The organism is Nocardiopsis lambiniae (assembly GCF_031845465.1).
GTDB lineage: Bacteria > Actinomycetota > Actinomycetes > Streptosporangiales > Streptosporangiaceae > Nocardiopsis > Nocardiopsis lambiniae.
This window is the reverse complement of the sequence record NZ_JAVREP010000005.1, coordinates 228717-344059: the sequence shown is the minus strand read 5'-3', so window position 1 is coordinate 344059 and position 115343 is coordinate 228717. Positions and strand designations below refer to the sequence as shown.

100 protein-coding genes and 1 riboswitch (2 of these 101 cut by a window edge) are annotated in these 115343 nt (G+C 71.3%); of the genes, 31 read left to right on the top strand and 69 right to left on the bottom strand.

What is annotated here, in order from left to right:
* On the bottom strand, positions 1–1159 hold the 5' portion of the coding sequence (gene tyrS / locus RM479_RS10740) for a tyrosine--tRNA ligase (RefSeq protein ID WP_311511553.1). It extends 143 nt beyond the left edge of the window; the window shows 1159 of its 1302 coding nt (coding positions 1–1159); it begins with the start codon at positions 1157–1159; the stop codon falls past the left edge of the window.
* A 232-nt stretch (positions 1160–1391) separates the two neighbouring features.
* Here tyrS and RM479_RS10735 point away from each other — a divergent pair, with 232 nt between their 5' ends.
* The 4 genes from RM479_RS10735 to RM479_RS10720 all read left to right on the top strand — a co-directional run bounded on the left by RM479_RS10735 (position 1392) and on the right by RM479_RS10720 (position 4356).
* Positions 1392–2201 carry an alpha/beta fold hydrolase gene (locus tag RM479_RS10735; RefSeq protein ID WP_311511567.1) on the top strand — a complete coding sequence of 270 codons (810 nt, stop codon included), beginning with the start codon at positions 1392–1394 and terminating at the stop codon, positions 2199–2201.
* Positions 2194–2826: a TetR/AcrR family transcriptional regulator gene (locus RM479_RS10730; RefSeq protein ID WP_311511552.1), complete on the top strand. Its 633-nt coding sequence runs from the start codon at positions 2194–2196 to the stop codon at positions 2824–2826. Before RM479_RS10735 ends, RM479_RS10730 begins: the two co-directional genes overlap by 8 nt.
* Positions 2826–3407 (top strand): permease, encoded by a 582-nt coding sequence (locus RM479_RS10725; protein WP_311511551.1) that lies wholly within the window; start codon positions 2826–2828, stop codon positions 3405–3407. Before RM479_RS10730 ends, RM479_RS10725 begins: the two co-directional genes overlap by 1 nt.
* Positions 3408–3645: 238 nt before the next feature.
* On the top strand, positions 3646–4356 hold the full coding sequence (locus RM479_RS10720) for an HNH endonuclease family protein (RefSeq protein ID WP_311511550.1): 711 nt from the start codon (positions 3646–3648) through the stop codon (positions 4354–4356).
* Positions 4357–4453: 97 nt separating this feature from the next.
* On the opposite strand, the gene RM479_RS10715 is transcribed toward RM479_RS10720, so the two are convergent.
* The 31 genes from RM479_RS10715 to RM479_RS10565 all read right to left on the bottom strand — a co-directional run bounded on the left by RM479_RS10715 (position 4454) and on the right by RM479_RS10565 (position 42196).
* Positions 4454–4960 carry a hypothetical protein gene (locus tag RM479_RS10715; protein ID WP_311511549.1) on the bottom strand — a complete coding sequence of 169 codons (507 nt, stop codon included), beginning with the start codon at positions 4958–4960 and terminating at the stop codon, positions 4454–4456.
* A gap of 382 nt (positions 4961–5342) precedes the next feature.
* On the bottom strand, positions 5343–5777 hold the full coding sequence (locus tag RM479_RS10710) for a DUF742 domain-containing protein (RefSeq protein WP_311511548.1): 435 nt from the start codon (positions 5775–5777) through the stop codon (positions 5343–5345).
* Positions 5767–9030 carry a sensor histidine kinase gene (locus RM479_RS10705; protein WP_311511547.1) on the bottom strand — a complete coding sequence of 1088 codons (3264 nt, stop codon included), beginning with the start codon at positions 9028–9030 and terminating at the stop codon, positions 5767–5769. The genes RM479_RS10710 and RM479_RS10705 overlap by 11 nt, the downstream gene beginning before the upstream one ends.
* A 258-nt stretch (positions 9031–9288) precedes the next feature.
* Positions 9289–10203 (bottom strand): sirohydrochlorin chelatase, encoded by a 915-nt coding sequence (locus RM479_RS10700; protein WP_311511546.1) that lies wholly within the window; start codon positions 10201–10203, stop codon positions 9289–9291.
* A gap of 155 nt (positions 10204–10358) precedes the next feature.
* Complete coding sequence (locus RM479_RS10695; protein ID WP_311511545.1) at positions 10359–10961, bottom strand: GTP-binding protein; 603 nt, start codon at positions 10959–10961, stop codon at positions 10359–10361.
* Positions 10942–11403, bottom strand: a complete 462-nt coding sequence (locus RM479_RS10690) for a DUF742 domain-containing protein (RefSeq protein ID WP_311511544.1) — start codon at positions 11401–11403, stop codon at positions 10942–10944. Before RM479_RS10690 ends, RM479_RS10695 begins: the two co-directional genes overlap by 20 nt.
* Positions 11400–11834, bottom strand: a complete 435-nt coding sequence (locus tag RM479_RS10685) for a roadblock/LC7 domain-containing protein (RefSeq protein WP_311511543.1) — start codon at positions 11832–11834, stop codon at positions 11400–11402. The genes RM479_RS10690 and RM479_RS10685 overlap by 4 nt, the downstream gene beginning before the upstream one ends.
* A gap of 1 nt (position 11835) precedes the next feature.
* Positions 11836–14334 carry a sensor histidine kinase gene (locus RM479_RS10680; protein WP_311511542.1) on the bottom strand — a complete coding sequence of 833 codons (2499 nt, stop codon included), beginning with the start codon at positions 14332–14334 and terminating at the stop codon, positions 11836–11838.
* 253 nt (positions 14335–14587) lie between these two features.
* Positions 14588–16003 carry an argininosuccinate lyase gene (argH, locus tag RM479_RS10675; protein ID WP_311511541.1) on the bottom strand — a complete coding sequence of 472 codons (1416 nt, stop codon included), beginning with the start codon at positions 16001–16003 and terminating at the stop codon, positions 14588–14590.
* A 158-nt stretch (positions 16004–16161) separates the two neighbouring features.
* Complete coding sequence (locus tag RM479_RS10670; protein ID WP_274812079.1) at positions 16162–16695, bottom strand: arginine repressor; 534 nt, start codon at positions 16693–16695, stop codon at positions 16162–16164.
* Complete coding sequence (gene argF, locus RM479_RS10665) at positions 16692–17639, bottom strand: ornithine carbamoyltransferase (RefSeq protein WP_311511540.1); 948 nt, start codon at positions 17637–17639, stop codon at positions 16692–16694. The genes RM479_RS10670 and argF overlap by 4 nt, the downstream gene beginning before the upstream one ends.
* Positions 17636–18844 carry an acetylornithine transaminase gene (locus RM479_RS10660; protein ID WP_274812077.1) on the bottom strand — a complete coding sequence of 403 codons (1209 nt, stop codon included), beginning with the start codon at positions 18842–18844 and terminating at the stop codon, positions 17636–17638. Before RM479_RS10660 ends, argF begins: the two co-directional genes overlap by 4 nt.
* Entirely contained in the window at positions 18841–19833 is a 993-nt protein-coding gene (argB, locus tag RM479_RS10655) for an acetylglutamate kinase (protein WP_311511539.1), read from the bottom strand. The genes RM479_RS10660 and argB overlap by 4 nt, the downstream gene beginning before the upstream one ends.
* Positions 19830–20609, bottom strand: a complete 780-nt coding sequence (locus RM479_RS10650) for a bifunctional ornithine acetyltransferase/N-acetylglutamate synthase (protein WP_311511538.1) — start codon at positions 20607–20609, stop codon at positions 19830–19832. Before RM479_RS10650 ends, argB begins: the two co-directional genes overlap by 4 nt.
* Before the next feature lie 18 nt (positions 20610–20627).
* On the bottom strand, positions 20628–21656 hold the full coding sequence (gene argC, locus RM479_RS10645; protein ID WP_311511537.1) for an N-acetyl-gamma-glutamyl-phosphate reductase: 1029 nt from the start codon (positions 21654–21656) through the stop codon (positions 20628–20630).
* A gap of 446 nt (positions 21657–22102) precedes the next feature.
* Positions 22103–23554 (bottom strand): NAD(P)/FAD-dependent oxidoreductase, encoded by a 1452-nt coding sequence (locus RM479_RS10640; RefSeq protein ID WP_311511536.1) that lies wholly within the window; start codon positions 23552–23554, stop codon positions 22103–22105.
* A 166-nt stretch (positions 23555–23720) separates the two neighbouring features.
* Positions 23721–24194: a MarR family winged helix-turn-helix transcriptional regulator gene (locus RM479_RS10635; protein WP_274812071.1), complete on the bottom strand. Its 474-nt coding sequence runs from the start codon at positions 24192–24194 to the stop codon at positions 23721–23723.
* 201 nt (positions 24195–24395) lie between these two features.
* Entirely contained in the window at positions 24396–25622 is a 1227-nt protein-coding gene (locus tag RM479_RS10630; RefSeq protein WP_311511535.1) for an aminotransferase family protein, read from the bottom strand.
* A 426-nt stretch (positions 25623–26048) separates the two neighbouring features.
* Positions 26049–28538 carry a phenylalanine--tRNA ligase subunit beta gene (pheT, locus tag RM479_RS10625; protein WP_311511534.1) on the bottom strand — a complete coding sequence of 830 codons (2490 nt, stop codon included), beginning with the start codon at positions 28536–28538 and terminating at the stop codon, positions 26049–26051.
* A complete protein-coding gene (gene pheS, locus RM479_RS10620; protein WP_311511533.1) occupies positions 28538–29656 on the bottom strand; it encodes a phenylalanine--tRNA ligase subunit alpha in 1119 nt (372 codons plus the stop codon). Before pheS ends, pheT begins: the two co-directional genes overlap by 1 nt.
* A gap of 182 nt (positions 29657–29838) precedes the next feature.
* Entirely contained in the window at positions 29839–31005 is a 1167-nt protein-coding gene (locus RM479_RS10615; RefSeq protein WP_311511532.1) for a sensor histidine kinase, read from the bottom strand.
* 370 nt (positions 31006–31375) lie between these two features.
* Positions 31376–32221 (bottom strand): TrmH family RNA methyltransferase, encoded by an 846-nt coding sequence (locus RM479_RS10610; RefSeq protein WP_311511531.1) that lies wholly within the window; start codon positions 32219–32221, stop codon positions 31376–31378.
* 18 nt (positions 32222–32239) lie between these two features.
* Positions 32240–32611 carry a 50S ribosomal protein L20 gene (rplT, locus tag RM479_RS10605; RefSeq protein WP_274812066.1) on the bottom strand — a complete coding sequence of 124 codons (372 nt, stop codon included), beginning with the start codon at positions 32609–32611 and terminating at the stop codon, positions 32240–32242.
* A 161-nt stretch (positions 32612–32772) separates the two neighbouring features.
* Complete coding sequence (gene rpmI / locus RM479_RS10600; RefSeq protein ID WP_073384074.1) at positions 32773–32967, bottom strand: 50S ribosomal protein L35; 195 nt, start codon at positions 32965–32967, stop codon at positions 32773–32775.
* Positions 32968–33150: 183 nt separating this feature from the next.
* Positions 33151–33723, bottom strand: a complete 573-nt coding sequence (infC, locus tag RM479_RS10595; protein WP_311511566.1) for a translation initiation factor IF-3 — start codon at positions 33721–33723, stop codon at positions 33151–33153.
* Positions 33724–34112: 389 nt separating this feature from the next.
* Positions 34113–34937 carry a shikimate dehydrogenase gene (locus RM479_RS10590; RefSeq protein ID WP_311511530.1) on the bottom strand — a complete coding sequence of 275 codons (825 nt, stop codon included), beginning with the start codon at positions 34935–34937 and terminating at the stop codon, positions 34113–34115.
* Complete coding sequence (mltG, locus tag RM479_RS10585) at positions 34937–37252, bottom strand: endolytic transglycosylase MltG (protein ID WP_311511529.1); 2316 nt, start codon at positions 37250–37252, stop codon at positions 34937–34939. Before mltG ends, RM479_RS10590 begins: the two co-directional genes overlap by 1 nt.
* Positions 37249–37737: a Holliday junction resolvase RuvX gene (gene ruvX, locus RM479_RS10580; RefSeq protein ID WP_274812062.1), complete on the bottom strand. Its 489-nt coding sequence runs from the start codon at positions 37735–37737 to the stop codon at positions 37249–37251. The genes mltG and ruvX overlap by 4 nt, the downstream gene beginning before the upstream one ends.
* A gap of 635 nt (positions 37738–38372) precedes the next feature.
* Positions 38373–41042: an alanine--tRNA ligase gene (gene alaS / locus RM479_RS10575; RefSeq protein ID WP_311511528.1), complete on the bottom strand. Its 2670-nt coding sequence runs from the start codon at positions 41040–41042 to the stop codon at positions 38373–38375.
* A 492-nt stretch (positions 41043–41534) separates the two neighbouring features.
* Positions 41535–41807 (bottom strand): hypothetical protein, encoded by a 273-nt coding sequence (locus tag RM479_RS10570; protein WP_311511527.1) that lies wholly within the window; start codon positions 41805–41807, stop codon positions 41535–41537.
* Complete coding sequence (locus RM479_RS10565) at positions 41804–42196, bottom strand: DUF948 domain-containing protein (protein WP_274812058.1); 393 nt, start codon at positions 42194–42196, stop codon at positions 41804–41806. Before RM479_RS10565 ends, RM479_RS10570 begins: the two co-directional genes overlap by 4 nt.
* A 335-nt stretch (positions 42197–42531) precedes the next feature.
* Between RM479_RS10565 and RM479_RS10560 the strand changes: the two genes are divergently transcribed.
* Positions 42532–44061 carry a serine/threonine protein kinase gene (locus RM479_RS10560; RefSeq protein ID WP_311511526.1) on the top strand — a complete coding sequence of 510 codons (1530 nt, stop codon included), beginning with the start codon at positions 42532–42534 and terminating at the stop codon, positions 44059–44061.
* A 135-nt stretch (positions 44062–44196) separates the two neighbouring features.
* On the opposite strand, the gene RM479_RS10555 is transcribed toward RM479_RS10560, so the two are convergent.
* The 3 genes from RM479_RS10555 to RM479_RS10545 form a co-directional block, all read right to left on the bottom strand.
* On the bottom strand, positions 44197–45528 hold the full coding sequence (locus tag RM479_RS10555; RefSeq protein WP_274812056.1) for a replication-associated recombination protein A: 1332 nt from the start codon (positions 45526–45528) through the stop codon (positions 44197–44199).
* A 61-nt stretch (positions 45529–45589) separates the two neighbouring features.
* Positions 45590–47563, bottom strand: coding sequence for a SpoIIE family protein phosphatase (locus RM479_RS10550; protein ID WP_311511525.1), 1974 nt, complete (start codon positions 47561–47563; stop codon positions 45590–45592).
* A gap of 631 nt (positions 47564–48194) precedes the next feature.
* Positions 48195–48350 carry a hypothetical protein gene (locus RM479_RS10545; protein WP_274812054.1) on the bottom strand — a complete coding sequence of 52 codons (156 nt, stop codon included), beginning with the start codon at positions 48348–48350 and terminating at the stop codon, positions 48195–48197.
* A gap of 553 nt (positions 48351–48903) precedes the next feature.
* Here RM479_RS10545 and RM479_RS10540 point away from each other — a divergent pair.
* Positions 48904–49719, top strand: a complete 816-nt coding sequence (locus tag RM479_RS10540) for a GntR family transcriptional regulator (protein WP_311511524.1) — start codon at positions 48904–48906, stop codon at positions 49717–49719.
* A 331-nt stretch (positions 49720–50050) separates the two neighbouring features.
* Here RM479_RS10540 and aspS read toward each other — a convergent pair whose 3' ends face one another.
* Both aspS and RM479_RS10530 read right to left on the bottom strand, forming a co-directional pair.
* A complete protein-coding gene (gene aspS / locus RM479_RS10535) occupies positions 50051–51820 on the bottom strand; it encodes an aspartate--tRNA ligase (protein WP_311511523.1) in 1770 nt (589 codons plus the stop codon).
* Between the two features lie 164 nt (positions 51821–51984).
* The gene (locus RM479_RS10530; protein WP_311511522.1) at positions 51985–52662 is read right to left on the bottom strand and encodes an MBL fold metallo-hydrolase; all 678 of its coding nucleotides are present in this window, start codon (positions 52660–52662) and stop codon (positions 51985–51987) included.
* Between the two features lie 456 nt (positions 52663–53118).
* On the opposite strand from RM479_RS10530, the gene RM479_RS10525 reads away from it, so the two are divergent.
* Positions 53119–54354, top strand: a complete 1236-nt coding sequence (locus tag RM479_RS10525; RefSeq protein ID WP_311511521.1) for a DUF349 domain-containing protein — start codon at positions 53119–53121, stop codon at positions 54352–54354.
* 103 nt (positions 54355–54457) lie between these two features.
* On the opposite strand, the gene RM479_RS10520 is transcribed toward RM479_RS10525, so the two are convergent.
* From RM479_RS10520 to pyrR, 14 genes are all read right to left on the bottom strand, one after another.
* Positions 54458–55144 (bottom strand): hypothetical protein, encoded by a 687-nt coding sequence (locus RM479_RS10520; protein WP_311511520.1) that lies wholly within the window; start codon positions 55142–55144, stop codon positions 54458–54460.
* 147 nt (positions 55145–55291) lie between these two features.
* Positions 55292–56485, bottom strand: coding sequence for a methionine adenosyltransferase (gene metK, locus RM479_RS10515; RefSeq protein WP_311511519.1), 1194 nt, complete (start codon positions 56483–56485; stop codon positions 55292–55294).
* Between the two features lie 225 nt (positions 56486–56710).
* Positions 56711–57931, bottom strand: a complete 1221-nt coding sequence (coaBC, locus tag RM479_RS10510; RefSeq protein ID WP_311511518.1) for a bifunctional phosphopantothenoylcysteine decarboxylase/phosphopantothenate--cysteine ligase CoaBC — start codon at positions 57929–57931, stop codon at positions 56711–56713.
* Positions 57932–57957: 26 nt separating this feature from the next.
* Positions 57958–58224, bottom strand: a complete 267-nt coding sequence (gene rpoZ / locus RM479_RS10505) for a DNA-directed RNA polymerase subunit omega (protein WP_274812044.1) — start codon at positions 58222–58224, stop codon at positions 57958–57960.
* 79 nt (positions 58225–58303) lie between these two features.
* Positions 58304–58870 carry a guanylate kinase gene (gene gmk / locus RM479_RS10500; RefSeq protein ID WP_311511517.1) on the bottom strand — a complete coding sequence of 189 codons (567 nt, stop codon included), beginning with the start codon at positions 58868–58870 and terminating at the stop codon, positions 58304–58306.
* Positions 58871–59180: 310 nt separating this feature from the next.
* The gene (mihF, locus tag RM479_RS10495) at positions 59181–59504 is read right to left on the bottom strand and encodes an integration host factor, actinobacterial type (RefSeq protein WP_073384130.1); all 324 of its coding nucleotides are present in this window, start codon (positions 59502–59504) and stop codon (positions 59181–59183) included.
* Positions 59505–59814: 310 nt separating this feature from the next.
* Positions 59815–60522: an orotidine-5'-phosphate decarboxylase gene (gene pyrF / locus RM479_RS10490; RefSeq protein WP_311511516.1), complete on the bottom strand. Its 708-nt coding sequence runs from the start codon at positions 60520–60522 to the stop codon at positions 59815–59817.
* A gap of 306 nt (positions 60523–60828) precedes the next feature.
* Positions 60829–61770: a dihydroorotate dehydrogenase gene (locus RM479_RS10485; RefSeq protein ID WP_311511515.1), complete on the bottom strand. Its 942-nt coding sequence runs from the start codon at positions 61768–61770 to the stop codon at positions 60829–60831.
* Between the two features lie 44 nt (positions 61771–61814).
* Positions 61815–62714, bottom strand: a complete 900-nt coding sequence (locus RM479_RS10480) for a dihydroorotate dehydrogenase electron transfer subunit (RefSeq protein WP_311511514.1) — start codon at positions 62712–62714, stop codon at positions 61815–61817.
* A 140-nt stretch (positions 62715–62854) separates the two neighbouring features.
* Positions 62855–66157, bottom strand: coding sequence for a carbamoyl-phosphate synthase large subunit (gene carB / locus RM479_RS10475; protein ID WP_311511513.1), 3303 nt, complete (start codon positions 66155–66157; stop codon positions 62855–62857).
* 15 nt (positions 66158–66172) lie between these two features.
* A complete protein-coding gene (carA, locus tag RM479_RS10470) occupies positions 66173–67318 on the bottom strand; it encodes a glutamine-hydrolyzing carbamoyl-phosphate synthase small subunit (protein ID WP_311511512.1) in 1146 nt (381 codons plus the stop codon).
* 50 nt (positions 67319–67368) lie between these two features.
* On the bottom strand, positions 67369–68670 hold the full coding sequence (locus RM479_RS10465; RefSeq protein WP_311511511.1) for a dihydroorotase: 1302 nt from the start codon (positions 68668–68670) through the stop codon (positions 67369–67371).
* A gap of 103 nt (positions 68671–68773) precedes the next feature.
* Positions 68774–69682 carry an aspartate carbamoyltransferase catalytic subunit gene (locus tag RM479_RS10460; protein WP_274812035.1) on the bottom strand — a complete coding sequence of 303 codons (909 nt, stop codon included), beginning with the start codon at positions 69680–69682 and terminating at the stop codon, positions 68774–68776.
* A complete protein-coding gene (pyrR, locus tag RM479_RS10455) occupies positions 69682–70407 on the bottom strand; it encodes a bifunctional pyr operon transcriptional regulator/uracil phosphoribosyltransferase PyrR (RefSeq protein ID WP_397221818.1) in 726 nt (241 codons plus the stop codon). The genes RM479_RS10460 and pyrR overlap by 1 nt, the downstream gene beginning before the upstream one ends.
* A 493-nt stretch (positions 70408–70900) precedes the next feature.
* On the opposite strand from pyrR, the gene bldD reads away from it, so the two are divergent.
* Positions 70901–71395 (top strand): transcriptional regulator BldD, encoded by a 495-nt coding sequence (bldD, locus tag RM479_RS10450; protein WP_073384121.1) that lies wholly within the window; start codon positions 70901–70903, stop codon positions 71393–71395.
* A gap of 337 nt (positions 71396–71732) precedes the next feature.
* On the top strand, positions 71733–72347 hold the full coding sequence (locus RM479_RS10445; protein ID WP_311511510.1) for a GNAT family N-acetyltransferase: 615 nt from the start codon (positions 71733–71735) through the stop codon (positions 72345–72347).
* On the opposite strand, the gene metF is transcribed toward RM479_RS10445, so the two are convergent.
* Positions 72280–73122, bottom strand: coding sequence for a methylenetetrahydrofolate reductase [NAD(P)H] (gene metF / locus RM479_RS10440; RefSeq protein WP_311511564.1), 843 nt, complete (start codon positions 73120–73122; stop codon positions 72280–72282). The genes RM479_RS10445 and metF overlap by 68 nt on opposite strands.
* 226 nt (positions 73123–73348) lie before the next feature.
* Between metF and RM479_RS10435 the strand changes: the two genes are divergently transcribed.
* The 5 genes from RM479_RS10435 to RM479_RS10415 all read left to right on the top strand — a co-directional run bounded on the left by RM479_RS10435 (position 73349) and on the right by RM479_RS10415 (position 78732).
* On the top strand, positions 73349–74125 hold the full coding sequence (locus RM479_RS10435; RefSeq protein WP_311511509.1) for a DUF817 domain-containing protein: 777 nt from the start codon (positions 73349–73351) through the stop codon (positions 74123–74125).
* Positions 74126–74143: 18 nt separating this feature from the next.
* Positions 74144–75229: a polyprenyl synthetase family protein gene (locus RM479_RS10430; RefSeq protein WP_311511508.1), complete on the top strand. Its 1086-nt coding sequence runs from the start codon at positions 74144–74146 to the stop codon at positions 75227–75229.
* 124 nt (positions 75230–75353) lie between these two features.
* The gene (locus tag RM479_RS10425) at positions 75354–76634 is read left to right on the top strand and encodes a DUF418 domain-containing protein (RefSeq protein WP_311511507.1); all 1281 of its coding nucleotides are present in this window, start codon (positions 75354–75356) and stop codon (positions 76632–76634) included.
* A 68-nt stretch (positions 76635–76702) separates the two neighbouring features.
* Positions 76703–77596, top strand: a complete 894-nt coding sequence (locus tag RM479_RS10420) for an SDR family oxidoreductase (protein WP_311511506.1) — start codon at positions 76703–76705, stop codon at positions 77594–77596.
* 140 nt (positions 77597–77736) lie between these two features.
* Positions 77737–78732 (top strand): zinc-binding dehydrogenase, encoded by a 996-nt coding sequence (locus RM479_RS10415; RefSeq protein WP_311511505.1) that lies wholly within the window; start codon positions 77737–77739, stop codon positions 78730–78732.
* A 60-nt stretch (positions 78733–78792) separates the two neighbouring features.
* Here RM479_RS10415 and thiE read toward each other — a convergent pair whose 3' ends face one another.
* Both thiE and RM479_RS10405 read right to left on the bottom strand, forming a co-directional pair.
* A complete protein-coding gene (thiE, locus tag RM479_RS10410; RefSeq protein ID WP_311511504.1) occupies positions 78793–79458 on the bottom strand; it encodes a thiamine phosphate synthase in 666 nt (221 codons plus the stop codon).
* Between the two features lie 74 nt (positions 79459–79532).
* Positions 79533–79892, bottom strand: coding sequence for an Rv2175c family DNA-binding protein (locus RM479_RS10405; RefSeq protein WP_311511503.1), 360 nt, complete (start codon positions 79890–79892; stop codon positions 79533–79535).
* 115 nt (positions 79893–80007) lie between these two features.
* Positions 80008–80118, top strand: a riboswitch (TPP riboswitch).
* On the opposite strand from RM479_RS10405, the gene thiO reads away from it, so the two are divergent.
* The 6 genes from thiO (at position 80087) to RM479_RS10375 (ending at position 86908) form a co-directional block, all read left to right on the top strand.
* Positions 80087–81349 (top strand): glycine oxidase ThiO, encoded by a 1263-nt coding sequence (gene thiO / locus RM479_RS10400; RefSeq protein WP_311511502.1) that lies wholly within the window; start codon positions 80087–80089, stop codon positions 81347–81349. (Overlaps the previous riboswitch by 32 nt.)
* Positions 81350–81354: 5 nt before the next feature.
* Positions 81355–81570 carry a sulfur carrier protein ThiS gene (gene thiS / locus RM479_RS10395; RefSeq protein ID WP_311511563.1) on the top strand — a complete coding sequence of 72 codons (216 nt, stop codon included), beginning with the start codon at positions 81355–81357 and terminating at the stop codon, positions 81568–81570.
* Between the two features lie 2 nt (positions 81571–81572).
* Entirely contained in the window at positions 81573–82343 is a 771-nt protein-coding gene (locus RM479_RS10390) for a thiazole synthase (RefSeq protein ID WP_311511501.1), read from the top strand.
* A 484-nt stretch (positions 82344–82827) separates the two neighbouring features.
* Positions 82828–84804, top strand: a complete 1977-nt coding sequence (gene pknB, locus RM479_RS10385) for a Stk1 family PASTA domain-containing Ser/Thr kinase (protein ID WP_311511500.1) — start codon at positions 82828–82830, stop codon at positions 84802–84804.
* A 252-nt stretch (positions 84805–85056) separates the two neighbouring features.
* Positions 85057–85716, top strand: coding sequence for a response regulator transcription factor (locus tag RM479_RS10380; RefSeq protein WP_311511499.1), 660 nt, complete (start codon positions 85057–85059; stop codon positions 85714–85716).
* A gap of 166 nt (positions 85717–85882) precedes the next feature.
* Positions 85883–86908, top strand: a complete 1026-nt coding sequence (locus RM479_RS10375; protein WP_274812097.1) for a 6-phosphofructokinase — start codon at positions 85883–85885, stop codon at positions 86906–86908.
* A 196-nt stretch (positions 86909–87104) separates the two neighbouring features.
* Here RM479_RS10375 and RM479_RS10370 read toward each other — a convergent pair whose 3' ends face one another.
* Positions 87105–87566, bottom strand: a complete 462-nt coding sequence (locus tag RM479_RS10370) for a hypothetical protein (protein WP_311511498.1) — start codon at positions 87564–87566, stop codon at positions 87105–87107.
* A gap of 203 nt (positions 87567–87769) precedes the next feature.
* Here RM479_RS10370 and thiI point away from each other — a divergent pair, with 203 nt between their 5' ends.
* Entirely contained in the window at positions 87770–89050 is a 1281-nt protein-coding gene (thiI, locus tag RM479_RS10365; protein WP_311511497.1) for a tRNA uracil 4-sulfurtransferase ThiI, read from the top strand.
* A 469-nt stretch (positions 89051–89519) separates the two neighbouring features.
* Here the strand turns inward: thiI and aroF are convergent, their stop codons facing one another.
* Complete coding sequence (aroF, locus tag RM479_RS10360) at positions 89520–90566, bottom strand: 3-deoxy-7-phosphoheptulonate synthase (protein WP_311511496.1); 1047 nt, start codon at positions 90564–90566, stop codon at positions 89520–89522.
* Positions 90567–90905: 339 nt separating this feature from the next.
* Between aroF and RM479_RS10355 the strand changes: the two genes are divergently transcribed.
* Positions 90906–91490, top strand: a complete 585-nt coding sequence (locus RM479_RS10355; protein WP_311511562.1) for a molybdopterin-dependent oxidoreductase — start codon at positions 90906–90908, stop codon at positions 91488–91490.
* A gap of 9 nt (positions 91491–91499) precedes the next feature.
* On the opposite strand, the gene macS is transcribed toward RM479_RS10355, so the two are convergent.
* From macS to RM479_RS10340, 3 genes are read right to left on the bottom strand one after another with little or no spacing between them, the layout of a single operon-like run.
* On the bottom strand, positions 91500–92624 hold the full coding sequence (gene macS, locus RM479_RS10350; protein WP_397221853.1) for a MacS family sensor histidine kinase: 1125 nt from the start codon (positions 92622–92624) through the stop codon (positions 91500–91502).
* Positions 92625–92681: 57 nt separating this feature from the next.
* Positions 92682–93569, bottom strand: a complete 888-nt coding sequence (locus RM479_RS10345) for an ICP22 family protein (protein ID WP_311511495.1) — start codon at positions 93567–93569, stop codon at positions 92682–92684.
* Complete coding sequence (locus RM479_RS10340) at positions 93566–94369, bottom strand: alpha/beta hydrolase (protein WP_311511494.1); 804 nt, start codon at positions 94367–94369, stop codon at positions 93566–93568. The genes RM479_RS10345 and RM479_RS10340 overlap by 4 nt, the downstream gene beginning before the upstream one ends.
* A gap of 248 nt (positions 94370–94617) precedes the next feature.
* Here RM479_RS10340 and RM479_RS10335 point away from each other — a divergent pair, with 248 nt between their 5' ends.
* On the top strand, positions 94618–95430 hold the full coding sequence (locus RM479_RS10335) for a lysophospholipid acyltransferase family protein (RefSeq protein ID WP_274812017.1): 813 nt from the start codon (positions 94618–94620) through the stop codon (positions 95428–95430).
* Positions 95431–95480: 50 nt separating this feature from the next.
* Here RM479_RS10335 and RM479_RS10330 read toward each other — a convergent pair whose 3' ends face one another.
* A complete protein-coding gene (locus RM479_RS10330; RefSeq protein WP_311511493.1) occupies positions 95481–96428 on the bottom strand; it encodes an ROK family glucokinase in 948 nt (315 codons plus the stop codon).
* A gap of 129 nt (positions 96429–96557) precedes the next feature.
* A complete protein-coding gene (locus tag RM479_RS10325) occupies positions 96558–96953 on the bottom strand; it encodes a hypothetical protein (RefSeq protein ID WP_311511492.1) in 396 nt (131 codons plus the stop codon).
* 321 nt (positions 96954–97274) lie between these two features.
* Here RM479_RS10325 and RM479_RS10320 point away from each other — a divergent pair, with 321 nt between their 5' ends.
* On the top strand, positions 97275–99068 hold the full coding sequence (locus RM479_RS10320) for an AMP-dependent synthetase/ligase (RefSeq protein ID WP_311511491.1): 1794 nt from the start codon (positions 97275–97277) through the stop codon (positions 99066–99068).
* A 584-nt stretch (positions 99069–99652) separates the two neighbouring features.
* On the opposite strand, the gene qcrB is transcribed toward RM479_RS10320, so the two are convergent.
* Genes qcrB through ctaE form a run of 4 tightly spaced genes read right to left on the bottom strand, consistent with a single transcriptional unit; the run spans position 99653 to position 104047 of the window.
* Entirely contained in the window at positions 99653–101305 is a 1653-nt protein-coding gene (qcrB, locus tag RM479_RS10315) for a cytochrome bc1 complex cytochrome b subunit (RefSeq protein ID WP_311511490.1), read from the bottom strand.
* 3 nt (positions 101306–101308) lie between these two features.
* The gene (gene qcrA / locus RM479_RS10310; protein ID WP_311511489.1) at positions 101309–102427 is read right to left on the bottom strand and encodes a cytochrome bc1 complex Rieske iron-sulfur subunit; all 1119 of its coding nucleotides are present in this window, start codon (positions 102425–102427) and stop codon (positions 101309–101311) included.
* Positions 102420–103403, bottom strand: a complete 984-nt coding sequence (locus RM479_RS10305; protein WP_449589942.1) for a cytochrome c — start codon at positions 103401–103403, stop codon at positions 102420–102422. The genes qcrA and RM479_RS10305 overlap by 8 nt, the downstream gene beginning before the upstream one ends.
* A 17-nt stretch (positions 103404–103420) precedes the next feature.
* Entirely contained in the window at positions 103421–104047 is a 627-nt protein-coding gene (gene ctaE, locus RM479_RS10300; protein WP_446725082.1) for an aa3-type cytochrome oxidase subunit III, read from the bottom strand.
* A gap of 481 nt (positions 104048–104528) precedes the next feature.
* Between ctaE and RM479_RS10295 the strand changes: the two genes are divergently transcribed.
* Together RM479_RS10295 and trpD are read left to right on the top strand one after the other, a co-directional pair.
* Entirely contained in the window at positions 104529–104966 is a 438-nt protein-coding gene (locus RM479_RS10295) for a hypothetical protein (protein ID WP_274812011.1), read from the top strand.
* 193 nt (positions 104967–105159) lie between these two features.
* Positions 105160–106248: an anthranilate phosphoribosyltransferase gene (gene trpD, locus RM479_RS10290; RefSeq protein WP_311511488.1), complete on the top strand. Its 1089-nt coding sequence runs from the start codon at positions 105160–105162 to the stop codon at positions 106246–106248.
* 79 nt (positions 106249–106327) lie between these two features.
* On the opposite strand, the gene RM479_RS10285 is transcribed toward trpD, so the two are convergent.
* The 3 genes from RM479_RS10285 to RM479_RS10275 are packed head-to-tail and all read right to left on the bottom strand — an operon-like array spanning position 106328 to position 109126.
* Entirely contained in the window at positions 106328–106603 is a 276-nt protein-coding gene (locus tag RM479_RS10285; RefSeq protein WP_274812009.1) for an Lrp/AsnC family transcriptional regulator, read from the bottom strand.
* A gap of 53 nt (positions 106604–106656) precedes the next feature.
* A complete protein-coding gene (locus RM479_RS10280; protein WP_274812008.1) occupies positions 106657–107421 on the bottom strand; it encodes a rhomboid family intramembrane serine protease in 765 nt (254 codons plus the stop codon).
* The gene (locus RM479_RS10275) at positions 107399–109126 is read right to left on the bottom strand and encodes a DEDD exonuclease domain-containing protein (protein ID WP_311511487.1); all 1728 of its coding nucleotides are present in this window, start codon (positions 109124–109126) and stop codon (positions 107399–107401) included. The genes RM479_RS10280 and RM479_RS10275 overlap by 23 nt, the downstream gene beginning before the upstream one ends.
* Positions 109127–109250: 124 nt before the next feature.
* Between RM479_RS10275 and RM479_RS10270 the strand changes: the two genes are divergently transcribed.
* From RM479_RS10270 to RM479_RS10250, 5 genes are all read left to right on the top strand, one after another.
* Positions 109251–109532 carry a hypothetical protein gene (locus RM479_RS10270; RefSeq protein ID WP_311511486.1) on the top strand — a complete coding sequence of 94 codons (282 nt, stop codon included), beginning with the start codon at positions 109251–109253 and terminating at the stop codon, positions 109530–109532.
* Positions 109529–110899, top strand: coding sequence for an NYN domain-containing protein (locus RM479_RS10265; RefSeq protein ID WP_311511485.1), 1371 nt, complete (start codon positions 109529–109531; stop codon positions 110897–110899). The genes RM479_RS10270 and RM479_RS10265 overlap by 4 nt, the downstream gene beginning before the upstream one ends.
* A 276-nt stretch (positions 110900–111175) precedes the next feature.
* A complete protein-coding gene (locus RM479_RS10260; RefSeq protein ID WP_311511484.1) occupies positions 111176–112177 on the top strand; it encodes a C40 family peptidase in 1002 nt (333 codons plus the stop codon).
* A 249-nt stretch (positions 112178–112426) separates the two neighbouring features.
* Positions 112427–113461 (top strand): C40 family peptidase, encoded by a 1035-nt coding sequence (locus RM479_RS10255; RefSeq protein WP_311511483.1) that lies wholly within the window; start codon positions 112427–112429, stop codon positions 113459–113461.
* 244 nt (positions 113462–113705) lie between these two features.
* Positions 113706–114833, top strand: a complete 1128-nt coding sequence (locus tag RM479_RS10250) for a glycosyltransferase family 4 protein (protein WP_311511482.1) — start codon at positions 113706–113708, stop codon at positions 114831–114833.
* A 21-nt stretch (positions 114834–114854) separates the two neighbouring features.
* On the opposite strand, the gene RM479_RS10245 is transcribed toward RM479_RS10250, so the two are convergent.
* Positions 114855–115343: the final stretch of a L,D-transpeptidase gene (locus tag RM479_RS10245; protein ID WP_311511481.1), read on the bottom strand. It continues 789 nt past the right edge of the window; the window shows 489 of its 1278 coding nt (coding positions 790–1278); its start codon lies off the right edge, out of view; it ends in the stop codon at positions 114855–114857.

The window sequence follows — 115343 nt, the reverse complement described above, 5'->3', positions numbered from 1 at the left end:
TGGCGCGACGCGCGGCCGACTTGCTCGGGGTCAGACCGCTCCGCGCGAACAGGTCCGCCACCGTCGGCAGCTCGGCCACCGGACCGGCGACCTCGGTCTTGGGCACCTCGGACAGGGCCGCCTCCAGCGTGCGGCCATCGAGCTCGGACAGCTCGGCACGGCCGAAGAGCGCCAGGCTGGCGTCGATGACCTTGCGGCACTCCTCGGCACCGTGCACGAGCGTGGTCAGCTCCTCGGCCAGGGCGCGCTGGGCCGCACGGGCCTGCGGGCGTTCCTCGGTTTGGCGCTCCAGGTCCTCGATCTCCGAACGGGAGCGGAAGCTGAACACCTTGAGGTAGCGGATCACGTCACGGTCGTCGGCGTTGAACCAGAACTGGTAGAACGCGTACGGCGAGGTCGACTCCGGGTCCAGCCAGACCGTGCCGGTCTCGGTCTTGCCGAACTTGGTGCCGTCGGCCTTGGTGAGCAGGTTGGTGGTCAGGGCGTGCGCCTGGCCGTGCGGCTCGTTGCCGTCCATCCGGCGGACGAGGTCCAGCCCCGCGGTGATGTTGCCCCACTGGTCGGAGCCGCCCGTCTGCAACGTGCATCCGAAGCGCCGGTAGAGCTGCACGAAGTCGTACGACTGGAGGAGCACGTAGCTGAACTCGGTGTAGCTCATGCCTTCTCCGTCGAGGCGGCTCTTGACCGTCTCTCGGGCCAGCATCTGGTTGACGCTGAAGTGCTTGCCCACGTCGCGCAGGAACTCGATGGAGTTGATACCGCTCAGCCATTCGGCGTTGTCGGCCAGGATCGCGTCGTTCGGCCGCGGGTTCTCATCCTGCGGGGTGAACCGAAGGAAGGCCGACAGTTGGCCGCGCAGCGACTCCACCCACCCCAGCACGGTCTCCGTGGAGTTCAGCCGGCGCTCGGCGCTCGGCTTGGGGTCTCCGATGAGGCCGGTCCCGCCGCCGACCAGGGCGATGGGGCGGTGTCCCGCCTGTTGGAAACGGGCCAGGGTGAGGATCTGGGTGAGGTGACCCACGTGCAGGCTTCCCGCCGTGGGGTCGAAGCCGCAGTACAGGGTGATCGGACCATCGGCGATCGCCTTGCGGAGTGCGTCAAGGCCGGTCGTCTGCGCGATGAGGCCGCGCCACTGGAGTTCGTCGATGATGTCGGTCACTGTGCTTGCTCTCTGATCGTGTAGGCGGGCCCGAGGCCCGATCTGCCTTGCAGTGTAGGTCGGCCCGGGTGGGGGCTCACCCCTTTTCTCCTCACCGCCACGCTATCGGCTCTGGTCACGGGCGTGTCCGTCCGGCTCCCGAAAGTCCTGTGCGGGAAGGGCCTTGACAGCTTTGGCTAATGCCATTAGCTTTCTGGCTATGGACATGAGCCTGCGTAACGGAGGAGACATCGTGCGGTACCTCGCCAGACCTCAGGGGCGGATCGCCTACGACCTCTACGGAGCCGACGGGACCGGGACCCTGGTGGTCTGCGTGCCCGGCATGTTCGATCACCGGGCGTCCTTCCGATTCGTCGGCGAGGCCTTGGCCGAGGCCGGACACCGTGTCGCCGTCATGGATCTGCGCGGGCAGGGGGACAGCGATGCCACCTTCGACGATCACACCAACCGGGCCGCGGCCGACGACGCCATCGCCCTGGCGGAGGAACTGGGCGGCGAGGACGTCGTCATGGTCGGCAACTCGTTGGGCGGCGCCGCCGTGACCATCGCCGCGCTGGAGCGTCCCGATCTGGTGGCCGGCATCGTTCCCATGGCCGCCTTCCTGCGCAGCCCGAGCCCGAACGCGGTGGTCCGGATCGCCCAGCGGCTGATGCTGCTGCGTCCGTGGGGTCCACGCCTGTTGACCGGCTTCTATGACGGTCTCCACCGGGGTCGGAAACCGGAGGGTCATCGGGAGCAGTTGGACCGCGTCCTGGCCATGCTGCGCCCCGCCGACCGCTACCGCGCCGTGCACGCGACCATCTACGCACCCGGTGATGAGGTGCTGACCGCGGAGGGACTGCGCGCCCGGGCCGTGGTGATCGGCGGTGAGCTGGACCCCGATTGGAAAGACCCGGCGGCGGAGGCCGCCTGGGTCGGCTCGGTCGTCGGAGGCCGGGTGGTGATGGTGCCCGACTGCGGCCATTACCCCCAGAGTCAGCGGCCCGACCTGGTGGTCCCGGTGCTCAAGGAACTGATCGAGGAGGTGCGGGCGCATGCCTAGGGTCGGGCTCACCCGGGAGCTGGTCGTCACCGAAGCGGCACGTCTCAGCGACGAACACGGCTTCGAGGCCTTGTCCCTGGCCGCCGTGGCCAAGCGGTTCGGGGTGGCCGTGCCCAGCCTGTACAAGCACATCGACGGACTGCCCGGACTGCGGCGCGAGGTGGCGATCCTGGGCGCGAACGAGATCGGCGAACGAGTGCAGCGGGCCACGGTGGGACGGTCCGGCGCGGACGCGCTGCGGGCCTTCGCCGACGCCTACCGCCACTACGCCCACGCCCACCCCGGTCGGTACGCCGCTCTGCAACGGCTGCCCGGGCTGGCCACACCGGACGTGCCGTTGTCCCCCGATCCGGTCGCGGTGCTGGCGGCGGTGCTGCGCGGTTTCGGGATCGGTGAGGATCGGGCGGTCCACGCGATCCGGGCGATGCGCAGCTCGCTGCACGGGTTCGTGGATCTGGAGACACAGGGCGGGTTCGGCCTGCCGGTGAACGTGGACGAGAGTTTCGGGCTGCTGGTGGAAGGGTTCGTCCGGGCCTACCGGGAGTGGCCGGGGACCGATGTCCCTGGACCGGACGGCACCGGACGCGATGAGAGACAGCACAGGGATGAGAAGGGCGGGGTCTGATGTTCGCGGGACATTTCGGGGTGGCCGGGATCGTCAAGGCGTGGCGTCCGGGGATACCGATGGCGGCGCTGTTGGTGGCCTCGCAGGCGCCGGACCTGGTGTTCGCGCCGTTGTCCGTCATGGGTCTGGAGAGCCTGGACCCCGCCGAGCCCGGGCTGAGCGGTTACGGCTCATTGCTCATCACCGCGCCGTTCTCTCACTCGCTGGTCTCCAACGTGATCCTGGCGGTGGTGGTGGGATCGCTGGTGCACCTGTTCCTGCGTCGGCGGTGGGGGCCCGATGCCGGGTGGGTGCTCGGCGGGGTGGTGTTCTCCCACTGGTTGCTCGATCTGCTGGTGCACCGCCCCGACATGCACGTGCTGCCCGGTGATGTGGGCGGCCTCCCCCTGCTGGGCCTGGGGCTGTGGGAGCTGCCGGTGGCGGCGGCCGTGGTCGAAGGTGCGCTGGTGGTGGCGGGGACGGTCCTGTACGGGTGGCGCGTGTCGCGGGATCTGCCGGACCGGCGGCGGGCGTGGGCGTACGGCGCGGGTGTGGGTGCGCTGCTGGTGGGGTCGTTCGTGTTCGATCTCCTCGCCTCCTGAGTCCTCTCCGGTTCACGCCCCCGTCGGTCGGGGCCTCGGCACCGCCGTTCCCGGTCTCCCGAGACCCCGACCGGTCCTCTCCCCGCGCGGTCCGCCCGTTCCCTCCGCGGGGGCCGACCGGACGGATCGAGACGAACCCGAACCGGCGAGATGTTTCCGCACGGCCCGGACATGCGACAAGCTGGTGACGGCGCCGTCCCCCGACGGTGCACCGGTTGCCTGCTCGTGGAGTTCCCTCATGGCCGATAAGAAGTCCTCGTCGAAACTCGGTGGGATCGTTTCCGCCGTGGTCGGCGTGATCGCCGTCGCAGCATTCGTCCTGTACCAGCTCGGGATCATCGACCTGGGGACGGAGGAAGGGGCCGACGGCCCACGGGACGGCGGCGGCGCCTCCGCCCCCTCCGGCGACCTGTCCGTCGAGCAGGCCCGGACCATGCTCGACGAACTGCGCGTCGAGGAGGAGAACGACCCGCCCGGCTACGACCGCTCGATGTTCCCCCACTGGACCTCCAACGTGCAGGACGGGTGCAGCACCCGTCAGGTGGTGCTGGTGCGCTCCGGGGAGAACGTGGAGACGGACGACGACTGCAAGCCCGTCTCCGGTTCCTGGTACAGCGACTACGACGGTGAGACCTTCACCGATGCACAGGACATCGACATCGACCACATGGTCCCCTTGAAGGAGGGGTGGCGCTCGGGCGCGCACGCGTGGAGCACCGAGGAGCGGGAGCGGTTCGCCAACGACCTGGAGTCCTCCCCCCAGTTGTGGGCGGTCAGCGCCTCAAGCAACCGTTCCAAGAGCGACTCCGACCCCGCGGAGTGGATGCCTCCGCTGGAGTCGTCGCACTGCGAGTACGCGGCTGCGTGGATCGAGGTCAAGCACGTGTGGGAGCTGAGCGTGGACCCCGATGAGGAGAGCGCGCTGCGCGCGGTCCTGGACGGCTGCTGAGTCGGATCCGGCATCGACCGCACGCGGGTCCCGAGGCTGTAGCCCGGGGCCCGCGTGCGTCCGGCCCCAGGTCCGGCCCGAGGGACCGGAGCGTCCCTCAGGCCGGATCGTCGAAGGTGATCCCCCGCGCCGTGGCGAGGAGTTCCTCCTGCCCCAGGATTCCGAAGGCGTCGCGCACTTCGATGCCCACCCCCGTCGCGGGCGTCCAGAACGCCTCGGTGTCTCCGTGCAGGGCGGGGAGGTCACCGTTGTCGAACGGGGTGAGGTCCCACTCGTCCGGGGACCGCTCGTGGTACTCGGCGAGGAAGGTGTGCAGAGCGTCCAGGTCGGTGAGCGACGCGCCGCGCATGACCAGGATCTGAAGGACGACCTCGAAACCGCCCCCGTCCCTGGCGCGTTCCCACACCCTGCTGGTGAAGGACACGTCGCCCCATTCGTACTCGAAGTCGGAGACCGAGGTCTCCTCGTCGATCGCGGCGGGCAGACGCCCGATGCTGAAGCCGTCCAATTCTCCCCCTCGTAGAGCGGTGACGGTGGTGGCCGCCGTGAGCGCGAAGGCGAGCGTCACGGCGAGGAACGGTACGGTCCGGCGGATCAAGGACATGGTGGCCTCCGGCCGGGGCGGCTCGGGACCGTCCCGGCCCTTCCGGCTCTCTTTCTCATGCTGGGCCGTACCGGGAGCCGAGACCAGGGTGCTCTCGAACCTGTGGACAACCCTGTTCCGACACGCCCGCGTCTCCGGTCCCGTGGCCTTCCCACTCGGTCGAGGATGAATCACCGAGCCGTTCGGACCCGGGTGTTCGCACCGGTGTGAACGCCCGAGTGACCTGCGAGGAGCATGGGGATCGGGAAATCGATCGTGGGACGGCCGCACACGGGGATCACGTCGGTGGGGGCGTCCGGTGCCGGGAGGCGGGCCGGGCCGGCGAGCGCCCGGAGGTGCGCGGGGACGGACCGGGGGACTCGTCCGCGAGTCGGGGCCGGGGTCAGAGGGAGCGCAGGCCCACGAGGACGGCGTGGAGGATGTCCTTGCGGGCCAGCGGGCGCGAGGGGCCGCAGCGTTGGAGCGAACCGTCGGCGATCATCCGGGCGACCATGGCCCTGACCTGCCCGACGGGAAGGTTGACCTCGGCGGAGAGTTCGACGACCGTGCGGGCCCGCAGGGCGTGGCGGAGGATGGTCCCGCATTCGGGGCGCAGCCACTCGTTCCGTCCCGGGGTGCGCGCGGCCACGACCAGGGTGAGCAGGTCGAGCGGTGCGAGGTGGCCGCCGGAGGCCGGGCCGCCGGGGTCTCCGGCGGCCACGGCGAACGGGCGCAGGAACCGCTCCTCCGTCCGATCGGGTCCGGCCTGGTCCTGAGGGGCCCCGTCCGCGGTCCCCCTTTCGTGCCGGGCGGCGGCCCGGCGTCTGTCATGGCTCACTGTGTCCTCCCGGCGGTGTGGGGGCCGGTACGCGGGGGACGCCCCGTTCGCCGGGCCCGGGGCGCTTGGGCAGAGGAAGCCGACCGGAGTCCGAGAGGTGGTCGTCGCCCGGCCGAACGTCCTGGGGGCCGGTGGAACGTTGTTCCGCGGGGAGGGGCGGCGGTGCGCCGCGTTGATCTGCGGCTTCCGGCCGCCCGGCGGGACGGGCACCGTCGGGCAGGGCGAAGGGGGCGGTCGGTGCGCCCTCCCCGTGCCGGCCGACCGGGCCGCCGGGACGCTCGCGCCCGGGTGGCACGGGCCGGGGGCCGGTGAACCCCGGTGGCAGGTCGCGGCGGGGGGCGGGGTGTCCGCCTTCGCGCCCGTTCGTGCTCCGCTCCCCCGCGAACGGATCGGCCCACGGGTCCGGCCGGTCGGTCGCCAGGTGAGGAAGGGGTTCGGTGGGCTCGCCGGGATGGCCGTTCCAGGGGCCGACCGGTCCGTCCGGGGCACCGTGCGGTGCCCGGAGGTCGGGGACGGGACGCGGTCCCCCGGCGTCGGCGTGCCCGGTGGGATGACCACGGACGGCACCGGGATCGAGGATCGCCTGCGGTCCGGTGTGCCCCCAGCGCACGTCCCACGGTGGTTCCTGCGCGGACGCGGGAGGGTCGGTCCGGTGGGCGGGCACGCCCGGCTCGCCGGGGACGCGCCGCCGTTCCCCCTCCTCGTCGGGGTGAGCGTCGAAGGCGCGGGCCGGGTCGCCGGGCGGGTCGGGCTCCCCCGGGCCGACCATCGCGTGCGGACCGGTGCCGTGGCCTTCGACGGTCCGGCCGGAGTGAACGTCGAACGCCGCCTGCGGGCCCGTGACACGGGTCTCCCGCCCGGCGATCGGCCGCGGGCCGGGCTCGGGGACTCCACCGAAGGGGTCGTCGGCGCCGAAGGCGGCGGAACGCGGGTCGAACACGCCGTGCGCGCCGGTGTGGGACCCATCGGCGATCGGCCGCGGACCGGCGCCCCGATCGCCCTCGGCGAAGGCCCCGTCGGGGTGGACGGCCTGCGGACCGCCCCCGTCGGGACGACCGTCGAACACGCCGTGCGCGCCGGTCGCCGAACGCCCACCCGCGTCCCCCGGGGGCGCGTCGAGCGTCATCGGGGGCGCCGTGAACAGGTCGTCCTCGACCGGGGCGTCGGCGGGCAGGATCCCGAAGGCCCGCCGCACGTCGTCCACGAGTCCCGGCTCGGCGGGTTCCGCCGCGGGTGCCGGTCGGGCGGCCGGCCGTTCCGGCGGGACCTCGGCGCGAGCCGGGACCACACCGCGGGGGCCGGCCGCCATCGGGATCTCGGCGGGTTCGAGCAGGCCCCTGGGGATGAGCGTGATGGCACGGGTGCCCCCGTAGGGCGAAGGCTCCAGCCACACGCGGACGCCGTGCCGCTCGGCGAGGCGCGCCACGACGAACAACCCCAGCCTGGGATCGTCCGGCAACGCCATGACGTCGAACTCCGGCGGCCGGGCGAGGGTGCGCCGGGCCTGTTCGTAGCCGTGCTCGGACATGCCCAGGCCCCGGTCCTCGACCTCCACCAGCAGTCCGTCCGGGCAGGGTCCGCACCCCACGTCGACCGGGGCTCCCGCCGGGGAGAACTGGGTGGCGTTCTCGATCAGCTCCGCCAGCAGGTGGACGATGTCGGCGACGGCCTGACCGTGCATGAGGACCCGGGGCGCCGAGGTCAGCCGGACCCTTTCGAAGTCCTCCGTCTCGGCGATGGCCGCGCGCAGTACGTCCACGAGCGGGCGCGGTTGGCGCCAGCGGCGGGCGGACTGGCCGCCGCCGAGGATGATGAGGTTGTCGGCGTACCGGCGGGCCCGGGTGGTGAGGTGATCGAGTCGGAACAGTCGGCCCAATGCCTCGGGGTCCTGTTCGTCGTACTCGATCTCGTCGAGCAGCCGCAGTTGGCGCTGGACCAGGTTCTGGTTGCGAAAGGCGATGCCGAGGAAGGCCTTGTTGGCGCCGCGACGGATCTCCGCCTGGCGCACGGCCGCCTCGACGGCGGTGAGCTGGGCGCTGTCGAACGCCTCCGCGACCTGGCCGATCTCGTCGTCGCCGAACCCGTCCAGCGGGGGCAGTTCCTCGTAAGCGTCGACGCGGGCCCCGCGTTGGGCCCGGTCGACGATGTCGGGCAGGTCGTCGTCGCGTTCCATGACCCGTTCGCGCAGGAGGGTGAGACGGTCGGTGAGACGTCGGGAGGACCGGCCGATGGCGCTGATGGCGATGACACCGCCGACGAGGGAGAGCAGTGCGGCGGCCACTCCCAGGGCGACCTGGGCGAGTGCGGCGTTCCAGGCCAGGTCGACGGTCCGATCGCTCTGGGCCCGGGCGAGGTCGTCCATGAGCGCGACGGAGTCGCCGGAGGACTCGTCCCACCGGGCGGCGTCGACGTCGACGACGGCGTTCCGCTGCGGGGACGGAGAGGATCCGGGCGGTCGGGTGACCACCTGTCGGCTGATCTCCTCGGCCCGGGCCCACTCCTCGGTGGCGGTCATCTCCTCCTGGAGGGAGCGCACCTCCGGGCTGAGGACGTCGGCGGTCCGGCCGAGGGTGTCCCGGTAGGAGGCGGTCAGGTAGGTGAAGTGGGCGGTCTCCTCGTATCCCATCCCGCCGCGGGCGATGACCCCCGCGAAGAGGGCGTCGGCGGTGGAGTACTCCTCGGCCGCGCCGAGGAGCTCGCTGGTGAGGACGGCGTCCGTGAGGTTGTCGCCGCCGTCCGTGGTGTGCACCAGGGCGGTGGAGACGGCGGTGGCGTCGTCGATGACCCGTCCGTAGCCGATGAGGAGTTGTTCCTGGACGGCGGAGCCGTCGTCGAGCACGGTGCGCAGCGCGGCCACCTCCTCGACCGAGGTGATGAAGGCGTCGGCGCTGCGCCGGACCTCGTCGTCACGGGTACCGCGCAGGTGTTCGGCGAGGTCCAGGGCCGCGGTGACGGCGGTGTCGGTCCGTTCGCGTTGTGCGCGCGGTTCGTCGGGGTCGACGGTGGCGCCGGCCTCGGTGCGGCCCAGGTGCGTCAGGCTCAGACGGCGTTCGGCGCGCAGTTCGAGGACGGCCGCGGAGAAGACCTCGGTGCCCTCGCGCGCCTGGGCGACGACGCCCATGAGGTGGACGGCCTGAACGGTGCCGACGGCGGCCACGATGAGCCACAGAGCCAGGAAGCACAGACTCGGCACGAGGACGATGCGGTTGAGCTGCCCACGGATCGTGGACGCTTTGACTCGGGTTCTGCGCATGGCCCCTCCAGCCTGTGCGTGTGCCGGGCCTCACGAGAGGGCCCCGGCGGCTTTCGGTCGTGCCGAGGCTATCGAACAATCATGGCTTAACGTTGTCGAATGATTACTACGAGTTGTCTTCGGAGTGGAAAAGGGCCCGGAGCCCCCCGCCGGATCCCCTTGAAACTCCTGGTCGAAGCCCTTGGGAACGACAAGGGGGCCGTCCACCGAAGCGGACGGCCCCTCGAACGTGCCTCATCCCACGGCGTGTCGCCGCCCTCAGGAGTCCGGCCGGTGTCGGGAACCGACCGGCGCGGGCAGTTGATCGGCCGTCGGCGGCTGCTCCACGCCCAGCGAGTTGAGGATCTCGGCGTAGCGCAGGGCGGCGATCTTGCCGAGCAGGCCGTCGGCGCCCAGCGTGGCGCCCAGGCGGGCACCGAGCCGCTCCGCCGTCGCCGACAGGTCGGCGTGCAGCTCCGGCCCCAGAGCGCTGGGGGCGATCACCGGGCGGCGGCAGCCGCCCTGGCGCAGCTGTCCGATGGCCTGCTCCAGCGCGGCCTCGTTCTCCAGGTCGGCGGGCAGTACGGTCAACCCCAGGCGCGCGGCCAGGAGGACGGCGGTCACACCGGCGGCGCCCACGGCGCTCTCACCACCGACGGCGCCCACCACGACACCGTCCGCCATACCGGTGTCCCGGGCCACGACGCTGATCAGACGCATGCGGTCGGCGCGCACGTAACCACCCTCGGCCAAGCGCAGGTGCAGCACCTCGGCGAGCATGGGATGCGGGCCCAGACCCTCGGTGACGCGCACGGTGACCCCGGAGGTCCGGACGGCCGCGTCGATGGCGGCGGAGACCCCGGCGTGCGGGGCCGTCACCAGCGGAACGACCACGGCCGCCAGCGGGCGCTCTCCGTCCGCGTTCAGATCGGTGAGCGCCTCGGTGAGGGTCTCCTCGTCGCCCTCGACGTGACCGTGGCGGATGGTCACCTCGGGCCGGTAGGCGCGGACCAGGTCGGCCATGCGGGCGCCGATCGACTCACCGCCGACGCCACGGGCCTGCTCGGCCGTACCCGGGACCGCCATGATGAGGGTCGGGGTGCCGAACCAATCGTCGAAGGACAGCGGGTTCCGATGGCGGCCGGACCGCCGCTTGGGCAGTTCGCGCGGGGGAAGTCGATCAGAGTTTCGCATACCAGGATTCAGGATGAGAGGCGGATGGGGTGCCCGATCCGAGCGGTGTCACTGACGCGCCATTGTAGCGTTCCAGGTCATATCCACGGGCGTGTCTCCCGAACGTACACCGGATCGATCACCCATCGGTGGGGCGGGGTACCACCCCGGTGGGCTCACCCGCTCAGGGCGGGGCTACGGCCGCGGATGACGTGGGTGACCAGGGCGACCAGCACGTCCCGACAGGAACCGCGGTCGCGGGCGTCGGCGAGCAGGATCGGCACCTCGGGAGCGACGTCCAAGGCCTTCCGCACCTCCTCGGTCTCGTAGTCCGTGGCCCCCTCGAACCGGTTGACCGCGACGGCGAAGGGCACCCCGCGGCGTTCGAAGAAGTCGACCGCGTGGAAGCAGGTCTCCAGGCGCCGGGTGTCGGCGAGGACCACCGCACCCAGCGCGCCTTCGGCGAGTTCGTCCCACATGAACCAGAAACGGTTCTGCCCCGGGGTGCCGAACAGGTAGAGGACGACGTCGGGGCTGACGGTGATCCGGCCGAAGTCCAGGGCGACGGTGGTGGTGGCCTTCTCCTCCACCCCTTCGGTGTCGTCGATGCCGTAGCCGGCCTCGGTCATCACCTCCTCCGTGCTCAACGGGGTGATCTCGCTGACCGAGGCCACCATGGTGGTCTTACCGGCGCCGAAACCGCCGGCGATGATGATCTTGACGGCCTGCGGGATCGCCTCGGGCTCCCCCGGCCTGATGTCAGAGTCTGCGGATGCCATCGAGTACCGCCTGAAGCACTTTCTTCTCGGGGAGCCGGGCGGCGGGCACAGCCGCCCGGGTACGGATGTCGCCATCGGCGAGCAGGTCGCCCAGGAGCACCCTCACCACGGTGAGGGGGATGTCGAGCCGGGCGGAGATCTCGGCGACCGAGATCGGCCTGCGACACAGATCGAGGATGGCCCGACACTCGGGTTCCAGGGCGTGCTCGCGCCGCTCGCGGGCGGTCACCACGATGGTGATGAGGTCCAGTCGGGGTCCGGTCCCGGTGGGTCGGACCCGGCCGCGCGTCATCGTGTAGGGGCGGACCAGGGAGCCCTCGGGCGTCTCCCCCGGGGACAGGCCGTTGGACGGCCCCTCCGAGGTGGGATGTCCGCGTCCCGGGTACCAGGGCATGGCGGGGCGTCGGGCGGCCCGCCCCCGCCGTCCCTCCTGCGGTGTCATGATCCGGTACCCCCGGTGGCGGTGAGCTCCCCGGGCCGGCGGGGCGCGGCGGTGAGGAACCGGCCGACCCGCTTGACCCGCAGGTTCATCTCGTAGGCGACCAGGCCGACGTCGGCGTCCTCCGTGGCCAGGACCGCCAGGCAGGCGCCGGCCCCGGCGGCGGTGACGAAGAGATAGGAGTGCTCCATCTCCACCACGGTCTGGCGGACGTCACCGCCCCCGAAGTGCCGCCCGGTGCCCCGGGCCAGGCTCTGGAACGCGGAGGCCAGGGCCGACAGGTGTTCGGCGTCCTCCGGTGGCAGCCCTCGGGACCGGCCCAGGAGCAGGCCGTCGGCCGACAGCACGATCGCGTGCGCGGCCCCGACGACGCGGTCGACCAAGTCGTCCAAGAGCCAGTCGAGGTTGTCCGTGGCGTTGCTCATGCCCACCATCTCAGTCGTTCTCTCCCCTGTGGTCGTCGGTGCCGGCACCGACCTGATGACTGTCGTACCGCTGCCCGTCGTCTCCGCCGACGTCGGCGGCACGGCCCTTGCGGGTGCCCGCGCTGAAGGCGTCCATCATGCGGCGGGCCTGTTCCGGACTGCGGGAGGCCGGGCGCGGAGGCGCCGTCCCCTCGACCTCCGCCTCCGGGTCGGGTGTTCGCTTGAGTTGGGGGGCGATGCTGGCCTGCCGCCTGCGTCGGGGCAGGCCGGGTCGGTCTCCTTCGGTGGCGACGCGTTCGGTGTCCTGCGACGGGAGCGGCGTCTGCGGCACGGGAACGCTGCGCAACAGCGGGGCGCGGCGTTCGGGGTCGTCCTCCTGCCCTTCGGGCGGTGGGACCGGCCGCAGAAGGGGGCGGGGCCGGACGACGCCGTCGGTGTCCTCGGCGATGAGGACGTCGACGGTGCCGGCGGTCTCCCCGACCGTCGAGGCGCCGTCGCGGTCGGTCGCCCTCGACCCGCGCGGAAGGCGGCGCGGGGTGACGCGCGGGCGTTCGGGCACCGGGGCGGTGCCGCCGACGGTGGTGAACAGTCCCCCGGGAACGAGCACGACCGCGCGGGTACCGCCGTAGGGCGAGGGCCGGAGTTCGACCTGGATGTCGTGTTTGACCGCGAGGCGGGCGACGACGAACAGGCCCAGGCGGGCGTCGGTGCCGGGGGCCATGACGTCGAATTCGGGTGCCTCGCTCAGGGTTCCGTTGGCCCGGGACAGAGCGTCCTCGGTCATGCCGAGCCCGCGGTCCTCGATCTCGATGGCCACCCCCTTGGGCACGGAACCGGCGGAGATGGCGACCTCGGTGTGCGGAGGCGAGTAGGCGGTGGCGTTCTCGACGAGTTCGGCCAGCAGGTGGATGACGTCGGCGACGGCCGAGCCGGTCAGGGCCAGGTCGGGGACGGAGGTGAGGCGGACCCGGGCGTACTCCTCGGTCTCGGAGACGGCGCCGCGCAGGATGTCGATCAGCGGGATGGGCTGACGCCAGCGGCGGCCGGGACGGGAACCGCCGAGGATGATGAGGTTCTCGGCGTGGCGGCGGCCCCGCGTGGCGAGGTGGTCGAGTCGGAAGAGGTCCTCCAACAGGTCGGGGTCGTCCTCCTCGCGTTCGATCCGGTCCAGCAGTTGGAGTTGGCGCTGGACCAGGGACTGGTTGCGGTGGGCTATGCCGAGGAAGACCCGGTTGACCCCGGCGCGCAGGTCGGCCTGTTTCACGGCGGCCTCGACGGCGGTGCGCTGGGCGATGTTGAAGGCGTCGGCGACCTGGCCGACCTCGTCGTCGCCGTGGTCGAGCTGTTTGATCTCGGTGTCCAGATCGACGCTCTCCCCGGCCTCCAGGCGGCGGACGATGCGGGGCAGGTCGACGCGGGCGGTCCCCAGGGTCTCGGCGCGCAGCCGGGCCAGGCGGTAGGTGAGGCGACCGGCGGAGCGGGCGGCGACGCCGTAGGCGACCGTGCCGGCGAACAGGGAGGTGATGCCGCCTCCGAGGGAGAGGCTGAGCATCCAGGCGCTGGCGGCCTCGGTGATGGTCACGACGTCACCGGCCCGCCGGGCGGTGAGCGCGCTCAGGTCGGCGTTGACCCGGTCGGCGCCGTCGCGCCAGTCGGCCGACCCGTCGGGCGGTGAGGTGTCCCTGACGATCTCGCCGGTGAGGGGGTCCAGGGAGGTGGGAGCCTCGTGCGCGACGAGGGCGTCGCCCATCGCCATGAGCCGTTTCCAGTCGGCCCCTTCGGTGACGGTGGCGGGTGTCGTCCCGTCCCGGTCCTCACCGGGGTCGACGGTGTCCAGTCGCCGCCGGGCGTCGTGCAGCAGGGCCGCGACCCGGGTCTGGTCGTCTCGGGTGAGTTCGTCTCGGGCGGCGACCACGCCGACCAGGGCGTCGGCGTGGCTGAAACCCTCCTGCGCCCACAGCAGGTCGGCGGTGGCGGCGGCGGCTGCGGCGGCCCGGCCGTCGTCGATGGCGCGGGCGGTGCCGGAGTAGAGGCGGATGCCCTGGTGGATCGCGGTGGTGTAGTCGTCCAGTACGGCGTCGGCCGAACCGGGGTCGGTGAGGGCCGAGGTGCGGGCCCCGGCGGCGGCGTCGAGTGAGGCGAGGAATTCGTCGGTGAGGGCGACGGTGGCGGGATCGTCCCGATCGCCGAGCGAACCGCGCAGGTCGCGGACGATGTCGACGGCCTCGTCGGTGACGTGGGCGTGGTCGACCAGGGCCTGCCGCGAGGCGGCGTCGGGGGCCGCCAGGTACGCGGCGCCGAGACGGCGCTCCTCTTGGAGCCGGGTGAGCGCGGTGACGAGTTGAACGCCGGCCCGGCCCTCGGTCACGGCCGAGCGCAGCGATACCGCCTGGGCGAGGGTGGCCATGCTGAGCAGGACGAACAGGGCCAGGAAGGTGATGCTGGGAATCAGCACCATCTTGTTGAGCTGCGCCCTGATACCGCGGCGCCTGCCTCCCGGTTTCCCCATTGCGCTCCTCCCACGGACTGGTCGCGGGCACCGCTTCGGTGTGGCTCCAGTGCGGACCGTCACCGTGTGCACAGGGGAGGGCACGGAGCGGCACCCGCAGAATCAGGACGCTATCGCAACGGGGAAGGGGGCGATGGGGAAACGACGAAAGAGGCACCCCGTTCCAGACTCGGGGAACGGCGCGGGCGCCTCCCGGAGATCGGGAGGCGCCCTGTGCGGTCGGGGTCGGGGTCGGGATCGGGCCCGGGACGGGTCAGACGAAGGCCTTGCGGTTCTCGTCGATCACGGCGCGCAGGCGGTCCAGCTGTTCGGCGACCCGGACCGGCGCGGTCCCGCCCCTGCCGGCGCGGGAGGCCAGGGAACCCTCGACGGTGAGCACCTCGCGGACCGCCGGGGTCAGGTGCGGGGAGATCGCGGCGAAGTCGGCGTCGTCCAGGTCGGGCAGGTCGATGCCGCGTTCCTCGCACACCCGCACGCAGGCGCCGGCGATCTCGTGCGCCTCCCGGAAGGGGACCCGTTCGCGCACCAGCCATTCGGCGATGTCGGTGGCCAGGGAGAAGCCCTGAGGGGCGAGTTCGGCCATGCGGTCGGTGTGGAAGGTCAGGGTCGCGATCATGCCGGTCATCGCGGGCAGCAGCAGGTGGAGGGTGTCGACGGCGTCGAACACCGGTTCCTTGTCCTCCTGGAGGTCGCGGTTGTAGGCGAGCGGGAGCCCCTTGAGGGTGGTGAGCAGCCCGGCCAGGTCACCGACGAGGCGACCGGCCTTGCCGCGGGCCAGTTCGGCGACGTCGGGGTTCTTCTTCTGGGGCATGATCGACGACCCGGTGGAGAAGGAGTCGTGGAGGGTGACGAAGGAGAACTCCTTGGTCGCCCAGAGGATGACCTCCTCCGACAGGCGGGACAGGTCCACGCCGATCATCGCGGTCACGAAGGAGAACTCGGCGACGACGTCGCGGGCGGCGGTGCCGTCGATGGAGTTCTCCACCGAGGTGGGGAAGCCGAGTTCGACCGCGACCGCCTCGGGGTCCAGACCCAGGGAGGAACCGGCCAGCGCGCCGGAGCCGTAGGCGGACACGGCGGCGCGGCGGTCCCAGTCGCGGAGCCGTTCGATGTCGCGCACCAGGGGCCAGGCGTGCGCCATGAGGTGGTGGGCGAGCAGCACCGGCTGGGCGTGCTGGAGGTGGGTGCGACCGGGCACGGAGGCGTCGGGGTGGGCCGCGGCCTGGTCGGCCAGGGCACCCACGAGGTCCAGCAGGTCGGCGGCGATCGCGCGGGCCTCCTCGCGCAGGTACATGCGGATGAGGGTGGCGATCTGGTCGTTGCGGGAGCGTCCGGCGCGCAGCCGTCCACCCAGTTCGGGGCCGACCCGTTCGATGAACCCGCGCTCCAGGGCGGTGTGCACGTCCTCGTCTTCGAGAACGGGGGTGAAGGCGCCCGAGGCGACGTCGGTCTCCAACCGGTCGAGCCCGTCGATCATGCGGTCGAGCTCGTCGTCGGTGAGCAGCTCGGCGCGGTGCAGCGCGCGGGCGTGGGCGCGCGAACCGGCGATGTCGTGGCGGGCCAGGCGCCAGTCGAAGTGGGTGCTCAGCGACAGCCGGGCCAGAGCCTGGTCCGGTCCGCCCTCGAAGCGGCCTCCCCACAGGCGCAACGCCTCGGGCTGGTCGGCCATGGTGTGGTTCTCCTCATGGTGGAAGGGGCCCGGGGCCGGTGTGGCCCCGTACCCGTCGATGGTGCGCGCGGGCGCGGCCGGGACGTGTTCGGTCCGTTCCGGGCTCGGGTCGATCGGCGCGGACGCCGGACCGATCGAGAGCGCCCACCCGACACGTCCTAGGGCCGGCGATCGGCCAGGCGCAGGAGCGCGGCGGCCAGTTCCTCTCCGCCCTGGGGGTCGCGGGAGATGACCAGGATGGTGTCGTCTCCGGCGATCGTACCCAGGATGGCGTGGAAGTCGGTGTGATCGATGGCCGAGGCGAGGTACTGCGCGGCGCCCGGCGGGGTGCGGACGATGACCATGTTGGCGGAGGCCTCCGCCGCCACCAGCAGGTCCTCGGCGAGGCGGGTGAGCCGGGCACCGGAGACCTGGGCCAGGTCGAGACTGTCGGGGCGGGTGCGCTGGAGGCGTTCGCCCCCCTCCCCCGGTAGGACGTAGGCGAGGTGCCCGGCGGCCGTGCGGAGTTTGACCGCGCCGAGTTCGTCCAGGTCTCGGGACAGGGTGGCCTGGGTGACCTGGACGCCCGTCTCCGCGAGCCGTTTGGCCAGTTCACCCTGGGAACGGATGTCCTCGCGGGTGAGGACCTCGGTGATGCGGGCGTGCCGCGCCGCCTTGGTCATCGGGGCCGTGGTGCCCCCATCTGCGGTCATCGTCGCCCGTCCTCCACCGCGTCGCCGTGCCCCAGCAGGAAGGCGAGCAGGGCCTTCTGGGCGTGGCGGCGGTTCTCGGCCTCGTCCCAGACGACGCTGCGCGGTCCGTCGATGACCTCGGCGGAGATCTCCTTGCCCCGGTAGGCGGGCAGGCAGTGCAGGACGATCGCGTCGGAGGCGGCGACGGCCATGAGCGCCTCGTCGACGATGAAGGGGCGCAGGGGCGCCTCCCGGACGGCCGCCTCGTCCTCGTGGCCCATGGACACCCAGGTGTCGGTGGCGACGACGTCCGCTCCGACGGCGGCCTCGTGGGGGTCGGCGGTGACGGTGACCGAGCCGCCGGTGGTCCGCGCGATCTCGGCGGAGCGGGCGAGCACCTCGGGGTCGGGGTGGTACCCCTCGGGGGCGCCGATCCGGACGTGGAGTCCGGCGGTGGCGCCGCCCAGCAGGTAGGAGTGGGACATGTTGTTGGCGCCGTCGCCGAGGTAGGCGAGGGTGAGCCCGGCCAGGGTGCCCTTGTGCTCGCGGACGGTCTGGAGGTCGGCGAGGATCTGGCAGGGGTGGAAGTCGTCGGTGAGGGCGTTGACCACCGGCACGGAGATGTCGGCGGCGAGGGTCTCCAGGTCGTTCTGGGCGAAGGTGCGCCAGACGACGGCGGCGACCTGGCGTTCCAGGACGCGGGCGGTGTCGGCGAGGGGTTCGCCCCGGCCCATCTGGGTGCTGCCCGACTCCAGGACCAGCGGGGTGCCGCCGAGGTCGGCGACCCCGACGCTGAAGGACAGCCGGGTGCGCGTGGAGGGCTTGTCGAAGAGGAGGGCGACCGTGCGCGGACCGGCCAGGGGCCGGTGCTCGAAGCGGTCCTTCTTCATGGCGTCGGCGAGATCGAGGACCCGGGTCTGCTCGGCCGGGGTGAGATCGTCATCGCGCAGGAAGTGCCGGGTCATGACTGGTTCTCCTTGATTGCGGCGGCCTCGGCGGCGTCCAGGACGGTGGGCAGGGCCTCGATGAACACACCGATCTGTTCGGGTGTGATGACCAGGGGCGGCGCGATCCGAATGGTGTCGGGCGCGACGGCGTTGACGAGGAAGCCGCGGACGGCGGCCTGTTCCTCGACGTGGGCGGCGTGGGGCCCGGTGAGCATCAGGGCCCGCCACAGCCCGGAGCCCCGCTGGCCGGCCAGGAGCGGGTGATCGATGGCGTCGAGGCGTTCGGCGAGCAGCTCGCCCATCACGGTGGTGTGGGCGAGCAGGTCCTCCGCCTCGATGGTGTCGAGGACCGCCAGCGCGGCGGCGCAGGCGATGGGATTACCGCCGAAGGTGGAGCCGTGGTCGCCCTTGTGGAAGGCGTCGGCGTAGCGGCCGAACCCGACGCAGGCGCCGATGGGCAGGCCGCCGCCGAGGCCCTTGGCGAGGGTGAGCACGTCGGGGCGCACCCCGGCGGACTGGTGGGCGAACCAGGCGCCGGTGCGGCCGATGCCGCTCTGGATCTCGTCGAGGACGAAGGCGGCGCCGGTGGCGTCACAGATCTCGCGGACACCGGCCAGATGACCCTCGGGCGCGGGGACGACGCCGGCCTCGCCCTGGGTGGCTTCGACGAACACGGCGACGCAGGAGGTGTCGACGGCCTCGCGCAGGGCGTCGAGGTCGCCGTGGGGCACGAAGCGCACGTCCATGCCGAAGGGACCGAAGGGCTCGCGGATGGCGTCCTTGCCGGTGAGGGCCAGGGATCCCGAGGTGCGACCGTGGAAGCCCTTGCCGGCGGCGACGAAGTAGTGGCGGCCGGGGCCGGCGGCGCGCTTGACCAGCTTCAGGGCCGCTTCGTTGGCCTCGGTGCCGGAGTTGGCGAAGAAGACCTTGGCGTCGCCACCGAGCAGGGAGACGAGACGTTCGGCGAGTTCGACCTCGCGTTCGTGCACGAAGAGGTTGCTGGTGTGGGCGAGGGTGGCCGCCTGGTGGGCGACCGCCTTGACCAGGGCCGGGTGTCCGTGGCCCAGGGAGGAGACGGCGATTCCGGCGATGAGGTCCAGGTACTGGCGGCCGTCGACGTCGTAGACCTCACAACCGCGCCCGAGGGTGAGCGCGATCCGGGGGACGCCGTAGTTGGGCATGAGCGAGGCGGCGAAGCGCTCGCGCAGTTCGGAGCCGGTCATGGCCTGCCTCCGTGGGTGTCGTCGGTACGGGTGTCGCGGGGGTACGAGGGGCGCGGTCGGTCGCCGGAGAGCAGGGCCGCCTCCAGTTCCTCGTCGGCGACCATGGTGCCGACCCCCTGGTCGGTGAAGACCTCCAGGAGGAGGGAGTGCGGCACGCGGCCGTCGATGATGTGGGCCTGGGGGACGCCGCCTCGGACGGCGGTCAGGCAGGCCTCCATCTTGGGGAGCATGCCCGAGGAGAGGCTGGGCAGCAGGGCCGTGAGCTCGTCGACGTCGAGGCGGCTGATGAGCTCGGTGTTGGCCGGGTAGTCGGCGTACAGGCCCTCGACGTCGGTGAGCATGATGAGTTTGTCGGCGTTCAGGGCGACGGCGAGCGCGGAGGCGGCGGTGTCGGCGTTGACGTTGTAGACGCCGCCGTCGTCGGCGCGGGCGACACTGGAGATGACCGGGATGCGGCCGTCGGCGATGAGCGCGGCGACGGCGCCGGGGTTCACCTCGGTGACCTCTCCGACGCGGCCGATGTCGACGCTCTCACCGTTCACTCGGACGCTCTTGCGTTCGGCGACCAGGAGGTCGGCGTCCTCCCCGGACATGCCGACGGCGAAGGGGCCGTGCCGGTTGATCAGCCCGACGATCTCGCGGTTGACCTGGCCGGTGAGGACCATGCGGACGATGTCCATGGCCTCATCGGTGGTCACCCGGAGTCCGGCGGTGAAGGTCGACTCCACCCCCGCCTTGTCGAGCATGGCGCTGATCTGGGGGCCGCCGCCGTGAACGACGACGGGGCGCAGTCCGGCGTAGTAGAGGAAGACGATCGATTCGGCGAAGCGGGCGCGCAGTTCCTCGCTGATCATGGCGTTGCCGCCGTACTTGACCACGACGGTCCGGCCGTGGAATCGGGAGAGCCAGGGCAGGGCCTCGATGAGGTTGGCGGCCTTGTCCATGGCCTGGGCCTGGGCGTTGCCCGTGTCGGTGGATCGGGAGATCATGTGCGGTTCTCGTGCTCCGTGGTGGCGGGGTCGGCGTCGATCTGGGCGGCCAGGTCGGCGCACACCTCGGCGAGCAGGGCCGCGAAGGCCTCCTCGTCGGGGGCGACGCCGGCGGCCCCGCTGGCCATGAGCAGGGCGATGTCGGCCGGGCCGGTCAGTGGTGGCAGGGTCTTGGCGGCGGCGGTGGCGATGAGGTCCCGGCACCGGTCGGCGGCCAGTTCGGCGTCGGTGGTGACGACGTACAGGCCGGTGGACAGGGAGGGGTCGGGGCCCTTGGCCATGGCGCCGACGGTGTAACCGACGCCGCGTCGGAAGACGATCTTGACGACGGTGTCGGTGGTGCGGACGGCGTCGGCGGCGGTCAGCCCCCCGGTTCGTGAGAGTTCGGCGACGGCTGCGGTGACGCCGCCGGTGAGCCGGTCCAGGGGCGGCCGGTCGCCGACGGGGCCGACCGCGCACAGGACGATCTCGGCGGCGGAGTCGTCGAACGCGACGGCGGTGTGCTCGGCCAGGGCGTGGACGTCCTGGAAGCCGAGTGGGACGGTGTCGACGTTGGCGCGGCCGGAGTTGAGGACGACGGCGCGGACCCGGCCCCCGGAGAGGACCTGACGGGACCACAGGGCGGGGGCGGAGCGGTCGGAATCGGTGCCGAAGACCGCCCCGGCCGCCCGGGAGGGGCCGTCGTTGACGAGGACGGCGACGTCACGGACGCCCTCCTCGCCGATGCCCGCGCTGACGCCCGCGGCCCGGAAACCGAGGGGTGCGGTGACGCTCACGTTGTGCCTTTCCAGTGCTCAGGGAGCCACGGCGGCGAGCGGGAGGCCGGTGGGCTCGGGCAGGCCGAGAGCGAGGTTGGCGCTCTGGATCGCGCCGCCGGCGGTGCCCTTGGTGAGGTTGTCCAGTGCGGCGACGACGACCATGCGTCCGGCGTCGGGGTCGACGGTGACCTGGACGAGGGTGGTGTTGGCGGCGAGCGTCATGGCCGTGCTGGGCCAGGTCCCCTCGGGCAGGAGGTGGACGAAGGGCTCGTCGGCGTAGGTGGTCTCGTAGGCGGCCCGCACCTGCTCGGCGGTGACGCCGGGCTTGACCGGCGCGGTGCAGGTGGCGAGGATGCCGCGGGGCAGGGGTGCCAGGACCGGGGTGAAGGAGAGCCTGACGGGTTCGCCGGTGACCGCGGTGAGGTTCTGGACGATCTCGGGGTTGTGGCGGTGGACGCCGCCCACGCCGTAGGGGGTGAGGGCGCCCATGACCTCGCTGCCGATGAGGTTGGGCTTGGGGGCCTTGCCGGCGCCGGAGGTGCCGGTGACGGCGACCACGGTGAGGTCGGGCTCGACGAGCTGTTCGGCCAGGCCGGGGAACAGGGCGAGGGTGGCGACGGTGACGTGGCATCCGGGGACGGCGACGCGCTTGGCCCCGGTGAGCCGCTCACGCTGTCCGGGCAGCTCGGGCAGGCCGTAGGGCCAGGTGCCCGCGTGGGGGGTGCCGTAGAAGCGTTCCCAGGCGCCGGGGTCCTCCAGGCGGAAGTCGGCGCCGCAGTCGATGACGAGGACGTCGTCGCCGAGCCGTTGGGCGATGTCGGCGGACTGGCCGTGCGGGAGGGCGAGGAAGACGATGTCGTGGCCGCGCAGGGAGTCGAGGTCGGTGGGCGCCAGGATCCGGTCGGCCAGGGGCAGTAGGTGCGGCTGGTGGGCGATGAGCGGGGTCCCGGCGTTCCTGGCGGCGGTGACGGCGCCGATCTCGATCTCGGGGTGGTCGAGCAGCAGGCGGAGCACCTCGCCTCCGGCGTATCCACTGGCCCCGGCGATCGCCGCGTTGTAACCCATGGTGCTCCCCTCGGTCTCTATGACTGAACTATCATGCACACTGCTGTAAATTTATGCAAGCCGATTCGGAGGAGGTCCGGCGCGAGCATCCTCACACCGGCCTCGGCACCACGCCCCCGCTCCGTGATCTCGGGGTGGCGGGGAGCGGCCCGCTGGATCCACACGGACCGCCGCTCTTCGACGACGGGGTACCGGACGCGCCCGCACGGCGATGTCGACCGTCTCGGTGCGCCGACGGGCGGCGTCGACCTCGCGCGGGACGAGGTCGTCGGCGTCGCGCCGACGCGGCCACGGCTCGCACCCCCCGGACGCGGCCGGCTCGGCCGTGGCCGCCTCGGGTCTGTCGGTGAACGCGGAGAAGGGCGCTTCGGGAACCCTCGTCATGACTTCGAACACCGTTCAAAAGCCATGGCCCGTCAGGGAAGCCTGACGGGATCCGGGTTCCGTCAGCGACCGGCGATGCGGGTGGCCAGGCCGGCCAGGCGGGAGGTGTGCGCCTTCTCCTCGGGGGTCTTGGACTCGCGGCGGTCGGCGCTCCGGTAGAGCCCGTAGATGACCTGGGTGCCGACCCAACGGAGCGGCTCGGGCTCCCAGCCGCGCACCTGGTGCCCCACCCAGGGCAGGCGGGTCAGTTCGGTGTCCCGGCCCAGGACGAGGTCGCGCAGGGTGCGTCCGGCCAGGTTGCTGGTGGCCACACCGCTGCCCACGTACCCGCCGGCCCAGCCGATGCCGCTCCCGGTGTCCATGTGCACGCTCGGGCACCAGTCGCGGGGCACGCCCAGGACGCCCGACCAGGCGTGCTCGACCGGCACGTCGGCCACGTCCGGGAACATCCGGGTGAGCGCGCGCCAGAGTTCGGCGATGGTCTGGGGCTGGGTGACGCCGTCCTTGTCCTGCGCCGAACCGAAGCGGTAGGGCACGCCCCGGCCGCCGATGGCGATGCGGTCGTCGGCGGTGCGCTGGGCGTAGACGTAGGCGTGCGCGGTGTCGCCGAGGACCTCGCGTCCCTCCCAGCCGATCTTGTCCCACACCTCGGCGGGGATGGGCTCGGTGACGATCATCGAGGAGTTCATCGGCAGCCACTCGCGGCGCTGGCCGCGCAGGGTGGAGGTGAAACCCTCGGTGGCGCGCACGATGTGGTCGGCGTAGACGGTGCCGTGCTCGGTGACCACGGCCGGACGCGCCGCGCCCTGCCGGGGACGGATCTCCTCCACGGCGGTGCCCTCGAAGATGGTCACGCCCAGGGCCTCCACCGCCCGGGCCAGCCCGGTCACGAGTTTGGCGGGCTGCACGCGCGCGGCGTGCGGGGAGTAGGCGGAGGCCACGGCCTCGTGCACGGCGAGGGGAGACCCGTGGTCGTCGGGGAGCAGGTGGATGTCGTCGGGCCAGTACCCCCACTCCTGGAGGTACTCGATGTCCTCGACCATCCGTTCGCGCTGGGCGGCGTTGGTGGCGACCAGGCGCATGCCGCCCTTGACGATGTCGGCGTCGATGCCCTCGGTCTCGGCGACGGAGATCACCTCGTCGACGGTGCTCATCATGGCGCGCTGGAGGGCGATCATCGCACCCTTGCCGTGTGACTCCGCGTAACGTTCGCGGGAGCCGGCGAACTCGGCCGACAGCCACCCTCCGTTACGCCCCGAGGCACCGAAGCCGGCGAACTCGCGTTCGAGAACGACGACGCGCAGGTCGGGCCGGGCCTTCTTGAGGTAGTACGCGGTCCACAGCCCGGTGTACCCGGCACCGACCACGCAGACGTCGTAGTCGGCGCTGCCGGGAAGGGGGTCTCTGCGCTCGGGGAGACCGATCTCGCGGAACCAGAAGGAGACGGCGCCGTTGACGAAGCGGGTCGACCGGGGGATCGGCCTCATCTGAGCGGCAGTGGTGAACAGTCCCATGATTCCCCCCGGGCCTCCCGTTGGGGCCCCGCCCCACGGAGCCCTCGAACATCCGCCAACCTACACGGGAACGACGGCCGGTGGGACGTTTTCCGTACTTTCGTACGGACGGAGCGGCGCCCGGACAGCCGAATCGACTACCGAGCGTTTCCATCGATGAGCACGATCAGCAGGTGGCACTGTCACGGAGCGTCCGCGCCACCGAGGACAGCGTGCGCACCCCGTCCTCCCCCAGGGGGCCCAGCACGTGCTCGCGCAACCGCTCGACGTGCTTGACGCGCACCCGACGGATGAAGTCGAGTCCCTCCGGGGTGAGGACGGCGTAGACCACGCGCCGGTCCGAGGCGCAGTTCTCGCGCTGGAGGTACCCCTCGCGTTCGAGGCGGTCGGCGAGCTTGGTGAAGCCGCCGGTGCTCAGGCTGACCTCGCGGGCCAGGCGGCTCATCGGAAGCCGGTGCCCGGGAGTGCGCTGGAGCCGTATGAGCACTTCGAACCAGGGGCCGGCCATGTCCTTGCCGTCGGGGGTGATGCCGCGCAGCAGTCGGGGCTGCACGTTGTTCATGGCCTCGTGCAGCAGACCCCAGGCCGTGATGAGGTCGTCCTCGGTGAGAACGGCGTCCTCGGTCGGTCGCGCGGTCATGGTCCGCCCCCTGTCGCTCGGGATGCCCTCGCCCTCCGGCAACCACCCCATAAAGAAGTATCTTCCCAGAAAACATTACCCGATGATGGCCGCACGGGAAAGTCTTTTCCAAGGAAAATACTTCAGAAGGCGATGATTCCGGGACGGCTCACACCTGCGGGCGGGGGCCCGGGCCCCCGCCCGCACGGATCCGCGTACGCCCTAGTGGCGCGCCGCCACCGCGTCCAGGGACGCCGACAGTGTGGAGACCAGGTGATCGATCTGCTCCCAGGTGATGATCAACGGCGGTGAGACCAGCAGCGCGTCGGGCACCGCCCGCAGGATCACCCCGCGCGCCCGCGCCTCCAGGAACACCTCCGCCGTGGTGATCCCCCGCCCGGTCAGCGCCTCCTCGGTGAGCTCCACCGCGCCCATCACACCGGTGCCGGCGCGAACCTGCGCCACCAGCGGGTGGTCGGCCAGAGTGCGCAGGGCCCCGTCCAGCTGTCGTTCGACCTCCAGGGAGACCGTGAACAGGTCCTCGCGCTCCAGGATGTCGAGGTTGGCCATGGCCGCCGCGCAGGCGGTGGGGTGTCCGGCGTAGGTGGTCCCGTGCAGGAACGGGTGTCCTTCCCCGTACCAGAACGGGTCGGCCACCCGGCCGCTCACCACCACGCCGCCCAAGGGCAGGTAGCCACTGGAGACGCCCTTGGCGAAGACGATCATGTCGGGTCGCACGCCGAACCGCTCGATGCCGAACCAGTCCCCCAGCCGCGCGAACCCGCAGATGACGCTGTCCACGATGAACAGCACCCCGTACCGCTCGCAGATCCGGGCCACCTCCGTGAAGTACCCCTGCGGCGGCGCGTACACCCCGCCCGCGCCGATGACCGGTTCGGCGAAGAAGGCCGCCACCCGCTCGGGCCCCACCCGCAGGATCTCCGCCTCCAGGGCCGCCGCCGAGTCGTGCGGGACCACCGACACGTCCTCGATCAGCGGGCCGTACCCGGTACGGAACCGCTCCATGCCGATGACGCTGGTGCCGAACCCGTTCAGGCCGTGGTAACCGCCGGTGCGGCTGATCAGGTGGACCTTCTCCGGGGCGCCGGTGACCGCGTGATAGCGGCGGGCCAGCTTGGCCGCGGTGTCGATGGACTCCCCGCCGCCACAGGTGAGGATCACCCGGGGATCGACGACGGGGGCGTGCGCGGCCAGTCGCTCACTGAGCCGCACCGCCGGTTGGTTGGCGAAGTCCCCGTAGACGGTGTAGGCGTCCAGGGTGAGCATCTGACGGTGCACGGCCTCGGCGATCTCCGGCCGGCCGTGGCCGACGTTGCAGTACCAGAGGCTGGCCGTGCCGTCGAGGTACCGATCCCCGCTCTCGTCCCAGAGCCACACGCCCTCGGCGCGGGCCACCGTGAACTCCGGCCCCTTGCGGACCGTGTTCATGTCACAGAATGTGTGCCAGAGGCGTCCGGGCTCCCGCGTCTGTGGAATGACGGGGACGGACGGAACAACCGTTTCGGTCATAGGGCGACCTCCGAGCCGTGGACGTGCGCGAACAAGGAACGACGCGCTGCCGGAAATGCTGCGGTCCCCGCCTCTGGGCGCCCTAGGAGAGGCGGGTGCTTGCAGGCTAAGCGCGGGAGGCCGCCCACAGCAAGGGACGAAACGAACTTTCATGCCCCGAAACGTGGACGTCATTCCGGCTACCCCGGGGCGTGCTCCCGAAAACCCCTACCGGCCAGGGAGAACACTCCCGAAAAAAATTCTCGGCGCCCCCCGCACGCGCGTCGTTTCGCCTCGGGGCGTTCATCACCGCGCAACACGAAGGGGCCGCCCCGGTGGGGGCGGCCCCGATGCGCGTCGAAGGCGTCAGGCGCGCAGCGCGGCGCCGGTGCGCTCGGTGGCCACGGCCACGGCGGCGTCGCGGGCGGCGCTCGCCTCCTCCGCGGTCAGGGTGCGGTCACCGGCCCGGAAGCGCAGGGTGAAGGCCACCGACTTGCGTCCCTCGCCCACCTGCTCTCCGGTGTAGACGTCGAACAGGCGCACGCTCTCCACCAGGTCGCCGGCGCCCTCGACCAGGGCGTCGCGGATGGCGCCGACCGGGACCGTCTCGTCGACGACCAGGGCGACGTCCTGGGTGGCCACCGGGTAGGTGGAGACCTCGGGGGCGACGACCGGTGTGCGGGCCCGCTCGACGCGGTCCAGGTCCAGCTCCATCGCCGCCGTGCGCTCGGGCATCCCGAACGCCTTGACGGTGCGCGGATGCAGTTCACCGGCGTGGCCGACGAGCAGGCGCTCCCCCGCCACCCGCACGTACAGCGCGGCGCAGCGGCCGGGGTGCCAGGGGGCGTGGGCGTCGGCCTCGACCTCCAGGTCGACACCGGCGACACGGGCGACCTCTCGGGCGGCCCGGATCGCGTCGGCCCAGGTGGCCGCGCGGCCCTCGCCCCACCAGCCGGCGCGCTCGGCGTCACCGGTGACGACGACGCCGACACGGCGCGGCTGTTCGGGCAGGGCGGCGTCGATGAGCGCGAGTTCCTCGGCGCTCGGGACCCGGTCCACCGGCGGCAGGGGGGCGCGGCCGGCGCCCGGCCGGGGCCGGTACACCAGGCCCGTCTCGAACAGGGCGACGTCGGTGAAGCCGCGACCCACGTTGCGGGTCAACGCCTTGAACAGACCCGGCAGCAACGTGGTCCGCAACAGCGGCTCCTCGTCGTTGAGCGGGTTGGCCAGGCGCAGGGCGCCCCGGCGGGCATCGTCGTCGGACAGCTGGAGTCCGTCGAGGTCCCGCTCACCGGTGAACGGGTAGGACAGCACCTCGTTGTACCCGGCGTCGGCCAGGGCCCGGCCGACGGCGCGACGCAGCCGCTGGCCCGAGGTGAGTCCGCGACCGGAGCCGCGGGGCCGGATCGAGGGGATGTTCTCGTAGCCCTCGAAGCGGATGACCTCTTCGGCCAGGTCGTTGGGGTCGGTCAGGTCGGGGCGCCACGAGGGTGGGGTGACCTTCAGCTCGTCCCCGTCGACGACGACCTCGCAGCCGACGGTCTCCAGCCACTTCTCGCTGGTGCCCGCGGGGTAGTCGACGCCCGACACGGCGGCGGCGTGCGCGGCCTTCACCGTGATCGGGGCGCGCGGGGCGACCCGGTCCAGGTGGGTGTAGGCGCCTTCGACGGTGGCCCCGCCCAGTTCGGCGAGCAGTTCGGCGGCGCGGGTCGCGGCGGCGAGTTGCAGGTCGGAGTCCACGCCGCGCTCGAAACGCCGAGAGGCCTCCGAGGAGAGCTGGTGGCGGCGTGAGGCGCGGGCGATGCGCATCGCGTCGAAGTGGGCCGCCTCGATGAGGACCTCGCTGGAGGTGAGCCCGATCTCGGTGTCCACACCGCCCATGACGCCGGCGATCGCCTGGGCTCCGGACCCGTCGGCGATGACGATGTCGTCGGTGTCCAGGGAGCGTTGGACGTGGTCCAGGGTCTCCAGCTTCTCCCCCGCCTCGGCGGCGCGCACGGTCACGGTACCGGTGAGGTGATCGCGGTCCCAGGCGTGCAGCGGCTGGCCGAGTTCGAGCATCACGTAGTTGGTGACGTCGACGGCCAGGGAGACGGGGCGCACCCCGCTCTGGTGCAGGCGGCGCTTCATCCACAGCGGGCCGGCCGCGTCGGGGTCGAAGCCGGTGACCCCGCGCAGCACGAGGCGGTCGCACAGGGAGTCGTCGGCGATGACGGCCGGGTGGCCCTCGCCGGCGGGGGCGGACACGGCGACGTCGGCCGGGTCGTGGAAGGAGACGCCGTACAGGGCCGCGGTGTCGCGGGCCACGCCGCGGATCGACAGCGCGTAACCCCGGTCGGGGGTGACGGCGATGTCGAGGACGTCCTCGCGCAGCCCGAGCGGACCGATGGCGTCCTCGCCGACCTCACCGAAGCCCTCGGGGAGGATGACGATGCCGGTGTGGTCCTCCCACAGCCCCAGCTCGGTGGCCGAGCAGATCATGCCCTCGGACATCCTGCCGTAGGTCTTGCGGGAGCCGATCGCGAAACCGCCGGGCAGTTCGGCGCCGGGCAGGGAGACGACGACCAGGTCGCCCGTGGAGAAGTTGCGGGCGCCGCAGATGATCCGCTGGGGTTCACCCGTGCCGTTGGCCGACCCGACGTCCACCCGGCAGTAGCGGATGGGCTTCTTGAAGTCGGTGAGCTCCTCGATCTCCAGGACCCGCCCGTAGACGATGGGTCCGGTCAGGTCCGATCCGAGGGTCTCGACGGTCTCGACCTCCAGCCCGGCCAGGGTCAGGCGGGAGGCGAGGTCGCGCGCGGTGACGTCGGCCGGCAGGTCGACGTACTCCCGCAGCCAGGAAAGGGGGACGCGCATCAGTTCTCACTCCCGAACGCCGAGGTGAACCGGATGTCGCCCTCGACCATGTCGTGCATGTCGCGCACACCGTGCGCGAACATCAGTGTCCGTTCGATTCCCAGGCCGAAGGCCCAGCCGCTGTACGCCTCGGGGTCGACCCCGGCGGCGACGAGCACGCGGGGGTTGACCACGCCGCAGCCGCCGATCTCGATCCAGCCCTCGCTGGAGCAGGTGCGGCACGGGGCGTCGGGGTCTCCCACCGACGCGCCGCGGCACACGAAGCACTCCATGTCCACCTCGGCCGACGGCTCGGTGAAGGGGAAGTAGGAGGCGCGGAAGCGGGTCCGCAGACCGGCGCCGAACATGGACTCGACGAAGGCGTCGATGGCGCCGCGCAGGTGCGCCAGCGTGATGCCCTCGTCCACGACCAGGCCCTCCAGCTGGTGGAAGACCGGGCTGTGGGTGGCGTCGAGTTCGTCGGTGCGGAAGGTCTTGCCGGGCGCGACCACGTAGACGGGCAGTTCGCGCGAGAGCAGCGCGCGGACCTGCACCGGTGAGGTGTGGGTGCGCATGACCAGGCCGGAGGCACCACCGTCGGGTCCTTCGACGAAGAAGGTGTCCTGCATGGTGCGGGCCGGGTGGTCGGGCTGGAAGTTGAGGGCGTCGAAGTTGAACCACTCCGCCTCGACCTCGGGCCCTTCCGCGATCTCGAAGCCCATGCCGACGAACACGTCGGCCATGCGCTCGGCGACCGTGGTCAGCGGGTGGCGGGCGCCGCGCGGCGCGCGGTCCCAGGGCAGGGTGACGTCGACCCGTTCCTCGACCAGGACGCGCTCGTCGCGCTCGGCCTCCAGAACGGCCTGACGCTCCTTGAGGGCCTGGCCGACGTCGCGGCGGGCACCGCCGACGCGCTTGCCCGCCTCCGCCTTGGCGGCCGGGGGCAGTGCCCCGATCTCCCGGTTGGCCAAGGCCAGCGGGGAGCGGTCGGCGGCGTGGGCGAGCCGGACCTCTTTGAGTTCGGCGAGGTCGGCGGCGGCGGCGATGGCGGCCAACGCCTCCTCGCGCATGCGGGCGACCTCATCGGGGTGAAGGGGGGTCACCTCGACCGGGTCGAAGGAATTGTTCGGTGCAGACATGGTTGGTCACCTCACCGTCGCGTACCCGTGCAGGAAGGGGACGCGCGGTGGTCACGGTCCGCCGTGGGGCGGACGAGGCCGACAGGGAAGCTCAGGCGGATGTCGGGCGTGCACGGGCGGATCCACTCGCCTGGCCCGGGCACACCGTGAAGCCCACCGGGGACGTGAAGGGTCTGAAGGACTCAGACGAACTCGGGCGTCCCGGCGGGCATGGTAAATCGGAACTCGGCGCCGCCGCTGGGGGCGCGTCCGACGGTGATCGTGCCGCCGTGGGCCTCGACGAGGCCCTTGACGATGAACAGCCCGAGGCCGGTCCCGCTCCGGCGCTTGCTGCGCCAGAACTGGCGGAAGACGCGCGGAATGGTCTCGGGCGCTATGCCCTGGCCTTCATCGCGCACCGACACCGCTGCTCCTCCCTCACACGGCTCGATCACGATACTGACAGTACCAGCGCCGTGCCGCACCCCGTTTTCGACGAGGTTGGAGAGGATCTGTTCGATCTTGTCGGGGTCCAGCCACATCCGGGGAAGGCCTTCGCGGGTCTCGACGCGGAAGCGCTCCTCGGACTCCCCCGCGGCGATGCGGCCGGCGACGACCCGGCGCACCACCTCGGTGACGTCGACGACCTGGCGTCGCACCTCGATACGGCCGGATTCGATGCGGGAGACGTCGAGGAGGTCGTGGATGAGCCGGGTCACCCGGTCGGCGTCGGCGTTGACCGTCTCCAGCATGAACAGCTTCTGCTTGTCGGTGAGCCGTTCCCACTTGGTGAGCAGCGTGGAGGTGAAGCCCTTGACGCTGGTCAGGGGGGAGCGCAGTTCGTGGGCGACCTCCGAGACGAGGTCGGCGCGGCTGCGTTCGGCACGGGTGGAGGCGTCGCGCAGCGTGATCACCAGGCGGACGAGGTCCCCGCCGGGGCGGGCGCGCACGTAGCGGGCGGCGACGAGGATCTCCCGGTCGTCGGGCAGGTAGAGGGCCCGCTCGGTCTGGCGGGTACGGCCGCGATCGCCGCCGTAGGGGTCACTGGCCTCCCACCAGTCGTTGCCGTCGGCACCGACCAGGGGCAGGACCATCCGGAAGTCACGACCCAGGGCGGCGGTGGCCTCGACACCGGTGAGCTGGACGGCCTGGGCGTTGTAGAGGACGACGCGACCGCGCGCGTCGGCGACCACGACGCCGTCGGGCAGATCGTCGACGTGCAGGGGCGCGTACCCGGACACGGCCCCGTCGACGTCCCACAGGGGTGCGGGGTTCCGGTCGCCTCCGGTGCCGTCGTCCGGCGGGGTGACGGAAGGGTGCGCGGCCCCTCCGCCCTCCACCGGGTGATCCACCTGCCGGCCGCTGCCCACGACTCTCCCCGCTCCCCTTATGGATCCGCGGACGCAGGGCCTCTGCGCCGAGGACCGTCGACCGATGGCGCCGGCACCCGCTACCACCACCGCAGATCTACCCTGCACGTCCACCCGGTACGCCTCATGAACAGGGATCTCTCCGGCCCTGGAGAGGTGGGGGCACGGACCGGACGCCCGCCACCGGACCCACCGGGAGGCGGCGGGCGGAGGCCGGGGTCCACCCGTGACCCGGGCGGGCCGGATGGTGGTCGCGCACGCGCGCGTCGCCACCGTGATCCCGCTCAGACCCTATCGGCACTCGGGCCTCGTGCACGTGCATTTGCCAATGCCCGGGTCGCTTCGGTGACGCTTTCCGCCGGGGTCCGCCTCAGGAACGCCGTTGCTGGCGGGCCGTGGTGTACAGGCACACGGCCGCGGCCGTGGCCAGATTCAGGCTTTCGGCCCCGCCGTAGATGGGGACGCTGACGGCGCCGTCCGTCAATCGGACGGTCTCCTCCGGCAGGCCCCAGGCCTCGTTGCCGAACACCCAGGCGACCGGGCCGTCCAGATCGCCGCCGTCGGCGACCTCGTGCAGGTCACGGGTGCCACCGCCATCGGCGGCCCACACGCGGGCGCCGCGCTCGCGCAGGAAGTCGACGGCGCGCGCCACCGGGACGCCCACCACGATCGGCAGGTGGAACAGGCTTCCGGCGGAGGCCCGCACGCACTTGCCGTTGTAGGGGTCCACCGAGGCGTCGGTGAAGATGACCACGTCGGCGCCGGCGGCGTCGGCGGTGCGCAGCACCGTGCCGGCGTTACCGGGGTCGCGGACGTGGGAGAGGACCGCCGCCAGTCGGACGTCGCCGACCTTCTCCAGGGGGACGTCGACGAACTCGCAGACGGCGATGACGCCCTGCGGGGTGACGGTCTGGGCCAGCTCCGTCATGACGTCGAGGCTGACCCGGTGGACCGGGACGTCGACCGCCTGGGCCGCGTCCATCAGGTCCAGGTGCCGCTGTATGGCCTCGGTCGTGGCGTACACCTCGACGACACCGGGGGCGGTCCCACCGTAGGGGGACCGCCCCTCTCCGCCGACGGCGGCCAGTGCCTCTCGCACGGCCTGCGGCCCTTCTGCGAGGAAGCGCCGCTCGCGCTGGCGGAAGGTGCGCTTGGCGAGCCGCCGAACCCCCTTGATCCTGGGTGACCGGACACTCGTGAACTCGTGGCTCGCCATCGCTCTACCCGGATCCGATCAGGCCGCGGCCTCGGTGGGGAGCGCCTTCTTGGCGGTCTCCACCAGGCTCGCGAAGGCGGCCGCGTCGTTGACGGCCAACTCGGCCAGCATGCGACGGTCGACCTCGATGCCGGCCAGCTTCAGGCCCTGCATGAAACGGTTGTAGGTGAGGCCGTTGGCGCGGGAGGCGGCGTTGATGCGCTGGATCCACAGACGACGGAACTGGCCCTTGCGGTCCTTGCGGTCGCGGTAGGCGTAGGTCATCGAGTGGAGCATCTGCTCCTTGGCCTTGCGGTACAGGCGCGAACGCTGACCGCGGTAGCCGCTCGCCCGGTCGAGAACGACCTTGCGCTTCTTCTTGGCGTTGAGAGCCCGCTTCACGCGTGCCACTGTGACTCCCTCTTGTGTGTTCCGGCGCGTCGAGCGCGCCGACCGGCCCGGCTCGGAGGAGCCCGGCGACCGTGTTCGCTTCTGATTGATCCCGCCCGGCGGCCGTCATCGCACCGATGGGGCGCGTGGGCGCTTCCGGCGGGAGGGGAAGATTCCGCGGACTACTTACCGAGAAGCTTCTTGATGAACTTCGCGTCCGCGGGGGCGAGCACGGCCTCGTTGCTCAGCTTGCGCTTGCGCTTGGAGGTCTTGTGCTCAAGGATGTGGTTCTTGTTGGCACGGCGACGCATGATCTTGCCAGAGCCGGTGACCTTGAAGCGGTCCTTGGCCCCACTGTGGGTCTTGTTCTTCGGCATGTCGCCGTCGTCTCCTACTCCGTCGGCGTGTCGTGTCCGCGCGGACGCGGTCGACACGGTTCTTCCGCCGCTATGGCGGGATCCCTGGGCGCCGGCAGCGACGCGTCCGGGTGTTCGCGCACAGCCCACCCCACCACCCGGTCCCTTCCGGTGGCCGGGCGGTGGGGGACTTCCCCGAAGCCGCTAAGCCTCTTCGTCGGACTGTTCGCGGCGGGTCTTGTCCCCCGCCGCAGCCGCGCGGGCCTCGGCCTTGTGCTCGGACCGCCGCTTGTGCGGGCCGATCACCATGACCATGTTGCGGCCGTCCTGCTTGGGCTGTGACTCCACCGTGCCAAGGTCCTGGACGTCCTGGGCGAGTCGCGCCAGCAGGCGACGACCCAGCTCCGGACGGGACTGCTCACGGCCACGGAACATGATCGTCACCTTGACCTTGTCCCCGCTCTTGAGGAACCGCACCACGTGACCCTTTTTGGTCTCGTAGTCGTGCGGGTCGATCTTCGGGCGGAGCTTGATCTCCTTGATGATCGTGTTCGACTGGTTCTTACGGGCTTCGCGGGCCTTGACCGCTGACTCGTACTTGAACTTGCCGTAGTCCATCAGCTTGGCGACCGGCGGGCGCGCGGTCGGTGCGACCTCGACGAGGTCGAGGTCCGACTCCTGGGCCAGACGCAGGGCGTCCTGCACGGAGACGATTCCGACCTGCTCACCGTTGGGTCCGACCAGACGGACCTCGGGCACCCGGATGCGGTCATTGATGCGGGGCTCGGCGCTGATGAGACCCCTCCCTAGCTTTCTCGGATTACCTGGGACCGACCGCCCCTGATGGGCGGCCTGTTGGATCGGCCCGCCCGTCTCCGGCGGTTGGACCGACCGCTTCGGGATTCTCCTATGACAGCGAAAACCCCGCCAGCGTGTGCAAGCGGGGTCGATCCGATGGACGGCACACGGATCCGTGCGCGGCGATGGGCGTCGTGCACGACGCCCGATCACGATCGCATCCGGACCGGGCCGACTCGTGGACCCGTACGGGCGGAACCCGACGGGTGGGAGGATCATCTCCGCTTGCGGTTCCAGTGTGACAGGCACACCGGATCAAGTCGATATCCCATGTTACCAGCCCGGCCGAGCGACCGGGCACACACCGGTCAGGGGGCCGCGCGTCGGGCGAGTTCGGCCTCGCCCGCGGCGCGCATCGCCGCCACCGGGACCTCCGCTTCCCCCGTCATCAGTCGGACCTGGGCGACCGCCTGATGCAGCAGCATCGGGAAGCCCCCCACGACCCGGCCGCCGCGCCCCTCGACCGCGCCGGCGGCGCGGGTGGGCCAGGGGGCGTAGACGACGTCGAACAGGTCGGCCCGGCTCTTGGCCAGGAGGTCGGCCGCCCCGTCGGCCGCACCCGAGGGCAGCGACGAGACGATGAGGTCGACGTCGAGGTGGCGGTCGAGTTCGGCGAAGGGGGCCACCTCGACCGGATGCCCGAGGCGCCCGGCCGCACCGACGACCGCGCCGGCGCGGGCGGTGTCCCGGGCCAGCACCGTGACCGGCGCGCGCACCCCGAGTCCGCGCAGCGCGGCCAGCACGGAGGCCGCGGTGGCCCCCGCGCCCAGGATGACGGCGCTGCGCGGGGCGTCGACGCCCACCTCGGCGAGGGCCTTGACGATGCCCTCGACGTCGGTGTTGTGGGCGTCCCAGCCGCGGTCCCCGCGCACCAGGGTGTTGGCCCCGCCGACCTGGACGGCCAGGTCGGCGGCCCGATCGGCCAGGTCCAGGGCCCGCCTCTTGAGCGGCATGGTCAGGGACAGGCCCGCCCACCCGTCGTCGAGTCCGGCGAGGAAGGGGCCCAGCCCCTCCTCGTCGCACTCGTGCAGGCCGTAGGACCAGGTGTCCAGCCCCATCGCCGCGTAGGCGGCGTTGTGCAGGATCGGGGAGAGCGAGTGGGCGACGGGGGAGCCCAGGACGGCGGCGCGCACTACTCGCCTCCTCCGCCGTAGTTCGCCTCGAACTCGTCCTTGAGCAGCTGGAACTCGGCCTCGTTGTCGGTGAACTTGGTGACGCCGTTCTCCGGGTCGGTGGTCACGAAGTACAGCCACGGACCCTCGGCCGGCTCCAGTGCGGCCTCGATGGCGTCCCGGCCGGGGGCGACGAACGGCCCCGGGGGCAGGCCCTTCTTGAAGTAGGTGTCGAAGCCGCTGGTGTCCTGACGGCACAGCTCCAGCTGATCGTTGGTCAGCGCGATGCCGTACGTGCCGATGGCGTAGAAGCAGGTGCTGTCCATGCCCAGGTTCATCTCGATGTCGAGACGGTTGTAGATCACCCGGGAGACCTTGGGCATGTCGTCCTCGCCGCCGCTCTCGGCCTGGATGATCGACGCCATCGCCATGATCTCGTTGGGGTCGTAGCCCGCCGCCTCGGCGCGCTCCACCAGCTGCATCTCCTCGGCGACGCTGTTGAACTGGGAGACCATGGCCTTGATCATCGTCAGGGCGTCGGTCTCGGGGTCGAACCGGTAGGTCTCGGGGAACAGGTATCCGGCCGGGCCCTCCACCGCGTACTCGGGCAGGCCGAGTTCGTCGGTGCGGGAGAGCGCCTCCATGAGTTCCTCCTGCGGCACGCCGGTGGCGAGGGAGAGCTCTTCGGCGACCTGGTCGTTGCGTTTGCCCTCCTTGATCGTGACCCTGCCGCCGAGGCGGTTCTCCGGGTCCAGCAGGGCGAGAACCGCGTTCTCCGCGCTCATGCCCAGGGCCAGGGAGTAGCTTCCCGGGACCAGACCGGTGCCTCTCTGCTCCTCGTCCAGGCCTTCCAGGGCGTTGGTGAACGCGCGCGGGCTGGCGACGACGCCCAGTTCGGTCAGTCCCTGGCCGACGCTGAGGCCGCTCTGGTTCTCCTCGATGACGTAGACGACCTCGCCGGAGCCCTCACCGGAGAAGTCCGGGGGGAAGACGTAGGTGCGCATCACGAAGAACCCGCCGCCGCCGACGACGGCGATGAGAGCGAGGCAGAGCAGGATCACCATGCCCTTGCCGCGCCGTTTGGCCCGTCGTCCGCCGGGGGTGCGCTGCTGTTGGGCGAGCCGGGCGCGCTTGAGTTCCTTGGCCTTCTTGCGGCTGCTGCGGTCGCCGCCGTAGGCGGCGGCGATGTCGGCGAGGGCCGGTTCCTCGTAGTCGTGGTCGCCCTCGTCGTCGGCCTCGGCGCTCTCCGGCGCGTCCTCCTCCGGCTCCCGGTCACGGCGTCCGCGCCTGCGGCCCCGACGCGGACCCTCACCACGGCGTCCGCGGCCACGGCCGCGGCGACCGGTGGGTTCCTCGTCGGGTTCGGCGTCGGCCTCGACCTCGGGGTCGTCCTCCGGGTCGAACCCCTCCACCGGGTCGGGGTCGACGGGGGCACCGCGCCGACGCCGGGAACGGCGGTCCCGCGGTTCCTCCCGTGTCACGTCCTCCTCGTCGCGGGCGCGACGGGGGCGCGAACGCCCCTCGTCCACGTTCACGGCGGCGAACGCACCGGTGTCGGCGGAGGAGTTCACACCCGGGAACGAACCCGAGTCGAACACGCCGTCCTCCTCCGGAAGATCGTCGAGGAAACCACCGATGGGCTCCTCGTCCCTACGGCCACGGCCCCAACGGCCGCGTCCCCGACGGGCCGGGGGCGCCTCCTCCTCCGCGGCGGCGCGACGGCTCCGACGACCACCGCGCGGTGCGTCCTCGGCCGGAGGCGCCGGTTCGGGTTCGGGTTCGGAGCGCCGACGGCGGCGACGCGGCGGCTCCTCCGCGACGGGGTCGGGAGCGGGCGCGGAGCCGACGGGAGAGCCGAGGCCGGCCAAGGCGGCCAGGGCGTCCTGGGTGGGGTCCTCGGAGGGCGGCGCGCTCTCCGGGCCGCCGGGGCGCCCGCCCGGAAGGGCTCCGGTGTCCTGCGGCCGTCCGGCGCCGGAGCGCGCGGCGCGGCCACCGCGCAACGCGTCGGCGGCGCCGCGGCGACGCGAGGCACCGGGGTCGGGCTCGGCGGGCGACTGCGGTCGGCCTCGACCGGCGGAGGGTTGCGGACCCAGCGGGTCGTACTCCTGGTCGGGACGGGGGGCGTAGCGGGGGGTACGGAACTCGCCCGTGGAGGGCGCGGTGCTCCGAGACCCGGGCGTGCCCGGCTCCTCCGGCCATGAGGGCCCCTCGGAGCGGGCCCGACGGCCGCGCGAGGGCGGAGGCGTCGGTTCACCGAGCGGGTCGTGATCGCGTCCGCTGTCGCGGCCGGTACGTCCACGATAGGGATTGTCGGGGTAGTCATCCCTGTCGTTCATGATTCTCCCTGGCTGGAGCGGACGATCTCGCCCGGGGGCCGGCCTGTCGACCGTTCCTGGTCCAAAGCGCTCTGTAGGAGGACGGTGGCCGCCGCCTGGTCGATGACCGTTCGACGGGCGCGACCGCCCTTGGCGCCCTTCTTGCTGAAGGAGGCTCCGGAGAGCAGATGTCCCTGTGCGGTCACCGTGGTGAGGCGTTCGTCGACCAAGCGGACGGGGACGGGGTGCAGGAGTCCGGCCAGCGCCGTCGCGAACTCCCGGGCCGACCGGGCGGCCGGCCCCTCCTCTCCTGACAGAGAGGCAGGGTAACCCACGATGACCTCACGTGCCTCCCTCTCCAGTACCAGCAGGGCGATCCGGTTCCTGTCGCCCTTGCCGCGCGGGACGGTCTCCAGGGGGCTGGCGAGGAGACCGGAGGGGTCGCTGACGGCCACACCGATGCGGGCGTTGCCCGGGTCGACGGCCAGACGCACACCGTTCCTCACGAGGAGCGCTCCCCTGTTCCGGGGACGCGGCACGAACGGGCCGTCCCGTTACGGGCACGGCACCGCGATGGGGAAATCCTCGACACGGTGGTCCTGTTCATCAGGTGGATCGCGGGAACTCCGCGCAGACAGCCGTGTGATCGGCTGTGACGCGCCACAGTATGCCCGATTCGATGACCGTGCGCAGCCTCGGTCACCGATAGCGGTCGCCGTGACACGGCCCGGACCGGTTCGGTCCGTCGGCGGCCGGGTTCAGTGGTGGTCATGGGCGTCGAGTCCGAGTGTAGGTCACCCGGATCCCCTCACAGAGCGGCCGAACGCGCCCATCGCACCGCGAAGGACGCACGGAACGACCGCCTTCGTCCCGATCATCACAGGTCGTGATGTTACCCATCGTTGTGCGATCGGGCGCGTTCCCACGTCCGTGTTGCGAAGACCACGCCGGGACGGCGACCGGGTGATGGTCGCCGCCCCGGTGCGCCGGACCGGGCCGAACCACTGCTCCGCCGTGGCAGGCCGTCGACCGCGAGGCCGCCCTCGAAGGGGGTGGCCCGCGGCCGACGTGCCTTCTCCTCGAAGACGTCCCGTCCGCGGGCCTCCGGGACCCCGTGGGGGTCCCCCCGACCCTCGCGGGCTCAGGACCCCGCGACGCGCGCTTCGACGGCCCGCAGGGCCTCGTCGATCTTCGTGACGTCGCTGCCGCCGCCCTGGGCGATGTCGGGCTTGCCGCCGCCACCGCCGCCGAGCGCGCGGGCCGCGACGCCCACGAGGTCGCCGGCCTTGACGCCGGCCTTCTGCGCCGCCTTGTTGACCGCGATCACCACGACCGGACGGTCCTTGGGAACGGCGGTCATCGCCACGACGACGGGCTCGCTCTCACCGAGGCGTCCGCGCACGTCGGCCACCAGGGCGCGCAGCTCGTCGCCGCCCGTGCCCTCCGGGGCGGTCTCCGCCACGACCAGGGCCGGACCGTGCCGCCGGGCCTTCTCCGCGATGGAGCCGGCGGCCTGGAGGACCTGGGCGGCGCGCAGCCTCTCGATCTCCTTCTCGGCGGCGCGCAGCCGGGAGACCATGGAGTCGATGCGCTCGGGCAGTGCCTCGCGCGGGGTCTTGAGCTGCTCGGAGAGCCGACCGACCAGCGCCGACTCCTTGGACAGGCGTTTGAAGGCGTCCACACCGACCGCCGCCTCGACCCGGCGCACGCCCGAGCCGATGGAGGACTCGCCCAGGAGCTTGACGATGCCCAGTCGCGCGGTGGAGGGCACGTGGGTGCCGCCGCAGAGCTCGACGGAGTACTCGCTCATCTCCACGACGCGGACGCGGTCGCCGTACTTCTCGCCGAACATGGCCAGGGCGCCCATCTTGAGCGCGTCGTCGAGGCTCTTCTCCTCGGTGCGCACCGCGATGTCGCCGGCCAGGACGGTGTTGACCTCCTCCTCGACCTCGGACAGGCGGGACTCGCCCAGCGCGCTGTCGGCGGTGAAGTCGAAGCGCAGCCTGCCGGGGCTGTTCTCCGAGCCGGCCTGGCCCGCCGACGGGCCCAGCGCGTTGCGCAGCGCGGAGTGGATGAGGTGGGTCGCCGAGTGGGAGCGCTCGATGGCGTGGCGACGGCCGGTGTCGATCGCGGCGTGCACGGTGTCGTCCACGGTGACCTCACCGGCGCGGACGGTGCCCCGGTGGACGAACAGGCCCGGCAGGGGCTTCTGGACGTCCTCGACGTCCACGATCGCCCGACCGTCGACGGTGAGCGTGCCGGTGTCGGCCAGCTGCCCGCCGCTCTCGGCGTAGAACGGGGTGCGGTCCAAGACGATCTCGACCTTCTCGCCCTGGCGCGCGGCGGGCGAGGAGATCCCGCCGACGACGATGCCCTTGACGTGCGACTCGCTCGCGGCGTCGGTGTAGCCGAGGAAGTCGGTGGTGCCGGCGCCCTCCAGCAGCCGCGCGTACAGGGAGATGTCGGCGTTGCCGAGCTTCTTGGCCTTGGCGTCGGCCTTCGCGGTGTTCTTCTGCTTCTGCATCAGCTCGCGGAAGGCCGACTCGTCGACGCTCAGCCCCTGTTCGGCCGCCATCTCCAGGGTGAGGTCGATGGGGAAGCCGTAGGTGTCGTGGAGCTGGAAGGCGTCGGAGCCGGAGAACACGGTGCCGCCGGCGTGCCGGGTGCGCTCGGCCGCCCGGGTGAACAGGGTGGTGCCCGCGCGCAGGGTGTCGGCGAAGTTCTTCTCCTCGGTGTCGATGACACCGTGGACGACGTCGGCCTTGTCGAGCAGGTCCGGGTAGATGTCCTTCATCGCGTCGATGCTGACCGCGGTGAGTTCGTGCATGAACGCGGTCTCGGTGCCCGAGAGCAGGCGCATGTTGCGGATGGAGCGGCGCAGGATGCGGCGCAGGACGTAGCCGGCCTTCTCGTTGCCGGGCTTGACGCCGTCGCCGACCAGCATGACGGCGCTGCGCACGTGGTCGGCGACCACGCGCAGCAGGACGTCCCGCTCGTGGTCCTCGCCGTAGCGAACGCCGGCGAGGTCGGCGGCGCGGTGCAGGACACGGCCGATGATGTCGGTCTCGTAGATGTTGTCGACGCCCTGGAGGACCGCCGCGAGGCGCTCCAGCCCCATTCCGGTGTCGATGTTCTTCTTGGGCAGCTCACCGAGGATCGGGAAGCCGGACTTGTCGCCGCCCTCGCCCCGCTCGTACTGCATGAAGACGAGGTTCCAGATCTCGATGTAGCGGTTCTCGTCCGCCTCGGGACCGCCCTCGGCACCGTACTCGGGACCGCGGTCGTAGAAGATCTCGGAGCAGGGGCCGCAGGGGCCGGGGACGCCCATCGACCAGTAGTTCTCCTCCATCCCCATGCGCTGGATGCGCTCGGGGCGCACGCCCACGTCGTCGCGCCAGATCGCCTCGGCCTCGTCGTCGTCGAGGTAGACGGTCACCCACAGCCTCTCCGGGTCGATGCCGAAGCCGCCGTCCTCGACGGGGGTGGTGACGAGTTCCCACGCCAGCGGGATCGCCCGCTCCTTGAAGTAGGCCCCGAAGGAGAAGTTGCCGAGCATCTGGAAGAAGGTGGCGTGCCGGGAGGTCTTGCCCACCTCCTCGATGTCCTTGGTGCGGATGCACTTCTGGACACTGGTGGCGGTGTCGTGGGGCGGGGTGCGCTGGCCCAGGAAATAGGGCTTGAAGGGGACCATGCCTGCGGGCACCAGCAGCAGCGTGGGGTCTTCGGCGATGAGGCTCGCCGAGGGCACCACGGTGTGTCCGTTCTTCTCGAAGAAACTGAGGAAGCGGCGCGCGATCTCTGCCGTCTCCATTGATGCCCTCCTGTGCTCGGCTCCGCCGCCCTCGGCGGGCCGGTCCCGGCCCGGGATCTGGTTGCGCGTGGTCGTTCGGTCGCCCAATGGTAGGGGGGACGACCACGCGGATGCGTGCGATTTCCTCCGCGGCCACGGCCCGAGGGGCGCGACCGGTGCGGGCCCCGCCCTGTTCAGGACAACGCCGGGGCCCCGGTTGTTCCAAGGCTATCGTCGTCGGCCACCGGGAAACGCCGGGTTCGCGGGACCCTCGCCGGGGCATCGGCGTACGGCGCCCCCGGAGCGGTCGGGTACCGGGGCGGATACCCGTGGACCTTCGGGCGGGTGCGTACGACGGGTGCGGGGCGGACCGCGGCGGGCGGCCGGGGCGCCGCGGGGGTCCGTGTCACGCCTGTGCGTGGTGCCCGGTCCCGGCGCCACACCCCACGGAGGCTTCCCGGAGGATCACGAGACGTCCCGGTGCGGGACACGCCGTGGCCACCCCGGCCCGCTTCAGTCCTCGGGGAGTTCGCGCCGCGCGGCGGGCGGCAGGGCCCGTCCCCGTCGGGGCGCGTAGGCCCGCAGGAGTTCCTCCTCCTGTTGGCGGACGGCGTCGGCCAGGTCCTCGTTGAGTTCGCGCAGGGCGCCCCGATACTCGCCGACCCGGCCCTCGACCCGCTCGGCGATCCCGCCGGGGGTGAGCGCGCGGCGGGCCCGGTGGACGCGGTGCACCGCGTAACCGCCCAGGGCCGCGCCGGCCGCGAGGTAGAACAGTCGGCCGATCATCGCGATCCCCTCCGGCGGCGACCGCGCACGACCGCCAGGGCGCGCCGCTGTCCGAGGACCCGGCGGACCCCGTAGGACAACGACGCCACCTTCACGAGGGGGCCGGTGACCACCGAACGGGTCAGCGCGGTCATGGTGGCCACGTCCTCGCTCGTGGCCTGGGCGTTGGCGGTGATCTCCTCGACGCGCTCCAGCGAGGTGTTGGCGCGTTCGACCGTGGCGACGACGTCGTCCATCAGGGGCGGGGTGCGATCGCCCAGTTCCGAGACCACCGCCGTCGCGGCGTTGATGAGCTTGATCAGTTTGACGAGCGCCACGCACATGAACGTGGCGAGCACCGCCCAGACCACCGCGGCGACGAGCGCGGCGACCTCTCCTCCGGTAAGCATGCGGGCTCCGTAAGGCGGATAGGGGTCACTTCGAGGGTTGTACGCGCCTCGGCCTCTCGCGCGCGTGCGCCGGGAACGTCGAGGGCCGGGCCGCCCCGTCGGCGCGCCGGGGTTCGGGCGTACCGTGGGGGACGGGTTCCGGCCGACCATATCGCGTCGGGCCGTCGGGCGCGCGTGGGCCTCGCCGACACACCCGATGGACATGGCCGGTGCGGGACGAGGTCGTCGACGTCCTCCCTCTCCTCGGGGAGAATGACCGTGGAGCGGGATCTTCACTACGATGTCCGGACACTCCACCACCCGCCGGCTTTCAGAAGCATCGCGACAGGACACCCATGAGCCCTCGTTCTCCCCGAGAGATCTCCGTACTGGTACCGGAGCACCTTCCTCCGCTGTATCCGGACGACCCGACACGGATAGGCCCCTATCTCGTCCTCGGGCGGTTGGGGCAGGGGGCCACCGGGACGGTCTACGCCGCGGTGGACGCCTCCTCCCCCACCGCGAACGATCGGCTCATCGCCGTGAAGGTCCTGCGCGATCCCGGTCAGGACCGTGAGGCGCTCGTGCGGCGGTTGACCGCCCTGACCCGGGTGGATCCGACGCGCGTGGTGGTGCCGACGACCTTCGACGGGCGGTCCGAGCGACCGTGGCTGTCGATGCCCTACATGGAGGGCGAGCGGCTGTCCCACTACGTGACCAAACGGGGCGGGGTGGGAACCGGAAAGCTCATCGCGCTGGCCGTGGGGCTGGCGGACGGCCTCTCGGCGCTGCACGGTCGGGGTGTGGCGCACGGGTCGCTGAACCCGGAGAAGGTGCTGCTCGAATCGCACGGGCCGCACATCATGGACTGCGCGGTCTCCGAGGTGGGCCCGAACGGGCCGGGCGTCACCTGGATGAGCCCCGAACGCTTCCGCGGGGCGGAGGCCTCCCCCGCCGCCGACGTCTTCGCCTGGGGCGCGGTCATCGCGTTCGCCGGCACCGGGCGGCTGCCCTTCGGTCCGGGTGAGCCGGAGGAGATCGCCCGGCGGGCCGCGAGCGGCGACCACAACCTGACCGGGCTGGTCAAGGGGCTGGTGCCGGTGGTGAAACGGGCCCTGGACCCCGATCCGGAGGCGCGGCCGAGCCTGCGGGAGGTGATCGGCGCGGTCATCGCGGTCTGGCAGCGGGAGAACGGCCGTGAGGACGCCGAGGTACCCGACCGCGATCGGCTGGCCGCCCTGCTGGAACGCGAGTGGAGCGCGGTCGAACCGGCCCAGCGGGTGCCCAGGGTGATCCGGCTGGAGGGACGCGCGCCCCGGGAGCGATCGCTCCGGAAACCGATCATGGTGGGCGCGGGCGCGCTCGCGGTGGTCCTGGTCGGCGCGGGCGTGTGGGGGGTCTCCCGGCTGGTGGGCCCCTCGGACGACGAGGCGCTGGTCTCCGACGCCGTGGAGGAGGAGCCCGCCGCGAGCCCCTCCCCGGAGGAGCCCCGGACCCTGGTGGTGCGGTTCGACCCGGCGGAGCAGGAGGACGTCCTGGAGGGCCCGTGGGTCTACACGCCCGTGGACCGCGACGACGAACCCGAACGCGGCCAGGGCGCGCCCACCCACCAGGAGTGGGCCGAGCAGTGGGAGGAGGCGGGGGAGGCCGACGACGCGGTCATCTCCCCCGAGGCCGAGGTGTTGTGCGCGAAGTTCTGCGCCGCTCCGGACCACGTCTTCCTGGACGAGGAGGGGCGCGGCACCTGGGAGCTGACCGGCCGCGACTTCATCGACTACCTGTCCTGGGGACCGGTGGTGATCGTCGAGGTCACCTTCTCCGACGAGGAGCCCGAGGGCGACGGGCCCCGGGAGATCGTACGGATCACGGAGTTGTTCACCGATTGAGGCGTGTTCCACGGGTGCCGCCCGTCGCCCTTCACGGGCGGTCGGCGGCCCTGTTCCTCGAAGTAGCCTCCTCCGCCGGCCCGCGGAACCCCGCAGGCGTCCGAGCCGCCGCGGGACGCCTCGCGCGGTGGGGGGTCACCCGCCGCGCAGAACGCCCTTGATGCGTCGCAGGACCTCGGAGATCCGGCGTTCGGCGCCGTGTTCGGTGGGCCGGTAGTACTCGCGGTCGGTGAGACCCTCGGGCGCGTGCGTCTGGGGCGCGACCCCGCCCGGGTAGTCGTGGGCGTAGCGGTAGCCCTTGCCGTGGCCGAGGTCGGCGGCGCCCTTGTAGTGGCCGTCCCTCAGGTGGGAGGGGACCGGCCCGGCGTTGCCCTTGCGCACGTCGGCCATGGCGGCGTCGATGGCGGTGATGACGGCGTTGGACTTGGGCGCCAGGCTGATGTGGATCACCGCCTGGGCGAGGTTGATGCGCGCCTCCGGCATGCCGATGAGTTCGACCGCCTGTGCGGCGGCCACGGCCGTCTGGAGCGCTGTGGGGTCGGCCATGCCGACGTCCTCGCTGGCGTGCACGACGATGCGGCGGGCGATGAACCGGGGGTCCTCCCCCGCCTCGATCATGCGGGCCAGGTAGTGCAGGGCCGCGTCGGGGTCACTGCCGCGCATGCTCTTGATGAACGCGCTGACGACGTCGTAGTGCTGGTCTCCGGAGCGGTCGTAGCGCACGGCGTGACGGTCCACGGCGCTCTCGACGTGCTCGGCGGTGATCTCCACCGGTTCGGCGGCGGGCGGCCCGGCCACGAGGGCGCCGGCCTCCAGGTAGGTGAGGGAGCGCCGGCCGTCGCCGCCGGCCAGCCGCACCAGGTGGTCGGCGGCCTCGTCGGTGAGCGTGTAGCGCCCGTCCAGTCCGCGTTCGTCGGTCAGCGCGCGCGACAGCAGGACACGCACGTCGGCGTCGTCCAGGGATTCCAGGGTCAGCAGCAGGGAGCGGGACAGCAGCGGGCCGACCACGGAGAAGAAGGGGTTCTCGGTGGTGGCGCCGATGAAGCTGACCCACCGGTTCTCCACCGCGGGCAGCAGGGCGTCCTGCTGGGTCTTGTTGAAGCGGTGGACCTCGTCGACGAACAGCAGGGTGCGGGTGCCGTTCATGCCCATGCGCCGGCGGGCCTCCTCGATGACCGCGCGCACGTCCTTGACCCCGGCGTTGACCGCGGACAGTTCCACGAAGCGACGTCTGGTGGCCTTGCTGACCACGGTGGCCAGGGTGGTCTTGCCGGTCCCCGGCGGGCCCCACAGGAACACGGACATGGGCGCGTCGTCCTCGACCAGGCGGCGCAGCGGACTGCCCGAGCCCAGGAGGTGGCGTTGGCCCATGACCTCGTCGAGGGTGCGCGGCCGCATGCGCACGGCGAGCGGCTCCTGTCCCCTGGCGGCCTCGGCCCCGGCGTCGTCGAACAGCGTTTCGGACACCCGTCCAGGGTAGGCGGTGACGACGACCGTCCGTGTCCGAACGCGCGGACCGGGTGGGCTCTCAGGCGGCCGGGCGGCGCATTCGGGCGATGAGGATCGCGATGTCGTCGCCGCGCCCGGCCGGGGCCATCTCCGCCAGCACGTGGGAGGCCCCGTCGGGGTCCTCGCAGTGTTCGGACAGCGCGGCGCCGACCTTGGCCAGTCCGTCCTCCATGCGCACCTCGCTGCTCTCCACCAGTCCGTCCGAGCAGATCAGCAGGGTGGTGGACGGGTCCAGGACCCGGGTGGTGACGGTGTACTCGGTGTCGGGGAGCACGCCCAGGGGCGGACCGGTCTCGGGTTCCCACGTCTCGAAGCCGTCGAGGTCGGCGAGCACCACGGGCGGTTGCCCCGCCCAGGCGGCCTGCATGATGCCCTTCTCCCGGTCCAGGACGAGGTAGCCGCAGGTGGCGAAGACGATCTCGCCGGTGTCGGTGAGCAGCCGGTTGGTCTCCCCCAGGACGACGCCGGGATCGGACTGGTTGCTGGCGTAGGCGCGAAAGGCCACCCGGATCTGGCCCATGGCGGCCGCGGCCTCGACACCGTGTCCCTGTACGTCGCCGACCAGCAGACCGACCTTGCCGCCGGGAAGTTCGATGACGTCGTAGAAGTCGCCGCAGATCCGCCAGTCGGCGCGGGAGGGAAGGTACTTGGTGGCGATGTCCAGGTCGGGGAAGCTGGCCACCTCGCGGGGCAGCATGCGCCGTTGGACGGCGTCGGCCAGTTCCAGTTCGGCCTGTTGGGCCTTGATCCTCTGGAGGGCCTGGCCGGCCAGGCCGGCGAAGGTCAGCATGAGGGCGCGCTCGTCGCGGCTGGCGTGGTGGGGACGGTCCCACACCATCTGCCACACCCCCAGGGCCACCTTGCTGTCGCCGAAGATCGGCACGGTCGCCCAGGCCTGTGACTTGGAGTCGTTGTGGCGCATGAGGTCGACGGCGGTCGGGAAACGGCTGATGACCTCGGCCCGGCTCTCGAAGAAGCGCGGTTGGCGGTCCTGGATGACCGCGCCCATCGGGTAGTTGGTGTCGTCGGCGCGGCGACCGTCTATGAGGCCGACGTTGCCGCGTTCGCGGGTGCCGGGCGAGGTGCGCAGGACGTTGTCCTCCACGTACATGGCCACCGCCATGTGACCGCCGAAGATCGGCAGGAACTCCTCACTGAGCAGGTCCATGACCTTGTCGACGGTGGTGGCCGAGACGAGTTTGGAGGACAGCTCCGTGACCAGGCGGCCGTGCTCGGCCTCGGTGCGACGGCGGTCGGCGAGCCTGCGGACGAGCTGGACGTGCTCGGTGACGTCGTCGACGATGCCGACCAGGCGGTCGGGGTCGCCGGACACGAACCGGGCGCGGACGTGAAGGGAGCGTTCGTCTCCGAGGCGGTCGAAGACGCGGAAGCGCTGTTCGTAGTCGCGGCCGGCGAAGGAGGTCGCCATGGCGTCGCGGACCCGGGCGATGTCGTCGGGGTGGACGCGCTCCAGGATGCGGTCGAGTTCGCGGTCGTTGCCGGCCAGGAGCGAGCCGAGCGGGGTCGGGCCGAAGAGTTCGCGCAATCGCCCGGTGCCCAGGTCCAGGCTCCACAGGACGGAGTCGGAGTTGTCCGTGCGCAGTTCACCGATGACCCGCAGGTCGGTCTCCTCGGTGGAGAGGACGTGCACGAGGACGATCGCGGCGTCGTCGTCGGGGAGGGGGCGCACCTCGGCCTCGGCCAGGTGGAACGTCTTGGCGGTGATGGAGATCTTGAGCCGCCGGGGGCGGTGCCCGTTGAGGGACTCCCGGTGGAAGCGGGCGGCGGCGCGGCCGTCCTCCTCTTCCAGGAGGTCGAACCAGCGGTGTCCCGCGAGATCGCCCTCCTCGCGGTCGAAGAGTTCACGGAAGGAGACGTTGGCATGCCGGATCGAGCCGTCGGCCGAGGTGAGCACCATGGCCTCGGGTGCGTGGAAGAACGCCCCCGTGAGCTCGCCCTCCGAACCACCGCCTGTAGCACGTTCTACGTTCACGGACTCAATCCTCATGTCGTCTCGGACGTCACACCCGTGTCCGAGCACGGTCACCCCTGCGGACATTCCGATTCGGCTCATTCTAGTGTCGGGGGCGAAACGGTCTCCGAGTCGCTCATCGGGGAGACCGGCTCCGTCTCCATCTCGTGTCACCCGTGGGACCTCGTGCGATAGGGGTCGACGCGGTTCACCGTCATGGGGATGATCGGTGTGCGTCGACCCCGGGGGTCTCTGACGACCGATCTCAGGTCACGAATCGTTACGCTCGCGTGACTCGACGGCGCAGAAAGCACTCCACCACCATTCCGCCCCCCGGCGAAGAGGGCTCCCCCGTGGTGCGGCGCGTTCACTCCCGAGAACACGGGCACCGGGCGATGGGGAAGGGTGATTCGCCCCCAACGGTAGGGGATGTGCGGCCCCGGCGCATCCGGACAGGTCATTCGAGGCCATGTTCGGCCAGGTTTTCCCGAAAAACCTGAACGATTACATCACGTAGGTGTCTTATGACCGTTTCCTCCGGAAGAAGAGGTGCTCACGGAGAAGCGGGGTGATGCGTGCGAACGCGTCACCCCCGCTCAGCCGCCCCGATGTCCTCGCCTCCGGGTCGATCGGAGGGCGGGACGGGGGGGGTTCAGTCGCCGTGGCGGTACTCGCGGCCGGGATCGCCCAGGAGCGGGGCGCCGGCGGCGCGCTGGTCGGCGATGATCCGGCCCTGGCGCAGGACCGCGTCGCGTTCGGCGGGAGTGAGGTCGTCCGGGATCGGGTCGGATTCGGTGCGGTCGGTCATCGTGGGCTCCATTCGGGTGTGGCGGCGGGTCGCGCGTGGTCCCGCGGTCGGGTGCGGCCGGGCGTTCGCGGGGACGGGGTCCGGCCCGGCCGATGGGCCGGTGGGCGATCGCCTCGGTGCCGCCGCCCGGGACGGGCTCCGGAGCGGGGACCCGGTGGCGGTGAACGAGGGCGTCCGGCATCCGAGGCGTCGGGCCGGGGCGCGGGCTCGGGCCCGGACCGTCACGGCCTCGGTGGGGTTCGAGCAGCGGTAGCGCGCCATGTGCACACCTCCAGGGGTGCCGCGGTCGGGAGACCCGGCACCACGCGTCATCGGAACGGTCGCCCTGTGGTCGTGACCGCGGAGCCGGACCACCCGGCACCACGCCCGGCCGGAACGGAGTGGGGCACACTGGACGTGTGACCGCCAACCGCTCCACCACCCACAAGCCGACGCGGAACCGTGGACTTTATGGGGGCTAAAGCCTTGCGTGTGACGACAGTAACCCACCCTTTCGCGCGGCGCAATAGGGGGGCTAAAGTCCACAGTGGAGCACCCGAAGTGAGGATTCCCCTTGGACGCACGGACACTGCACGACATCGCGGCCATCGCCGACCCGCTGGACCGGGCCCGCGCCGCGTCGGCCGCCATGACGACACTGCAAGCACAGAGCGTCGAACTCTCCCGCATCCGACGAGGCGCCATCATCGAGACCCAACAGGCCGGGATGCGGCAGGAGGACATCGCCAGACACCTGGGGGTCTCACCCGGCCGGATCTCCCAGATGAAGAAGGCGGGCTCCGAGGAACCCGCCCACAAGGCGCCCGCCGGGCCGGTCGGACCGAGGCCCCGCGTCCTGGTGCAACGCGCCCTGCCCACGCCTCCGAGCACACGCGGTTCGAAGTCGCTGTATCTCACCGAAGCCGGGCAACAGGGACTCACCCCGGAACGGAGGATGCTGTTCGTCGGGCGGGAGCCCGCCAACGAGCACGTCGCCCTGGGGCTGCGCGTCGAAGCCGGTGACAGCGTGATCGCCCGGCGGAAGATGTTCTGGGCCGACGGGGTCCCGGTCCGGATCTCCACGTCGTACTTTCGCGTGGACGTCGGCGAGAACACCAGACTGGACGGAGAGGGTTTCGTGCTGCCGACCCTCCAGGCCGCGATCGAGGATCTCGGCCACCGGTTCGACCACGCCGTGGAGACGCTGACCGTGCGCCCGGCGACCCCCTACGAGGCCGACCTGTTGGAGATCCCGGGTGAGTGGGTGGTGCAGGTCCTGCGCGTCGGCCATTCCACCGAGGACGTCCCGGTCCACGCCCTGGAGACGATCTGCGCCGCGTCCCGCCACACGTTCCCGATCGGGCAGGCCCTCGGTAGCGACCACTTCTGATCCGACGCGGCGGACGCCCACGCCGGATCACGCTCGCGGAGCACGGTCGAGATCCCGACCGGCCGTCGGAGCGCCGGCATCCGCCCGTCGGGCGCTTCGGCCCGTTCCGCGGGGGTGTCGCGAGCGGGTGGACGAGGGTTCGTCCGCGTTCGCGCCCTCTCCTTCCGAGAAGACCCACGACCGCGGAGACGGCCGTCGGGGCTCCGGTGCCACCGGCCCACCTGCGGCGATGGACGGGTTCCCCGCCGTCGAACCGGTGACGTTTCCGGGAGGCCCCTCCCACGACGAGGGCCCCGATCTCGCGACCGGGGCCCCGCGCTCACACGTGGTCCTACTTCTTCTGCTCGGCCGGGGGCAGCACCGACCGCACGTGGATGTCGCGCAGCTGCTTGTCCGACACGGCGGAGGGCGCGCCCATCATCAGGTCCTGGGCGTTCTGGTTGAGCGGGAACGCGATCGTCTCGCGGATGTTGGGCTCGTCGGCGAGGAGCATGACGATCCGGTCCACGCCCGGGGCGATGCCACCGTGCGGCGGGGCCCCGAACTTCAGCGCCTTGAGCATGCCGCCGAACTCGGCCTCCACCGCGTCCTTGTCGTACCCGGCGATCTCGAACGCCTTGTACATGATCTCGGGAGAGTGGTTCCGGATCGCGCCCGAGGACAGCTCCACACCGTTGCAGACGATGTCGTACTGCCACGCCAGGATGTCCAGCGGGTCCTGGGTCTCCAGGGCCTCAAGGCCGCCCTGGGGCATCGAGAACGGGTTGTGGCTGAACTCGATCGCGCCCTCGTCCGAGCGCTCGAACATCGGGAAGTCCACGATCCAGCAGAAACGGTAGACCTTCTCCTCGAAGTGTCCCGCGCGCTTGCCCGCCTCGACCCGGACCGGCGCCATGATGCGGTTGATCTCCGCCTCGTCCTCGCTCGCGCAGAAGAACAGGCCGTGGCCCGGACCCGCCTCCAGGGTGGAGAGCAGCTCGTCGGAGATCTCGGTGACGAACTTGGCGATGGGACCGGTCAGCTCGCCGTTCTCGCCCACCTTCAGCCAGGCCAGGCCCTTGGCGCCCTGCTCGACCGCGAAGTCGCCGATGCCGTCGAAGAACTTGCGCGGCTGACCGCCGACCTCGGGGACCGCCAGGGCGCGGACCTTCTTGCCCGCGAAGGCCCGGAAGTCGGTCTTGCCGAACAGCTCGGTGACGTCGAGCATCTTCATCGGCACGCGCAGGTCGGGCTTGTCGGTGCCGTACCACTGGAGGGCGTCCCGGTAGGCGACGCGCGGGTAGGGGGAGGTGATCTCCCAGCCCTCGGAGAACTCGCGGAAGACGTCGGTCATCACCTTCTCGATGACCTCGAACACGTCCTCCTGCTCGACGAAGCTCATCTCGACGTCGAGCTGGTAGAACTCACCCGGCGAGCGGTCCGCGCGACTGTCCTCGTCGCGGAAGCAGGGCGCGATCTGGAAGTAACGGTCGAACCCGGCGATCATCAGCAGCTGCTTGAACTGCTGCGGCGCCTGCGGCAGCGCGAAGAACCTGCCCGGGTGCAGCCGGGACGGCACCAGGAAGTCGCGCGCGCCCTCGGGGCTGGAACTGGTCAGGATCGGGGTCTGGAACTCGTTGAAGCCCAGGGCCGTCATCTTCTGGCGGATCGAGGCGATCACGCGCGAGCGCAGCATGATGTTCTCGTGCATCCGCTCCCGGCGCAGGTCCAGGAAGCGGTAGGTGAGACGGCGCTCCTCGGAGGTGTTGTCCTCCGGGAACACGGTGAGCGGAAGCTCCTCGGTGGTGCCGAGGACCTCGAAGTCGACGGCGTCGATCTCGATCTCGCCGGTGGGCAGGTTGGGGTTGACGTTCTCGCCGCTGCGGGCCGTCACCTCACCGGTGACACGGATGACCGTCTCCTTGGAGACCCGGCTGAGCTGCTCGAACACCGGTGACTCGGGACGTGCCGTGAGCTGGGTGATGCCGTAGTGGTCACGCAGGTCGACGAAGAGCAGACCGCCCAGATCGCGGCGATTGTGCACCCAACCGGAGAGGACGACCCGCTCCCCGACATGCTCCTTGCGGAGCTGACCACACGTATGAGTCCTGTAACGATGCATGAGTTACCAAGTCCACTAGCTACACGGCTGGGCGAGGGTGCCGGGAGACCGATTCGGCCCCGGACAAGGGCACGGCATGGCCCTGAACATCTGGAATCCTACCGGCAACACCACCACCCGGCCTCCTGATCACCGAGGGAGCGGACGGGGGCGGCGGCGGACGGTCAACCGGTGATATCGCGCAGGTACGGGTTGGTGGCGCGCTCGCGGCCGACGGTGGTGGCGGGGCCGTGACCGGGCAGGACACGGGTGTCGTCGTCGCGCGAGAGCACCGCCCCGGTCAGGCTGCGCGCCATGGCGGCCGAGTCCCCGCCGGGGAAGTCCGTACGGCCGATGGAGCCGGCGAAGACCAGGTCACCGGCGAACATCACCGGAACGCCGTCCTCGCTGCGGGTGGTGTAGACGACCGAACCCGGGGTGTGACCCGGGGTGTGCGCGACGGTGTACTCCACCCCGGCCAAGGCCAGCACGTCGCCGTCGGCGACCTCGATCAGGCGGGTCGGCTCGCGGTGCGGGCCCGGGCCCAACAGGGCCGACAACTGCGCGGCGAACGCGGCGTCCACCCCCTTGCCCGGATCGGTGAGCAGGTCGCGGTCGGCCGCGTGCAGGTACACCGGGATACCGTGGGCGTCGGCGATCTCGGCCGCCGACCAGACGTGATCGAAATGCCCGTGGGTGAGCAGGATCGCGACGGGGGTCAAGCGGTGCTCGGCGAGGACCTTGGCCACCGGTTCGGCCGCGTCCTGTCCCGGATCGACGATGACGCACTCACCGTCCGGGGCCGCCGCGGGCACATAGCAGTTCGCGGCGAGGGGTCCGGTGGGAAGCGCGGCGATGAGCACGGCGGATGACGTCCTGTCCTCGGATCGGTGTCGTGACGCCCGGGGGGCGATCGCGGCCTCGGGTAGGTCAGAGCCTACCGACGCGGACGGAGACGGGCGACCGAATGAGCACATGTGTGCGCTCTTTTGATCACCATTCGATCACCGCACACGCCCGGACTCTTTGCCAAAGCGCGTGGTAATGCCATATTGGTCACCGTCCCGTGTGCACCGTGGCCCCGACCTGCGCCTCCTTCGGAAAAGGGGACCGCCGGCCCCCGGCAGCGGTCGGCACTACAGAGGACACCGATGACGGGCCCCGGAAAAAGCCCGCACGGATGGATGAGACACGGCGCGTCGTCATCATCGGATCGGATGGATACCCTGCTCTGCACAGTGGTCTCCATCATGGCTCGGCGAGAGACACCGCGACGACCCGAACCCGCTCTCGCGGGTTCATGACAGCAGGAGGACACGGTGACCACGGACCCTTGGGGCCGCGTAGACGACGACGGCACGGTCTACGTGCGCACGAGCGAAGGCGAGCGGGTCGTCGGATCGTGGCAGGCGGGGGAGCCGGAGGAGGCCCTGGCCTTCTTCCGCCGAAAATACGACTCACTGGTCACCGAGGTGGAGCTGCTGGAGAAGCGGCTGAAGACCACCGACCTGTCCGCCGCCGCCGCGATGTCGAACATCGACAAGCTCCGCTCCGCGGTGCGGGAGGCGCACGCGGTCGGTGACCTGGACGCCCTGACCCGACGGCTGGACGCGTTGGCCGACCGCGCCGAGGAGCGCAAGGTCGAGCAGAAGCAGGCCCAGGAGCAGGCCCGTGTCGAGGCCCGCGAGATCAAGGAGCGGATCGTCGCCGAGGCCGAACGGGTCGCGGCGGAGACCACGCACTGGAAGTCCGGCGGCGAGCGGATGCTCCAGCTGATCGAGGAGTGGAAGAAGGCCCCCCGGGCCGACCGCCCCACCGAGCAGGCGCTGTGGAAGCGCATGTCGGCGGCGCGCAACTCCTTCTCCAAGCGGCGCAAGGCCTACTTCGCCAACCTGGACCAGGAACGCGAGTCGGTACGGGCCGAGAAGGAGCGCATCGTCTCCGAGGCCGAGGCCCTGGCCGAGTCCACCGAGTGGGGCGAGACCGCCCGCGCCTACCGCGACCTGATGCAGCGGTGGAAGCAGACCGGCCGCGCGGACCGGACCAGCGAGGACCGCCTGTGGGCCCGGTTCAAGGCCGCCCAGGACCGGTTCTTCGACGCGCGCAACGCGACCTTCGCCGAGCGCGACGCGGAGCTGCGGGTCAACGCCGACGCCAAGGAGAAGATCCTGGTGGAGGCGCAGACGGAGGTCCGCGCCCTGATCTCCGACCCGCGCCGGGCCCGCGCCCGGCTGCGCGACTTCCAGGAGGCCTGGGAGGAGGCCGGCGAGCTGCCGCGCGATGTGCGCGACCGGTTCGAAGGGGCCTTCCGCCAGGTCGAGGACGAGGTCCGGCGGGCGGAGGAGACCGAGTGGGAGCGTAAGAACCCCGAGGCCCGGGCGCGCGCCGCGGCCACGGTCGGACAGCTCTCCACGGCGATCGCCGATCTGGAGAAGAAGCTGGAGAAGGCGCGGGCGAACAACGACGCCCGTCGTGTCAAGGAGTTCGAGGAGGCGCTGGAGGCCCGCCGTTCGTGGCTGGCCGAGGCGGAGAAGGCGCTCGACGACCTGAGCTGAGGCCTTTCCTCCAGGGCGGGTCCGTGTCCGAAGGGGCACGGGCCCGTCTTCGCGCGTTCTCACGGACTCGGAGGGATCTCCCCCGCCCCCTCCCGCCCGGGTCCTAGCGACGCGCGTCCAGCCGGTGGACGGTCGCCCCGGGAGAGGTCCCGATGTCGGGTGTCTCCCCTGGCGCGTTGTCCCCGGGCACGTGGTCCGCGGGCTCCTCCGGCGTCGGCCGGGACCCGCGGGACCTGACGTGGCTCGCGATCCCCCCTCCGGCGAGGGCCAGGATCCCGAGCAGGCCGACCGCGGTCACACCGGTCCACAGGGGGGACAGCCGTTTGCGCACCTCGTGCTCCTGTGACGCGCAGGAGGTCAGCACCCCCTCCGTCCCGGAGCGCAGGCACACCGTCGACACCGGACGCGACGCCCCCTCGGGGACCCCGGTCAGTTCGCCGGTGAGTTTCAGCGAGGTCCGCTCCCCCGCCGCCAACGGCCGTGCCCAGACGACCCGGCCACCGTCCACCTCGGCCCCCTCCGTGCCCCCGACATAGCGCATGGTGGTGGGCAGGAAGTGGACGACCTCGGCCTCGGGCACGTCCGACGCTCCCGAGTTGCGGACCTTGATCGTGTACTCCACCCGGTCCCCGGGGTCCAGCCGCTCCCGTTCGGCGCTCTGCAACGTCACGTGCAGGCTCTCCGCACCGGGGACGACCTCCTTCTCCCCCACCAGTTCCGGCGCTTGGATCCCCGGCAGGGACACGAGCGCGGCCAGGCCCACCGCTGACATCGCCGCCGCTACGGCCATGGTGCTTCCTCCACGTACGACACATAACTATATGTATTTATTTAATAACACAGAGTGTTCACCTTGAACGTGCGCCATGCCCGCGGAACGCGGACGAGGGGGTGGGCGACCGGTCGCCCACCCCCTCGTCGTCGATGCGTCGAGGCCTCAGCCCCCCGCGAACGACCGCAGCGCGGCTGCGCGGTCGGTGCGCTCCCAGGTGAACTCCGGCAGCTCGCGGCCGAAGTGGCCGTAGGCGGCGGTCTTGGAGTAGATGGGACGCAGCAGGTCCAGGTCCCGCACGATCGCGGCCGGACGCAGGTCGAAGACCTCCTTGACGGCCTTCTCGATCAGCTCCGGGGAGACCTTCTCGGTGCCGAAGGTCTCGATGAACACGCCGACCGGGTGCGCCTTGCCGATGGCGTAGGCGACCTGGACCTCGGCGCGCTCGGCCAGCTCGGCCGCGACGATGTTCTTGGCGACCCAGCGCATCGCGTAGGCGGCCGAACGGTCCACCTTCGACGGGTCCTTGCCGGAGAAGGCGCCGCCACCGTGACGGGCGTAGCCGCCGTAGGTGTCCACGATGATCTTGCGGCCGGTCAGGCCGGCGTCGCCCATCGGACCGCCGATCTCGAAACGACCGGTCGGGTTGACCAGCAGGCGGTAGTCGTCGGACTCCAGGCCGAAGGCGGTCACCACCGGCTCGATGACGTGCTCGCGGATGTCCGGGGCGAGCAGCTCCTCCAGGCTGATGTCGGCGGAGTGCTGGCTGGAGACCACGACCGTGTCCAGGCGGACCGGGGTCTGGCCGTCGTACTCGACCGTGACCTGGGTCTTGCCGTCAGGGCGCAGGTAGGGCACGGTGCCGTTGCGGCGGACCTCGGCCAGGCGCTCGGCCAGCGAGTGGGCCAGCTTGATCGGCAGCGGCATCAGCTCCGGGGTCTCCCGGTTGGCGTAGCCGAACATCAGGCCCTGGTCGCCCGCGCCCTGGCGGTTGAGGGCGTCGTCCTCGTGCTCGACCCTGGCCTCGTAGGCGGTGTCGACGCCCTGGGCGATGTCGGGGGACTGGGCGTCGATGGAGACGTTGACCCCGCAGGAGTCACCGTCGAACCCCTTGGCGGACGAGTCGTACCCGATCCGCAGGATCGTCTCGCGCACGATGGCGGGGATGTCGACGTAGGTCTGGGTGGTGACCTCACCCGCGATGTGGACCTGACCGGTGGTGATCAGCGTCTCGACGGCGACCCGGCTGGCGGGGTCGTGGGTGAGCATCGCGTCGAGGATCGCGTCACTGATCTGGTCGGCCATCTTGTCGGGATGGCCCTCGGTGACCGACTCGGAGGTGAAAAGGCGGCGGGACACGTTGCGTGACTCCTTGCAGCGGCTGCTGGCTGACATGGGACGGCGCGGCACGACGCGCCCGACGACCTGCCGGGACGGTCAATACCGACCGATGCGGTTGGTTATCGGTCCACTGTAACGGGACCGGTGGGGACGGGGACCCCCGGACGACCTCGTCGGTCGCGGGTGCCCGATGGAAGTGTGTCGTACCGGACGGTGGGAAATCCAGTCCCGGAGGCCTGCGGGTCACCGGGGTGAACGTTCTCCCACGAGGTCCCACACCCGATCGGCGAGGTCCTCCTTGGGCCCGTACGGGATCTCCACGGCGGTGCCATCGGAGCCCAGGACGACGGCCTGGTTGTCCTCGGTGCCGAAGGCGCGGCCCCCGCCGACCTGGTTGACCACGAGCAGGTCGCAGCCCTTCCTGGCCAGTTTGGCACGACCGTTGGCGAGGACGTCGTCGGTCTCGGCGGCGAAACCGACGATGATCTGCCCGGTGCCCTCCCGTTTCCGGGCGGCCACCAGGCCGGCCAGGACGTCGGGGTTCTCGACCAGTTCGATGGGCGCGGGTGCGGCACCGGACTTCTTGATCTTGGAGGTGACGCTGGCGGCGGGCCGGAAGTCGGCCACGGCGGCGCTCATCACGATGACGTCGGCGTCGGCGCGCTCGGCCTCCATGACCTCCGCCAGTTCCACGGCCGAGGTCACCTGGACCACCCGCGCGCCGGCCGGGTCGGACAGCGAGACGTTGGCGGCGACCAACGTCACGTCGGCGCCCCGGGCGACCGCGGTGCGGGCCAGGGCGTAGCCCTGTTTGCCGGAGGAGTGGTTGCCGATGAAACGGACCGGGTCGATGGACTCGCGGGTCCCGCCGGCGGAGATGACCACGCGGCGCCCGGCGAGGTCGGGGACGGCCGCGCCGCGGCGCAAGGCCAGCCGGGCGGCCTCGAAGAGCTCGGCCGGTTCGGGCAGGCGCCCCCGGCCGGTATCGGCTCCGGTGAGCCGGCCCACGGCCGGATCCAGGACGATCGCGCCGCGCGAGCGCAGTGTCCCGACGTTGGCCCGTGTGGCCGGGTGCTCCCACATCTCGGTGTGCATCGCGGGTGCGAACACCACCGGACAGCGGGCGGTCAGCAGGGTGTTGGTCAACAGATCGTCGGCGAGGCCGGCGGCTGCCTTGGCCAGGATGTTGGCGGTGGCCGGGGCGACGAGGACGAGGTCGGCGGACTGGCCGATGCGCACGTGCGGGACCTCGTGCACGGCGTCCCACACCCCGGTGGCCACGGGTTGCCCGGACAACGCCGCCCAGGTGGGCTCACCGACGAAGCGCAGGGCCTCGTCCGTGGGCACGACCCGGACGCGATGGCCGGACTCGGTCAGTCGGCGGAGCAGTTCGCACACCTTGTAGGCGGCGATACCGCCGCCGACGCCGAGGACGACCTGGGGCTTGTTTCCTGTGTCACTCACAGACAGGAGTTCTACCAGGTCGGTTCTCAGGTGCCCTCGAAGGGCTCCGCGGTGAGGAGACCGGACTTGATCTCGCGCAGGGCGATGGACAGCGACTTCTCCTGCACCTGGGTCTCGACCAACGGGCCGACGTACTCCAGCAGCCCCTCGCCCAGCTGGGCGTAGTAGGCGTTGATCTGGCGGGCCCGCTTGGAGGCCATGGTGACCAGGCTGTACTTGCTGTCCACCAGATCGAGCAGATCGTCGATCGGCGGATTGGTGATGCCTTCGGCGACGGGCTCGGTTCCAGCCACTTTCGATTACCCCCAGGAAGGTTCGGATGCGAGGTGCGGTGTACCAGGGTACGCGGGCCCGGCGGTGCCGGCGCCGTTATCACACCTCGGACGCGGTGATCAACGCTAGCAGTTCGGCGCACACGTCCTGCACGGACGTGTTGACCAGGGTGGTGTCGAACTCCTTCTCGGAGGCGAGTTCGACCTTGGCGGCCTCCAGGCGGCGCCGGATGACCTCTTCGGACTCGGTGCCGCGTCCGGTGAGCCGGCGGACCAGTTCCTCCCAGGAGGGCGGCGCCAGGAAGACGTGCAGGGCCTCGGGCATGGTCTCGCGGATCTGGCGGGCGCCCTGGAGTTCGATCTCCAGCAGGACCGGCAGTCCGGACGAGAGCCGTTCCTCGACGGGGCGGCGCGGGGTGCCGTAGCGGTTGCCCGCGAATCGCGCCCACTCCAGGAGTTCGCCGTCGGCGATGAGCCGGTCGAACTCCTCGTCGGTGACGAAGCGGTACTGGACGCCGTCGACCTCGCCGGGCCGGGGGGCGCGCGTGGTCGCCGACACGGAGAGCCACACGTCGGGGTGGGCCCGACGCAGCTCGGCGACGACCGTGCTCTTGCCCACACCGGAGGGTCCGGACAGGACGATCAGCCGTTGTTCTGGGTCGGGCATGGTCTTGCGGGCTTCCCTTCGGGCCTTGGCATCCGCCCGCGGCGCGCTCGGGGTGCTCGGCGACGGGGTCGCTCCGGGCCCGGGATCGCCCACCGTGCGGACGGCGGGTGCGTGCGGGGTCATCCTCCTCGCGTTCGGGCGCGGGAAGCTTCATTTATACCACCGGGCCGTGACGCACGGTCCGCCCCCGGAGGGGGTCGATCGTGGTCACGGCCCGGTGCGGGTCCACCAAGGGTGGTGACACGAGGCCGCGGGCCGGGCCGCCGCGTCTGTGGGGGACGCGGCGAACCGGGAATCCGCGTTCGCGGTGTTACTTGGTGAGGTCGCCGAACTCGGCTTCGAGGGCGGCGCGCTGGTTCGTGCCCAGACCGCGGACACGGCGCGACTCGGCGATGTTGAGCCGCTCCATGATCTGCTTGGCCCGGACCTTGCCGACGCCGGGAAGGGACTCAAGCAGAGCCGAGACCTTCATCTTGCCGATGACGTCGTCCTTGAGCCCGTCGGCGAGCACCTTGGACAGCGAGATGCCACCGTTCTTCAGCTTGTTCTTGACCTCAGCGCGTTCTTTTCTGGCCTTGGCGGCCTTCTCAAGAGCCGCGCTGCGCTGCTCGGGTGTGAGGGGAGGAAGGGCCACGCCGGGTCACCTCGGATTTCTACTCGTTTGTAGAGGGCGGACGCCTGCGCAAGTTAGTAGGTCTGACCCCTGTTAGGCAACGTAAAGTGCCCTTTCAGCGGCTATTTCATCGAACTAACTACACAGGGTAGTCATTCAATTGCACTAAGAGATAAAAATGGGGACCTTGGTCCCGATTGGACGCCCCGCAAAGCATGTCACCTGCGCAGCTCACAGAGGGGTGAGCCAGGTCACTCACAGCTCCGGATTCCGCATTTGGGGCATACCGAATCAGTGACCCTCTGTGACCGTAAATAGTCCTTCCCTGGCGTCAAACGCTCGCCCCGGCGCGGCGCACGGTCTCCGCGATGGCGGCCGCCGCCGCGCCGGGGTCGGGCGCCCGGGTGATGGGGCGGCCGATGACCAGAAGGTCCGCCCCGGCCGCGATGGCCTCCTCCGGGGTCGCCACCCGGGACTGGTCACCCCTGTCCGCCCCGACCGGGCGCACGCCCGGCGTGATCAGGGTGATGTCCGGGCCCACTTCGGCGCGCACCAGGGCCACCTCCTGCGGTGAACAGACCAGGGCTCGCGCCCCGGCGCCCACCGCCAGCACCGCCAGTCGGCGCACCGCGTCGCGAGCCGGCCCGAGCAGCCCCACCTGCTCCAGGTCCTTCTCGGTCATCGAGGTGAGCACCGTCACGGCGGCGATCCGGGTATCCGGGGCCGCCTCCACCGCGGCCCGGATCATGTCCGCCCCTCCCCCGGCGTGCACGGTCAGGATGGCGGGCCGGAGCCCGGCGACGCTGCGCGCCGCCCCGGCGACCGTGGCCGGGATGTCGTGGAGCTTGAGGTCGAGGAAGACCCCGACGGGGTTGGCGCCGCGCACGGCGTCGACCACCTCGGGGCCGTAGCGCAGGTAGAGCTCCAGCCCCACCTTGACCGTGCTGACGTGGGGGGCGACCGCCGAGGCCCATGTCGCCGCGGTCTCGATCTCCTGGGCGTCGATCGCGACTGCGATGGGCGCGGAAGGCGCGGTCATCTCGGTTTCTCCCCTCGTGTGCCATCGGCTCTCGTGGCCGATGCGCCGCATCCGCGAACGTTCTTACGAACGTGATTACGGATGCACGTTCACTGTCCTGTGCACACCGTCAAGGTGTGCGATTCCCAGAACCGGGCGCTTCATGCGCCCGGCCCTGTCACTTCGCCGTAACGACCGCCCACAGGGCCATAGGCGGCTTTTGCCCGCTTCCGGGTCTTTCCGTACCAGGGCGCGGGCGTTCGGTCGCACAGCGCCACCTCAGCGCCGTTCAGGCCGGTCAGGGCGTGCGTCGCCCGGGAACCGACCTCACACGCCGACTCCGGGCCGGTGGGCCGCGCCCACCAGGTCCCGGGCCCGGGACACGCCCCTGGCCTCCAACGCCTCGGTGAACTCGCGCAGCACCCGCACACAGGCCGAGGGGTCGGAGAAGTTGATCGTGCCCACCGCCACCGCGCTGGCCCCGGCCGCCATGAACTCCACGACGTCGGCGCCGGTGCGCACCCCGCCCATGCCGATGATCGGCACCTCGGGCAGCGCCTCGTGCACCCGGAACACGCACCCCACGGCCAGCGGTCGGATCGCCGGCCCGGAGAGACCGCCCATGCCACCGGCGACGGCCGGACGCAGGGTGCGCGGGTCCACGGCCATACCGCGCACGGCGTTGATCATCGACAGACCGTCCGCCCGGGCCTCGGCGCAGGCCGTCGCCAGCGCCACCACGTCGGGCACGTCCGCCGCGAGCTTGGCCAGCACCGGCAGGTCGGAACGGGCGTGCGAGCGCACCGTGCTCACCACGGCGGCAGCCCGGGAGAGGTCATCGGCGAACCGGCGTCCGGCCGGATCGGCCGGGTCCGGGCACGACAGGTTCACCTCGATCGCGTCCACCCCGGGCTCGGCGGAGATCCGCCGGGCCAGCTCGCCGAACTCGGCCGTCCCCGACCCGGCCACGGACACGATGGCCCGGCCGCCCCGGGACAACAGCCACGGCAGGTCGCGCTGGAGGAACACGTCCACCCCCGGGCCCTGCATCCCCGTGGTGCTGAGCATGCCGCTGGGCGTCTCCGCCATACGGGGCGCCGGGCGCCCCGCGTGCGGTTCCAGCATCACGGACTTGGTGGTGACGGCGCCGATCCCGGCGATGTCGAAGAACTGGGCCAGTTCCCGGCCCGAACCGGCGCACCCGGCGGCGGTCACCACCGGGTTGGGCAGCTCCAGGCCGCCCAACCGGACTCTGAGGTCTGTGTTCACCGTTTCTTTTCCCGGTCGGTGATGTGCGGCGGCCCGCGGTGGGGTCAGGCGATGTCGCGGGCCGATTCGGTGGAGCGGGAGGCTCCGGCGCCCTTCCAGCCGGGGGCGCCCAGGGCGTCGAAGGGGATGGTGCCCACATCGTCGAAGCGCACCTGTTCTCCCCGGAACACCGGGCCGTCCACGCAGGAGCGGGCCATGCGGGTGATGCCGTCCTCCCCCACGACCGGGATCACGCAGGTCATGCAGATCCCGATGCCGCAGGCCATGGTCTCCTCCACCGACACCTGCACGGGGATGCCGTGGGTGGCGGCGACGGCGGTGACCGCGCGCAGCATCGGCATGGGGCCGCAGGCGTAGGCGACGTCGGAGCGGCACTCCTCGACGACCCGGCCCAGCACGTCGGTGACCCGGCCCCGGGTGCCGAAGGAGCCGTCGTCGGTGGTGAAGACGGCGGTCTCGGCGATCCGGCGGGCCGTGATGGCGCTGAACACCCGGTCGGCGGAGGCTCCGCCGAGCACGAAGTCCACCCGGCAGCCGCGTCGGCGCAGGGACTGCGCCAGCGGGAACAGCGGGGCGCTGCCCGAGCCGCCGCCGACCAGGACGCAGTTGACCGGGTCGCGGGGCAGCGGGAAGGGGCGGCCCAGCGGTCCGACGACGTCCAACAGGTCGCGCGATCGGCGTTCGGCCAGCCAGGCCGTTCCGGTACCGCGCACCGAGAAGAGGAACTCGATGGTGCCGCCGTAGTCGGGTTTGACGTCGTGCACGGCGAAGGGGCGACGCAACAGCGTGCTGGAGTGGTCGCCGCCCACCGCCACCGACACGAACTGACCCGAACGGAACCGTTCGGCGATCCCCGGGGCGACGACGGTGATGGCGTAGTAGGCGTCCACCCTGCGCACGTTCAGCACGGGGCACCTGACCTGCACCGGTCCGTAGTCGCTCATCGTCTCGGGGTGGCCTCTCTCGCGCCTTGTGCCTGCGGGCGCCGCGGTGCTCGGACCGCGACGCCCGTGCCGTCTCGGTCTCTACAGCCTAGGGCTGTGCGGGACCGAGGCCGTCGGCCGTCGGTGGAGGGCGGTGGAGATCACCCGCGGTCCGCGGTGAGGGCCCGCGCGTGCTCCTGGAGGGAGCGCACGCCGATGTCGCCGCGCACCCGGGCCTCGATCGCCTGGACCGCGGCGGCCAGCCCCTGCACGGTGGTCACGCTGGGGATGGCGCGTACGACGGCCGCGGTGCGGATCTCGTACCCGTCCAGGCGCGGACCCGCCTGGCCCGCCCCGCCGAAGGGCGTGTTGACGACGAGGTCGACCCCGCCCTCGTGGATGAGCTGGACGATGGTCTTCTCACCCTCGGGGCCGGGGCCCTCACTGTGCTTGCGCACCACGGTGGAGTGCACGCCGTTGCGGCGCAGCACCACGGCGGTGCCCTCGGTCGCGAGGATCTCGAAGCCCAGGTCGGCCAGACGCTTGACCGGGAAGATCATCGAGCGCTTGTCGCGGTTGGCCACCGAAACGAAGACCCGGCCCCGGACGGGGAGGTCACCGGTCACGGCGAGCTGCGACTTGGCGTAGGCGGCGCCGAACTCGACGTCCAGGCCCATGACCTCGCCGGTGGAGCGCATCTCCGGGCCCAGGATGGTGTCGACGCCCTCGCCCTGCTTGTCGATGAAGCGGTTGAAGGGCAGCACCGCCTCCTTGACCGAGACCGGGGCGTCGGCGGGCAGGTCGCCGCCGTCGCCGGTGGGCGGCAGCATGCCCTCGGCGCGCAGTTCGACGATGGTGGCGCCGGCCATGACCCGGGCGGCGGCCTTGGCCAGCGGCACCGCCGTGGCCTTGGACACGAACGGCACGGTGCGCGAGGCGCGCGGGTTCGCCTCCAGGACGTTGAGCACGCCGGAGGCGAGCGCGTACTGGACGTTGATCAGGCCGCGCACGCCGGTGCCCCGGGCGATGGCCTCGGTGGAGTAGCGGATCCGCTCGATGTCCTCCTTGCCCAGGGTGATGGAGGGCAGGGAGCAGGCGGAGTCGCCGGAGTGGATGCCGGCCTCCTCGATGTGCTCCATGACGCCGCCGAGGTACAGGTCGGTGCCGTCGTAGAGGGCGTCGACGTCGATCTCGATGGCGTCGTCGAGGAAGCGGTCGACCAGCACCGGGTGCTCGGGGCTGACCTCGGCGTTGCGCTCGATGTAGTCGGCGAGCATCGCCTCGCTGTAGACGATCTCCATGCCCCGGCCGCCCAGCACGTAGGAGGGGCGGACCATGACCGGGTAGCCGATCTCGTCGGCGACGGCCTTGGCCTCGGCGAAGGAGTAGGCGGTGCCGTACTTGGGCGCGGGCAGCCCGGCGTCCGCCAGGACCTTGCCGAACGCGCCGCGGTCCTCGGCCAGGTCGATGGCCTCGGGGCTGGTGCCGATGATGGGCACCCCGGCGTCCTTGAGTCGGCGGGCCAGGCCCAGCGGGGTCTGGCCGCCCAACTGGACGATGACCCCGACGACGGTGCCGGTGAGCTGCTCGGCCCGGACGACCTCCAGCACGTCCTCCAGGGTGAGCGGCTCGAAGTAGAGCCGGTCGCTGGTGTCGTAGTCGGTGGAGACCGTCTCCGGGTTGCAGTTGACCATCACGGTCTCGTACCCGGCGGCGGACAGCGCGAAGGAGGCGTGGACGCAGGAGTAGTCGAACTCCACGCCCTGGCCGATGCGGTTGGGGCCCGAGCCCAGGATGATGATCTTGGGCTTGTCGCCGACGGGGACCTCGGTCTCCTCGTCGTAGCTGGAGTACAGGTAGGGCGTGGTGGCCTCGAACTCGGCGGCGCAGGTGTCCACGGTCAGGTAGACGGGGTGGATGCCCAGGGCGTGGCGCAGCTCGCGGACGACGTCCTCGCTCTTGCCGGTGATCTCCCCGATCTGGACGTCGGAGAAGCCGATCCCCTTGGCGGCGCGCAGCGCGTCGGCGTCGAGCTTGGGCGCGGCGGCCAGGGCACGGGCGGTCTCCTCCAGGCGCAGCATCTGGTCCAGGAACCAGGGGTCGATGCGCGTGGACTCGTACAGCTCCTCGACGGTGGCGCCGGCGCGGAAGGCCTGCTGGACCTGGCGCAGCCGGTGCTCGGTGGGCTGGGCGGCGGCGCGGACGAGCTCGTCCTTGTCGCCGACCGGGCCGGCCCAGGTGAACCCGACGCCGGGCTTCTCCAGGGAGCGCATGGCCTTCTGGAGTGCCTCGGGGAAGGAGCGGCCGATGGCCATGGCCTCGCCCACCGACTTCATGGTGGTGGTGAGCGTGGGGTCGGCGCCGGGGAACTTCTCGAACGCGAACCGGGGGGCCTTGACGACCACGTAGTCGAGCGTGGGCTCGAAGCTGGCCGGGGTCTCCTTGGTGATGTCGTTGGGGATCTCGTCGAGGGTGTAGCCGACGGCGAGCTTGGCGGCGATCTTGGCGATCGGGAAGCCGGTGGCCTTGGAGGCCAGCGCCGAGGAGCGCGAGACCCGGGGGTTCATCTCGATGACGATGACCCGGCCGGTGGCGGGCTCCACGGCGAACTGGATGTTGCAGCCGCCGGTGTCCACGCCGACCTCGCGGATGACCGCGATGCCGATGTCGCGGAGCTTCTGGTACTCGCGGTCGGTGAGGGTCATGGCGGGGGCGACGGTGATGGAGTCGCCGGTGTGCACGCCCATGGGGTCGAGGTTCTCGATGGAGCAGACGACCACGACGTTGTCGTTGGTGTCGCGCATCAGCTCCAGCTCGTACTCCTTCCAGCCGAGGATGGACTCCTCCAGGAGGACCTCGGTGGTCGGGGAGAGCGCGAGGCCCTGGCCGGCGATGCGGCGCAGCTCGTCCGCGTCGTGGGCGAAGCCGGAGCCGGCGCCGCCCATGGTGAAGGACGGGCGCACGACGACCGGGTAGCCGAGTTCGTCGGCGGCGTCGAGGCACTCGGCGAGGGTGTGGCAGATGCGGGAACGGGCGGACTCGCCGCCGATGCGCTCGACGATCCGTTTGAAGGTCTCGCGGTCCTCGCCGGACTGGATGGCCTCGATGTTGGCGCCGATGAGTTCGACGCCGTACTTGTCGAGGATGCCGCTCTCGTCCAGGGCGACGGCGGCGTTGAGCGCGGTCTGGCCGCCCAGGGTGGGCAGGAGTGCGTCGGGGCGCTCCTTGGCGATGATCTTCTCGATCATCTCGGTGGTGATCGGCTCGACGTAGGTGGCGTCGGCGATCTCCGGGTCGGTCATGATCGTGGCCGGGTTGGAGTTGACCAGGATGACCCGCAGGCCCTCGGCCCGCAGAACGCGGCAGGCCTGGGTGCCCGAGTAGTCGAACTCGGCCGCCTGCCCGATGACGATGGGGCCGGATCCGATCACGAGGACGGAGGAGAGGTCACTACGGCGCGGCATGCTCTTGGTTCCTAACTACTCGGCAGCCGCGGTGGGCTGGGCGGCGGACATCAGGTCGACGAACTCGTCGAAGAGTCCGGCGGCGTCGTGGGGACCGGCGGCGGCCTCGGGGTGGAACTGGACGCTGAACACGGGACGGTCCAGCAGCCGCAGGCCCTCGACGACCCGGTCGTTGAGGCCGATGTGGCTGACCCGCGCGCGGCCGTAGGGGGTCTCGAAGGTCCCTTCGAGCGGCGCGTCCACGGCGAACCCGTGGTTCTGGCTGGTGATGGCGACCCTGCCGGTGGCGGTGTCGATGACCGGCTGGTTCACACCGCGGTGGCCGAAGGGCAGCTTGTAGGTGCCCAGGCCCAGGGCGCGGCCGAGGATCTGGTTGCCGAAGCAGATGCCGAACAGGGGCTTGCCGGCGTCGAGGACCCCGCGCATCGCGGAGACGGGGCCGTCGGCGGTGGCGGGGTCGCCGGGGCCGTTGCTGAAGAACACGCCGTCCGGGTCCAGGGCGAGGATGTCCTCGACGGTGGCGGAGGAGGGCAGGACGGTGACCTTGCAGCCGCGTTCGGCCAGGCGCTGGGGCGTCATGGCCTTGATGCCGAGGTCGACGGCGGCGACGTGGAAGCGCGCCTCGACGCCCTCGGGCGGCAGGATCTCGTAGGCGGTGTCGGTGCTGACCTCGCCGGCCAGGTCGGCGCCGGCCATGCGGGGCTGCTCCAGGACGCGGGCCAGGAGTGCCTTCGGGTCGGTCTCGACGGTGCTGATCGCGGCCCGCATGGCGCCCTTGTCGCGCAGGTGACGGGTGAGGGCGCGGGTCCCGGTGAGGGCGATGCCGACGACGTTCTGGCGGCGCAGCTCCTCGTCGAGGGTGCGCTTCGCCCGCCAGTTGGAGGTGATGCGGGCGGGTTCGCGCACGACGTAGCCGGCGACCCAGACGCGGCCGGACTCGGGGTCGTCGTCGTTGACCCCGGTGTTGCCGATGTGGGGTGCGGTCATCGCCACGATCTGGCGGTGGTACGAGGGATCGGTGAGGGTCTCCTGGTAACCGGTCATCCCGGTGTTGAAGACGATCTCGCCGAAGGTCTCGCCGATGGCGCCGAAGGAGCGGCCGTGGAAGACCCGACCGTCCTCCAGGACCAGGACGGCCGGTCCGCCGGTTTCCTCTGACACGTTCTCCCCCTCTACGACGCCAGGCACGGCCTGGACGCCCACTGCGTTGTTCACTTGATCTCACCCTCCAGGACGGTGGGGACGCCGCGCAGGAACGTGGCGCGCACCCGACCGGGCAGGGTCATGCCCCGGAAGGGCGTGTTGCTGCTCTTGGTTGCCATGACCGCGCCGTCGACCTCGTAGGGCGCGGCGGGGTCGTACAGGACGACGTTGGCGGGCTCGCCGACCGCCAGGTCCCTGCCGTGGTCGGTCACCCGGCCGATGCGGGCCGGTGTGACGGACATGCGGTCCGCGACGTCGACCCAGGTCAGCAGGCCGGTGTCGACCATTGTGCGCTGCACGACCGCCAACGCCGTCTCCAGGCCGACCATTCCCATGGCGGCCGTGGACCATTCGGTCTCCTTGGCCTCCACGGGGTGGGGGGCGTGGTCGGTGGCGACGACGTCGATGGTGCCGTCGGCCAGACCCTCGCGCAGCGCCTGGACGTCCTCGGCGGTGCGCAGGGGCGGGTTGACCTTGTAGACGGGGTCGTAGTTCTCCACGAGCTCCTCGGTGAGCAGCAGGTGGTGGGGGGTGACCTCCGCGGTGACGTCGCAGCCGCGGGCCTTGGCCCAGCGGATGATGTCGACCGAGCCCTTGGTCGAGACGTGGCACACGTGCAGGCGCGAGCCGACGTGCTGGGCGAGCAGGCAGTCCCGGGCGATGATCGCCTCTTCGGCGACGGCGGGCCAGCCGGGCAGGCCGAGGCGGTCGGAGACGCAGCCCTCGTTCATCTGGGCGCCCTCGGTGAGGCGCGGTTCCTGGGCGTGCTGGGCGACGACGCCGTCGAAGGCCTTGACGTACTCCAGGGCCCGGCGCATGAGCAGGGCGTCGGAGACGCAGATGCCGTCGTCGGAGAAGACGCGGACGGCGGCGGCGGACTTGGCCATCGCGCCGATCTCGGAGAGGCGCTCGCCGGCCAGGCCGACGGTGACGGCGCCGACGGGGCGCACGTCGCAGTACCCGGCCTCGCGGCCCAGCCGCCAGACCTGTTCGACGACACCGGCGGTGTCGGCGACCGGGTCGGTGTTGGCCATGGCGTGGACGGCGGTGTAGCCGCCCATGGCGGCGGAGTGGGATCCGGTCTCGACGGTCTCGGCGTCCTCGCGTCCGGGTTCGCGCAGGTGGGTGTGCAGGTCCACCAGTCCGGGCAGGGCGATCAGCCCGGTCCCGTCCACGACCTCGGTGCCCTCGGGGGCGCGGAGGTCGGTACCGATCTCGGCGATGCGGCCGTCGACGATCAGGATGTCGACGGGGTCGGCGCCGAGTGGTCGGGCGCCGCGGATCAGGTGCGGTCCGTGGTTGTCGGGCATCGCGGTTTCGTTCCTCGTGGTCGTTCGTGAAAGAAGATCTCGTGCGCGCGGGCGACGGTCGTCCTCATACCGCGCGGGCGCGCCTCGGCGCGCCGGTGTGGTTTCAGGAGCCGCCGAGCAGCAGGTAGAGCACGGCCATGCGCAGACTGACACCGTTGGCGACCTGCTCGACGACGGTGCAGCGCGGGGAGTCGGCGACCTCCGCGGAGATCTCCATGCCGCGGACCATCGGGCCGGGGTGCATGACGATGGCGTCCTCGGGCATGCGGGACAGGCGCGCGCCGTCGATCCCGTAGCCGCGGCTGTACTCGCGCACGGAGGGGAAGAAGGAGGCGTGCATGCGCTCGGCCTGGACGCGCAGCATCATGACGACGTCGGCCTTGGGCAGGACCTCGTCGAGGTCGTAGGAGACCTCGCAGGGCCAGGTGCGCACCGAGACGGGCAGCAGGGTGGGCGGCGCGACGAGCGTGACGTGGGCGCCCAGGGTGGTGAGCAGCAGCACGTTGGAGCGGGCCACCCGGCTGTGCAGGATGTCGCCGACGATGGCCACGCGCAGGCCCTCCAGGCGGCCCAGGCGGGCACGCATGGTGTAGGCGTCGAGCAGGGCCTGGGTGGGGTGCTCGTGGGTGCCGTCGCCGGCGTTGAGGACCGATCCGTCCACCCAGTTCGCCAGGCGGTGGGCCGCGCCGGAGGCGCTGTGCCGGATGACGACGCCGTCGGCGCCCATGGCCTGGAGGGTGAGGGCGGTGTCCTTGAGGCTCTCGCCCTTGGAGACGCTGGAGCCCTTGGCGGAGAAGTTGACGACGTCCGCGGACAGGCGCTTGGCGGCGAGTTCGAAGGAGGTGCGGGTGCGGGTGGAGTCCTCGTAGAAGAGGTTGACCACCGTACGGCCGCGCAGGGTGGGGAGTTTCTTGACGGAGCGGTCGCCGACCCGGGCGAGTTCGGCGGCGGTGTCCAGGATGAGGACGGCCTCGTCGCGGGTGAGGTCCCCGGTGGAGAGCAGGTGGCGCATCAGGAGTCCTTCCCCTCGGTGCCGTCGGTGCCGTCGGTGCCGTCGGTGCCGTCGGTGCCGTCGGTGTCGGGGCGTCGGCCGAGGGCACCGGGCAGCGGGCCGCCGGTGAGGGTGGCGGAGGACGACGGGCGGGACGGACCGAGCAGCACCGCGTCGTGGCCGTCGGTCTCGGTGAGCCGGACGGTGACGCTCTCGCGCAGCGAGGTGGGCAGGTTCTTGCCCACGTAGTCGGCGCGGATGGGCAACTGGCGGTGGCCGCGGTCGACCAGGACGGCGAGCTGGACGGCGCGGGGACGGCCCAGGTCGTTGAGCGCGTCCAGGGCGGCGCGGACGGTGCGGCCGGAGAAGAGGACGTCGTCGACGAGGACGACGACGCGGTCGTCGAGTCCGCCGTCGGGGATCTCGGTCCGGCCCAAGGCCCGCGGCGGGGCCGTGCGCAGGTCGTCGCGGTACATGGTGATGTCGAGGGAGCCGTGGGGGACGGCCAGTCTCTCGACGCGTTCGATGCGTTCGGCCAGGCGGGCCGCGAGGGGGACTCCCCGCGAGGGGATGCCGAGGAGGGTGACCCCGTGTCCGCCCTTGGTCCGTTCGAGCACCTCGTGGGCGATACGGGTCAACGCCCGGTTGATCTCGTTGCCGTCGAGGACGGCCCGGGTGCCTTCGGGCACCTCCGGTGGCGCCACGCCACCGTTCGTGTCACTCGTCGTGGTTTTTCGCGCACACAAAGCAGTGACCCCTTCCCTGCCTCACGGGACAGGTCGTTAAAGGATGTCGATCGGGCCCACGCTACCAGCGGCGTTCGAGGTCACCGAGGGCGGGCCCAAGGTGGATGTGGAGTAGTGTGACTCTCGTCACATACACAAAGGACGCAGAGGATCCTCAGAGCAACGCGACGACTACGATCTGCACACACCTCACATGGCCGACAAATGCGAAACCCCCTGAAAGAACGGGCTTTTCGCATGGGCGTGATGCACCTCTCGTCACGGTCCGCGTGGACATGAGAGGAGTCTCACTTACGCACGGTTTGGCCACTGATTAGTCGCGTTTCACACCAACGGCTTGACCTGGGGGACGGACCCCCCTACCGTCACTGTCTGTAACCATTGCCGGGTGGGGTTGCACCCCGTGACCTCCGAGGGACCGTTCGACGGCCCTCGTTGGAACGGGTCTCTCCCCATCACGCCAGCCACTGTCACGGCCGGGAGCGACAAGAAGATGCCATCCGAATACGCCAAGTCCCTCGGCGCGCGACTGCGTGCCATCCGAACCCAGCAGGGCCTGTCCCTCCACGGAGTGGAGGAGAAGTCCCACGGACGCTGGAAGGCCGTCGTGGTGGGCTCCTACGAACGCGGCGACCGCGCCGTCACCGTCCAGAAGCTCGCCGAGCTGGCGGACTTCTACGGCGTGCCGATGTCGGAGCTGCTGCCCGGCGGTGCCGCCCCCACCCCCCTGGGCCCGACACCCAAGCTGGTCATCGACCTGGAGCGCATGCAGCAGCTCCCGCAGGAGAAGGCCGGCCCGCTGTCCCGCTACGTGGCCACCATCCAGAGCCAGCGCGGTGACTACAACGGCCGCGTGCTCTCCATCCGCCAGGAGGACCTGCGTTCGCTCGCGGTCATCTACGACAAGTCGCCCGGCGACCTGACCGAGGAGCTCATCAACTGGGGCGTCCTCGACCCGGAGGCCCGTCGCGCCGTCGACTCCTTCTGATCGTCCAGGCACGGATCGCACCCGCCCGCCGCAGGACCGGCCCGCCCATCGAGGGCGGGCCGGTCCTCGTCGTATGCGGGCCCTCCCCCGCGGGGACGACGGAACGGCGCGGTCGGACACGGGGCTTCCCCTCCCCGAGCCGGCCGCGCCGTCGCCGCCGGGTCGCCCCGACGGCCGCTGTCGAACTCATGTTCGACGATCAACAGTTAACCCCGCCCTCGACGACCCGTCAAGGACCGGAGGCACCCCTCCCGGGCGTGTCGGGGACCGGCGGACAACCGGTATCGGCCACGCCGAAATCCGTCGGGCACACGCCTTCGGAGGCTAGTGTGAAGTCGTGGTAGCCGATGTCGAGCTGCGCGAGCTGGACGCCCCGGCGTTCGCGCACGCCGTTCCCGCCCTCCTCCAGGTGTACGAGGCGGCCATGGAACCCCCGCCCGAGCAGTTGCCGGGACGGGCCGCCGTCATGAAGACCCACTCCCGCCATCCCGGGTTCCGGTCCATCGTCGCCGTGCGGGAGGAGCGTCCGATCGGTTTCGCCTACGCCTTCCACGGCGCGCGCGGCCAGTGGTGGCACGACACCGTCTCCGCGGGGCTGCGCGCCGAGGGCGGCCGTGCCGGGGCGCGCCGCTGGATGACCGACGCGTTCGAGATCGCCGAGGTGCACGTCCACCCCGAGGCGCAGAACCGGGGGATCGGCCGGGCCGTCCTGCACGCCCTGTGCTCGGACCGGCCCGAGCGCACCGCGGTCCTGTCCACCCGGGCCGGCCCCACGGCGGCGCGTCACCTCTACCGCTCCTGCGGGTTCGTCGAGGTGCTGGAGGAGTTCTCCTTCCCCGGCAGCCCGGACCGGCCCTTCTCGATCATGGCGACGCGCCTGCCGCTCACGGGCGCCGTCGTCCCGACACCTCCCGGTAGATCTCCCTGGTGGCGGTGGACTGATTCGAGGTGATGAAGTGGATGCCCGGAGCACCCTCCTCCAAGAGCCGCTCGCACATGCGCTGGGCGTGCTCGATCCCGAAGGCGCGCACCGCCTCGGTGTCGTCGCCGAAGGACTCGAACCGCGCGGCCAGGTCGGCCGGGAACGGCGCCCCCGAGAGCTTCTCCGAGCGCGGGATGAACGACGTGCGCACCACCGGGAACACCTCGGGGATGATCGGGATGTCGCAGCCGCGGGCCGCCACCCGGTCCCGAAGGCGCAGGTAGTCCTCGGGGTCGAAGAACATCTGGGTGATGGCGTAGTCCGCGCCCGCGTCGCACTTGCGCACGAGGAAATCGGTGTCGGTCTCCACGTCGGCCGAGCGCGGGTGCTTGTAGGGGAAGGCCGCCACGCCCACGCAGAAGTCGCCGCTGTCCTTGATGAGCCGGACCAGCTCCTCGGCGTAGGTCAGTCCCTCGGGGTGGCTGACCCACGGGCCGGAGGGATCTCCGGGCGGGTCGCCGCGCACCGCGAGCATGTTGGACACCCCGGCGTCGGCCAGACGGCCGATGAGGTGACGCAGCTCGGCGACGGAGTGCTCGACCAGGGTCATGTGGGCGACCGGCAGGAGCGTGGTGTCGGTCGCGATGCGCTCGGTGGTCTCCACGGTCATACCGCGCGTGCTGCCGCCCGCGCCGTAGGTGACGGAGACGAAGGCGGGGCCCAGGGCCTCCAGTTGCCGGATGGCCCGCCAGAGTCGTTCATTGGCCTGCGGGCTCCGGGGCGGGAAGAACTCGAAGGAGAACATCGGCTCACCCGTGCGGAGCAGGTCACGGATGTGCCGCGGCCGGGGTTCGGGGGTTCGGGGCGTCACGGGGCGTGTCGGTGCAGCCAGCATGCACACCACTGTAGGTGAGGCCCCCTGACAGGATGGAAGGGACATCCCACTGAGTGAGACCGAGAACGAGGATCACATCGGGGCGCGACCGCGGACCACGGCGGGCGCGGGGGACCTGCGCCGTGCGTCCTCCTCCGTGTCCTTCCTCTTCGCGCAGCTGACGCGCTTCGGCCTGTTGCAGGCCCGCGCCTGCGCGTTCGCGGTGTGCATGTTCGCCGGCTTCGCGCTGTCGATGGCGGTCCCCCTGCCGATCGCCCGCTATGACGCGCTGTTGATCTACGCGGTGGCGGTGACCGCGCTGTTCTGGGCGCTGCGGCTGGAGACCGGCCGGGAGATCGCCGCGATCGCCGGATTCCACGTGGTGGGGCTGGCGTTCGAACTGTTCAAGGTGCGCATGGGTTCGTGGTCCTACCCCGGCCCCGGGTGGACCGTGGTGTGGGGCGTGCCGCTCTACAGCGGGTTCATGTACGCGGCGGTGGGCTCCTACATCGTGCGCGCCTGGCGCCTGTTCGACCTGGGGTTGACGAACTACCGCCCGTGGGCCGTCACGGCGGTGGCGATCGCGATCTACGCGAACTTCCTCACCCACCACTGGCTGCCCGACCTGCGGATCCCGCTGGCCGTGCTGTTGATCGCGGTGACCTGGGGCACGTGGGTGCACTTCACCGTGGGGGAACGACGGCCGCGCCTGCCGTTGGCGTTGTCGTTCCTGTTCATCGGGTTCTTCCTGTGGGTGGCGGAGAACATCTCGACGCTGTTCGACGCCTGGCGCTACCCCCACCAGACGGAGGTCTGGGCGCTGGTCCACCCGGCCAAGCTGGGCGCCTGGGCCCTGCTCGTGACGGTGTCGTTCGTACTGGTGGCGATGTGGAAGGGACCGGGGAGGCGGAAAGGGGCGGGGCCCTCGGGGTGAGCCGATAATGTGCTGGGTATGGCCGCTTTCTCATCATCCTCCTCCCTCTCCCCCGTCTCCGTGATCCGCTCGGACGTGGACCGGGAACTGGACGCGTTCTGCGCCGACCACCGGCTCACCCTGCTGGAGGTCGGGGAGGAGCTGGCCCCGGCCATGGACGCGCTGGAGGCGATGCTCACCGGGGGCAAGCGCCTGCGCCCCGCCTTCTGTTACCAGGGGTGGCGCGGCGCCGGGGGCGCGGCGGACGACGAGCGGATCGTGCGGGCGGCGGCCTCCCTGGAGTTCCTCCAGGCCTGCGCGCTCATCCACGACGACGTCATCGACAACAGCGACACCCGACGCGGCCTGCCCGCCACCCACAAGCGGCTCGCCGGGTTGCACGCCGAGCGTGGCTGGAGCGGCGACGGCGAGGGCTTCGGCCGGGGCGCGGCCGTGCTCATCGGCGACCTGTGCCTGGCCTGGTCCGACGAGATGTACCAGGCCAGCGGGTTCGCCCAGGACACCCTCGCGTGGGGGCGGCGGCCCTTCGACGCGATGCGCACCGAGGTGATGGCCGGGCAGTACCTGGACACCCTGGAGCAGGTGCGCGGTACCGGCACCAGGGAGGCGGCGCTGCGGGTGATGCGGTACAAGTCCGCCAAGTACACCGTGGAGCGGCCGCTGCACCTGGGCGCCGCGCTGGCGGGTCGCCTGCCGGAGCTGGAGGGCGTCTACACCGCCTACGGCATACCGCTCGGGGTGGCCTTCCAATTGCGCGACGACGTGCTGGGCGTGTTCGGCGACCCGACCACCACCGGCAAGCCGGCCGGTGACGACCTGCGCGAGGGCAAGCGGACCCTGGTGGTCGCCGAGACCCTGGCGCGCTCGGACGCCGCCGACGGCGCGCGCTTCACCGCCCTGCTGGGCGCTCCCGACCTGTCGGTGGGGTCGGTCGAGTGGATGTGCGGACTGATCGAGTCCTCCGGCGCGCTGGCCGCCTGTGAGGAGCTCATCGAGCGCTATTCCGAGGAGGCGCTGGCGGCGTTGGAGAGCCCGGAGCTGGACGACGCCGCCCGGGAGCCGCTGCGCACGATGGTGGCGGTCGCCACCCGCCGCACGCACTGATCCGCACGGGGGTATTCCCCTAAGGAATGTTTCAGGGTCTTTCACCCCACTAAAGTGCATTGTGCCCGACTCGTCCCTCCGGTTGAATCGATAAGAGATATATCGCGACCGGAAGGATCCATCCATGTCTCGGAACGCCGTGGCCCGCGGGCCGGCCGGAGTGGGCGAACGAGCGCTCGCCCCCGACCTGGCCCGCGGGTTCATGCTCCTGTTCATCGCCCTGGCCAACACCGTCTGGTACCTGTGGACGGTCCCCATGGGCGAGTTGGGCGCCCACCCGGCCCCGGAGAGCACGCTCGACTCCGTGACCCAGTTCTTCACCATCATGGTGGTGGACGGCCGCAGCTATCCGATGTTCGCGTTCCTGTTCGGCTACGGCATGGTGCAGCTGGCCATGCGCCAGGAGGCCGCCGGGGCGAGCGTCAAGGACGTCAACGCGCTGTTGCGCCGACGCAACCTGTGGCTCCTCGTGTTCGGGTTCTTCCACGCCCTGCTGCTGTGGTTCGGTGACGTCCTGGGCGCCTACGGCCTGGCCGGCCTGCTCCTGGGGTGGCTGTTCCTGCGCCGCAAGGACACCACCCTGCTGGTGTGGGCCTCGGTGTTCATCGGTCTCCTCGCCGCGCTGACCGCGTTCAGCCTCGTGGGGATGGTCCTGGCACCGGACGGCCCGAGCTCCGGGACCGGGATGGACGCGATGGCGGCGAGCGCCGCCGAGACCTCGATCCTGGGCGCCGCGCTCGGTCGCGTCATCGTCTGGCCCGTGGTCACCATCGCCCAGGGCCTCGTGGCGCTGGTCGTGCCGACCATGATCCTGCTCGCCTTCTGGGCGGCGCGCCGCCGGGTGCTGGAGGAGCCGGGGGCCCACCTCCCGCTGCTGCGATGGACCGCCGGGCTCGGCATCGCCATCGGCTGGCTGGGCGGCCTGCCCAACGCGCTGGCCCAGGTCGGCGTCTTGGAGCCGAACCCCACCCAGGCCTCGATGCTGGCCATCCCGCACATGTTGGCGGGACTGTTCGGCGGGCTGGGGTACGTCGCCCTGATCGCCCTGATCGCGCACGCGATCCAAAGGCGCGGGCGCGAGCCCGGCGTCGTACTGACCGCGATCACCGCCACCGGCAAGCGCTCCCTGTCGTCCTACCTGGCCCAGTCGGTGCTGTGCGCACCGATCCTGACCGCGTGGGGCCTGGGGCTGGCCGCGTACCTGACCTCGTGGACGATGTTCCTGTACGCGATCGGGGTGTGGCTGATCACCGTCGTGGCCGCCTACCTCATGGAGCGGGCGGGCATGCGGGGGCCGGCCGAGGTGCTGCTGCGCCGGCTCGCCTACCGGCGCAGCACGCGGACACCCGTGCCGGTCGGCGCGGTCCCGCCCGAGGGGGAGGATCAAGAGCGGGCCACTCCCTGACCCGTGGCCGCAAAAACGGGCGTGCCGGTGAGTGCCCGGCACGCCCTCGTCGTTCAGGATGGGGTGTCATGGGCGACGATCACATGACAAACCACACCATAGGGGTGACCGGGGCGACCGGGGCGGTGGGCGGGCGGGTGGCCGCCCGCATCGCGCGGCTGGGCCGGGCGCAACGGCTCATCGTGCGGGACCTCAACCGGGCACCCGATCACCCGGGCAGCACCGCCGCGATGGCGGCCTATGAGGACACCGCGAACTTCGCACGGGCCTGCCGTGGGGTGGACACGCTGTTCCTGGTCTCGGCGACGGAGTCGGAGGACCGGATCGACGCGCACCTGAGCGCGGTCGACGCGGCGGTCGCGGCGGGGGTGTCACGGATCGTCTACCTGTCCTTCCTGCAAGCGGGGCCGGCGTCGACGTTCACCTTCGCGCGGACGCACTTCTTCACCGAGGCCCACATCCGGTCGACGGGGGTGAGGTACACGTTCCTGAGACCCTCCCTGTACCTGGACCTGCTGCCGCACTGGGTGGACGAGGGCGGTGTGGTGCGCGGCCCCGCCGGTGAGGGCCGGGTGGCGTGGGTGGCCCGGGACGACATCGCGGACGTGGTGGCGGCGGTGCTGACCGACCCGGCCCTGGCCGCGGCGGCGGAGAACGCGACCTACGACGTGACCGGCCCGGAGGCGCTCTCCCTGGGGGCGACCGTCGAACGGTTGAGCGCGTTGACGGGCCGGACCATCAGGTACGTGCCCGAGACCCGGGAGGAGGCCCTGGTGTCCCGCAAGGCCACGGGGGCGCCCGAGTGGGAGATCGAGGGATGGGTCTCCTCGTACGAGGCGATCGCCGCCGGGGAGCTGGACGAGGTGGCGGCCACGGTACAGAAGGTGACCGGTCACCCCGCCCGTTCGATCGAGGGTTTCCTGCGCCGCCACCCGAGCGCTCTGTCGCACGTGTCCGTGTGAACCGCCGCGGCCCCTCCCCCCGGGGCCCTCCTTCACGCGCCCGGGATCTTCCTTCCCGGGTCTTGACCTCAATATTAGTTGAGGTTGGAGAGTGGTCGGTGTCGCGGAGAACGCGGCGGACGACCACCGGAAGGAAGAACATGCGCGCGATACGAGTGGACCGGTTCGGCGGACCCGAGGTGCTAGTGACCCGCGAGGTCCCCGACCCCGAGATCGGCCCCGGCACCGCGGAGATCGCGGTCGAGGCCGCCAACGTGATGTACCTGGAGGTCCTGGTCCGCTCGGGCTGGGGCCTCGACTACTTCCCCGTGGCCCCGCCGTACACCCCCGGCACGGGGGTCGCCGGAACGGTGACCCGGGTCGGACCGGGCGTGGACCCCGCATGGGTCGGGAGCCGGGTGGTGGCCGACACCCTGGAGCAGAACGAGGCCGGCGCCAAACTCCCCGTAGGCGGGTACGCCGAGCGGGCGGTGGTCCGGGCCGACGAGCTGGTCCGGGTCCCGGAGGGGGTCGACCCGCGGCACGCGCTGGCCCTGCTGTACGACGGACCCACCGCGCTGTCGCTGGCGCGGACCGCCGGGTACCGCACCGGACAGACGGTACTGGTGACCGCGGCGACCGGAGGCGCCGGCAGCCTGTCGGTGCAACTGGCCCGCCGGGCCGGGGCGCGGGTGATCGCCGCCGCCCGGGGCACGGCCAAACTCGACCTGGCCCGGCGACTGGGCGCGCACGAAGCGGTCGACTACTCCCTGCCCGGCTGGACCGACCGGGTGCGGGAGCTGACCGGCGGCCTCGGCGTGGACACGGCCCTGGACGGGGCGGGGGCGTCGCTGGGCGAGGCCGCCTTCACCACGGTGGCCGAGGGCGGGCGGTTCATCAGCTACGGGTCGGCCGGCGGCCGGCTCTCGGAGATCGAGCCCGCCCGGGCCCGTGAGCACAAGGTGCAGGTGTTCGGGCTGTTCGACATCAACAAGTCCGAGGGCGAGGCCGACGCGCTGACGGAGGCGCTGGACCTGGCCCGGTCCGGGGAACTGGTCCCGCACATCGGCCTGACCCTGCCCCTGGAGAAGGCCGACGAGGCCCACCGGGCCCTGGAGGAGCGCCGGGTCCTGGGCAAGGTGCTGCTGACCCCCTGACACGGCGGACCCCGGTCCCCCAAGCCGAATGCGCTTGGGTGACCGGGGCCGCCGGTGTTCTCAGACCTGGCGCGCGATGAGGCGGGCGCGCAGGGCGGCGGCAGCCGCCCGTGGGTCCTCGGCCTCGGTGATGGCGCGCACCACGACGATCCGGCGGGCCCCGGCGTCCAGGACCCGGTCCACGGTGTCGAGGTCGATACCGCCGATCGCGAACCAGGGCCGGCCGGTGTCCAGGGCTGCCGCCCGCTCCACCAGTCCGGTCCCCGCCGCCGGGCGGCCCGGCTTGGTGGGCGTGGCCCAGACCGGGCCCACGCAGAAGTAGTCGCTGCCCGGCTCCTCGGCGGAGGCCAGAGCGGCGTCGATGTCGTTGTTGGAGCGTCCGATCAGCGGGTCGGCCCCGATGATGTCCCGGGCCATGGGCACCGGCAGGTCGCGCTGCCCCAGGTGGAGCACGTCGGCGCGAACGGCGCGGGCGATGTCGGCGCGGTCGTTGACCGAGAGCAGGGCGCCGTGGCGTTCACACGCCTCCCGAAGCACCTCCAGGGCGGCGATCTCCTCGCGCGCCTCCAGGCCCTTGTCCCGGAGCTGGACGATGTCCACTCCCCCGGACAGGGCGGCCTCGGCGAACTCGGCGAGATCACCGCGTTCGCGACGGGCGTCGGTGCACAGGTACAGAAGGGATGCGTCCAGGCGCTTGCGCAGGCTGGTTCCGTGGCTGGTCCTCACGGTCACCAGCCTAGGCCTTGGACCCGGCTACCCCAAGGGGGCGGGCGACACGGCGCGCCCGCCACGGGGGTCGGTCAGAAGGCCAGGCCCTGGGCGCGTCGGCGCACCTCGGTGCCCCGGTTCTCGCGCATCGCCTGGATCGGGGTGCCGGGCAGCGTGTCGTCCGGGGTGAAGAGCCAGCGCAGGGCCTCCTCGGTGGAGTAGCCCGCGTCGCCGAGCAGGACGAGGGTGCCGGGCAGTCCCTTGACGATGTCGCCGCCGTCGATGAAGGCGGCGGGGACCGAGAGCTGCCCGCCCCGGACCACGCCCATGAGGCGGTTCTCCCGGATGAGCGTCTTGACGTGGTTCGGGCTCACGCCCAGCGGCGAGGCCGCCTCCCTGAGGGTCAGCCAGGTGCCGACCAGCGTGTCGAGGTTGGAATCGCTTGAAGTCACCCCACCAATCTGCCATATCCGCGCGGGCCCGGGACACGTTCGCGCGCCGCCCGGACGTCGCCGCCCTCGGTCTCGGACGCCCTCCGGGCGGGCCCGTAGTATGGGGGCGAACCGTAGAACGTCCCGCGGGAGCCGGGTGGACCCGGCTGAGAGGGAGGCTGACCGCCTCCGACCGCACGAACCTGATCCGGGTCATGCCGGCGAAGGGAGTGGAGAGCAGCACCGTGCCCACCTCGAACCCACCGCATCCCGACACGATTCATCCCACCTCTGAACCTTCGGAGGACCGACACGGTGTGATCGTCGTCGGCGGCGGTCTGGTCGGTCGGGTCACCGCCTGGCGGGCGGCCCAGGCCGGGCTCCGGGTCACCCTGATCGAACCCGACCCGGTCACCGACCCGGTCGGCGCCCGAGCCGCCTCCACCGTCGCGGCGGGCATGCTCACCCCGGCCACCGAGGCCGTGTTCGGTGAGGAACACCTCATGGGGTTCGGCGTCCGGTCGGCCGCCCTGTACCCCTCCTTCGTCGCCGAACTGGAGGAGGCGAGCGGCGTCCCCACGGGCCACCACGCCACCGGCACCCTGCTGGTCGCCTTCGACCGCGACGACCTGGCCGTCCTGGACCGCCTTCACGACCTGCAAAAACGCCTCGGGGTGACCACGGAACGACTCACCGGCCGTGAGTGCCGCCGACTGGAGCCGATGCTGGCCCCCTCGGTACGCGGCGGCGTGCTCGCCCCCGAGGACCACTCGGTGGACCCGCGCCTGCTGCTACGGGCCCTGGCCGTGGCCGGCGACCGTGCCGGGGTCACCGAGATCCGCTCCCGTGCGATCGCCGTGGAACGCCCCGGCCCGGGGGGCGCCCGGTTGGGCGTGACACCGGCCGACGGCCGGACGCTGCCCGCCGATCAGGTGGTCCTCGCCGCCGGCTGCTGGAGCGACCGGATCCGACTCCCCGAACCCGTGGTGCCGCCGCTGCGCCCCGTCAAGGGGCAGCTCCTGCGCGCCCGGGTGCCCGCCGGGGAGCCCCCGTTGGTGGAGCGGACCGTGCGCGGCCTGGTCCGGGGCTTCCCGGTCTACCTGGTGCCGCGCGCCGACGGCGAGATCGTCATCGGCGCCACCCAGGAGGAGCTGGGGTACGACACCGCGCCCACGGTGGGCGGCCTGTGGCAGGTGCTCCGGGACGCCCGTGAACTCGTCCCCGGGGTGACCGAACTGGAGATCACCGAGACCTGCGTGGGGTTGCGCCCCGGGTCCCCCGACAACGAACCGCTGCTGGGACCCACCCGGGTGCCCGGCCTGCACCTGGCCGGCGGGCACTTCCGGCACGGGGTGCTGCTGACACCGATCACCGGCGAGGTCATGGCCCACGCCCTGACCACCGGGACCCTGCCCGGGTACGCGCGCCGGTTCACCGCCGACCGCCTCACGGGCGGCGAGACCACGACCTGGAAGTGAGAGCAGTGGAGCTGATCGTCAACGGCGCCCCCCGCGAGGCCGCCGGCACCGTCACGGTCGAGGAGATCGTGCGCGAACTGACCGCCGCCGACGGCGGCGCGATCCCCGGCGGCATCGCCGTCGCCGTCAACGACGAGGTGGTGCGCCGCGCCGCCTGGGCCGACACGCCCTTGGACGCGGGCGACCGCGTCGACGTCCTCACCGCGGTACAGGGGGGCTGACCATGACCGCGCACACCGACGACCCCCTGGTCATCTCCGGGGTCTCCTTCGGTTCCCGGCTCATCACCGGGACCGGGGGGGCGCCCTCCCTGGAGGTGCTGGAGGAGGCGCTGATCGCCTCCGGCACCGAACTGACCACCGTGGCCATGCGCAGGGTCGCCCCGGGCGCCCGCGGCTCGGTGTGGGAGGTGCTGGAACGCAACGGGATCCGCCCGCTGCCCAACACCGCCGGGTGCTTCACCGCGACCGACGCGGTGCGCACCGCCCGTCTGGGCAGGGAGGCGCTGGGCACCGACTGGGTGAAGTTGGAGGTCGTGGCGGACGAGCACACGCTGCTGCCCGACCCGGTGGAGTTGTTGGAGGCGGCCGAACGGCTGGTGGACGAGGGGTTCGTGGTACTGCCCTACACCAACGACGACCCGGTACTGGCCCGCCGTCTGGAGCAGATCGGGTGCGTCGCGGTGATGCCCCTGGCCGCCCCGATCGGTTCGGGGTTGGGCATCCGCAATCCGCACAACCTGGAGCTGATCGTCGAACAGGCCGGGGTCCCGGTGATCGTCGACGCCGGCATCGGCACCGCCAGCGACGCGGCCCTGGCGATGGAGCTGGGCTGCGACGCGGTGCTGCTGGCCAGCGCGGTCACGCGGGCCGAGGACCCGGTGCTCATGGCCGGGGCGATGCGCGACGCCGTGCGCGCCGGCCGCGCCGCGCGACGGGCCGGCCGCATCCCGGTGCGCCGGCACGCGCGGGCCTCCTCTCCCGCCGTCGACTGACGCGGAGCGGCCCGCCGGGCCGGGAACGAGACCTCGAACACGTGGGGGCCGCGTCCCCTCCGTCATCATGTGGGGGAGACGGAACCGCGGGCGCTCATCGTGCGCCCGCGGCCACGGGGGAGGAGCCCCTCCCCCGTGCCGGCGGACCGGCCCAGCGGGGCGGACTTCCATGATCCCGGCGTTCGCGCAGGTCAGAGCGGTCGACCGAGGGCGTTACCAAGGACACCGGTGCGGCGGCGCCACGGCGTTGCCCCCATCGCCTACCGTGAAAGAGTCGCGCGTCCCCCGAATCGGGGTGTCGCGCGCCCGAGGACGACCCAGGACCGCACGCCCCCACCCCCCGTGGACCAGGGGCGGCGCGGCCGCGAACCGCGGGGCAGACCCGGGTCGGGCTTCCGCTATCGTGTCGGTTCGACACCCGGTGTCGGGTACGCGCCACCGACCGCGAAGCCCGCGCTCCCCGCAGCAAGGACACTACTCCGCCGTGGACATGACGACTTCCGACCCGCTCGTGGGCGCCACTCTGGACCAACGCTATTTCGTGGAGTCCAGGATCGCCGGAGGCGGGATGGCGACCGTCTACGTCGCCCACGACCTGAGGCTGGACCGTCGGCTGGCGTTGAAGGTGATGCACCCTTCGCTGGCCCAGGACCCCACCTTCGTCCAGCGCTTCATCAACGAGGCGCACTCCGTCGCCAAGCTCTCCCATCCCAACGTCGTCCAGGTCTTCGACCAGGGCGAGGACCGGGGGCACGTGTTCCTGGCGATGGAGTACGTGCCGGGTCGCACCCTGCGCGCCCTTCTCAAGGAGCGCGGCCGGTTGTCGGCGCGCGACGCCCTCCAGGTGATGGCCCCGGTGCTGGCGGCCCTGGGCGCCGCCCACCGGGCGGGCATGGTGCACCGCGACATCAAGCCCGAGAACGTCCTCATCACCGAGGACGGCCGGATCAAGGTCGCCGACTTCGGTCTGGCCCGTGCCGTGGAGCAGTCCACCCAGGGTCTGACCCGCACCGGGACCCTCATGGGCACCGCGGCCTACCTGGCGCCCGAGCAGATCGAGCGGGGCACCGCCGACGCGCGCACCGACGTGTACGCGGCGGGGATCATGTTCTACGAGTTGCTCACCGGGAGTCAGCCGCACACCGGCGAGACGCCCATCGCGATCGCCTACCAGCACGTCAACGAGGACGTTCCGCGTCCCTCCCACTTCCTGCCCGGGCTGCCCTCCGAGGTGGACGCGCTGGTCACCAAGGCCACCGAACGCGATCCCCGTTATCGGCCGGGCAACGCCGGACAGTACCTGTCCAAGGTGCTGGAGGTGCTGCGCCACCTGCCGGAGACGCCGCAGGTGAAGGGTGCCCCGCTGCCTCCGGTGGCCCCGGTCGCCGCGACGACGGCGGCCGTCACCGCGCCGCAGCTCATCGCGGGCGGCGCCGGGCCGGGCACCGAGAACGCCACCATGATCGTGGAGATGGGCGGCCCCGCGGACGACGGCTATGACGATTACGACGATGACCACTTCGACGAGGGCCCGGATCGGCGTCGTCGCGCGACGCTGATGGCCGTGGGCGCGACCGTTCTGGCACTGGTGGTGTTCGTCGCCGGTTGGTGGTTCCTCGTCGGCCGGTTCGAGTCGGTGCCCGAGATCATCGGCGCCGAACAGGAGGCGGCCTGCGCGGCCCTGCGCGACAGCGGCCTGAAGTGCGACGTGGCCGAGGAGGGCGTGTACAGCTCCGAGGCGGCGGGCACGGTCGGCAAGGTCGAACCGGAGGTCGGGGAGCGCCTGTCCCCCGGTGACACGGTCACGATCCAGCTGTCCAAGGGGCCGCGCGAGGTCGAGATGCCCGACTTCAAGGGCCAGGACGTCTCCAACGCGATCAAGGAGATGGAGACCCTGGGATTCGACTCGGAGAGCCTGCTCCAAGAGGTGGTCGACGCCGAGAACGTGCAGCCGGGGGAGGTCATCTCCACCGACCCGGCACCCGGTGAGGAGGCCGACCGCGAGTCGACGGTGACCTTCACCGTGAGCCGCGGCATCGACGTGCCGGCCCTCACGGGCCAGGGCGTGGACGACGCCCGCAACGCCCTGGAGGAGCTGGGGTTGACGGTGAAGATCGTCGAGGCCGAGAGCGAGAGCGTCGACGACGGCCTGGTCATCAGCCAGACACCCGACACCGGTACCACGTTGAGCGCGGGCGGCGAGGTCGAGTTGACCGTCTCCACCGGCCCGCCGGGCGTGGAGATCCCCGACGTCGTCGGCAGGAACGTCAGGGAGGCCCGCGAGCTGCTGGAGGACGCCGGCTTCAAGGTCAAGGTGGAGCGCTTCCTGGGCGGCCGGACCGTGGCGGAGCAGTCCCACACGGGCAAGGCGCCGGAGGGCACCGAGATCACGATCATCGCCACGCCGGTGGGTCTCCCCCTCGGGGAGCTCGAACTCGACGAGGACGACGATGACGACTGATCTCCGCGTGGACGCGGAAGGCGGACCCGGGCCGGGGGGCACGGCCGGGGGCCGGCCCCGGTGAACGCGGGAGGGGCGGGGCCGGGCGGCCCCGCCCCTCCCGCGTTCGGTTCCCCGGCCGGGAGCGGACAGGGCGGGCGCGCCGCGGCCCCGTTCGGGATAAGGTCACCCGCGTGTCCCCTCTCGTCGCCGCGGCGACGGTCCTCCCGTCGCCGTTCCGGCGCCGGGGCCGGGGTCCCCCAGGAGGATGTGATGGAGAGCAGCGAGGAGATCCGGGTGCTGGTCGTGGACGACCACCCCATGTGGCGCGACGCCGTGGCGCGCGACCTCGATGAGGCCGGTGTCACGGTGGTGGGCACGGCGGGCGACGGCGCCAAGGCCCTGCGGATCGCCCCCGCGGTCCGGCCCACCCTGGCCGTCGTCGACATGCACCTGCCGGACATGACCGGGGTGGAGTTGACTGCGGGCCTGATCGCGCTGGGCGAACCGCCCCGGGTGCTGGTGCTGTCGGCGAGCGGGGCCGGGGACGACGTGCTGGCCGCCGTGAAGGCGGGGGCCACGGGTTACCTGGTCAAGTCCGCGGGCCGGGACGAACTCCTCGACGCGGTGCGTCGGGTGCACCGGGGCGAGGCCGTCTACACGCCCGGGCTGGCGGGCCTGGTCCTGGGCGAGTACCGCAGGCTGTCCTCGCGGGAGCGCGACCGGGACGATCCCTCCCCCGCGCTGACCCCGCGCGAGACCGAGGTGCTGCGCCTGGTCGCCAAGGGCTTGGCCTACAAGCAGATCGCGCAGCGGCTGTCGATCGCCCATCGCACCGTGCAGAACCACGTGCAGAACACCCTCACCAAACTGCACCTGCACAACAGGGTCGAACTGGTCCGCTACGCCATCGATCGCGGCCTGGACGACTGACCCGGACACACAGGACGAACGAACACGAAAAGCCTGTTCGGGGCGGGCCTCGCGCGAGTTCGGAGCATGTTCACCGGCCCGGGTTGGCCTGGGATCGCCCTGAGGACTATGGTCTAGACCATATGGCGCCATGCGCCGTGGAACCCACAACGTCGAGGAGATTCGTATGCGCGTCGGGGTGCTGACCGGTGGCGGCGACTGCCCTGGTCTGAACGCGGTCATCCGGGCCGTGGTCCGTAAGGGCATCAAGGACTACGGCTACGAGTTCGTCGGTTTCCGGGACGGCTGGCGCGGCCCCCTGGAGGGCGACACCATGGCCCTGGACGTCGAGGCCGTGCGCGGCATCCTTCCGCGCGGCGGCACCATCCTGGGCTCCTCCCGCACCAACCTGATGAAGATCGAGGGCGGTGTCGAGCGGGTCAAGGACAACATGGCCGGTCTGGGCGTCGACGCCCTGGTGGCCATCGGCGGCGAGGACACCCTGGGCGTGGCCCGCCAACTGCACGACCGCGGCGTCAACGTGGTCGGCGTGCCCAAGACCATCGACAACGACCTCAACGCGACCGACTACACCTTCGGTTTCGACACGGCCGTCAACATCGCCATGGAGGCGATCGACCGCCTGCACACCACCGCCGAGTCGCACCACCGCGCGCTGGTCGTGGAGGTCATGGGCCGCCACGCCGGGTGGATCGCCCTGCACTCGGGCATGGCCGCCGGGGCGAACGTCATCCTCATCCCCGAGCGCCCCTTCGACATCGACGAGGTCGTCCGCCACGTCGAGAGCCGCTTCCGGACCCAGTACGCGCCGATCATCGTCGTCGCCGAGGGCGCCCACCCCAAGGAAGGCCAGATGCAGCTGGCCACCGGCGAGACGGACTCCTTCGGCCACGTGCGTCTGGGCGGCATCGGCCAGCGGCTGGCGGAGGAGATCGAGCAGCGCACCGGCAAGGAGGCCCGCTCGGTGGTCCTGGGCCACGTGCAGCGCGGCGGCACCCCCACCGCCTTCGACCGCGTGCTCGCCACCCGCCTGGGCGTCAACGCCATCGACGCGGTGCACGAGAAGGCGTTCGGCAAGATGGTCGGCCTCCAGGGCACCGACATCGTCCTCGTGGACCTGGCCGAGGCCACCGACACCCTCAAGACCGTCCCGGCAGAGCGCTACGCCGAGGCCGAGGTCTTCTTCGGCTGAGCCCTCCACCGGTTCCCGGGGGAAGGAAGAGAATCCTCCGGTTCGCCGGGCCGCCCGCGAGACGGACCGGCCGTTCGCCGCGGGCCGGCGTCGAGGGCGACGGGCGGAAGGAACACGCTCCCCCGTATCGGGCGTCGGGCCACGGCCGCCCGTGGATCGTCCCCTTCCCGTGCGCGGGGAGGGGACGATCGTCTTCTCACAGCAGGACCGGCTCCGCGATCCGGACGCGGCACGGGCACTCCGACGGATCGCCCGCGTCCGTCGTGTGCGGTCCCACACCCCGGGCCACCCCGCGCACCCGATGTATCTCACGGACGGTGACCGTTCTGGGGACGAACACCTCCCACCCGTGCGGGTCCGGCAGCGCCCGCACGATCCGGACCGCCTCCCGCGCCGTGACCCACCGGGGTCGGGTCGCGTGGTGTCCGACGGTCACCGGCTGCGCGTCGTCGAGCCGGATGTGCACCGCGACGAAGCGGCGGTGGTCGCCGTCATGTGCGAGTTCTCGCAGCCACTGGTGGGTGAGCGTGTAGCAGGGCAGCAGGGGGAAGCAGTACACGCCGCGTTCCCCGCCGTGACCGCGGCCGGCCGCGCGGACCCCCGAGCGGCGCAGCCGCACGGTGTTCGCGGCGGGGGTGAGGTGGACGAACAAGGCCATGCCGTGATCCTAGGTTTCCCCTCACGGATACGCACGGTGTCCACACGGCCGCGCCCTCTTCCGTCCGGGCCGAAATTGGATGGAGCGGTGGGGAGGATGTTCGATACTGGAAGAAGTACGGCGATGGGCGATCCCGGTTTCCCGCCACCGCCGGTCCATGACGAGCAACCGGGCATCAATGCGTTCCAACCGGAGGTAGCACCATGTCCGCGTCGCTTGAGTCCGCGCCGTCCCCCGTGACCGGCGTCGGAGACGGACTGGGCGAACTCTGCGTGCTCATGAAGCTCGGCGAGATCGTCCTCAAGGGTTCCAACCGCAGGCTGTTCGAGCGCCGTCTGCACAACAACATCCGCTCCTCGGTGCGCGACCTGGGCGAGGTCCGCCTCTCCCAGCGCGGGGCCGGCGTCATCATCGTGCGCAAGCCGGAGGCCTCCGACATCGAGGTCGCCGAGATCGCCGACCGCATGGCCAACGTCATGGGCGTCGTGTGGGTGCACCTGGTGCGCCGGGTGCCCAAGGACCTGACCGCCATCACCGACGTGGCCGTGCGCTCCCTGGAAGGACGCCAGGGGAGCTTCGCGGTGCGCGCCCGCCGCCGGGACAAGCGGTTCGAGGTGACCTCCTCGGAGCTGGCCGGGTACCTCGGCTCCAAGATCATCGAGGCGCACGGCCTCCCGGTGAACCTCAAGCGCCCCGACAACACCCTGTTCGTCGAGGTGGACAAGGACGAGGCGTTCGTGTTCACCGACGGCGTCCCCGGCCAGGGCGGACTGCCCGCCGGGATGAGCGGTCGCGGTCTGGTGCTGATGTCGGGCGGCATCGACTCGCCGGTGGCCGCCCACCGGATGATCCGGCGCGGTCTGAAGGTGGACTTCCTGCACTTCTCCGGGATGCCGTTCACCGGCCCGGAGTCGATCTACAAGGCCTACAGCCTGGTCCGTCAGCTCGACCGCTACCAGGTGGGGTCCCGGCTGTTCGTGATCCCCTTCGGCAAGGCCCAGCAGCAGCTGAAGAGCTCGGGGATCGAGCGGTTGCAGATCGTCGCCCAGCGACGGCTCATGCTCAAGACCGCCGAGGTCCTCGCCGACGACCTGAAGGCCGAGTGTCTCGTCACCGGTGACGCCCTGGGACAGGTCTCCAGCCAGACCATGACCAACCTGACGGCGCTGGACGACGCGGTGGACCTGCCGATCCTGCGTCCGCTCATCGGCATGGACAAGACCGAGATCATGGACCAGGCCCGCAAGATCGGGACCCTGGCCATCTCGGAGCTGCCCGACGAGGACTGCTGCACCATGCTGACCCCGCGTCAGGTCGAGACCGCGGCGAAGATCCCCGATCTGCGTCAGATCGAGAAGCGGCTGGACGCCGAGGAGCTCGCCGAGTACCTGGTGACCACGGCCCAGGTGCACAAGCCCAGCTTCCTGGGCGAGGCCGCCCCCGCCCGTCTGGAGACGGCCAAGGCCGCCGCCGTACGGGTCTGAGTCCGGTCCCTTCGGGCGTCCGCGCCGCGCTCCGGCGGGGCGGGGGCGCCCGGAGGACGGGAGTCCTCGGCCGACGTCCCCCTTCCTCGGAGAGGTCCGCTCCGTCGGCGTCCGGAACCCCGTGGGCGTCACCGCCCCGCACGGCGGGGCCCGCGCGGTCGGGTTCTTCCGGTGGTCGCGACACCCTGGTTTTCAGGAGGTCGCGACCACCGTGTCGTTTCCGGAGGATCGTGAAGCACGCGAAGCGCGGTTCCCGAGGTCACCGGGTGCGCTCCGTGGCCGCCGCCCGCCTCGATCGGTGTCGGGTCGCGTTCACCGCACGGCCGCGGCGCAAGCAGGGGCCGGGGGCGTCCTCCCCCCGACCGATGGGCGGTCGGCGCGAGAGGACGCCGTCGGTGGACCCGCCCGCGGTGCACGGACGGCTCCGCAAGGGCCTCGGACGGCGGGGTCGAACGCCCCGGAACAGGCCCTACAGACCGGCCAGCTCGTGGCCGGGTGCGGGGGTGAGAGCACGGCCGGTCAGGGCGGCCAGGGTCTCCGCCAGGTCCCGCAGCTCGGCGAGGTCCTCCTGGAGCAGGGCCTGCGGGCCGTCGCACAGGGCGGTCTCGGGGCTCGGGTGGACGTCGACGATGACACCGTCGGCGCCGACCGCGATGGCGGCCCGGGACAGCGGCAGCACCAGGGAGCGCTTACCGCCGGAGTGGGACGGGTCCACGATGACCGGCAGGTGGGACAGGCTCTGGGCGACCGGCACGGCACTGATGTCCAGGGTGTTGCGCGTGGCCTTCTCGAAGGTGCGGATGCCGCGCTCGCACAGGACGATGTCGAGGTTGCCCTGCTGGGCGATGTACTCGGCGGCCATCAACCACTCCTCGATGGTGGCGCTCATGCCGCGCTTGAGCAGCACCGGCTTGCCGGCCGCGCCCGCCGCCTGGAGCAGGGCGAAGTTCTGCATGTTGCGGGTGCCGATCTGGAGCATGTCGGCGTAGGAGGCGACCAGTTCGACGTCGGCGGCGTCGACGACCTCGGTGACGATCGGCAGCCCGGTCTCCTCGCGCACGTCGGCGAGGATCTTGAGGCCGGCCTCGCCCAGTCCCTGGAAGGCGTAGGGGGAGGTGCGGGGCTTGTAGGCGCCTCCGCGCAGCAGGGACGCGCCGGCGGCGAGCGCCATCCGGGCCGCCTCCAGGGTCTGCTCGGGGGTCTCCACGGCGCACGGGCCGGCGATGACCGTGACGTGGTCGCCGCCGATCGGCACACCGCGGACACCGACGACGGTGCGGCTGTCGTGGTTCTCCCGGCTGACCAGCTTGTAGGGGGCGGAGATGCGCAGTACGTCGGCGACGCCGGGTTTGGCGGCCAGGCCCAGATCACGGAACCGCTCGACGTCCCCGACGAGGCCGATGATGGTGCGGCTGACGCCTCGGGTGACGTAGGCCTCGCCGCCCGCGGAGGTGACCAGTTCGACGATGGAGTCGATGTCGTGGGAAGTGGCGTCCGGTGCCATCACGATGACCATGTGGGTGTCCCTGCTGTCGTTGGGTGTGGTGCGGGAGAGCCGTGACGCCGGTGCGGTCCGGAACGCGAAGAGCCCCGGGCCGTTACCGGCCCGGGGCTCGAATCGTCTGTGTCAGCGCAGCGCTTTACAGGCGACCGGGGTATCGGGCCGGTAGCCATAAAAACGCCAGAAGTTCCGCTGCATGGCTGTGACTATAGCGCACGGTCGCGCTCCCGTCGCACGGGTGGGGCGAGTGACCTACCTCTCGTTGACGCCTGGCAGGATGGCCGGTGGACGAGACGAACGGGGGATTGCGTGTCCGAGGCAACGGAAGGTCGGGATGGCGACGATCCCCGGCGACTGCCGCCCGGCCAGGCCGTACGAACACGGCACCGGCCCCTGTACTACGGGCCGGTGCCCGCCTTTCGACCGGGGAGATGGGACTTCCGGGTCATGGGGGCGACCGAGGACCTGGGGTCGTACCGATGGACGTGGGAGGAGTTCGCCGACCTGTCCCGCACCGACACCGTGAGCGACTTCCACTGCGTGATGCGGTTCAGCGTGCCCGACGTGGTCTGGAGCGGGGTGCGCGCCGTGGACCTGGTGGCGGCGGCGCCGCCCGACCCCGAGGTCACGCACGTGATGGCGTGGGGCGAGTACGGCTACAGCGCCAATCTGCGCCTGGACGACTTCCTCGCGGAGGACGTCGTGCTGGCGACCCACCGGGGCGGGGTCCCGCTGGCCCCGGAGAACGGTCACCCGCTGCGGCTGGTGGTGCCGCACCTGTACGGCTGGAAGAGCGTGAAGTGGTTGCGGGCCGTGGAGTACATGACCGCCGACCGGCGGGGCTTCTGGGAGGAACGCGGCTACCACAACCGGGCCGAGGCCTGGCGTGAACAGCGCTTCTCCCATCAGGAGGAGCCGGGGCAGGGACCACCGTTGTGAGCGGCCGGCTCACGGCCCGCGGGGCAGGCGCATCTCCACCTCGGTGCCCTGGCCCGGCACGGAGAGGATCTCGGCGGTGCCCCCCAGATCGCGCAGCCGGCCCCGGATCGACTGGGCCACGCCCAGGCGGCCCTCCCCTCCGGCCCGTTCCAGCCGCCCCTCGGGAATGCCGGGACCCTCGTCGCGCACCGTCACGGTGACGGTGTCGTCCTCGTCCTCCACCAGGATCCAGGCGCGGGTCCCGGTGGGGCAGTGTCGTTCCACGTTGGCCAGGGCCGCCTCGATCGCCGCGACGAACTCGGTGACGGCGCTCTGCGGCAACGGCACCGGGGTGGCGGGCGCGGACACCGACACGAGCACCGACTCCAGCCGGCGCACCGGGTCGCGCAGATCCACCTCCTCGTCGGAGGCGTCCGCGGGGCCCGGGGGCGAGAGCGGGTGGGGGTGAGGATCTCCGGGGGCGACCGATCCGACGCGGGGCAGGTCCGCGGTGATCAGCGCGCGCAACCGGACCTCCTGTTCACCGGCCATGCGGCCGATCTCGGCGGCCTCTCCCCCGGCCTCGGCACCGCGCCTGCTCACCATGGACAGCACCTGGAGCACCGAGTCGTGGATGGACCGGGCCAGCTGTTCGCGTTCGCGCAGACGCGCCTCCAGGGCCACCGCGCGGGCGAACCGCTGCTCCGCCTGCGCGGCCACCCGCGCCATGTACGCCACCGCCAGCCCGGCCAGCAGGAGCAGGACCACGCCCCGGGCGGTGGCGGGGGTGATCCGGGCGTCCATGATGACGCGCAGCGTCAGATCGGCGATCCCGTACAGCACGGCGACCGTGGCGGCGCCGCGACGCCCCCAGACCACCCCCGCGGCCAGGGCCGCGCCGGCGAACCAGTACCCGCTCAGCGGCGGGGCCTGGGTCAGGTAGAAGGGGACGGCGGCCGGAGCGGTGGCGAACAGGCAGGAGAAGGCCACCGCCAGGTCCGCGCAGACCAGCCGCCGGGTGCGCAGCTCGGGGCGAGCGTAGGCGGAGGCCGTGATCACCGTCCACGCGGCCATCACGACCAGGACCGTCCAGGCCAGCCAGGTGCGGGACAGGTGCTCGTGGTGCTGGACGAGCAGCAGCAGCGCGTAGACCAGGGCCGCGGCGCGGAAGAGGGAGATGCCGCGCCACAGGGGGATGTCGAAGCCCAGGGGTCAGACCACCGCCCCGTTGTCGGGACCGCCGTCGCCGGGCGGTCTGCTGTCGGTCATGCGCAGGATGAGCACGACGAAACCGACCAGGAACGCCACGACCGCCATGAACATCGCCCAGTTGGGCAGGGTCAGGCCCAGGAAGGCGGCGCCGAACACCAGGGCGGGGCCGCCCAGGAGACCGAACCAGGCCGCGATGCCGAGCCGGTCGCCCTGGAGCAGCGGAGGCGGGGGCGGGGGCTCGTAGTGGCCCTCCAGCTCGTCCTCGGCACGCCGCAGGGCCTCCTCGTCGTCGTCCTCGTCGGCGGGGTCTCCGGCGAGGATGTCGCCGAACGGGGAGGCCTCCTCCCGGTCCGGGGGCGAGGACGGCCCGGCGTTCTCGGCGTCGGGCCACAGGGCGCCGCGCGCGGGCGGGCCGTCGTCGTCGTAGAAACGGGCGACGAGGTCGTTCCACACGTCGTCCTCGTCGGCACCGGGGGCCGAGGGCGCGTCGGGGTCGACGTTCTCGGGTGGCCCGTCCAGCAGGTCGCCGCCGATGACCGACTCCGGGGGCTCCCCTGCGGGGTCGGCGGACTCCTCCTCGCCCTCCGCTCGGGGTTCGCGCCTGCCCTCCGATTCCGGCGCGGCGCGCACCCCCAGGTCGGGCAGCTCGGCGCCGAGGACGTGTTCGGCGGCGATCCGTTCCTCGGCGTCGACGTACAGGTGGTCGGTCGGCGGGTCCTCGATGTCACCGCCCGGCGGCTCCAGCACGTCCTCGGCCAGTGGCACCGCGTAGGCCGCGATGCCGCTGCGCCGCAACGCCTCCAGCATCAGGTCGGCGTGCGAGGGCGCGAGCAGGATCAGGGGCACGTAGGTATCGGCGAGCAGGCCGTTACCCCGACGTTGTGTCATCGGTCGGCTCCTTCCCCGCTTCTGGCGTGGGCCCGCACGAAGGCGAGGCTTCCGTCGAAGATGTCGGCGGCGTCATGGTCGAGGGTCGCCACGTGGTAGCTGTCGTGGAGCAGATGGATCGTCAGCCGGGTGTTGACCGCTCTCTTAGCGAGCATACGCAGACTGCGGGGTCCGACGACGTGGTCCTGGGGGCTTCGGTAGGCCAGAATCGGCGCACGCAAACCGGACATGCCCTCCTGAACCGCGCGCCACAGCTTCGGGAGTGTCGCCGCGGCCGCGGTCGGCACCCGGTCGTATCCTCCCTCGCCTCGACCGACGTCGTCCTTGGCGATGTCGCTCTCCACACCGGGGGTGAAGGGCAGGAGACGGGCGGCCAGGCCGCGGAACGGCGCGATGATCGGCAGTCGCGGGTCCTCGATCGCCAGCGAGGGGTTGACCAGGACGGCGCCCCGGACCAGGTCGGGGTGTTCCTGGGCCAGCCTCAGGGAGAGAGCGCCGCCCATGGACAGGCCCATGACGAAGACCTCGGAGCAGCGCGAGGACAGGTCCAGCAACGCCCGCTCGACCTCGGCGTACCAGTCGTCGCTGGTGGTGAGCGCCATGTCGGTCCAGACGGTGCCGTGCCCGGGCAGCAGGGGCAGCTCGACGCTGAGGCCCGCGGCGACCAGGTGATCGGCCCAGGGGCGCATGGAGCGCGGGGAACCGGTGAATCCGTGGCACAGGAGGACGCCGACATCGGATCCCCGGTGGCTGAAGGGTTCCGCACCGGGGATCAGAACGGTATCGTCGGTCGGTCTCACGGAACTGCCCCCAGGGAATGCGTACGGCGCCGCGGCGGTCACCCCGGCTTCACAGGCGTGAGGCTAACCGTTCGGCGGACCGTTTGTCATGGGTGGCCCCCATGTTCCGTTCTCGTACCGGAAGAGGGGTGTCGCGCATCACGTGCCGTGGACTGAGTATCCTCGTCGCAGTGCTGGCCGAGCGGGACAGTGAGACGCGGCAGACCCTGCCCGGAGGCTCCCCGCGTGTGCAGGGGTGATCCGAAGAGATGTTCTATTGGGTGGTCAAGGCGATTCTGGGGCCGATCCTGGCCGTGCTGTGGCAACCCCGCGCCGAGGGTGTGGAGAATGTGCCGCGCCGTGGCCCGGCCCTCATGGTGGGCAACCACCTGTCCTTCTCCGACCACTTCTTCGGCCCGCTTCCGCTGCCGCGCAGGATCACGTTCCTGGCCAAGTCGGAGTACTTCACCGGGACCGGCGTCAAGGGCCTGGCCAGCAGGGCCTTCTTCTCCGGCGTGGGACAGATCCCCATCGACCGCTCCGGGGGCAAGGCCAGTGAGGCTGCGCTGCGCACCGGACTGAAGGTGCTCAAGCGCGGCGAACTGCTCGGCATCTACCCCGAGGGCACGCGGTCCCCCGACGGCAAGCTGTACCGGGGGCGCACCGGGGTGGCCCGGATCGCGCTGGAGGCGCGGGTACCGGTCGTGCCGATGGCGATGATCAACGCGGACAAGATCATGCCGCCGGGGCGGACCGTGCCCAAGTTGGGCATCCGGCCCCAGGTGAAGTTCGGCAAGGCCCTGGACTTCTCCCGCTACTACGGCATGGAGAAGGACCAGCGGGTCCTGCGCGCGGTCACCGACGAGATCATGTACGCGCTCATGGAGCTGTCCGGTCAGGAGTACGTGGACCGGTACGCCCAGGCGGTCAAGGCGGAGCTCGAAGAGGAGGCGCGCGAGGCGCGCAAGGAGCAGAACGCCGACGACAAGGAGCGCCGTCGCGCGGAGCGGACGCGCCGCAAGGAGGAGCGTCGGGCCGGCCGTGCGGAGAAGAAGGCCGCGAGGAGGCAGGCCTCCGAGTAAGGACGTGCGAACGGCCTCGGTGCGCGGAGCACCGAGGCCGTTCGCGTACGTCAGTGACGGGCCAGGTCCCCGGCGCCGACGATGCCGGCCTCACCGCCGAGCTCGGCCAGGCGGATCTCGGCCAACCGGCGACCGGGGCGACCCGAGACGTTGCGGGCGAAGGCGTCGCGGACCGGCTCCAGCAGGATCGCACCGGCGTCGGAGACACCGCCGCCGAGGACGAAGCACTCCGGGTCCAGGATCGCGGCCAGGTCGGCCAGGCCGGCCCCGGCCCATTCCCCGATGGTGCGGAAGCACGTCAGGGCGCCCTCGTCACCGTCCATCGCGGCCTGGGTGATGATGTGGCCCTCGATCTGCTCGACGACGCCGCCGGCGAGCTTGAGCATCCGCTCGGCCGCCACCGGGTCGGTACGGGCCAGGTCCTGGCCCGCGGCCACCAGGGCGCGACCGCTGGCGTACTGCTCCCAGCAGCCGTGGTTGCCGCAGGCGCAACGACGGCCGTGGGGCACCACGCGGTAGTGGCCGACCTCGGCCGCGACGCCGAAGCGGCCCCGGTGCAGTCGGCCGCCGATGACCAGGCCGCCGCCGATACCGGTGCCGAGGGTGACGCAGACGATGTGATCGCTGCCCCGCCCGGCGCCGAAGCGGGCCTCGGCCCACGCCGCGGCGTTGGCGTCGTTCTCGATGACGACGGGCAGACCCACCCGTTGCTGGACCCGCTCCTTGAGGGGGTCGTCGCGCAGGCCCAGGTTGACGGCGATCTGTACGGTGGCCCGGTCCTCGTCCACGAACCCGGCGACGCCCACGCCGACGGCCTGCACCACGTCGCCGTGCCGACGGCCGCGCAGCTCCTCGACGGCCTTGGCGACGACGTCGGCCAGTCCGCGGGGGTCGTTGGCGGGGGTGGGGTACTTGACCCGGTCCAGGATTCGCCCGTTGTGGTCGACCACCCCGGCGGCGACCTTGGTCCCGCCGATGTCCACTCCGATGGTCAGCATGAGGGGCGACTCCTTCTCACTTACGCCCGAACTCTGACATAAGTAGCCAGGCCCATGGCATGGGTCTTTTCAAATGGTGTAAACCATTCGATTAAACCAGGCTCGGGACGCCCTGGACACCCCACCTGACTAACCCGAGGTGACCTGGCGTTCTCCGCCTTCGGAGCGCCAGGGGGCACGGGTGTCGGGCGCGTGCTCGGAGGCCGGTCGCTCAAGGGATCGTTCGACGACCCCCCAGGTGCGTCCCAGCGCGTCGACGACGCCCAGCCCGGCCCGGCCGAGGTGCCCGGCGATCTCCGGAGCCGAGGTGCGGACGATGTCGAAGACCTCCTCCAGGACCGGACGCGGCTCGGGGTCCTCCAGCCGGACGGCCTCCTCCCAGACGTCCCCCTTGGCGGGAGGAGAGGTGACCGCGCCCACGCCGCGCTTGACCCCGGCGATCAACAACTTGCGCTGGAGTCCGTCGACCAATCTCAGGGCGTCGTCGATGATGTCATCGGTGCCGCGACCGGTGTTCTCCGCCATCAGGTCCTCCTCTGAACGGGCTGATTCCCGCTTCACGTTAGCCAACGCGGAGCCCGAGGAGACGTCTCCCGGGGAAGGATCAGGGGAGAACCAGGGATGGGCGGGGGAGTGTTGAACGTTGTGAGCAAAGCGGACGAAGTTAACCTGATGTGCACGAAGCACATGTCGGGCGTATAGTTCGCGTCGCCCCAGGTCGGCCGGTCAACTCCGGATCACCGTTGGATACCGAACGGCAACACGTTCTACTCATCAGTAGCCTTGTGTTGTTACCGTCGTCACGTCCCCACACATTCAGTACCCGTACACGTCCAGGAGCATCACGTGCGCGAATACAGCTCTCCCGCTAAGGCTGAGATCTCCGACGACGCGCGGCTGACCGACACGCTCTACGCGCGCGCCGCCAGTGAGCCGAACGCCGTCGCAGCCCGCCGCCAAGAGGCCGGCCAGTGGCGCGACATCACCGTCGCGGAGCTGCACGGCGAGGTCGCCGCGTACGCCAAGGCCTTGATCAACGCAGGCATCGAGCACGGCGACCGCGTCGCCCTGCTGTCGCGCACCCGCTACGAGTGGACCGTGATCGACTACGCGATCTGGTCCATCGGCGCGGTCACCGTCCCGATCTACGAGACCTCCTCCGCCGAGCAGATCGAGTGGATCCTCTCCGACTCCTCCGCCAAGGCGATCTTCGTCGAGAGCGCCGCCCACGCGGAGCGTGTCGAGTCCATCCGTGAGAAGGCCCCGGAACTCAAGGAGATCTGGCGCTTCGAGGGTCCGGAGTTCACCGCGCTCCGCGAGGCCGGCGCCGAGGTCACCGACCTGGAGGAGCGTCGTACCGCCGCCAAGGCCGACGACACCGCCACCCTGATCTACACCTCCGGCACCACCGGGCGCCCCAAGGGTTGCGTGCTGACCCACCGCAACTTCCTGTTCATCGCGCACAGCGCGCTGGAGGGGCCGGCCAAGCAGGTCCTGCGCGGCAAGGAGAACCCCTCCACCCTCCTCTTCCTGCCGCTGGCCCACGTCTTCGCCCGCTTCGTGCAGGTCATGGTCATCGAGGCCAAGGCCACCCTCGGCCACTACCCGTCCACCGGGCCCGACCTCATCGAGCAGTTCTCGGTGTTCAAGCCGACCTTCCTGCTCGCGGTGCCCCGCGTGTTCGAGAAGGTGTACACCAAGGCCGAGCAGAAGGCCACCGCCGCCGGCAAGGGCAAGATCTTCGCCGCGGCGGCCGACACCGCCATCGCCTACAGCCAGGCGCTCGCGACGGGCCGCATCCCCCTCACCCTGAAGCTCAAGCACGCCCTCTTCGGCAAGCTGGTCTACGGCAAGCTCCTCGCGGCGCTGGGCGGCAACGCCGATTACGCCGTCTCCGGCGGTTCCGCGCTGGGCGCCCGTCTGGGCCACTTCTTCCGCGGTATCGGCTTCACCATCATCGAGGGCTACGGCCTCACCGAGAGCACCGCGCCGACCTCGGTGAACAGCCCGGAGTTCAACAAGATCGGCAGCGTGGGCCAGCCGATGCCGGGCACCAGCATCCGCATCGCCGAGGACGGAGAGGTCCTCCTCAAGGGCGACCACATCATGGCGGGCTACTGGAACAACGAGAAGGCCACCAAGGAGGCCTTCACCGAGGACGGCTTCTACCGCAGCGGCGACCTCGGTTCGCTCGACGACGACGGCTTCCTCAGCATCACCGGCCGCAAGAAGGAGATCATCGTCACCGCGGGCGGCAAGAACGTGGCACCGGCCGTGCTCGAAGACCGCATCCGCGCCAACGCCCTGGTGAGCCAGTGCATGGTGGTCGGCGACAACCGCAAGTTCATCGCGGCCCTGATCACGATCGACCCCGAGTCCTTCGAGCAGTGGAAGGACGCCAACAAGAAGACCGGCGGCATCCCCGAGCTGACCGAGGACCCGGACCTGGTCGCGGCGATCCAGGAGGCGGTCGACCACGCCAACCAGGCCGTGTCCAAGGCCGAGGCGATCAAGAAGTTCAAGATCCTGCCCTCGGACTTCACCGAGGAGAGCGGCCAGATGACCGCCTCCCTCAAGGTGAAGCGCCACGTGGTCAACAAGGAGTGGAGCAAGGAGATCGAGGAGATCTACTCGGCCTGATCTCCCCCTCTGACGAGCCGGTCCTCCTTTCCAGGAGGACCGGCTTTTCGGTTCCGCCGAAACCTCCGACATACCGGACTCACCGGTGGTCCCGCCTCTCCCAGGGGCCCGCAGGGAGGGATGGACCCCCCGCCCCGGACGGTCGCCCCCTACCGCTCCCCGAACACGGATCGCGCCCCTGACCGGGCCGAACGATCCGATCTCGGGCGGGGTCCGCCCCACCCGCCACGGGTCACCGCCCCTCGCTGGAGCCGCGGTTCACGACCTCGACCGGCCCCGGTCGCACCCGACGGGGCCCCGGGCGCGCGTAGTGGCCGGTGAGGGCCTCGCCCCGAGGTCGGGCACCCCGAACGGCGCGAAGCCCCGCGGCACGCCCCAGCGCCCTCACGCGGCCCCCGGGCCCCACCGTCGGCGCCCCCGCGGTGGGAACCCGGGTTCCCACCGCGGGACCACGATCCGAGGACACGGCGGAGCGGGCCCGCCCGACCCGGGGAACGGGCCCGACCTTCCGGGAACGACGAAGGGACCCGGCCCTCGGCCGGGTCCCTTCGGGGTGAAACGGTCGCTACCGGATCCACGCCCCTCTAGTGGGAGGAGGCGTGCTCCTTCAGTGCCTCGTCCGAGTGGTGCAGGTGGTGACCGCTGTGCGGCCGCACCCCCTCCACCGACACGTTGTCCTTCGTGTACCACTCGGCCAGGGCCCGACGGAGGCGTCCCTTGGGCTTGCGGCCCTCGGGATTCTCCACGCCCTTGTCGTCCACCTGCTCCTCGGTGAGGGCTGTGGAGGTGATGGTCGGCTTGGACGCCAGCACCTCCGTGGTCTCGTGCGAGTTGCGCTTGTGGACCTCGATGAACTCACCGCTGGGCAGCTGCCGGATGATGCCGCTCTCGTAGCCGTGCTCCAGGGTCTCCCGGTCACGGCGCTGGAGCCCCAGGCAGATGCGCTTGGTGATGATGAAGGCGAGGATCGGACCGACGATGGACAGCACACGGAAGATGTACGTGGTCAGGTACAGGTTGATCGAGAACGTCTCCGAGAGGATGTCGTTCGACCCGGCCAGCCACAGGATCCCGTAGAAGGTGATGCCCGCGACGCCGACACCGGTGCGGACCGGGGCGTTGCGCGGCCGGTCGGCCACGTTGTGCGCCCGCTTGTCGCCGGTGATCCACTGCTCGATGAACGGCCACGCCCCCAGGCCACCGAAGATGATGCCCGGAACGATGAGGCCCGGCACCAGCACACCGATCGGAACGGCGTACCCGAAGATCTGGAAGTCGAGCGTGTTCGGGAAGATCCGCAGCGACCCCTCCATGAAGCCCATGTACCAGTCGGGCTGGAGCCCGGAGGTGATGGACGTCGGGGTGAACGGACCGAACAGGTGGATCGGGTTGATCTGCACGAAAGCGCTCAGGCCCGCGATCACGGCGAACGTGAAGAAGAAGAACCCGCCGGCCTTGACCGCGAAGCCGGGGAACATCGGGGTTCCCACCACGGTCTTGTCCGTTCGACCCGGTCCCGGGTACTGGGTGTGCTTCTGGTGCCACAGGATCATGAAGTGCGCGACGATCAGCCCCAGCAGCAGGGCCGGGATCGCCAACACGTGCAGCATGTACAGGCGCGTGATGATGTCCTCGCCGGGGAACTCCCCGCCGAACAGGAACATCGAGATGTACGTGCCGACCAGCGGCAGCGCGAGCATCACGCCCTGGAGGATGCGGACGCCCATGCCGGAGGGCAGGTCGTCCGGCAGCGAGTAGCCGAAGAGGCCTTCGAGCATCGCCAGGACGAAGATCGAGACACCGATCAGCCAGTTGATCTCGCGCGGCTTGCGGAAGGCGCCGGTGAAGAACACCCGGAGCATGTGCACGACGAGTGCCGCGACGAAGATCAGCGCGGCCCAGTGGTGGATCTGGCGGACCAGGAACCCACCGCGCACCGCGAAGTCGATGTGCAGTGTCGAGGCGTAGGCCTCCGACATCACGACACCGTTGAGACGCTCGTAGGGCCCGTCGTAGACGACCTCCATCATGCTCGGCTTGAACCAGAGCGTGAGGAAGACACCCGTGACGAGCAGGATGATGAACGAGTAGAGCGCGATCTCGCCCAGCATGAACGACCAGTGGTTCGGGAAGACCTTGCGAAGGTTCTTCTCGCCCATCTTGGCCACGTGGAAGCGGTCGTCGATGAAGTTTCCGACGCCGCGTAGCGCCTTGGGAGCCTGCGTGGTCTTGCTCATCGACTAGTCCTTCGCGTAATCCCAGAACGTCGGACCGGGCGGCTCCGTGAAGTCGCCCTTGGCGATGAGGTAACCCTCATCGTCGACGCCGATGGGGAGCTGCGGCAGCGGCCGGTGGGCCGGGCCGAAGACGACCTTGGCGGCGTCCGACGCGTCGAACGTGGACTGGTGGCACGGGCACAGGATGCGGTGCGTCGTGCGCTCGTACAGGGCCGCCGGGCAGCCGACGTGCGTGCAGATCTTGGAGTAGGCGATGATCCCGTTGTGCGTCCAGTTCAGACGCGTACCGGTCTCACCGTCGACCTCGATCTCGTCGTTCATGCTCGGCTGCCAGTCCTCCTCGGGCATCTTGATGAGGAGGATGACGGACTTGGCGGCGTCGTTGAGGCTGATCCCGTGCGGGTAGTGATCGTCGTCGACGGCGGGGAGGGCGGAGATCATCCCGTACGGGTCGTTCTCCAGGTCCTCGGCACGCACGTAGCGGTGCGTGCCCTCCACGTACATACGACGGCCGTCCTCCCACGGCGTGTTCTTGAGCTTGTCGCCGGGCAACGGGCCGGTGTCGCGCAGCAGCACGATCGGGGCCAGGCCCAGCGGCACCATCGCCAGGATCAGGGTGCGGCGCATGAGCGGGCGCTTGGTGAACCCGCTCTCGTCGGCGCCCTGCATGAAGAAGGCGCTGAAGGACCCCTTCTCCTCGTCGTTGGAGGGCAGCTCGTCGTAGGGCGAGGAGACCTCGTAGTGAGGCATGACCTTGCGGGCCCACACGGTCATACCGGCGCCGATACCGAACATGGCGAGGGTGAGCGTGCCACCCAGGAGCATGTTCGAGTACTGGCCGTACTGCGGGTCCGCGATCTGTCCCGGTGTGAAGAGGAAGTAGGAGACCAGGAACCCGATACCGCCCAGGAAGGCGATGATGAACCAGGCGGAGGCGACCTTCTCGCCCCGACGCTGGACCTCTTCGGAGTTGAAGTGGGTCTCGGAGGCCGGGTAGGGGCCGTTGTGGTCGTCCCGGGCCTGCTCGGCCTTGACGGACACCACGGGCTCCTCGGCCGCCGGGGTGCCGACCACGCGCTTCGGCGTGTCGTCCCCGGTGTTATCGATGTTGTTCTCAGTCATGGGCACGCTGCTTCGCGGTGATCCAGATCGCGCAGGCGACGATCAGGGCGAGTCCGACGACCCACCCGATCAGGCCTTCGGCGACCTGGCCGACCCGGTCCAGGTCGAAGATGCCGCCGGCGTTCGGTTCGGCCTGGAGGGTCTTGACGTAGGAGATGAGCTCCTGCTTCTCCTCCGGGTCGATGGCGCCGTCGCTGAACATGGGCATGGCACCGGGGCCGCTGACCATGGCCTCGTAGATCTCACGGGGAGTGGATTCGTGGATCTCGGGGGCCCACCGACCGTCGGTGAGCGCGCCGCCGCCGCCGGACCAACCGTGGCAGTGGGCGCAGTTGGTCAGGTAGAGGCGCATGCCCATATCGGTGTTGTCGGCACCGGCGATGTACTCGTCGTACTCGTCCTGGTACTCCTCAAGCGCCGTCCGGTACTCGGCCTCGGCCTCCTCCAGTGCCGCCTCGTACTCCTCGGAGCCGGCCTCGCCTTCGGCGAAGTCGCTGCGGAGCGGCTTGAAGTCGTCGTAGCCCGGGGCGCCGCCCGGAACGTCGTAGGGGACGTCGGCACCGTTGGTGCCGCTGCGGATCGACTCGTTGTAGTAGGCGATCAGGTTGGCCAGTTCCTGCTCGGTCATGACCATCGGCTTGCGCGGCATCTGCGCGTCCGGGTTCATGGACGGCATACGGCCGGTGCTGACCTGGAAGTCGATCGCCGCGGGACCGACGTCGCGCAGGTCCGGGCCGACCTCGCTGCCCGAACCGTCCAGACCGTGGCACGTGGCGCAGGTCTGGTCGAAGACGGTCTTGCCCTCGGCGACGTCCACGTCCTCGGGGGACGGAGCGTCAGCGGCGAGGGTCTGCGCCTGCGCCTGGTCGGCGGTGGGGGCCAATCCGGCGTACCCCACCCCGAACAGGGCCAACGCGAGGATGACGACGACATACCCCGCAAGGGGATGCCGTCGCCGCGCGGTAATCCATTTCACGGTTTCCCCGTTTCGGGTTACTGGATGAAGTAGATGGTGAAGAACAAAGCGATCCAGACCACGTCGACGAAGTGCCAGTAGTAGGACACGACGATCGCACTGGTCGCCTGCTGGTGAGTGAAGCGCTTCGCTGCGTACGTGCGTCCCAGCATGATGAGGAACGCGATCAGACCACCGATGACGTGGAGTCCGTGGAAGCCCGTGGTCAGATAGAACATCGACCCGTAGGGGCTGGACTGAAGGGTCAGGCCCTCGTGCACGATGAGTTCGTAGTACTCGTACGCCTGGCCCATGACGAAGAACAGGCCCATGAAGAACGAGATGAAGAACCACATGCGCAGCTTCTTGACGTCACCGCGCTCGGCGGCGAACACGCCGGCCTGAGCGGTGAAGCTGGAAGCCACCAGGACCACGGTGATCGTGGACGCCCAGAGCACGTTGAGATGTGCGTCGGGCCAGAGCCCCAGGTCGGGGTTGCCGTTGATCACCGATCGGATGGTGAAGTACATCGCGAACAGCGCAGCGAAGAACATGAGCTCGTTGGCCAACCAAACGATGGTGCCAACGCTCACCAGGTCAGGACGCTTTGCCGCACCATGTGCTGGTGTCGGTGCTGATTTTGGGTTCGCGGTTGCTGTCGCCACGGGAGCATTATTACGGCATCTCGCGAAGGTCCGTACTCGACCCCCCGTAAGGCGGCGGATCAGGGCCTGGATCGGCCGCGCCGGGACCCGGGGGCAGGCCGCGCTTCGTGACTCGGGCGTTACTGTACCGTGCGAAGCCCTCCCGGGTGGTGTCCGACGCGCCCGCGCGTCGCGCGAAGCGCGATCCCGGACGACCGAGGCGATCCGTACCCCTCCTCGGGGCCCTTGAATCCCCTTCGTCCAACGGCGGGGCAACGAAACGATCACCGTTGCACAACGCCCGCCCGGGGGCGGGTTAGCGCGCCCCCCGGAGGTACTGGCATCCTGTGGTGTCGAAGGTCTCAGCCCCGCACCGGCGGGTCCGGAACTCCTGGGCAGCGGGACCACAAGGCAATACAGTCAGAGGCATACAGCCAATGGACGCCTCGGCCGCACCCCCCATGGCGGCGGCCCTGGTCCGAAGCGATGGGACGGTTGCGCGATGGTGGTCAGCGGTACGGACACGGGTGCCCGGATGCGCGTACTGGTCTACAGCGACAAGGCCGACACGCGCGAGCAGGTGCGCCTGGCGATCGGGCGTCGCCCCGCCGCCGACGTGCCCCGGGTGGAGATCGTCGAGTGCGCGACCGCGCCGATGGTGCTGCGCAAACTGGAGACGACCGACCCGGCCGAGCGCATCGACGTCGCGATCTTCGACGGCGAGGCCGCCCCGGTGGGCGGCATGGGCCTGTGCCGTCAGGTCAAGGACGAGATCTTCCAGTGCCCACCGGTGCTGCTGCTGGTGGGCCGCCGCGACGACGGCTGGCTGGCGACCTGGTCGCAGGCCGAGCAGGTGGTGAGCCACCCGATCGACCCGGTCGCGCTGGCGGGTTCGCTGGCGGAGCTGATGCGTCGCCGGCTCACCGCGCTCAGCGGGTGACCCCATGAGAGTCGACAACGGCGAGCGGGACATGCGCCGTCGCCGCGCGGTGGGCGGGGCCCTCAACCACGGCGCCGACACCGGGCGATGGCGTCGCCGCGCCCTGCCCTGATCCCCCGGTGCCCTGATCGGCGGTGCGGTACGACCCGCGCCGCCCCGGCCTCGCCCACGTCATGCATGGAGTCGAAGAATCGTGAACGTCCCCGCCCGTCCCGCGTCCGATGAGGGTTCCGCCGTCACCGAGCGGACCTGGGCCAACCTCATCACCGCCCTGCTCGGCGGTGTCACCCTCAGCGCCCCCGACACCGCGTGGGCGATGAACGAGATCATGTCGGGTTCGGCGACCGACGCCCAGATCGCGGGATTCGCGATCGCCCTGCGCGCCAAGGGCGAGAGCGTGTCCGAGGTGACCGGTCTGGCCCAGGGCATGCTCGACAACGCGGTCCGCGTCGAGGTGCCCGGCCCGACCCTGGACATCGTCGGTACCGGGGGCGACCGGGCGCACACGGTGAACGTGTCGACGATGGCGGCGATCGTCGCCTCGGCGGCCGGGGCCCGTGTGGTCAAGCACGGCAACCGCGCCGCGTCCTCGTCCTGCGGGACGGCCGACGTGCTGGAGCGACTGGGCGTGGTCCTGGACCTGCCGCCGGAGCTGACCGCGCGCACGGCGGAGGAGGCGGGCATCACCTTCTGCTTCGCCCCCCTGTTCCACCCGTCGCTGCGATTCGCGGCCAAGCCCCGCCGCGAACTGGCGGTGCCGACCGTGTTCAACTTCCTGGGCCCGCTCACCAACCCGGCCCGGCCGACCGCGTCGGCGATCGGCGTGTTCGACGAGCGCATGTGCGAGGTCATCGCCGGGGTGTTCGCCGGGCGGGGCGCGTCGGCGCTGGTGTTCCGGGGCGACGACGGCCTGGACGAGCTGACCACCACGACCACCTCCACGGTGTGGGTGGTGCGCGACGGCGAGGCCCGGCGCGAGACGCTGGACCCGGCGGACCTGGGCATCGAGCGGTCGGCCCCGGACGCGCTGCGCGGTGGCGACGTGGAGTTCAACGCCCAGGCGGTGCGCGACCTGGTGGCGGGACGGCCCGGTCCGGTGCGCGACGCGGTCCTGCTCAACGCGGGCGCGGCGCTGGCCTCCGTGGACGGCGTCGAGGGGCCGCTCCTGGACGCCGTGCGCGTGGGGTACGAACGGGCGGTCGCGGCCATCGACAGCGGTGCCGCCGAGCGGACCCTGGCCGGCTGGGTGGAGATCAGTCAGTCCCTGGCGAAGAAGGTCTGACCCCGCCCGACACGACGGAGGGGGCGGTGCCGCGACCGGCACCGCCCCCTCCGTCGTGTCGGGGTGTTCGCGCGTTCGGCTACCAGCCGATGGCGAACGCCGACTCCAGATCGTGCTTGGAGTAGGTCTGGAAGGAGATGTGGGTGTCGGACGAGGTCACCCCGGGCACCTTGTTGACCCGCCCGGGGATGACCTCGGCCAGGTCCTCGTGGCGGCGCACCCGCACCATGGCGATGAGGTCGACCCCGCCGGTGACCGAGTAGACCTCGCTCACCCCGTCGATCTCGGCGATGGCCTCGGCGACCTCGGCGATGCGGTGGACGTCGGCCTTGATCATGACGATCGCGGTGATCACTGTGCCTCCAGGGCGGTGTCGGCGCGGGCGGACGGCCCCGGGCGCGCGCACGGCTAGTAGACGTCGGAGAGCCGCGTCCCGGAGCGCCATCGCAGCCGGTAGACCACCCATCCCGCGATCACCCCGGCGACGAATCCGTACACGTGCGCCGCGTAGGCGACGCCGGAGCCGGCACCGGGGGCGTTCGATGTGGTGACGTAGAGAAGATACTGAAGGACGAAGTAGCTGCCCACCAGCGCCCACCCCGGCAGGCGCATGGGGACGACGCCGAACACCAGGGTGGTCACCCGGCTGCGGAACTGCACCACCAGGTAGGCGCCCAGCACCCCGGAGATCGCCCCGGAGGCGCCGACCATGGGGATCTGCCCCTGCGGGTCGCCCAGGGCGAAGCCGTAGGCGGCGGCCAGCCCGGTGACCAGGTACAGCGCCAGGAAGCGCAGCCGTCCGATGCGGTCCTCCACCACGGGGCCGAACACGAACAGGTAGACCATGTTCCCCACCAGGTGGAAGGCACCGGAGTGGACGAACATCGAGGCGAACACCGACAGCCAGACGGATTTGCCCTCAAGGGAGCCGCATTCGGGGACCACCGGCTCGGCCAGGTCCACGTACCCGAACATCTCGGCGGGGACGGCGCCCCACCGCATGAAGTAATCCTGGATCTCGCAGAACCGCTCCACCATGTCGGCCGAGTACCAGACCGCGGTGGCCGCCTGCGGGGACATGAGGTAGGCGAGGACGTTGGCCGCGATCAGCGTGTAGGCGACGACGGGGGCGCGGCGGACGGGGTAGTCGTCATTGAGCGGTAGCGCGGCCATACGCCCAGTGTGTCATCTCCGTGTGCGCCTCGGCGGCGCGCAACGGGCACGTCCACTCCCCCTCGATCTCCACCAACCGCGTGGCGGGATCGTCGAGCCAGGTCAGGATCAGTTCGGTCTCGGCGGGCAGGGCGCTCGGCAGCGGCCCGACCGCCGGTTCGACGGTCTCGGCGGTGGCGACCAGGGCGCGCAGGAACGCGGCGGGTTCCATCCCGGGCTCCAGGACGGCGCCGGCGGCGAGGCGGCCGTACCGGACCACGCTCGTGTCCCACCCGGTGGGGCCGCGCCGCGTGGCGACGAGATGGGGCACGGCGGCGATGGCCGCCAGGCGCTGGGCCCGGCGGGCACCGCGCAGGAAGGCCGTGAGGCGGTCGCGCAGGGCGGCGGCCTCCTCGTAACGCAGGTGGGCGGCGAGTTCGGAGATGCGCGCGGTGTGGGCGTCCACGATCACGGCGGGGTCACCGGTCATGGCGGTGCGCGCGGCCTCGGCGTGCGCCAGGTAGTCGGCGAGGGGTTCGGTGCCGTCGCAGGGCGCTCCGCACCGGCCCAGTTGGGCCAGCACACAGGGGACCGTTCCGTCGCCCTCGACGGTGAGCCGGTGCGTGCACTGACGCAGCGGCAGGGCGTGCAGCAGCGCTTCCTTGGCCTGTTCGGCCTCGGACGCCGAACCGTAGGGGCCGATGTAGGGGGCGCCGTCGTCCTTGACCGTGGACACCACCGACAGGCGCGGATACGTCTCGGTGGTGAGGGTGACCCAGCGGGCCCGTTCGGGGTTGCGCGACCGGCGGTTGTAGGGGGGCTTGCGTTCGGCGATGATGCGCAGTTCGCGGACCGACGCCTCCAGTTCGGTGGCGCACACGATGGGGGTGACGCCCTCGACGACCCCGGCCATCTCCCGGATCCTCTGCCGGTTCTCGGCGGCGGTGAAGTAGGAGGCCACCCGGCGGCGCAGGTTGTTGCTCTTGCCCACGTACAGGTCACCGCCGCGCGCGTCGGTGAACACGTACACGCCGGGCCTTTCCGGCAGCCCTTCGGCCAGGTGCCGCTTGGCCCGCTGGGCGCGGGTGGGCGGTTTACTGACGGCGCGCAGTTCCTCCAGGCTGCCCACACCCAGGGGTGTCAGTCGGTCGATGAGTCCGTTGAGGACGGTGACGGTGGCGCGGGCGTCGTCCAGGGCCCGGTGGTTGGGGGTGACGGGCGAGCCGAAGAACGCGGCCAGGGTGCCCAGTCGGTGATTGCGCGTCTGCCCTGGGGGCAGCACCGCGCGGGCGAGGCGGAGGGTGTCCACCACGGGCGGGGCCGGCCACTCCACGCCGTGGCGTTCGCAGGCCGCCTTGAGGAATCCCACGTCGAAGGGGGCGTTGTGGGCGACCAGGGCGCTACCGGCCTCGGCGGTGAGGAAGGCGAGGACCTTCGGCAGTACCTCCTCCATGGGCGGCGCGGTGGCCACCATGGACTGGGTGATGCCGGTGAGCAGGGTGATCTCGGCCGGGATGAGGATCCCCGGGTCGACCAGGGTGGTGAACTCCTCCACGACCTCGCCGTCGCGCACCCGCACCGCCCCGACCTCGGTGATCCTGGAGTTCGTGGCGCTGGTGCCGGTGGTCTCCAGGTCGAGCACGACGAAGGACACGGCGCCCAGTGGGGTGCCGAGATCACCGATGTCGAGTTGCACGCCCTGAGGCACCGCGGACCGTCGAACCACCCGGTCAGGGTAATCGGCGCCGACGACCGAACGCGGCCGGCCTCCGGTGCGACCCGCCCGACATGGAAAGATGTGGGTGATGGGGCACAAGGCTCTCGTGCCGTACACGACAAGAGGAGGAACCGTGGGGATCGCGATGCCGGGTGACAATGAGCGGTGGCGGTGCACCGGATGCGGCAACCTCACGCGGTTCGACGTGACGCGCACCGTCCGCTCCCAGGACTACCTGCACCTGGACCTGGCCGGCGAGGGTCGGGTGGAGGAGCGCACCACGCTCTCCGAGACGATCGAGCAGGTCAAGTGCCGGTGGTGCGGGGCCGCGGACCGCATCGAGATCATCGCCCGCCCCGACGCCGACCGGTCGGTCTCCGACACTTCGGCGGAGAGCCCGACGGGTCGGGCATGAGCACCGGCCCGGAGGCCGGCGACTCCGGGGACACCGCGTCGGCGCTCGTTCCCGAGGCGGAGGAGGGGCGGCTGCTCCGCCCGCTGCCCGAGGCCGTGCGCTCCCGGATCGTCGACTACGGCTCCGACGTGCTGGGTGGGATGCGCGCCGCGGAACTTCCGCCGGCGCTGAGACGGGTCGCCAAGTTCGAACCGCGCCGTCGGGCGCGGTTGGCCGGTCCGCAGATCGCCGCGCAACTGGAGAACGACCCGGAGTTCCGAGCCCTGGTGGCCGACCGGGTCGAACAGGTGTGGCCCGAACTCGCCGAGGGTCTGCGTTCGGGCCTGGTACCGCCCGCCGCGGACCCCGTGGCGGTGGCGGCCTGCGCCTATCTCCTGCGTCCGTCGGGTTGGGCGGACATCATCGAGGGTGTCCACCGGGAGTTGGACCGCCAGGTCGGTGCCAAGGAGGCGGACGAGGCCGCCGAGGCGCTCGACGCGGCGCGACGTCGGCTGGAGGAGACCCGCGAGGAGCATCGGTCCGAACTGGAGCGGTTGCGCTCCCAGATCAAGGAGCAGCGCGCCGAGATCGGCGAGCTGCGCCAGAAGGTGCACACCGAACGGCGCCGGGCCAAGGAGGCGCTGTCCCGGGCCGATCGGATCACCTCGGAGACGGACGAGCGCGCCGCGACGATCACCGGCCGACTCGGCGCGTTGGAGTCGGAGAACCGGCGGCTCAAGGCGCGGTTGTCCGCCGCCGAGGCCCAGGTGGAGAACGCCCGACGGGCGGCACGGGCGGGCCGAAACGCCGACGACGCCCGGCTGCGCGTCCTGCTCGACGTGCTGGTGGACGCGTCCCACGGGCTGCGACGGGAACTCGCGCTGCCCGCCTCCGTGGACGATCCCGCCGACCTGGTGGTGGCCGAGACCGACGAGCGCCGACGGGTGTCCCTGGGCGGGCTGCCCGACGACGACCCCGGGTTGCTCGAATACCTGTTGACGGTGCCGCGCGTGCATCTTCTGGTGGACGGCTACAACGTCACCAAGACCGGGTACGGGACGCTGCCGCTGGCCGATCAGCGCACCCGACTGCTGTCCTCCCTGGAGGGGGTGGCCAGTCGGACCAAGGCCGAGATCACCTGCGTGTTCGACGGGGCGGACGTGGACACGCCGCCCGTGGTGGCGCAGACCCGACGGGTGCGGCTGCTGTTCAGCGCCCCCGGGGAGACCGCGGACGAGCTGATCGTTCGCCTCGTGCGCGCCGAACCCCCGGGGCGGCCGATCGCCGTCGTCACCTCCGACCGGGAGATCGTGGGCGCGGTGCGGCGGGCCGGGGCCCGGGCGATCTCCTCGCCCATCTTCCTTCGCAGGTTGGAGTCGCACGGTTGAGGCGGGTGCGGCGCCCGGGGCGCCGCACCCGTGTCCGCTTCCCCCCTTGAGATCCACGCCATGTGTTCGGCCCCGTGGTTGAGCCGAGCCGGGCGGTCCGCTAGGTTCTACCGGGAACGTGAGTGCTCTACCGGATAGCACGCCACCCGTGTCCCCCGGCGGACTCCCGCACACTCACGCGGTGCCCCTGTCCCGAACGTGGGCGCCTCTCCCGGTACGTTTCACCCCCCAGCACCCCCGTGCGGATTTCTCACACCCCAAGGAGCGTGGCCCGCCATGAAGAACACCGGTGGTCGGCGTACGGCTCGCCGAATCGCCGCTTCGACGGGAATCGGAGCGGTCGTCGCCGGCTCACTCCTCGTCCCCGGCACCGCCTACGCGGAGCCGACCCGCGAGGAGGTGGAGGAGGAGATCGAGCGCCTCAACGAGGAGGCCTCCACGGCGGTCGAGGAGTACAACCAGGCCAAGGAGGACCACGAGGTCGCCGAGGCCCGGTACGACGAACTCGACGAAGAGGTCGGGGCCGAGCAGGAGAACTACGAGGCTCTCAAGGAGAAGGTCCAGAAGCTCGCCAACGCGACCTACCAGTCCGGCGACCTGGACTCGGTGGCCAACCTCCTGACCTCCAACGGGCCCGAGAACCTGTTGGAGCAGACCGCCGACCTCAACTACCTGTCGGATTCGCAGAAGGCGCAGCTCGACGAGTTCGGCGAGTCCGCCGAGCGCCTGTTCTCCCTCAAGGACGAGGCCGAGGAGGCTCTCGAAGAGGCCGAGGAGGCCCTGGAGAAGAGCGAAGAGGCCAAGGACGAGGTCGAGGAGAAGATCTCCGAGCAGGAGGAACTGCTCACCCAGTTCCCCGACGCCGACGTCTCCACCGAGGGCGCGAACGACTCCGGCGGCCAGTCCTACACCGGCTCGGCCACCGGGAACGCGGCCCTGGCCCTGGACTTCGCCTACGCCCAGATCGGCAAGCCCTACATCTACGGCGGCACCGGCCCCAACGGCTACGACTGCTCCGGCCTGACCCAGGCCGCCTGGCGTCACGGCGGTGTGGACCTGCCCCGGACGACCTACTCCCAGGCCGAGGTGGGCACCCGCATCTACGACATGAACGCCCTCCAGCCGGGCGACATCATGTTCTTCAGCAGCCTGGGCCACAACGGCCTGTACGCGGGCAACGGGCAGATGGTGCACGCCCCGCGCACCGGCCGCAACATCGAGGTGGTCGGTCTGGCCGCCTACTGGGCCGGCCAGTTCCAGTTCGCCGTGCGTCCCTGACACGACGTCGTCCACGAGGCCGTCCCCGATCGCGGGGGCGGCCTCTCGGCGTATCGAGACCCCTCATTTTCGGACACCCCCGGTCAATGACGGGTACGTAACGAAAAGGTTGAGAGCGCCCCAAGGGATGCACTAGTGTTCAACGCCGAACGTCTTTCGACCCCTTCATGACGCCGGTCCGGTCCCCCGACGGTCGTACGGAGCCCCTTCTCCGACCGGCGTCCTCCCTTGAGGAAGGTGTTTCCCACCGTGTCCGTATCGCGCCGCGCATCGGTCATCGCAATCCTGGCCTCGGGTGCCTTCCTCCTACCGACCGCGGTCGCCCACGCGGAGCCGACCATCGAGGAGGTCCGTGAGGAGATCGAACGCCTCGAAGAGGAGTTCATCGGACTCAACGCGACCTACAACGAGGCCCAGGAGACCCACGAGGCCGCCGAGGAGAAGCTCCAGGACATCCTGAAGGACCTGGAGGAGGCGCGGGAGCGGGTGGAGGGCCTGAGCCGCGGTGTGCGCACCCTGGCCAACCTCACCTACACGGGCACCGACTTCACCTCCCCCACCCAGCTCATCGGAGCGGGCGGGCCCGAGGAGGCGATGGTCCACCAGTCCGACCTGACCTACCTCTCCGACCAGCACGACGCCAACCTTGAGCGGTACCTCGAAGAGCTGGCGGCGCTGGAGACCCTGGAGACCGAGGCCGCCGACACCGAGGAGGAGGCCGCCGAGGCCCTCGAAGAGGCGGAGGAGGCCACCGAGAAGGCCGAGGAGAAGCTCTCCGAGCAGCAGGACCTGCTCGACGAGCTGAGCGCCGAGGAACAGGCCGAGGTCACGGCCAACACCGCCAACACCGCCAACACCACCAACACCGGAGGCGGCGGCACCGGGAGCGGTACCGGCGGAGGCGGCACGTACACCGGCCCGGCCTCGGGCAACGCCAAGGCGGCCCTGGACTTCGCCTACGCCCAGATCGGCAAGCCCTACGTGTGGGGCGGCACCGGCCCCAACGGCTACGACTGCTCCGGCCTGACCCAGGCCGCCTGGCGTCAGGCGGGCGTGAACCTGCCGCGCACCACCTACGACCAGGTCAACGCCGGCCAGCGGGTCTCCTGGGAGAACAAGCAGCCCGGCGACCTGTTGTTCTTCTACGGCTCCAGCCCGAGCCACGTGGGTCTGTACGCCGGTGACAACGTCATGGTCCACGCCTCGACGTCGAGCAGGCCCATCGGCACCGTCACCCTCAGCGACTACTACCGCGCGAACTTCGTGACGGCGGTCCGCCCGTAGTCCGTACCGCTCGGGGCCCTCATCCCGCTTCGGCACGCCCGTCTCCCCGTCCTCGAAGGCCGGCGTCGGACGGCTTTCCCCACAGGCGGGTGAACGGGGAACCGGTCCGGAGAGGGCGCGGCGCCACCACGTCGGCGTCGAGGGGACCCCGGTCGCCCTCACCGCACGGAGCCCCGCACCCGATCGAGTGCGGGGCTCCGTCGTGTCCGGGGCGTGCGCGGCCCGAGGCGGCTACGCTCGGCCTGTGCCGCGAACCCTGATCATCACCAACGACTTCCCTCCGCGCGCCGGGGGCATCGAGGCCTTCGTCCACGAGGTGGCGCTGCGTCTGCCCGACGTCGTCGTGTACTGCTCCTCGCCCTCCCGGGCGGACGCCGCCGCCGACCCCCGTTTCGATCTGCGCCTGCCCTTCCCCGTGGTGCGCGACGCCGCGCGGGTCCTGCTGCCCACCCCCCGCGTGGCGGCGCGCGCGGAGGCCGTCGCCCGGCTGGAGGACCGCGAGGCGGTGCTGTACGGGGCCGCCGCCCCGTTGGGGCTGCTGGCCGGCCGGTTGTCGGGCACGGTGCGCCGTCAGGTGGCGCTGACCCACGGGCACGAGACGGGATGGTCGGCGCTGCCGGGCGCGCGCGAGGCGCTGCGCCGCATCGGCGACACCACCGACACGGTCACCCATCTGGGCGAGTACACCCGACGCCGGTTGGCCCGGGCGCTGTCCCCGGGCGCGGCGGCGCGCATGCGGCGGGTGACGCCGGGGGTGGACGCCACCCGTTTCCGTCCCGGAGCGGGCGGCGGGAAGGTCCGCGACCGCTACGGCCTGGGGGGACGCCCGGTGGTGGTGTGCGTCTCGCGACTGGTGCGCCGCAAGGGCCAGGACACCCTCCTGCGCGCCTGGCCCCGTGTGCTGGCCGACGTGCCCGACGCGGCCCTGCTCATCGTCGGCGACGGTCCCGACGCGGCTCGGCTGCGGTCGGCCGCGGCCGGGCTGGACTCGGTCGTGCTGACCGGGCCGGTCGACCCGGAGGAGTTGCCCGCCCACTACGACGCCGGTGACGTGTTCGCGATGCCGTGCCGTACCCGGCGTGGCGGCCTGGACGTCGAGGGGTTGGGCATCGTCTACCTGGAGGCCTCCGCCACGGGTCTGCCGGTGGTGGCGGGTGATTCCGGCGGCGCGCCGGACGCGGTGCTGGACGGGGAGACCGGGCACGTCGTCGACGGGACCCTCCCGGGGCCCACCGCCCGGGCGCTCGTCCGCCTCCTGAAGGACCCCGACCGCGCCGCCCGGATGGGCGGACGCGGCCGGGAATGGGTGGAGCGGGAGTGGTCCTGGGACAGGACCTCCGAACGCCTCACGGCCCTTCTCACGGCCCGCTGAGACCCTTGGGGCTCCCCCGCCTCACAGGTCCTCGCCGTGGACGGTGCCGGGAGGGGGCGTCCCGTCGGTCACCTGGGGTCGACCGGTCTCACTGTGCTCCAGCCATTCCTTCCACGAACGCTGGTAGAAGCCCCACCCGTTGTCCCACTCCAGTTCCCTGGAGGTGCCGGTGGTCTCCAGCACGTCCCCCATCAGCGTGTTGTCGTGGAACCAGCGGGCGTCGGAGACGGACATGTTGGTGCAGCCGTTGGACCGGTTCGCGTGGCCGATGCTCCCGTTCCAGGGTGCGGCGTGGGTGAACTCGCCGCTGTTGGAGGTGCGCACCGCCCAGTCGACGTCGACCCGGTAGTACCCGGGCGAACCCGCGGGGATGCCGACCGTCGCCGAGTCCATCACGAGTCGGGCGTACCTCTCCATGAGGACGTGGACGCCGGAGGTCGTGGTGTTGAAGCGCCGCTCCGCCTTGCCGTTGCTGACGGGGATGGAGCGGACCCGTTCGCCGTCCACCTC

Coding starts and splice junctions, on each gene's coding strand:
- RM479_RS10730 (WP_311511552.1), top strand. CDS start 2,194: ATGCCTAGGGTCGGGCTCACCCGGGAGCTGGTCGTCACCGAAGCGGCA.
- RM479_RS10725 (WP_311511551.1), top strand. CDS start 2,826: ATGTTCGCGGGACATTTCGGGGTGGCCGGGATCGTCAAGGCGTGGCGT.
- RM479_RS10720 (WP_311511550.1), top strand. CDS start 3,646: ATGGCCGATAAGAAGTCCTCGTCGAAACTCGGTGGGATCGTTTCCGCC.
- RM479_RS10715 (WP_311511549.1), bottom strand. CDS start 4,960: ATGTCCTTGATCCGCCGGACCGTACCGTTCCTCGCCGTGACGCTCGCC.
- RM479_RS10705 (WP_311511547.1), bottom strand. CDS start 9,030: ATGCGCAGAACCCGAGTCAAAGCGTCCACGATCCGTGGGCAGCTCAAC.
- RM479_RS10700 (WP_311511546.1), bottom strand. CDS start 10,203: ATGCGAAACTCTGATCGACTTCCCCCGCGCGAACTGCCCAAGCGGCGG.
- RM479_RS10695 (WP_311511545.1), bottom strand. CDS start 10,961: ATGGCATCCGCAGACTCTGACATCAGGCCGGGGGAGCCCGAGGCGATC.
- RM479_RS10690 (WP_311511544.1), bottom strand. CDS start 11,403: ATGACACCGCAGGAGGGACGGCGGGGGCGGGCCGCCCGACGCCCCGCC.
- RM479_RS10685 (WP_311511543.1), bottom strand. CDS start 11,834: ATGGTGGGCATGAGCAACGCCACGGACAACCTCGACTGGCTCTTGGAC.
- RM479_RS10680 (WP_311511542.1), bottom strand. CDS start 14,334: ATGGGGAAACCGGGAGGCAGGCGCCGCGGTATCAGGGCGCAGCTCAAC.
- argH (WP_311511541.1), bottom strand. CDS start 16,003: ATGGCCGACCAGCCCGAGGCGTTGCGCCTGTGGGGAGGCCGCTTCGAG.
- RM479_RS10670 (WP_274812079.1), bottom strand. CDS start 16,695: ATGACCGCAGATGGGGGCACCACGGCCCCGATGACCAAGGCGGCGCGG.
- argF (WP_311511540.1), bottom strand. CDS start 17,639: ATGACCCGGCACTTCCTGCGCGATGACGATCTCACCCCGGCCGAGCAG.
- RM479_RS10660 (WP_274812077.1), bottom strand. CDS start 18,844: ATGACCGGCTCCGAACTGCGCGAGCGCTTCGCCGCCTCGCTCATGCCC.
- argB (WP_311511539.1), bottom strand. CDS start 19,833: ATGATCTCCCGATCCACCGACACGGGCAACGCCCAGGCCCAGGCCATG.
- argC (WP_311511537.1), bottom strand. CDS start 21,656: ATGGGTTACAACGCGGCGATCGCCGGGGCCAGTGGATACGCCGGAGGC.
- RM479_RS10640 (WP_311511536.1), bottom strand. CDS start 23,554: ATGGGACTGTTCACCACTGCCGCTCAGATGAGGCCGATCCCCCGGTCG.
- RM479_RS10635 (WP_274812071.1), bottom strand. CDS start 24,194: ATGACCGCGCGACCGACCGAGGACGCCGTTCTCACCGAGGACGACCTC.
- RM479_RS10630 (WP_311511535.1), bottom strand. CDS start 25,622: ATGAACACGGTCCGCAAGGGGCCGGAGTTCACGGTGGCCCGCGCCGAG.
- pheT (WP_311511534.1), bottom strand. CDS start 28,538: ATGCGCGTCCCCCTTTCCTGGCTGCGGGAGTACGTCGACCTGCCGGCC.
- pheS (WP_311511533.1), bottom strand. CDS start 29,656: ATGTCTGCACCGAACAATTCCTTCGACCCGGTCGAGGTGACCCCCCTT.
- RM479_RS10610 (WP_311511531.1), bottom strand. CDS start 32,221: ATGGCGAGCCACGAGTTCACGAGTGTCCGGTCACCCAGGATCAAGGGG.
- rpmI (WP_073384074.1), bottom strand. CDS start 32,967: ATGCCGAAGAACAAGACCCACAGTGGGGCCAAGGACCGCTTCAAGGTC.
- mltG (WP_311511529.1), bottom strand. CDS start 37,252: ATGAACGACAGGGATGACTACCCCGACAATCCCTATCGTGGACGTACC.
- alaS (WP_311511528.1), bottom strand. CDS start 41,042: ATGGAGACGGCAGAGATCGCGCGCCGCTTCCTCAGTTTCTTCGAGAAG.
- RM479_RS10570 (WP_311511527.1), bottom strand. CDS start 41,807: ATGATCGGCCGACTGTTCTACCTCGCGGCCGGCGCGGCCCTGGGCGGT.
- RM479_RS10565 (WP_274812058.1), bottom strand. CDS start 42,196: ATGCTTACCGGAGGAGAGGTCGCCGCGCTCGTCGCCGCGGTGGTCTGG.
- RM479_RS10560 (WP_311511526.1), top strand. CDS start 42,532: ATGAGCCCTCGTTCTCCCCGAGAGATCTCCGTACTGGTACCGGAGCAC.
- RM479_RS10545 (WP_274812054.1), bottom strand. CDS start 48,350: ATGACCGACCGCACCGAATCCGACCCGATCCCGGACGACCTCACTCCC.
- aspS (WP_311511523.1), bottom strand. CDS start 51,820: ATGCATCGTTACAGGACTCATACGTGTGGTCAGCTCCGCAAGGAGCAT.
- RM479_RS10520 (WP_311511520.1), bottom strand. CDS start 55,144: ATGGCCGTAGCGGCGGCGATGTCAGCGGTGGGCCTGGCCGCGCTCGTG.
- gmk (WP_311511517.1), bottom strand. CDS start 58,870: ATGCCCGACCCAGAACAACGGCTGATCGTCCTGTCCGGACCCTCCGGT.
- pyrF (WP_311511516.1), bottom strand. CDS start 60,522: ATGACCGCGCCTTCCGCGCCCATCGCAGTCGCGATCGACGCCCAGGAG.
- RM479_RS10480 (WP_311511514.1), bottom strand. CDS start 62,714: ATGAGCGACTACGGACCGGTGCAGGTCAGGTGCCCCGTGCTGAACGTG.
- carB (WP_311511513.1), bottom strand. CDS start 66,157: ATGCCGCGCCGTAGTGACCTCTCCTCCGTCCTCGTGATCGGATCCGGC.
- RM479_RS10465 (WP_311511511.1), bottom strand. CDS start 68,670: ATGCCCGACAACCACGGACCGCACCTGATCCGCGGCGCCCGACCACTC.
- RM479_RS10460 (WP_274812035.1), bottom strand. CDS start 69,682: ATGCGCCACCTGCTCTCCACCGGGGACCTCACCCGCGACGAGGCCGTC.
- bldD (WP_073384121.1), top strand. CDS start 70,901: ATGCCATCCGAATACGCCAAGTCCCTCGGCGCGCGACTGCGTGCCATC.
- metF (WP_311511564.1), bottom strand. CDS start 73,122: ATGTTCTCCTTCGAGTTCTTCCCGCCCCGGAGCCCGCAGGCCAATGAA.
- RM479_RS10430 (WP_311511508.1), top strand. CDS start 74,144: ATGGCCGCTTTCTCATCATCCTCCTCCCTCTCCCCCGTCTCCGTGATC.
- RM479_RS10425 (WP_311511507.1), top strand. CDS start 75,354: ATGTCTCGGAACGCCGTGGCCCGCGGGCCGGCCGGAGTGGGCGAACGA.
- RM479_RS10420 (WP_311511506.1), top strand. CDS start 76,703: ATGGGCGACGATCACATGACAAACCACACCATAGGGGTGACCGGGGCG.
- RM479_RS10415 (WP_311511505.1), top strand. CDS start 77,737: ATGCGCGCGATACGAGTGGACCGGTTCGGCGGACCCGAGGTGCTAGTG.
- thiO (WP_311511502.1), top strand. CDS start 80,087: ATGCCGGCGAAGGGAGTGGAGAGCAGCACCGTGCCCACCTCGAACCCA.
- RM479_RS10390 (WP_311511501.1), top strand. CDS start 81,573: ATGACCGCGCACACCGACGACCCCCTGGTCATCTCCGGGGTCTCCTTC.
- RM479_RS10380 (WP_311511499.1), top strand. CDS start 85,057: ATGGAGAGCAGCGAGGAGATCCGGGTGCTGGTCGTGGACGACCACCCC.
- RM479_RS10375 (WP_274812097.1), top strand. CDS start 85,883: ATGCGCGTCGGGGTGCTGACCGGTGGCGGCGACTGCCCTGGTCTGAAC.
- RM479_RS10370 (WP_311511498.1), bottom strand. CDS start 87,566: ATGGCCTTGTTCGTCCACCTCACCCCCGCCGCGAACACCGTGCGGCTG.
- thiI (WP_311511497.1), top strand. CDS start 87,770: ATGTCCGCGTCGCTTGAGTCCGCGCCGTCCCCCGTGACCGGCGTCGGA.
- aroF (WP_311511496.1), bottom strand. CDS start 90,566: ATGGTCATCGTGATGGCACCGGACGCCACTTCCCACGACATCGACTCC.
- RM479_RS10345 (WP_311511495.1), bottom strand. CDS start 93,569: ATGACACAACGTCGGGGTAACGGCCTGCTCGCCGATACCTACGTGCCC.
- RM479_RS10335 (WP_274812017.1), top strand. CDS start 94,618: ATGTTCTATTGGGTGGTCAAGGCGATTCTGGGGCCGATCCTGGCCGTG.
- RM479_RS10330 (WP_311511493.1), bottom strand. CDS start 96,428: ATGCTGACCATCGGAGTGGACATCGGCGGGACCAAGGTCGCCGCCGGG.
- RM479_RS10325 (WP_311511492.1), bottom strand. CDS start 96,953: ATGGCGGAGAACACCGGTCGCGGCACCGATGACATCATCGACGACGCC.
- qcrB (WP_311511490.1), bottom strand. CDS start 101,305: ATGAGCAAGACCACGCAGGCTCCCAAGGCGCTACGCGGCGTCGGAAAC.
- qcrA (WP_311511489.1), bottom strand. CDS start 102,427: ATGACTGAGAACAACATCGATAACACCGGGGACGACACGCCGAAGCGC.
- RM479_RS10295 (WP_274812011.1), top strand. CDS start 104,529: ATGGTGGTCAGCGGTACGGACACGGGTGCCCGGATGCGCGTACTGGTC.
- RM479_RS10280 (WP_274812008.1), bottom strand. CDS start 107,421: ATGGCCGCGCTACCGCTCAATGACGACTACCCCGTCCGCCGCGCCCCC.
- RM479_RS10265 (WP_311511485.1), top strand. CDS start 109,529: ATGAGCACCGGCCCGGAGGCCGGCGACTCCGGGGACACCGCGTCGGCG.
- RM479_RS10260 (WP_311511484.1), top strand. CDS start 111,176: ATGAAGAACACCGGTGGTCGGCGTACGGCTCGCCGAATCGCCGCTTCG.